Origin of the sequence: Caldalkalibacillus mannanilyticus JCM 10596 (genome assembly GCF_000615945.1) — a bacterium.
Lineage (GTDB): Bacteria > Bacillota > Bacilli > Caldalkalibacillales > JCM-10596 > Bacillus_AT > Bacillus_AT mannanilyticus.
Genome location: NZ_BAMO01000014.1, coordinates 1 through 88,552, shown reverse-complemented (window position 1 = coordinate 88,552; position 88,552 = coordinate 1). Strand labels below are relative to the sequence as shown.

General features: G+C 39.4%; 87 protein-coding genes and 8 pseudogenes. 35 read left to right on the top strand and 60 right to left on the bottom strand.

The window, feature by feature from the left end:
• Positions 1-243 (top strand): hypothetical protein (locus JCM10596_RS30175; RefSeq protein ID WP_234410465.1); only part of this gene is annotated, 243 nt, incomplete at its 5' end.
• A 68-nt stretch (positions 244-311) separates the two neighbouring features.
• Here the strand turns inward: JCM10596_RS30175 and JCM10596_RS09940 are convergent.
• A complete protein-coding gene (locus tag JCM10596_RS09940) occupies positions 312-1,196 on the bottom strand; it encodes a nucleotidyltransferase-like protein (protein ID WP_025027003.1) in 885 nt (294 codons plus the stop codon).
• Positions 1,197-1,349: 153 nt separating this feature from the next.
• Between JCM10596_RS09940 and JCM10596_RS09935 the strand changes: the two genes are divergently transcribed.
• Positions 1,350-1,679, top strand: a complete 330-nt coding sequence (locus tag JCM10596_RS09935) for a DUF2614 family zinc ribbon-containing protein (protein WP_025027002.1) — start codon at positions 1,350-1,352, stop codon at positions 1,677-1,679.
• 80 nt (positions 1,680-1,759) lie between these two features.
• Here JCM10596_RS09935 and JCM10596_RS09930 read toward each other — a convergent pair whose 3' ends face one another.
• The 7 genes and pseudogenes from JCM10596_RS09930 to JCM10596_RS09900 form a co-directional block, all read right to left on the bottom strand.
• The gene (locus tag JCM10596_RS09930; RefSeq protein ID WP_025027001.1) at positions 1,760-3,526 is read right to left on the bottom strand and encodes a glycosyl hydrolase family 18 protein; all 1,767 of its coding nucleotides are present in this window, start codon (positions 3,524-3,526) and stop codon (positions 1,760-1,762) included.
• A gap of 177 nt (positions 3,527-3,703) precedes the next feature.
• The gene (locus JCM10596_RS09925) at positions 3,704-4,165 is read right to left on the bottom strand and encodes a Fur family transcriptional regulator (protein ID WP_034681054.1); all 462 of its coding nucleotides are present in this window, start codon (positions 4,163-4,165) and stop codon (positions 3,704-3,706) included.
• 73 nt (positions 4,166-4,238) lie between these two features.
• A complete protein-coding gene (locus tag JCM10596_RS09920; protein WP_025026999.1) occupies positions 4,239-4,544 on the bottom strand; it encodes a cyclic-di-AMP receptor in 306 nt (101 codons plus the stop codon).
• A 213-nt stretch (positions 4,545-4,757) separates the two neighbouring features.
• On the bottom strand, positions 4,758-6,095 hold the full coding sequence (locus tag JCM10596_RS09915) for an NAD-dependent malic enzyme (protein WP_025026998.1): 1,338 nt from the start codon (positions 6,093-6,095) through the stop codon (positions 4,758-4,760).
• 54 nt (positions 6,096-6,149) lie between these two features.
• A pseudogene (gene nhaC, locus JCM10596_RS24830) lies at positions 6,150-7,563 on the bottom strand (Na+/H+ antiporter NhaC).
• Between the two features lie 130 nt (positions 7,564-7,693).
• Positions 7,694-9,124, bottom strand: a complete 1,431-nt coding sequence (aspA, locus tag JCM10596_RS09905) for an aspartate ammonia-lyase (RefSeq protein ID WP_025026997.1) — start codon at positions 9,122-9,124, stop codon at positions 7,694-7,696.
• Positions 9,125-9,146: 22 nt separating this feature from the next.
• Entirely contained in the window at positions 9,147-10,136 is a 990-nt protein-coding gene (locus tag JCM10596_RS09900; protein WP_025026996.1) for an asparaginase, read from the bottom strand.
• A gap of 210 nt (positions 10,137-10,346) precedes the next feature.
• On the opposite strand from JCM10596_RS09900, the gene JCM10596_RS09895 reads away from it, so the two are divergent.
• Positions 10,347-10,712, top strand: coding sequence for a helix-turn-helix domain-containing protein (locus JCM10596_RS09895; protein ID WP_025026995.1), 366 nt, complete (start codon positions 10,347-10,349; stop codon positions 10,710-10,712).
• A 178-nt stretch (positions 10,713-10,890) separates the two neighbouring features.
• Here the strand turns inward: JCM10596_RS09895 and JCM10596_RS09890 are convergent, their stop codons facing one another.
• Both JCM10596_RS09890 and JCM10596_RS09885 read right to left on the bottom strand, forming a co-directional pair.
• A complete protein-coding gene (locus JCM10596_RS09890; protein WP_025026994.1) occupies positions 10,891-11,322 on the bottom strand; it encodes an ion channel in 432 nt (143 codons plus the stop codon).
• 45 nt (positions 11,323-11,367) lie between these two features.
• Positions 11,368-12,087, bottom strand: a complete 720-nt coding sequence (locus JCM10596_RS09885) for an SDR family oxidoreductase (RefSeq protein ID WP_025026993.1) — start codon at positions 12,085-12,087, stop codon at positions 11,368-11,370.
• 137 nt (positions 12,088-12,224) lie between these two features.
• On the opposite strand from JCM10596_RS09885, the gene JCM10596_RS09880 reads away from it, so the two are divergent.
• The 3 genes and pseudogenes from JCM10596_RS09880 to JCM10596_RS09870 all read left to right on the top strand — a co-directional run bounded on the left by JCM10596_RS09880 (position 12,225) and on the right by JCM10596_RS09870 (position 19,507).
• The gene (locus JCM10596_RS09880) at positions 12,225-13,520 is read left to right on the top strand and encodes a glutamate-1-semialdehyde 2,1-aminomutase (protein WP_025026992.1); all 1,296 of its coding nucleotides are present in this window, start codon (positions 12,225-12,227) and stop codon (positions 13,518-13,520) included.
• A gap of 232 nt (positions 13,521-13,752) precedes the next feature.
• Positions 13,753-18,299, top strand: a pseudogene (locus JCM10596_RS24825) (glutamate synthase-related protein).
• Positions 18,300-18,463: 164 nt separating this feature from the next.
• Complete coding sequence (locus tag JCM10596_RS09870) at positions 18,464-19,507, top strand: FUSC family protein (protein ID WP_025026991.1); 1,044 nt, start codon at positions 18,464-18,466, stop codon at positions 19,505-19,507.
• Here the strand turns inward: JCM10596_RS09870 and JCM10596_RS09865 are convergent.
• The 7 genes and pseudogenes from JCM10596_RS09865 to JCM10596_RS27740 all read right to left on the bottom strand — a co-directional run bounded on the left by JCM10596_RS09865 (position 19,492) and on the right by JCM10596_RS27740 (position 25,195).
• Positions 19,492-21,240 (bottom strand): ABC transporter ATP-binding protein, encoded by a 1,749-nt coding sequence (locus tag JCM10596_RS09865; protein ID WP_025026990.1) that lies wholly within the window; start codon positions 21,238-21,240, stop codon positions 19,492-19,494. The two genes, JCM10596_RS09870 and JCM10596_RS09865, sit on opposite strands and share 16 nt — an antisense overlap.
• Positions 21,241-21,363: 123 nt before the next feature.
• A complete protein-coding gene (locus JCM10596_RS09855) occupies positions 21,364-21,891 on the bottom strand; it encodes a DUF402 domain-containing protein (protein ID WP_025026989.1) in 528 nt (175 codons plus the stop codon).
• Between the two features lie 155 nt (positions 21,892-22,046).
• Entirely contained in the window at positions 22,047-22,355 is a 309-nt protein-coding gene (locus tag JCM10596_RS09850; RefSeq protein ID WP_025026988.1) for a hypothetical protein, read from the bottom strand.
• A 204-nt stretch (positions 22,356-22,559) separates the two neighbouring features.
• Positions 22,560-22,712, bottom strand: a complete 153-nt coding sequence (locus JCM10596_RS09845) for a gamma-type small acid-soluble spore protein (RefSeq protein ID WP_025026987.1) — start codon at positions 22,710-22,712, stop codon at positions 22,560-22,562.
• Positions 22,713-22,771: 59 nt separating this feature from the next.
• A pseudogene (gene fabL, locus JCM10596_RS24820) lies at positions 22,772-23,523 on the bottom strand (enoyl-[acyl-carrier-protein] reductase FabL).
• A 243-nt stretch (positions 23,524-23,766) separates the two neighbouring features.
• A complete protein-coding gene (mutY, locus tag JCM10596_RS09835; protein WP_025026986.1) occupies positions 23,767-24,873 on the bottom strand; it encodes an A/G-specific adenine glycosylase in 1,107 nt (368 codons plus the stop codon).
• Positions 24,874-24,883: 10 nt separating this feature from the next.
• Positions 24,884-25,195 carry a hypothetical protein gene (locus tag JCM10596_RS27740; protein ID WP_025026985.1) on the bottom strand — a complete coding sequence of 104 codons (312 nt, stop codon included), beginning with the start codon at positions 25,193-25,195 and terminating at the stop codon, positions 24,884-24,886.
• A 144-nt stretch (positions 25,196-25,339) separates the two neighbouring features.
• Between JCM10596_RS27740 and JCM10596_RS09825 the strand changes: the two genes are divergently transcribed.
• Positions 25,340-25,525, top strand: coding sequence for a hypothetical protein (locus JCM10596_RS09825; protein WP_025026984.1), 186 nt, complete (start codon positions 25,340-25,342; stop codon positions 25,523-25,525).
• A 259-nt stretch (positions 25,526-25,784) separates the two neighbouring features.
• Complete coding sequence (locus JCM10596_RS09820) at positions 25,785-27,749, top strand: methyl-accepting chemotaxis protein (RefSeq protein WP_034681052.1); 1,965 nt, start codon at positions 25,785-25,787, stop codon at positions 27,747-27,749.
• A 384-nt stretch (positions 27,750-28,133) separates the two neighbouring features.
• Here JCM10596_RS09820 and JCM10596_RS09810 read toward each other — a convergent pair whose 3' ends face one another.
• Positions 28,134-29,039, bottom strand: a complete 906-nt coding sequence (locus tag JCM10596_RS09810) for a TIGR01777 family oxidoreductase (protein WP_025026981.1) — start codon at positions 29,037-29,039, stop codon at positions 28,134-28,136.
• Positions 29,040-29,144: 105 nt separating this feature from the next.
• Between JCM10596_RS09810 and JCM10596_RS09805 the strand changes: the two genes are divergently transcribed.
• From JCM10596_RS09805 to JCM10596_RS27735, 3 genes are all read left to right on the top strand, one after another.
• Positions 29,145-30,107 carry a 2-hydroxyacid dehydrogenase gene (locus JCM10596_RS09805; protein WP_025026980.1) on the top strand — a complete coding sequence of 321 codons (963 nt, stop codon included), beginning with the start codon at positions 29,145-29,147 and terminating at the stop codon, positions 30,105-30,107.
• A 122-nt stretch (positions 30,108-30,229) separates the two neighbouring features.
• On the top strand, positions 30,230-30,646 hold the full coding sequence (locus JCM10596_RS09800; RefSeq protein WP_025026979.1) for a hypothetical protein: 417 nt from the start codon (positions 30,230-30,232) through the stop codon (positions 30,644-30,646).
• Positions 30,643-32,307 (top strand): ATP-binding protein, encoded by a 1,665-nt coding sequence (locus JCM10596_RS27735; protein ID WP_025026978.1) that lies wholly within the window; start codon positions 30,643-30,645, stop codon positions 32,305-32,307. The genes JCM10596_RS09800 and JCM10596_RS27735 overlap by 4 nt, the downstream gene beginning before the upstream one ends.
• Before the next feature lie 5 nt (positions 32,308-32,312).
• On the opposite strand, the gene JCM10596_RS09790 is transcribed toward JCM10596_RS27735, so the two are convergent.
• A complete protein-coding gene (locus tag JCM10596_RS09790; RefSeq protein ID WP_025026977.1) occupies positions 32,313-32,627 on the bottom strand; it encodes a YfhH family protein in 315 nt (104 codons plus the stop codon).
• Between the two features lie 163 nt (positions 32,628-32,790).
• On the opposite strand from JCM10596_RS09790, the gene JCM10596_RS09785 reads away from it, so the two are divergent.
• Positions 32,791-33,525, top strand: coding sequence for a DUF6612 family protein (locus JCM10596_RS09785; protein ID WP_148302554.1), 735 nt, complete (start codon positions 32,791-32,793; stop codon positions 33,523-33,525).
• 119 nt (positions 33,526-33,644) lie between these two features.
• On the opposite strand, the gene bioC is transcribed toward JCM10596_RS09785, so the two are convergent.
• The 10 genes and pseudogenes from bioC to JCM10596_RS09730 form a co-directional block, all read right to left on the bottom strand.
• The gene (gene bioC / locus JCM10596_RS24800) at positions 33,645-34,454 is read right to left on the bottom strand and encodes a malonyl-ACP O-methyltransferase BioC (RefSeq protein WP_034681049.1); all 810 of its coding nucleotides are present in this window, start codon (positions 34,452-34,454) and stop codon (positions 33,645-33,647) included.
• A complete protein-coding gene (locus JCM10596_RS09775) occupies positions 34,447-35,199 on the bottom strand; it encodes an alpha/beta fold hydrolase (protein WP_025026975.1) in 753 nt (250 codons plus the stop codon). Before JCM10596_RS09775 ends, bioC begins: the two co-directional genes overlap by 8 nt.
• Positions 35,200-35,344: 145 nt before the next feature.
• Positions 35,345-36,418: an aminotransferase class I/II-fold pyridoxal phosphate-dependent enzyme gene (locus JCM10596_RS24795; RefSeq protein WP_369345618.1), complete on the bottom strand. Its 1,074-nt coding sequence runs from the start codon at positions 36,416-36,418 to the stop codon at positions 35,345-35,347.
• A gap of 94 nt (positions 36,419-36,512) precedes the next feature.
• Positions 36,513-36,929, bottom strand: coding sequence for a hypothetical protein (locus JCM10596_RS09765; RefSeq protein ID WP_025026974.1), 417 nt, complete (start codon positions 36,927-36,929; stop codon positions 36,513-36,515).
• A gap of 47 nt (positions 36,930-36,976) precedes the next feature.
• Entirely contained in the window at positions 36,977-37,126 is a 150-nt protein-coding gene (gene rpmG, locus JCM10596_RS09760; protein ID WP_025026973.1) for a 50S ribosomal protein L33, read from the bottom strand.
• 77 nt (positions 37,127-37,203) lie between these two features.
• Positions 37,204-38,405: pseudogene (locus JCM10596_RS24790) on the bottom strand (GTP-binding protein).
• A gap of 236 nt (positions 38,406-38,641) precedes the next feature.
• A complete protein-coding gene (locus tag JCM10596_RS09745; RefSeq protein ID WP_025026972.1) occupies positions 38,642-39,406 on the bottom strand; it encodes a hypothetical protein in 765 nt (254 codons plus the stop codon).
• Positions 39,403-40,107 (bottom strand): ABC transporter ATP-binding protein, encoded by a 705-nt coding sequence (locus JCM10596_RS09740; protein WP_025026971.1) that lies wholly within the window; start codon positions 40,105-40,107, stop codon positions 39,403-39,405. The genes JCM10596_RS09745 and JCM10596_RS09740 overlap by 4 nt, the downstream gene beginning before the upstream one ends.
• Positions 40,100-40,486 carry a GntR family transcriptional regulator gene (locus JCM10596_RS09735; protein WP_025026970.1) on the bottom strand — a complete coding sequence of 129 codons (387 nt, stop codon included), beginning with the start codon at positions 40,484-40,486 and terminating at the stop codon, positions 40,100-40,102. The genes JCM10596_RS09740 and JCM10596_RS09735 overlap by 8 nt, the downstream gene beginning before the upstream one ends.
• A 171-nt stretch (positions 40,487-40,657) precedes the next feature.
• Positions 40,658-41,755, bottom strand: coding sequence for a quinone-dependent dihydroorotate dehydrogenase (locus JCM10596_RS09730; RefSeq protein WP_025026969.1), 1,098 nt, complete (start codon positions 41,753-41,755; stop codon positions 40,658-40,660).
• Positions 41,756-41,928: 173 nt separating this feature from the next.
• Between JCM10596_RS09730 and JCM10596_RS09725 the strand changes: the two genes are divergently transcribed.
• From JCM10596_RS09725 to JCM10596_RS09695, 9 genes are all read left to right on the top strand, one after another.
• Positions 41,929-42,132 (top strand): hypothetical protein, encoded by a 204-nt coding sequence (locus JCM10596_RS09725; RefSeq protein WP_025026968.1) that lies wholly within the window; start codon positions 41,929-41,931, stop codon positions 42,130-42,132.
• A gap of 174 nt (positions 42,133-42,306) precedes the next feature.
• Complete coding sequence (locus tag JCM10596_RS27730; protein ID WP_051541256.1) at positions 42,307-42,495, top strand: hypothetical protein; 189 nt, start codon at positions 42,307-42,309, stop codon at positions 42,493-42,495.
• 11 nt (positions 42,496-42,506) lie between these two features.
• Entirely contained in the window at positions 42,507-42,995 is a 489-nt protein-coding gene (locus JCM10596_RS27725; protein ID WP_051541255.1) for a DJ-1/PfpI family protein, read from the top strand.
• A 74-nt stretch (positions 42,996-43,069) separates the two neighbouring features.
• On the top strand, positions 43,070-43,660 hold the full coding sequence (locus JCM10596_RS27720; protein ID WP_051541254.1) for a type 1 glutamine amidotransferase family protein: 591 nt from the start codon (positions 43,070-43,072) through the stop codon (positions 43,658-43,660).
• Positions 43,661-43,769: 109 nt separating this feature from the next.
• On the top strand, positions 43,770-44,705 hold the full coding sequence (locus JCM10596_RS09715) for a DUF523 and DUF1722 domain-containing protein (protein ID WP_025026967.1): 936 nt from the start codon (positions 43,770-43,772) through the stop codon (positions 44,703-44,705).
• Between the two features lie 116 nt (positions 44,706-44,821).
• Positions 44,822-45,808, top strand: a complete 987-nt coding sequence (locus tag JCM10596_RS09710) for an ABC transporter ATP-binding protein (RefSeq protein WP_025026966.1) — start codon at positions 44,822-44,824, stop codon at positions 45,806-45,808.
• Entirely contained in the window at positions 45,805-46,653 is an 849-nt protein-coding gene (locus tag JCM10596_RS09705; RefSeq protein ID WP_025026965.1) for an ABC transporter permease, read from the top strand. The genes JCM10596_RS09710 and JCM10596_RS09705 overlap by 4 nt, the downstream gene beginning before the upstream one ends.
• A complete protein-coding gene (locus tag JCM10596_RS09700) occupies positions 46,653-47,447 on the top strand; it encodes an ABC transporter permease (RefSeq protein ID WP_025026964.1) in 795 nt (264 codons plus the stop codon). The genes JCM10596_RS09705 and JCM10596_RS09700 overlap by 1 nt, the downstream gene beginning before the upstream one ends.
• Before the next feature lie 10 nt (positions 47,448-47,457).
• Entirely contained in the window at positions 47,458-48,504 is a 1,047-nt protein-coding gene (locus tag JCM10596_RS09695; protein WP_025026963.1) for a polyamine ABC transporter substrate-binding protein, read from the top strand.
• 145 nt (positions 48,505-48,649) lie between these two features.
• Here JCM10596_RS09695 and JCM10596_RS09690 read toward each other — a convergent pair whose 3' ends face one another.
• From JCM10596_RS09690 to JCM10596_RS09670, 5 genes and pseudogenes are all read right to left on the bottom strand, one after another.
• Positions 48,650-50,581: a 5'-nucleotidase C-terminal domain-containing protein gene (locus JCM10596_RS09690; protein ID WP_025026962.1), complete on the bottom strand. Its 1,932-nt coding sequence runs from the start codon at positions 50,579-50,581 to the stop codon at positions 48,650-48,652.
• A gap of 320 nt (positions 50,582-50,901) precedes the next feature.
• The gene (locus JCM10596_RS09685) at positions 50,902-52,653 is read right to left on the bottom strand and encodes an ABC transporter ATP-binding protein (protein WP_025026961.1); all 1,752 of its coding nucleotides are present in this window, start codon (positions 52,651-52,653) and stop codon (positions 50,902-50,904) included.
• A gap of 175 nt (positions 52,654-52,828) precedes the next feature.
• Positions 52,829-53,221, bottom strand: a complete 393-nt coding sequence (locus JCM10596_RS09680) for a DUF4175 domain-containing protein (protein WP_148302553.1) — start codon at positions 53,219-53,221, stop codon at positions 52,829-52,831.
• An 85-nt stretch (positions 53,222-53,306) separates the two neighbouring features.
• Positions 53,307-54,637, bottom strand: a pseudogene (locus tag JCM10596_RS24780) (S8 family peptidase).
• Positions 54,638-54,750: 113 nt separating this feature from the next.
• Positions 54,751-55,629, bottom strand: coding sequence for a radical SAM/SPASM domain-containing protein (locus JCM10596_RS09670; RefSeq protein ID WP_025026959.1), 879 nt, complete (start codon positions 55,627-55,629; stop codon positions 54,751-54,753).
• A gap of 198 nt (positions 55,630-55,827) precedes the next feature.
• Between JCM10596_RS09670 and JCM10596_RS09665 the strand changes: the two genes are divergently transcribed.
• Both JCM10596_RS09665 and JCM10596_RS24775 read left to right on the top strand, forming a co-directional pair.
• Positions 55,828-56,484 (top strand): futalosine hydrolase, encoded by a 657-nt coding sequence (locus JCM10596_RS09665; protein WP_025026958.1) that lies wholly within the window; start codon positions 55,828-55,830, stop codon positions 56,482-56,484.
• A pseudogene (locus tag JCM10596_RS24775) lies at positions 56,481-57,361 on the top strand (1,4-dihydroxy-6-naphtoate synthase). The gene JCM10596_RS09665 and the pseudogene JCM10596_RS24775 overlap by 4 nt, the downstream one beginning before the upstream one ends.
• A 62-nt stretch (positions 57,362-57,423) precedes the next feature.
• Here JCM10596_RS24775 and JCM10596_RS09655 read toward each other — a convergent pair.
• The gene (locus tag JCM10596_RS09655; protein WP_025026957.1) at positions 57,424-59,082 is read right to left on the bottom strand and encodes a putative bifunctional diguanylate cyclase/phosphodiesterase; all 1,659 of its coding nucleotides are present in this window, start codon (positions 59,080-59,082) and stop codon (positions 57,424-57,426) included.
• Between the two features lie 258 nt (positions 59,083-59,340).
• Here JCM10596_RS09655 and JCM10596_RS27715 point away from each other — a divergent pair, with 258 nt between their 5' ends.
• On the top strand, positions 59,341-60,564 hold the full coding sequence (locus tag JCM10596_RS27715) for a stalk domain-containing protein (protein ID WP_025026956.1): 1,224 nt from the start codon (positions 59,341-59,343) through the stop codon (positions 60,562-60,564).
• 105 nt (positions 60,565-60,669) lie between these two features.
• Here JCM10596_RS27715 and JCM10596_RS09645 read toward each other — a convergent pair whose 3' ends face one another.
• From JCM10596_RS09645 to sigV, 3 genes are all read right to left on the bottom strand, one after another.
• Complete coding sequence (locus JCM10596_RS09645) at positions 60,670-61,806, bottom strand: dicarboxylate/amino acid:cation symporter (RefSeq protein WP_025026955.1); 1,137 nt, start codon at positions 61,804-61,806, stop codon at positions 60,670-60,672.
• Between the two features lie 188 nt (positions 61,807-61,994).
• On the bottom strand, positions 61,995-62,870 hold the full coding sequence (gene rsiV / locus JCM10596_RS09640; RefSeq protein WP_025026954.1) for an anti-sigma-V factor RsiV: 876 nt from the start codon (positions 62,868-62,870) through the stop codon (positions 61,995-61,997).
• A gap of 17 nt (positions 62,871-62,887) precedes the next feature.
• On the bottom strand, positions 62,888-63,373 hold the full coding sequence (sigV, locus tag JCM10596_RS09635; RefSeq protein ID WP_025026953.1) for an RNA polymerase sigma factor SigV: 486 nt from the start codon (positions 63,371-63,373) through the stop codon (positions 62,888-62,890).
• 163 nt (positions 63,374-63,536) lie between these two features.
• Here sigV and JCM10596_RS09630 point away from each other — a divergent pair, with 163 nt between their 5' ends.
• The 5 genes from JCM10596_RS09630 (at position 63,537) to JCM10596_RS09610 (ending at position 68,941) form a co-directional block, all read left to right on the top strand.
• Entirely contained in the window at positions 63,537-64,142 is a 606-nt protein-coding gene (locus JCM10596_RS09630) for a TetR/AcrR family transcriptional regulator (protein WP_025026952.1), read from the top strand.
• Positions 64,139-64,696, top strand: a complete 558-nt coding sequence (locus JCM10596_RS09625) for a hypothetical protein (protein ID WP_025026951.1) — start codon at positions 64,139-64,141, stop codon at positions 64,694-64,696. Before JCM10596_RS09630 ends, JCM10596_RS09625 begins: the two co-directional genes overlap by 4 nt.
• Before the next feature lie 3 nt (positions 64,697-64,699).
• Positions 64,700-65,356 carry a GNAT family N-acetyltransferase gene (locus JCM10596_RS09620; RefSeq protein ID WP_025026950.1) on the top strand — a complete coding sequence of 219 codons (657 nt, stop codon included), beginning with the start codon at positions 64,700-64,702 and terminating at the stop codon, positions 65,354-65,356.
• A 142-nt stretch (positions 65,357-65,498) separates the two neighbouring features.
• Positions 65,499-67,577, top strand: coding sequence for a 5'-nucleotidase C-terminal domain-containing protein (locus JCM10596_RS09615; RefSeq protein ID WP_025026949.1), 2,079 nt, complete (start codon positions 65,499-65,501; stop codon positions 67,575-67,577).
• Positions 67,578-67,753: 176 nt separating this feature from the next.
• Entirely contained in the window at positions 67,754-68,941 is a 1,188-nt protein-coding gene (locus JCM10596_RS09610) for a YibE/F family protein (RefSeq protein ID WP_025026948.1), read from the top strand.
• A 70-nt stretch (positions 68,942-69,011) separates the two neighbouring features.
• Here the strand turns inward: JCM10596_RS09610 and JCM10596_RS09605 are convergent, their stop codons facing one another.
• Positions 69,012-69,335: an ArsR/SmtB family transcription factor gene (locus JCM10596_RS09605; RefSeq protein WP_025026947.1), complete on the bottom strand. Its 324-nt coding sequence runs from the start codon at positions 69,333-69,335 to the stop codon at positions 69,012-69,014.
• The gene (locus JCM10596_RS09600) at positions 69,335-69,772 is read right to left on the bottom strand and encodes an SRPBCC family protein (protein ID WP_025026946.1); all 438 of its coding nucleotides are present in this window, start codon (positions 69,770-69,772) and stop codon (positions 69,335-69,337) included. Before JCM10596_RS09600 ends, JCM10596_RS09605 begins: the two co-directional genes overlap by 1 nt.
• 176 nt (positions 69,773-69,948) lie before the next feature.
• Here JCM10596_RS09600 and JCM10596_RS09595 point away from each other — a divergent pair, with 176 nt between their 5' ends.
• The 5 genes from JCM10596_RS09595 (at position 69,949) to JCM10596_RS09580 (ending at position 73,438) form a co-directional block, all read left to right on the top strand.
• Entirely contained in the window at positions 69,949-70,368 is a 420-nt protein-coding gene (locus JCM10596_RS09595) for a DUF3995 domain-containing protein (protein WP_025026945.1), read from the top strand.
• 98 nt (positions 70,369-70,466) lie between these two features.
• Complete coding sequence (locus tag JCM10596_RS27710) at positions 70,467-70,775, top strand: TetR/AcrR family transcriptional regulator (protein WP_051541253.1); 309 nt, start codon at positions 70,467-70,469, stop codon at positions 70,773-70,775.
• Positions 70,742-71,044, top strand: coding sequence for a hypothetical protein (locus JCM10596_RS27705; protein WP_051541252.1), 303 nt, complete (start codon positions 70,742-70,744; stop codon positions 71,042-71,044). The genes JCM10596_RS27710 and JCM10596_RS27705 overlap by 34 nt, the downstream gene beginning before the upstream one ends.
• Positions 71,041-72,159 carry an FAD-dependent monooxygenase gene (locus JCM10596_RS09585; protein WP_025026944.1) on the top strand — a complete coding sequence of 373 codons (1,119 nt, stop codon included), beginning with the start codon at positions 71,041-71,043 and terminating at the stop codon, positions 72,157-72,159. Before JCM10596_RS27705 ends, JCM10596_RS09585 begins: the two co-directional genes overlap by 4 nt.
• Positions 72,160-72,301: 142 nt before the next feature.
• Positions 72,302-73,438 (top strand): MFS transporter, encoded by a 1,137-nt coding sequence (locus JCM10596_RS09580; RefSeq protein ID WP_025026943.1) that lies wholly within the window; start codon positions 72,302-72,304, stop codon positions 73,436-73,438.
• Between the two features lie 120 nt (positions 73,439-73,558).
• On the opposite strand, the gene JCM10596_RS09575 is transcribed toward JCM10596_RS09580, so the two are convergent.
• The 13 genes and pseudogenes from JCM10596_RS09575 to JCM10596_RS30170 form a co-directional block, all read right to left on the bottom strand.
• Positions 73,559-74,230: a YdeI/OmpD-associated family protein gene (locus JCM10596_RS09575; RefSeq protein WP_025026942.1), complete on the bottom strand. Its 672-nt coding sequence runs from the start codon at positions 74,228-74,230 to the stop codon at positions 73,559-73,561.
• Positions 74,231-74,340: 110 nt separating this feature from the next.
• A complete protein-coding gene (locus tag JCM10596_RS09570; protein ID WP_025026941.1) occupies positions 74,341-74,691 on the bottom strand; it encodes a hypothetical protein in 351 nt (116 codons plus the stop codon).
• 35 nt (positions 74,692-74,726) lie between these two features.
• On the bottom strand, positions 74,727-75,146 hold the full coding sequence (fosB, locus tag JCM10596_RS09565; protein ID WP_025026940.1) for a metallothiol transferase FosB: 420 nt from the start codon (positions 75,144-75,146) through the stop codon (positions 74,727-74,729).
• 70 nt (positions 75,147-75,216) lie between these two features.
• Positions 75,217-75,732, bottom strand: coding sequence for a GNAT family N-acetyltransferase (locus tag JCM10596_RS09560; protein WP_025026939.1), 516 nt, complete (start codon positions 75,730-75,732; stop codon positions 75,217-75,219).
• A gap of 46 nt (positions 75,733-75,778) precedes the next feature.
• A complete protein-coding gene (locus tag JCM10596_RS09555; RefSeq protein WP_025026938.1) occupies positions 75,779-76,291 on the bottom strand; it encodes a DNA topology modulation protein in 513 nt (170 codons plus the stop codon).
• Positions 76,292-76,341: 50 nt separating this feature from the next.
• Positions 76,342-76,839 carry a GNAT family N-acetyltransferase gene (locus JCM10596_RS09550; RefSeq protein WP_025026937.1) on the bottom strand — a complete coding sequence of 166 codons (498 nt, stop codon included), beginning with the start codon at positions 76,837-76,839 and terminating at the stop codon, positions 76,342-76,344.
• A 28-nt stretch (positions 76,840-76,867) separates the two neighbouring features.
• On the bottom strand, positions 76,868-77,614 hold the full coding sequence (locus tag JCM10596_RS09545) for a CPBP family intramembrane glutamic endopeptidase (protein ID WP_025026936.1): 747 nt from the start codon (positions 77,612-77,614) through the stop codon (positions 76,868-76,870).
• A gap of 40 nt (positions 77,615-77,654) precedes the next feature.
• Positions 77,655-78,191, bottom strand: a complete 537-nt coding sequence (locus tag JCM10596_RS09540) for a GNAT family N-acetyltransferase (protein WP_025026935.1) — start codon at positions 78,189-78,191, stop codon at positions 77,655-77,657.
• A 2-nt stretch (positions 78,192-78,193) separates the two neighbouring features.
• Positions 78,194-78,994 carry an inositol monophosphatase family protein gene (locus tag JCM10596_RS09535; protein ID WP_025026934.1) on the bottom strand — a complete coding sequence of 267 codons (801 nt, stop codon included), beginning with the start codon at positions 78,992-78,994 and terminating at the stop codon, positions 78,194-78,196.
• A gap of 17 nt (positions 78,995-79,011) precedes the next feature.
• Positions 79,012-79,110, bottom strand: a pseudogene (locus JCM10596_RS29745) (class I SAM-dependent methyltransferase); the annotation flags it as partial.
• Between the two features lie 16 nt (positions 79,111-79,126).
• Complete coding sequence (locus tag JCM10596_RS09530) at positions 79,127-79,864, bottom strand: hypothetical protein (RefSeq protein ID WP_025026933.1); 738 nt, start codon at positions 79,862-79,864, stop codon at positions 79,127-79,129.
• 234 nt (positions 79,865-80,098) lie between these two features.
• Positions 80,099-83,269, bottom strand: coding sequence for a carbohydrate binding domain-containing protein (locus tag JCM10596_RS24760; protein ID WP_234410464.1), 3,171 nt, complete (start codon positions 83,267-83,269; stop codon positions 80,099-80,101).
• A complete protein-coding gene (locus tag JCM10596_RS30170; RefSeq protein WP_234410463.1) occupies positions 83,245-83,535 on the bottom strand; it encodes a hypothetical protein in 291 nt (96 codons plus the stop codon). The genes JCM10596_RS24760 and JCM10596_RS30170 overlap by 25 nt, the downstream gene beginning before the upstream one ends.
• 333 nt (positions 83,536-83,868) lie before the next feature.
• Between JCM10596_RS30170 and JCM10596_RS09520 the strand changes: the two genes are divergently transcribed.
• Entirely contained in the window at positions 83,869-84,648 is a 780-nt protein-coding gene (locus tag JCM10596_RS09520; RefSeq protein ID WP_025026932.1) for a class I SAM-dependent methyltransferase, read from the top strand.
• A gap of 6 nt (positions 84,649-84,654) precedes the next feature.
• Here the strand turns inward: JCM10596_RS09520 and JCM10596_RS09515 are convergent, their stop codons facing one another.
• From JCM10596_RS09515 to JCM10596_RS09485, 7 genes and pseudogenes are all read right to left on the bottom strand, one after another.
• Positions 84,655-84,837, bottom strand: a complete 183-nt coding sequence (locus JCM10596_RS09515; protein WP_025026931.1) for a hypothetical protein — start codon at positions 84,835-84,837, stop codon at positions 84,655-84,657.
• A 21-nt stretch (positions 84,838-84,858) separates the two neighbouring features.
• Positions 84,859-85,374: a GNAT family N-acetyltransferase gene (locus JCM10596_RS09510; protein WP_025026930.1), complete on the bottom strand. Its 516-nt coding sequence runs from the start codon at positions 85,372-85,374 to the stop codon at positions 84,859-84,861.
• Positions 85,375-85,392: 18 nt separating this feature from the next.
• Positions 85,393-85,860, bottom strand: a complete 468-nt coding sequence (locus JCM10596_RS09505; RefSeq protein ID WP_025026929.1) for a DinB family protein — start codon at positions 85,858-85,860, stop codon at positions 85,393-85,395.
• Positions 85,838-86,385 (bottom strand): annotated as a pseudogene (locus tag JCM10596_RS24755) (GNAT family N-acetyltransferase). The gene JCM10596_RS09505 and the pseudogene JCM10596_RS24755 overlap by 23 nt, the downstream one beginning before the upstream one ends.
• 41 nt (positions 86,386-86,426) lie before the next feature.
• Positions 86,427-87,527, bottom strand: coding sequence for a D-alanine--D-alanine ligase (gene ddlA, locus JCM10596_RS09495; protein ID WP_025026928.1), 1,101 nt, complete (start codon positions 87,525-87,527; stop codon positions 86,427-86,429).
• Positions 87,528-87,540: 13 nt separating this feature from the next.
• Entirely contained in the window at positions 87,541-88,026 is a 486-nt protein-coding gene (locus tag JCM10596_RS09490; RefSeq protein WP_025026927.1) for a GNAT family N-acetyltransferase, read from the bottom strand.
• Between the two features lie 37 nt (positions 88,027-88,063).
• Positions 88,064-88,393: a YunG family protein gene (locus JCM10596_RS09485; protein ID WP_034681040.1), complete on the bottom strand. Its 330-nt coding sequence runs from the start codon at positions 88,391-88,393 to the stop codon at positions 88,064-88,066.
• Positions 88,394-88,552: the final 159 nt, after the last annotated feature.

The window sequence follows — 88,552 nt, the reverse complement described above, 5'->3', positions numbered from 1 at the left end:
GTGTTTCTTCATTTTCTTACTCTTTGCCGCTGTCTTGCAGCAACATTTAATATCATACCAAAACATTTTCAAAAAATCAACTACTTTTTTTTCAAACTGTTCGTTTCACAATTTTCAACACTTCATTTGCTTTTTCTGTTGCCGCTCTCTCGCGGCGACAAGACTTATCTTATCATCTTTTTACTTCTCGTTTCAACGGCTAATTTTTGGGGATTTATTAGGGTTCCTCTGCAAAGGTTATAAAGCAAACCCTACATTAGATGGAGATTTTACTCCGCTTAGTGTTAGGAGGGGACAAAAAAAACATCCCTTTATATAGAAGGAATGTTGGGGCTTACTATGTAGGCTCTTACTTTAATATCTCCTGATACTGTTTCTGTATACACTTCATCTACAAGATGTTTCTTCACTAAGTGCTCCAATAAAATGCTTAGATCTAAGGAATATTCTTGTACTTCTTGTTGGGCTAATATCTCTTCAAACAACCAAGGTTCTTTCTTCTTTCCTAAGACATCAAGTAAATGCGATGCTCCTAACCTCGTTTTTGAGATAACGGAGAACTCACTAGCCAGCAAGAGGAGCTCCAGCCTCTTCGCTAATATATCGGAGCCCATTAATAGCTCGTCGTATAATTTATATATTTCTGGATCAATTTTTTTTACTTGTTTCCACAGAGTGACCTCTGGATGAAATCCCTGTTCAATAACGGATAGTCTGGCCCAATGGTGCAGCGCATGCAGAATTTGATTAAAAGAGTCTAGGTAGTCTCCGGAATTTAGTAATTCTTTTCCTTCTTGGTATCTTCTTATTAAACGTCCAAACTCCACACACAACCTTTTGCTTCTTAATTCAAAAGGGAATTCGATTAATCGTTCCTTAAGCTCTGTAACAAAATCATTTCGATCAAATACAATTTTCCCATGCATCACCCATTCAACAGCACGACGATTACTCCCTGCTGCTAACCATTCATGTAACATTGTTTTATCCACTGTAATTAGTTGTACCTTTTTATCTTCGTAACGGTAATGATGAGTATTCCAGTATACTTCTTCATTCTCAGTAATCACTAAAATAATATCATCAAAGCCATCTGTAACTGGACTAAACGTTTCTTTCTTTTGTAAATGAATAATACCAAGCGTATTCGTATCGCTTGCTCTTTCTTGATACAAAATCCGTAACTGACTATCCAACAGGCCCCACCTTACTTTCTATAGATCTTACTTTCTCTAATTCTCTATGTACAAAGGATTCTACATTCTTCTTATAAAATCCTTTTTTCAGGATTCGTTCATTGCTGTAAAAAAAATAGATATGCTATACTAAGCACATTAGGAGGGACAACCATGTTCAATAAAGGAAAAATTAATACTGTTCGTACTTTCGCCCTTGGATTGGTGTTCGGCGGAATCATTGTCACTTATGGATCTTTTTTAGTAGAATCCACTTGGGCTATGTCTTTATTTATGCTTTTGGGGCTACTCATGGTGTTAGCAAGTACCGTTGTCTACTTTTGGATCGGTTTTTTATCTACCCAAGCAACGTACGTTACTTGCCCCACGTGTCAAAAATCCACAAAAATGCTTGGCAAATTAGATGAATGTATGTATTGCAAACAAAAAATAACGCTAGATGCTCAACTAGCCACAGATATCGAGCCAACAAACAAACCTTAGGAACTGTTACATGAACGGTTAGAACCAGATAAATAAATCTCTGCCCTCAACTATTGGTTAAGAGCAGAGATTCTTTTTTTTTACCGATCTAATCCATCAGCGATCACTTGCCAAATAGATGCCTTCTCAAATCCTCGACGCCATGAAGCTACGCCTGCCAAGTTATATTTATGCACGAGTTCAACCCTTTTAGCGATAGAGGTTTCATCCTCTAACCAAATTCTATAGAGTGCTTCCTCTTCTTGATCATAGTACTCGGCATAGTGTTGACCAGACTGTTCATCAAAAACTTTTTGAACTTCTCTTTCTGCCATCCACTTCTCTATCCCATCCATTGAATAGGCTTTTGAACTCACTTTCGTTTTCCCGTCTTCGGTCACTTCTTTCCACAGCCTTGTATAAAAAGGCACTCCAAGAAGAACTTTTTCATTAGAAACCTCCTCTAAGATACCCTGTAACCCTTTTTCGACCCAAGGAAGGGATGCTACAGAGCCTGAAACCGGGCTAGAACCCCAGTGCTCATCATAAGTCATCACCATCATATAATCTACGATTTCACCTAAAGCAGGGCGATCTAAGAACAGCGACCACTGCTCACTTGTTGATTTGATGGTCACATCAATTGATAACACCAACCCTTGTTCTCTCATAAAAGGTCTTAGTTCGCGCATAAATTGAACGAGGTTTTCTTTATCTTTTAGATAGACATTTTCAAAATCAATATTGATTCCGTCAAGATTATACAATTCAGCAAAATAAATCAGCTGAAGGATTACCTTACGCCTTTTTTCATAAGAGGATAAAATCGTATGCGTTAAGTCTGGATTAAAATCATTGGTCACAAGCCCCCACACCTGATACCCATTTTTATGAGCCCAGTCTACATATCTTTTATCCGCAATATTTTTTATACCTCCCTCTTCATCTTTAATATGAAACCACGTAGGCGAAACGACATTAACTCCTTTTGGCGGCTCTATCTGATCTGGATTAGGAGTTCTGCTGACGACATGCTCCCACGTCAAATTAATTTTTTGCCCAAATGGTTTCCAAGCAACATAAGAATCCTCTGACTCTTCTGCCTTAGTTAAGTGGACTTGCCCTATAATAAGATTCTTTTTCGGAACATAACCAATGAATCCATCCTGAGATTGAACATAGTACCAATCGTTTTCCTCATGGTATATTTTCACTTCTTCATCTGCTGTAAGTGTTGTGACGATATAGCTCTTAATACTTGGTTCCATACGCATCGCTAGTTCCGTTTTCTTTTTTCCTTCTATTATAATAGTTCCATTTAATACTGCCGTATGCCGATGTTCGATCTCTGCAACTCCACTTGTTTCATATAAATGAACATTGATTGGATAAAGCTTTTGGATCAGATCGTAGGGGATATATAAGGTTTCGTTAATTTTGACTAATGGAAACTCAAGCTCCACGACCTCTCCTTTTACTTCCTCAATGATCTGCTTCGTGTTTAATTTAATGACCTTATCTTCAGTCGTGATAATCACAGCTTCTGATTCTTGGTCAAGTGCCGCAGTAGGATCGATTTCGCTTTGGAAGAGATGGAAAGGTAGAAAAGTATGCTGTCCATCTTGCACCCATAGTTTTCCGTCGAGGAGATTGCCACCTACCATTAACGGGTACAAGCTGCCTTGCTCTAATTGCTCAACTTCTGGAAAAGGACTTCCCTTTTCTGTGTTCTCTCGATTCTCTAAAAAATATAGTAGTCCGATGATTAGGCTTGTCATGATAAAGGAGATAAGAATAGCGTATAGTCCGATTCTGCGTATCGTTCTTTTCGCTCCCTTTCTCCGTTTCTGTGTATATTCGATTTCCATTCTGTCCCCTCCCATATTTCCATTTTAACAGAATATATACAGAGAGGATAAGAAAAAAACACTTTAAGATGAATAAAGTAGACTTCCATCAGATGCGGTTTTTTACTCCTGCTGATGTTGAGTCGCCCTTATCTCGTTTCTTAAAGTGTTTTTCTCCAGTTCTATTGTACTGTTAGGCTAGTTAAGTTGCTTACTATGCTTCTTCTGACAATCCGCACATACTCCATATACCTCTAGTCGATGATTATCAACTACAAATCCCGTTTCCTTAGATGCCGCATTCTCTACTTCACCCAATAAATCGCATTCAAAATCCACGATTCGATTACACTCACGACAAATAACATGATAATGCTTAGATATATTGGCATCAAATTTACTGGAAGAATCACCATAGGTCAGTTCGCGAACCAAACCGGCTTCCTTGAACAGCCTTAGATTATTGTATACGGTTGCTACACTCATACTAGGAAAACGATCTGCCAAAGCCTTATAGATTTCATCAGCTGTTGGGTGACACATCGTTTCTAATAAATAAGCTAATATGGCATGACGTTGCGGTGTCATTCTGACTCCAGTGCTTTTAAGTTTTTCTAAAGCTGCTCCAAGTTTTTCCGCCACTGCATACCACCCTTTCATCAAAATACTAATTATCAGATTATAATTGTTATAAATAAGTTTATTATGAGTTCGTTAAATTGTCAATCACCAGCTACAACGTACCTTCATTATTCCCAAGTTTGCTTAAAAAACCAGGTGAATTAACCACAAAAGAAGTATATCTATTCTGATTTGCCACCCACTTCTTTTCTTTCTCAATATGCTGAATGATTTCTTTTAGCTCCTGCTGCAAATGTTCTATCCCATCATTACGAACTCCTATCAATAATGTATCGTTCCCCTTTTTCAGAAAACCTCCTGTACTAGCCAGCTTCGTTACTCTATACCCCTTATCACTTAACGAATGAACTAATCTAGATCCATATTTATTATCAACAATACACACCATTAGTTTCATGTACGTCCCTCCACCATCTTGGCATTTTTCAGGCATTATCCGTTTTTTTACTTCATTGTACTATTATATGTAGAATTCTTGCAATTGTCGCTCCATCCAAAGGGTAATGACGCGAAAAAGAGCCCAGCCTTGAACTCATTTGCTGGACCCTATCTAACATTCAATTTGAATCGTCATTGTAGACATTTTGTAATCATTCAGAAGTTATTTTCTCTATCTTGCCACTCCTAGTTTAGCGGACAAATAAGATACCTTAGACACTTCCTCAGCGACCCTATTATGGACTTCTTGATCTAATGGATGCGGCACCAAGTCACCTGGTTGAGTATTTGCTGCAATCGTTTTGGCTGCAGCCACAAGCATTTCGTGAGTAATTTGCCTAGATTGTGCATTCAACGCCCCTCGGAAAATTCCAGGAAATCCAAGAACATTGTTTACCGATCGACCATCTGCTGCATAGGCAGCTCCAGCTCTCAGAGCGGCTTCTGGTTCAATCTCTGGCTTCGGATTAGACAAGGCAAGAATGACTTGTCCTTGTTTCACCCATTTTTCTTGAATGAGTCCAGGGACGCCGGTAGTAGCAATGACAATGTCACAGCGCTCCATCAGTTCTTCAATGGAATCAACCACTTGACCTCCATAAGTTTCTAGACGTGCTTTTGCCTCTACAGACTTATCTGCCCCCATAACATGTTTAACACCATAAGCCATGAACATTCGGCAAATGGCTAATCCTGCTGCTCCCAATCCGATTTGTCCCACCTGTGCTTCCTTCAAGTCAACTCCAGCGCTTTTACAAGCAGAAATAGCAGCAGCCAAAGTAACTACGGCAGTACCATGTTGGTCATCATGCATCACTGGAATATCCAAATCCTTTTTAAGTCGTTCTTCCACTTCAAAGCAATGAGGGGACCCAATATCCTCCAGTAAGATTCCACTGAATCCAGGAGAAATACTTTTCACTGTACGTACAATCTCATCAGGATCTTTCGTATTCAACAGGATAGGAATTCCATTGATTCCGGCTAATTGATCAAAGAGAGCCGCTTTTCCCTCCATTACTGGCATCCCTGCAACTGGACCGATATCTCCAAGTCCGAGAATAGCAGATCCATCAGTAACAATAGCTACTGTATTGCCAATACTGGTGTAAATTCTCGCTTTTTCAGGTTCTTCTTTGATCGCCTGGCAGACACTAGCCACTCCCGGTGTGTATACACGTCTCAAGTCGGCAAGAGACGTAATCTCCATTTTTCTTTTTATTTGTATTTTACCTCCCTCATGAGCACGAAGTACTTCATCAGAAACTGTATGAAGGCGGATTCCACCTCCTAGCTTACGAATAACCTCCAGCAAATCTGATAGCTGGTTCTCATTTTCAACCTGAACAGTAATGTTACGCATTGTGTAGTTAGGTCCAACTTGTACCGTTTCAATATCACCTATATCTCCTCCCGCCATACCAATTACAGTCGTAACTTTCCCAAGGTTGCCGGGAAAAGAAGGAGTTTCGATCCTCAAGGTTCGAATTAAATTATTTTTACTATTCATAACAAAGTACCTCCGAGTACAATTACATCTTTTTGACAATCTTGTTAGATAGCACTAATGAGCCGCCTTCTGCTCCAATGGTACTTCTATGTTATTTTTGGTGTACCAAATGTATTTACCTGTATAACCATAAATGATCGCTAGTGCAATGGAAACAAAGCTTAACCACATAAATGGTAGATAAGAAAAAGTAGATATGCCAAGAATCGCTGCCATAAAAATCCCGTTATCAGACCAAGGAATCATCCCTGAAGTGAGCGTACCTCCAACCTCAGAATTTCGAGACAAAACCCTGCGATCGATATGTAATTTATCATAGCTTTCTTCCATAATTTTTGGTGTTAATATTAAGGAAACATACATAGCACAACCAAATACATTTGCTAAAAAGGCAACAATTAATGTTGAAAGGGTTACATTACCCGCTGAAGTTAACTGGTTCTGGAATTTAGATACTATTACTTTTAGTACACCTAAATGCTCCAATAAACCACCGAACCCTAAGCCGAAAATAATAACGACGATTGCGCCAAGCATTCCCTGAATTCCTCCACGGTTCAGAAGAACATCCAAAAATTCAATGCCTGTATTTATTGAAAAGCCATTGTATGCCGTATCTATAGCCACATAAAAATCAATCCCTTGGAAGAGGGTAGCCCAAATGGTTCCTAAGAGAGCACCTGCAGCAATTGTCGGCACAGAAGGTTGTTTCAGTGCTAGCATTACAATGACAAATATCGCAGGAAGGAGCATCCAAATTTGAATATTAAAATTTTCAAGCAAGGCTGTCTTAAGAAATTCTACTCGTTCTAAATCTACATTTTTTCCTCCATATATAAAACCTACTATAGTAAAAAGAAGAGCGGTAATGGCGTATGCAGGGATATCTAGATACAACAAGGCTCGCACGTGTGCAATGACATCCACTTTTGACATCGTGGCTGCCAGTACGGTGCTATCAGATAATGGAGAAAGCTTATCTCCGAAGTATGCACCCGAAAGAACAGCACCTGCTACAATCGGCAGAGGGATGCCCATCCCCTCTCCAATTGCCATCATTGCGATTCCAGCAGTTCCGACAGTTCCCCACGATGTACCCGTAGCCAAAGATGTGATTGAGCAAATGACGAGGGTAGCTAATAAGAAAATGCTAGGATGGATAAACTCTAAACCGTAATAAATAAGTTGGTACGACGCCACCTGCAATCCAAGTCCCTATAAGAGCACCGACTACAAGTAGAATTAAAATAGCCTCAAGACCATTCGAAATCCCTTTTTTTATACCTTCTTGAAGCTCCTGATATTGGAAACCCAAACGCAATCCAAGTAGAATAAAAATGAACCATGATATAAATAGTGCTAGTTGTATCGGCAAATCAAACATCGTGGTAAACGAAAAGACAATTGCTAAAAACAACCCCAACGTAAAAATAATTTCTGGTATAGATGGTAGCCGTTTGTTCCTCATCCCTACTCCCCCCTCTTGAAAGTTATTCTTTTCGGAATTCACTTTCAAATATGAAACGCTTTCAAAATTTCACTTTTAATCGTTCGTTATTTTTTATTACACTTTAAAATGATCTATAGGTTTATAGATTCTATACTCGATCTAATAGTGCTCCACCCGCTATACCTGGTTTTGTCATTTCATACGGGTTTAAAATCAAATCGAGTTCCTCTTCTGTCATAACGTTATATTTCATGCAAAGTTCACGAACGGACATTCCACTTAATATAGCTTCTCGTGCAATTCGTGATGCAATTTCATACCCTATGTGCGGATTTACGGCTGTAATGATTCCCACACTTTTTTCAACATACTCTTTCATCCTGTCTTCATTTGCCTCGATATCTACAAGACAAAAGTCTGTAAAGCTTCGGAACGCATTATTCATGATGCTGATTGATTGGAGCAAGTTAAAGACTAACACGGGTTCCATTACGTTCAATTCAAGTTGTCCCGCTTCAGAAGCCAAGCAAATCGTATGGTCGTTTCCAATGACCTGAAAGGCGACTTGGTTAATGAGCTCTGGCATGACTGGATTGACTTTCCCAGGCATAATGGAAGAACCAGGTTGGCGTGCCGGTAAGATAATTTCACCAAATCCCGTACGCGGTCCAGATGCCATCAATCGTAAGTCGTTGGCTATTTTGGACATATTAATCATGCAGACTTTCAGTGCAGCGGACACTTCTGTGTAAGCATCCGTATTTTGTGTTGCATCAACAAGGCACTCTGTCCCAACAAGCGGTAATCCACTAATATCCGCAAGGTGCTTTACAACATTTTTGATATACTCAGGGTCAGCATTTAATCCTGTCCCTACTGCCGTTGCTCCCATATTCACTTCATAAAGATGCTGGCGCGTTTGTCCAATCCGTTTAATGTCGCGTTCCAAAACACGGCTATATGCTTCAAATTCTTGCCCAAGACGGATGGGTACGGCATCTTGAAGATGAGTGCGTCCCATTTTGATGACATGATCAAATTGCTGAGCTTTCTTCTTGAAAACACCCAACATGTCATTCATAGTATCCAGTAGCTTTTCAAGAAGATGCAGAGTTGCGATATGGATAGCTGTCGGAAACACGTCGTTTGTTGATTGCGACATGTTTACATGAGTGTTTGGGCTTAGCTTCTCATACTCACCTTTTTTTAAACCGAGCAGTTCAAGTGCACGATTGGCAATCACTTCATTTGCATTCATATTCATCGATGTACCGGCTCCCCCTTGGATCGGGTCGACAATAAAATACTCGTGCCATTTTCCTTCTAGAATTTCATCTGCGGACTGAACGATAGCTTCACCAATTCCTTCATATAAGCGCTTGATATCCATATTTGCAAGTGCTGCTGCTTTTTTCACAATGGCTAGTGCTCTAATCATTTCTGGATGAATTTTGTATCCAGTTATCGGAAAATTATCTGCTGCCCTTACTGTCTGAATCCCATAATAAACGTCTGCTGGAATTTCTTTCTCACCTAAAAAATCCTTCTCCATACGGAATACTTTCTCGTTTTTCACCATTTCCCTTACTCCTTTAAAAGTTTTAGAATGTAATGTCATCTGCAATGGGGGTTTCCATCATTTCTTTCACTTTTTGTGGAACCTGAGTCTTACCTAATACCCACATCAATTTAGGGACGATTGCTTCTGTATTCATATTTCTGGAACGAATGATCGCATCATGATTTACTTTACGCCCCACTTCATAAATATCCATGTCCTCCCCTTCCTCTAAACATTGTGTAGTAATGACAACGGATATTCCACACTCGATCAATTCATTCAATTTCTCTAAAATGTTTCTTCCTTGAAATGGAATGCCACCGCTTCCATAACTTTCTATGACAATCCCCTTACATTGATCTTTTAGAAAATCAAAGAACTCTGGCTTAATCCCTGGATATAACTTAACGAGAGAAACATCAGTACATAGGGAAGTATCTAACTTTATTTTTTTATTTTTTGCTGAATGAACAGGCTTATTATACTCAATACCATTTCCATGTATAGAAGCAACATAAGGGTAATTAATACTTTCGAACGAGTCATAGCTTTTTGTTCTAAGTTTAATAGCTCTTGTTCCCTGTATCACCCTACCATCAAATACGATATATACTCCACCTATGTCTTCACAAGCAAATCGAACCGCGTCAGAAAAATTTCTCTTGGCATCTGTTTTCTTAAAAGCAATTGGAATTTGAGAGCCTGTAATTACGATTGGTTTGTCGACATCTTGTAGCATATAGGAGAGCGCGGCTGAAGTATAAGCCATTGTATCCGTCCCATGAGTGATAATAAAGCCGTCGTAGTCATGGTAATGTTTGTAGATAGCGTTTGCTATTTCAACCCAATGCTCTGGTTGTATATTGGTACTATCAATATTCATCAATGGCTTACCATCAATCTTACATTGTGAATGTAATCCAGGTAAGTGATTTAAAATTTCGTTGGGATCCATCCCTGGAGCTAGTCCATTTTCCCCTTCTAAGGAAGCAATGGTCCCACCGGTAGTAAGTAACATCAAATTCTTCAAAATAATACCCCCTGTAAAATTTTCTCTGTTTACAGCATTAGATTTACGATAAGCTTTACAAGAGAAGAAATGCATTATTCGTACGCGTTTCGAATAATATATTTGTATTATAGTCACGTATTTTGTATAAATCAAGAAAAAAATATTCGTATCGCGTACATTTTGTCTTAATTTATGATATAATAAATTGTAGTTAAAGGAGAGTAAAAAATGATTCTAAATAGATTAACTAGATTAAGAAAGGACAAAGGTTGGTCCTTACAATATACGGCTGATCGACTCGGAATTGCTAAAAGCACTTATGCAGGTTATGAGTCGGGGCACCGCCGTCCTTCATTGGAAGCACTTACATTAATAGCTGATTTATTTCATACATCAACTGATTACATTCTAGGTAGAGTGGATCATCCAGATTTTCCAATTGAAATCGATATCACAAAATCAGTTCAATTCATAGAATCAAGAGATCTGCCAAATATGGACCTTGCTGTAGATGGAATCTCACTTTCTGGGGAAGAAATACAGCAATTTATTGCTTTTATTAGAGCTAAGCGAGAATTGGAAGGAAAGTCGTGATAAACGATGGTCAAACCAATGAGGCATTGATCTAAAATCAAGGCTTTGTTTTAGCACAAAAAAAAGATGCGCTTTTATAAGCACATCTAAGCATATGGAGGAGGTAATCGTCATCCCTACATTTATAATATGTTTATTTACGAAGTAGGATTAGACTTTACACCACTGGAGTAAAAATTCAGCAGATGTCCCCATGTTCTCTACGATTGGCAAATCCTGAAACAACAAACGCAGCAGGAAGAAGGTAGCCTAAGAAGGTTTGGACAATAACAAATGCTTTGGCTACTCCCACAGGAGTAATATCTCCATAACCTACAGTAAAAACAGTCATCGCACTAAAATAAATGATATTTCCTATAAAATAGAGATTGTGACGATCTATATGGGCTTTATCCTGATATGTAATACTCGGCAATCCAATGGCATCTAACCCTAGATAAATAACCCCAAAACCAAAAATAACTACAAAATACACCTGAACCAGAATAAAAAAATGCTGCCAAGAGAAAACAGGGCAATCCGTCCCTTTTATTCTGAACAAATGAAAAACACTGCCTATCATAATAAAAAAACAGGAAACAACAATGAGCATAAAAATAAGGTATTTCATACAGCTTGCCCCCTCATTACTATAGATATGAGGGAAAAGAAAAGTTTATACAGAAGGATATTCTTGAATTAAAGGATGGAGTAAAACTTCGTCAATGACCATATGTTTAGGAGCACTTGCCATATAGATCACCGCCTGAGCGATATCCTCTCCTTTTAACCATTCCTTCTTCTCTGGAGCTCCTTGTTCCGTATTGTTAAAGTATGTATCGACCATCCCTGGATTGATCGTCCCCACTCGAATTCCTACTTTTCTTACCTCCTGTGCCAATGAACCGGAAAAGCCTTGGACAGCATATTTAGTTGCTGTATATACAGATCCATTGGGAATTGTGCGTCTTCCAACATCAGAGGAAATAGTAATGATTGTCCCTTGACCTCTTTCTTTCATATAAGGGAGTACAGCTCGAGAGCACAGGAATACTCCTTGGACATTGACTTCAAATAGTCTTTGCCATTCTTCTAGTGTTGTTTCCTCAACAGGCTTAAACAAACCAATTCCTGCATTATTGACTAAGATATCAATCTTTCCAAACTGTTGAATAGTTTGAGAAATCACTTCTTCTACATCAGCAGCCTTTGAAATATCCGCTTGAATAGATAAGACCGTATGCCCCAGTTTTTTTAAGGAGTCTGCTGTATCATGAACCTGCTTAGAGCTTCCTATCAGCACAACTTGAGCTCCTTGCTCCACTAGTTTAAAGGCAATGGAATAGCCTATACCGCGTGATGCGCCAGTTACAATCGCTACTTTATTTTTTAACATCTTATTCATCCTTTCTTTTCTCCAAAACGGACTTAGCCTCAACGTATTCATCGAAATTCATGGATTCCTTTTATTTCTAGTATAACCTATTTCACTAATGATACAATGAGAGGTAGACAAGGAGGAATCTACATATTATGAATCATGAGAAATCAAATCTACTCTTTAATGAAGCTTTACAATATATTGTTGGAGGAGTTAATAGTCCTTCACGTTCTTACAAGGCAGTTGGTGGAGGTGCACCCGTCTTTATGGAGCGGGCAGAAGGCGCCTATTTTTGGGATGTAGATGGGAACCGCTATATCGACTATCTTGCTGCCTATGGTCCCATTATTACGGGACATGCCCATCCCCATATTACTGAAGCCATCTCCAAAGCAGCTGCTAATGGAACCCTATACGGTACGCCTACAGCCTTAGAGGTTACCTTTGCCAAAATGCTTCGAGAAGCCATTCCTTCATTAGAAAAAATAAGATTTGTCAACTCGGGTACGGAAGCGGTCATGACCACTATTCGGGTTGCACGTGCGTATACCAAAAGAGATAAAATTATTAAATTTGCGGGATGCTATCATGGTCACTCAGACCTCGTCCTCGTTGCTGCTGGCTCTGGACCTTCTACCTTAGGTATTCCAGATAGTGCGGGTATTCCACAAAGCATCGCCCAAGAGGTTATTACGGTTCCTTTTAATAATCTTGAAGCATATGAGGAAGCTCTCCGTACATGGGGGTCCCAAGTTGCTGCTGTTCTAGTTGAGCCCATCGTTGGAAACTTTGGAATTGTCATGCCTCATAAAGGATTCTTAGAAGAAGTAAATCGACTTACTCATGAAGCGGGTGCTCTTGTCATCTATGATGAAGTGATTACAGCTTTTCGATTCATGTATGGCGGAGCACAAAATCTACTTAAAGTAGAGCCAGATATGACCGCTCTTGGAAAAATTATTGGTGGCGGACTCCCTATAGGTGCTTACGGCGGACGCCAAGAAATTATGGAACAGGTGGCTCCACTAGGACCTGCCTATCAAGCTGGAACAATGGCTGGAAATCCAGCCTCGATCTCAGCTGGTATTGCTTGCTTGGAGGTGCTAAAAGAGAAAGGAACTTACGAACACCTTGACCGTCTAGGTGCTATGCTAGAAGAAGGAATCCTTGCTCTAGCGAAGAAACATAGGATTGCCTTATCGCTCAATCGCCTAGGCGGGGCGCTAAGTATCTATTTTGGAGTCCAAGAAGTACACAATTACGTTGAAGCAGAACAGAGTGATGGCGAAGCCTTTGCTACTTTCTTTAAAGGAATGCTTCAACATGGAGTCAATCTTGCTCCTTCTAAATATGAGGCTTGGTTTGTCACCATCCGACATACTGAACAGGATATTAAAGAAACACTCACTGCTGTAGATTCTGTTTTCCAAGGCATGTCCCGAAGATAATTCGGGACATGCTTTTTCCATTTAAAGCGTTTACATTTTGCATGATTATGCAATCCCTTCTTCGTTTTTTGCCTAAATATAAAATTTTTTTGAATAAAAACGCTTACATTTGAATATTCACGCATTGATGTCTTGTTGGGTCAGAAAATTCATGATATTATTGTCTTACTTGTCAAGTTCCTTTGATAAAAAATCTAACAGGAGGTGAAGGTCAGACTAGCTGACCAGTTGTATGAAAATGAAGTGGAGCCCAAGCAGTTTTAAAAATTTCCACAATACTGAGCATGATAGTTGCGGAATTGTGGCTATCGTAAATAAAAATGGGGAACCCACCCATAAAAACATTTTGAATTCGGTTGATGCCTTGATCAAAATGGAACATCGGTCAGGCTTTATCGACGGCGAAGGTGACGGGTGTGGGTTGTTAACGGACATTCCTCGTGCCCTTTGGGAAGAACGTTACAAACAAGCCGACTTGCCAGCTAATCTGGTCTATAGCGATGATTTCTTCGTAGGTCATCTATTTATCCCTAAAACCTCCGATGTGACGGCCATCCAGCGTGAAATTCGAACACTTTTCACAGATACGAAAGCTGAGATTTTACTTGAAGTAGAGGATCAAGTGTATTCAGAACACTTAGGACCTAACGGAATCAATGATGAACCACTTTTTTGGCAAGTAACAGGTACTTGGAAAGATGAACAATCCACATCAACGATCGGACAAATTTTATTTGATTTACAAATTATTATAGAAGAAAAATTTCCTGTGCATGTTGCTTCATTAAGTAGCCATTCCTGTGTTTACAAGGTGATGGGTGCTGCTAATATTTTACCTAAATATTTTGAAGATTTGGGTAATCCATTATTTCAATCTGGTATGACAATTGGACATAATCGTTATTCGACGAATACGCTATCCAGCTTTTTTCGCGTGCAACCTTTTAGCTTGCTAGGACATAACGGAGAAATTAATACGATTTCTCAGCTTCGTCAAGAAGCAAGCATGATCGGCGTACCCCTTGTTGACGGAGGTAGTGATTCTCAAGATCTTAACAGAACAGTTGAAACGCTAATCCATCGTTATGGGTTTAGTCTATTTGAAGCTATGGAAATGGTCTTCCCTCCTATCATTAATGAGATGAAGAATCTACGTTCTGATCTTCAGGATTTATATGTAGACATTCGCCAATCTTGGGGACATTTTGCACAAGGACCTGCTGGAATTGTTTCTCGTCACGCTGATGAATGTATCTTTAGTGTCGATTCATTAGGTCTTCGTCCTGTATGGATGGTGGAATCTGAAGACCATCTGTATTTCTCCTCTGAACAAGGACTCATCCCTGTTAGCGAAATGCTTGATGAACCAAAATCATTAGCTCCAGGAGAAAAGGTTGGTATCGTCCTGCGCAGTGGAATGGTAGAAGTATATTATCATCATGAGCTGCAAGATGTTGTATTAGAGCGTTATTCTCTGCGCAAAGAAATCAGCGGGGCTCATGCTATGTTGAGCACTCCTTCCCTTCCATCTACTACAGAGGTTCAAGAAGAGTTAAAACCAACGGATCAATATTATAGTGCCTTCGGTTGGGATCGTGAAAATATTCAACTCGCAGAGCAAATGGCGTCTAATGGTGCAGAGCTGTAAGATCATTAGGGCATGATGGACCTTTGGCAGCCCTTACTACTGAACGTCAAAATATTGCTGACTACTTGAAAGAAAGCGTAGCGGTTGTAACGAACCCTGCAATTGACCGTGAACGAGAAATGGAGCATTTCTCCACGCGTGTGATTCTTGGCGGACGTTCTTCCTTAGCCAAAGGAACAAGTAGCTTTGAACAAAAGGATGTATATCCTCGTCTAGAGCTTGTTTCTCCGCTTTTACTTGAAAGTGAAGTAGGCGCACAAGTAAGTGCTCAATTAGATACCTTATCCTATGAACAAGTATTGGCGTACTTTGGTGAACAAAGCAAGACGATCCATGTCTATTTTGCTGAGGGAGAAACGATTCCACAAGCTCTAGACAGAATCGCTACAGAGGCAGTCAAAGCGGCACAGGAACAGCAAGCAAAGGTGATCGTACTTGATGATCAGCTTTCACATACAGAGGGTAAGTATTGGATTGACCCACATTTGGTTGTGGCAAGCGTTGATCAGCGTTTAGCTGCTACGATGGACGAGGCTGGAAGCGCCATCCGCAGAAAAACAAGCCTTATCTTACGTTCTGGTTCCATTCGCTCCTTACATGATATCGCTGTAGCCTGTGGTTTAGGAGCCGATGCGATTAATCCGTACCTCTTATTTGCGACGGTTTCCAATTCAGAAAATACACAGGGTGCTATCAATCTATTCTCTGCCCTATCAAAAGGCTTGGAAAAAGTAACATCTACAAATGGAATTCATGAATTACGTGGATATAACCGTATCTTCTCTAGTATTGGTTTACAGACCGCAGTTGCAGAAGCCTTAGGCATCGTGAATTTCTTCGGTTCAGAAAATATCGGTCTGGGCTTTGCTCAGATGGAAGAAGACAGCAAAAAGCGTGCAGAGGACTTTGCTGGTGAAAAAGCCAAAGCATCGAAAACGTTCCGTCTATTCCCACGTCTATGGAAGCCAATCGGGCAAGTAGCCGCAGGAACATTAGAATATAGAGAATATGCAGATAAACTAGAAGAACAGGAAAGAGAAAATCCTATTTCTATTCGACATGTTGCGGATCTAAATATAGAGAAAGCAAGAACGGAAAATGCGAGTGATGTTCCTGCTGAGCAAGTGAGCGTTGGCGTCGCTGATCATCATCTGCCATTTGTTATCAGTTCCATGTCCTTTGGCTCTCAAAATGAAACAGCCTTCCGTGCTTACGCTGAGGCTGCTCACCAATTAAACATGATCAGTTTAAATGGTGAAGGTGGAGAAATCAAAGACATGTTAGGCAAATACTATAACACAAGAGGAATGCAAATCGCTTCAGGTCGATTCGGTGTGAATGTTGAGCTTGCAAACTCTACTAAATACCTTGAGATTAAAATTGGTCAAGGGGCAAAACCGGGTGAAGGTGGACACTTACCAGGTTCAAAAGTAACAGCAAAAATTGCAGCAGCTCGTAATGCAACAATCGGTTCTGACCTGATCTCTCCTTCAAATAACCATGATATCTATTCGATTGAAGATTTGGCACAAATGATTACAGAGCTTAAAACAGCAAATCATGAAGCGAAAGTGATTGTCAAAGTTCCTGTTGTTCCTAATATCGGTACCATTGCCGTTGGTATTGCCAAAGCAGGCGCTGATATCATTAACATCAGTGGATTCGACGGAGGAACTGGAGCTGCTCGTATACATGCTCTACAATATGTAGGTTTACCAGCAGAAATTGGGGTAAAATTAGCACATAATGCGCTTATTGAAGCAGGGCTTCGTCAGCATGTTGAAGTATGGGGTGACGGTGGAGTCAAAAGCGGATTAGATGCTCTAAAAATGATGTTACTCGGAGCTAACCGTATCGGATTTGGAACCTTATCTATGATTGCTGTGGGTTGTACAACTTGTCGTGGTTGTCACTTAGATACTTGTCATGTTGGTATTGCTACACAGATTGATTCGATGGAAGAAGCTCATGAAAAAGGATTAAAGCGTTTTGTTCCTCGCGTTGGTTCTCATGCTATTCAAGGATTAAAAGAATTGTTCTCTTCTATTGGGAAAGAACTTCAACGCTTAACTGGAGAGCTTGGCTTTCAAAATGCTCAAGATCTAGTCGGTCGATCTGATTTATTGATTCAGACGCGCGCCCTAGAGACAATGGATCTAAGTAACCTAATTGCTCCAGCTCAAGAGGCAGCACAGGCAGTTGTGCAAAAGGTAGAAAGCAAAACACAAGTAGCTGCTCCTCTAGCCATGGCGGTGGGTGCTGAAGGACATGTGGATTCTAATCCGTATGTATCCTATGATGCCCCTCTAAATCGAACATTTAATGCCATCACTTGTGAGCAACGAGTGCTAGGAAGCCGATTTGCTGGTGAGCGCGTGAAGAACAGATTAGATGGTAGCTACAATAAGCTGCCTAAAGTTAACCTGACGTTTGATCAAGGTTCCGTACCTGGTAATGGTTTAGCTGCCTTCAACGTAGACGGCATCCATATTCGTGTCCATGGTGGAGCTCAAGATGGTGTAGGGAAAACATCCTTTGGTGGTGTGACAAGCATCTTAAAAACCAAAAATAAAGTAAATCAATATATCAATGGATCTGTTGGTAAAGGATTCTGTTATGGGGCACAAAAAGGACTCTTTATCGTCCAAGGAAATGCAGATTCCAGAGCAGGTATCCGTCTATCTGGTGCTGATGTTATCATTGGCGGCGAAGTCACTTCTCCACTCCAAGATCACTTAGGCGGTTACGGAGCAAGAGCCAATATCAAAGGCTTTGCTTTCGAATACATGACAAACGGCAGAGCTGTTGTTATGGGAGATCCAGGTCCTTGGATCTGTTCAGGGATGACAGGTGGAGTAATCTACCAACGTATGGTTCCTGAGCTTGGATTAGATCAAGCAGCGATCCAACGTCGTATCGCTAAAGCAGCAAAAATTAGCATCCAACCACTTTCCGAAAAAGGAAAGAATGATCTTCATGAATTACTTGCTGCTTATATTGAAGAACTACTGGCAAGTGGTCAGCATGAAAAAGCAAATCAAGTACTTGATTTGAAAAATTCTTGCGAAGATCATTTTGTTCAAATCGTACCAATGAAGGAACAAGCAGACCCTGCTGTTTCAACAGAATAAAGTAGAATATAGCAGTATAACAAAGTCAAAGAGCTATCATCTCTTAGGTGGTGATAGCTCTTTTTGTTGATCATTTTTCACTTCCTGCCTATACTTTCTTATTGAAACGAAGGAGAATTTGATGTATTATTTTACAATTGAACACTAGAAAGGAATCATCCTATATGAAATTTGGTGCTCGAATTCTAAAAACAGGAATAGCACTTACCATAGCCTTATATCTTGCTACATTCTTTGGACTTGATCCTGTCATTTTCGCTGCCTTAGCCGCTGCGCTCTCTATTCAGCCCTCTTTATACCGCTCTTGGCAGCATATTTTAGATCAAATTCAAGCTAATATTATTGGCGCTCTAGTGGCGATTTCCTTTACTTATCTGCTTGGAAACGAACCTTTTATTGTAGGAATTGTGGTCATGTTAGTGATCGCGATTAATCTGCAATTAAAGTTTGAGAAAGCCATTCCCTTGTCCATTATTACGGTCATTGCCATTATGGAAAGCACGACAGGGAGCTTCCTTCTTTTTGCAGCAGATCGCTTTCTCTTAATTCTAACGGGTATAGGTGCTGCTCTGTTAGTCAATGTCATTTTCCTGCCCCCAAAATATGAGGAAAAACTATATCAAAAAATACTCGGAACCAATCGAATGATTCTTGAATATCTGCGCTCAAGTACAATGAATGAGCTGGAAGATAAGAAGTATCGAGAGGACCTTAAGCTGATGAATCAACAGTTCGAACAATTAGATGACCTGTATTGCTTGTATAAAGAAGAACGAACGTATTTCCGTAAGGTTCAATACTCTAAAGCACGTAAATTGGTCCTCTACCGTCAGATGATTAAAAGCTCTAAAAAAGCCTTCTACCTATTAGAACGTTCTGAACGACAGCAAAACGACCTGCAAACCTTATCCGAGGATTTACGAGAGCTCTTGCACCGTGAGATTGAAATGCTAACGAATTACCACGAGAAAATCCTCTTGAAATATGAAGGAAAAATAAAAACACAGCATCCACACCAACCTTCAAATGATATCATTCAAGGAAGAGAAGGACTGCTGCATAGCTTTGTCTTGTTATATGATGACGAAAACGAAGCTAGACGAAGCCAATGGCTCCATCTATTTCCCGTCTTGTCTAGAGTGATCGATTACTCTGAGGACTTAGATCATCTAGATAAGCTTGTTGAGAATTATTATTCTTTCCATTGAATCTCATACAATCGTGCATAAGAGCCTTGTTGCTCCAATAGCTCTAGGTGCGACCCTTCTTCTACAATTTGACCATTTTCGATGACAATGATTCGGTCCGCATGGGTAATGGTCGACAAGCGATGAGCGACAATAATGGTTGTTCGATTTTGAGCAAGTCGCTCTATTGACTCTTGAATCATTTTTTCTGATTCCAGATCAAGGGCAGAGGTCGCTTCATCTAATATAAGAATGGCTGGATTTTTCAGAAATACACGGGCAATTGCCACTCTTTGCTTTTGTCCACCAGATAGCTTAACACCTCTTTCTCCAATAGGAGTATCATAGCCACTGGACAGCTCCATAATAAATTCATGTGCATTCGCCGCTTGTGCTGCGGCGATCACTTCTTCATCCGTAGCCTGCGGATTTCCCATGAGAATATTCTCTTTTACAGAGTCACTAAATAGAATATTATCTTGTAACACCATTCCAATCTGATCCCTTAGAGAGTGAATGTTATATTCTTTAATATCCATACCATCTAACAGGATCGATCCTGCTGTTACATCATAAAAACGCGGAATAAGGCTGATTAAGGAGGATTTCCCTCCTCCACTCATGCCAACTAGAGCGATGGTTTCACCGCTTTTAATCTCAAGCTGAATATTCTTTAGCACCGCTTCTCGATCTTGGTCGTAGGAAAAAGTAACATTGTGAAAGAGAATCTCTCCCTTCACACGCGATACTTTCTTAGCCCCAGGGTGTTCTTGGATATCATATTTCTCTTGAAACAACTCGTACACCCGGTCCATTGAAGCCACTGCTTGGGTTAATGTTGTCGATGAGTTCACTAAGCGTCGCAGGGGACCATAGATTCGTTCTACATAGAATAAAAATGCCGCTAAGTCACCTGGCGTGATATTCCCTAAAATCGCTTGATATCCCCCATAACTTATCACCAGCAGAGGGGCAATGTCGGTGATCGTGTTCACCACCGTATAGGTTTTGGCATTCCACTTGGTATGGTCTAGCGCCTTCTGCAAAAATTGATTATTTTGTTTAGAGAAATGCTTCTGCTCATGCTCCTCAAGAGCAAAGCTACGTACTACACTCATTCCTTGGACCCTTTCGTGAAGATGTCCCTGCATCTCTGCTAAAGCCTGAGACCTTTTTCTAGTTAAAAACCGTAAGCGTTGATAGAAATACTTGACGGAGAAGGCATATAGCGGGAAAACGGCAATAGCAACTAACGTCAAGGAAAAGTCCAAGTAAAACATCATCAATCCAATCGCAATGACTAGGGTGACAAAATCTAGCCAGAGATTCATTAAGCCCGTCATGACAAAATTCTTCGTCTGCTCAACATCATTTATCACTCTAGAGATAATTTCCCCAGCCTTATTATTATTGTAATAACGCAACGACAGCTTTTGCAAATGAGAAAACAAGCGCTCTCGTATATCATAAAGCACTTTGTTTCCTATCCATTGAGCGAAAAATTGACGATAATACTCAATTGGCCCCCGAACAATGGTAAATAGAATAAAAGCTCCTGCCATGATCCAGATTAATTGAGAGATTTTCTCTTCTTTACTCAGGGTTTCTGCAATAATCAAATCATCGATCACATATTTCAGTAATAAAGGAAGGACGAGCGGGATCCCAAACTTGATAATCCCAATGACTAATGTGCCTAAAATCATTTTCCAATAAGGTCTGACAAACTGTAAGTAATGTTTGATGCTCTCCAAGTGTCTTCTCCTCTACCTCAGGTTTGATTTCTTTCCATCAGACAAACACAAAAGAATGGATCGGCTGTAAATAAACTTTTTACATCTTCATCCATTCCTTTGTTCATGTATATTCCTCTTGTTTCATTTATAATATAAATATCTTTCGTACCATCTTTCTACGTAATCAGCTTCAAAAGGGCCTTTTCTTTGGTGAATTAAGGATAAGAGCTCGTCCATTCCTCGCTTAATTTCAAACATGATGGTTTCTGGATAATTCATCAACTTGCGGTGCTCTTCATATTCATCCTGATCTAAGATAACATAGGTCATATCTGGAAATACCTTCACATCTAAATCATAATCAATATACTGCAAAGCTTGTTTGTGCCAGCGATAAGGGGAACCGATATTGCAATAGTAATGAACTCCATCCTCACGAAGCATGCCAATCGTATTGAACCATTGCCCTTTACCAAACGTACAAATCGCTGGTTCTCTTGTTCTCCATTCACTCCCATTAGATTCTTTAACAAGGATCCGATCATTTCCTACAATCCAACTAGTTGAACCTGTCTGGAGAACAGTTGAACTATCCCATACTCGGTGTAACGATTCATCATGTTTAAAGCTTTTGATTTGAATTTGTTGTCCAGGATAGGGATAAATCATTGTTTTCTCCTTCCATTTACTCGAACGATGTGTTTACTTACTTGAACGACGTGTTTATCTTCTATTATACTCTTTCTCTTCCCAAACTTCTAATATTCTCTTTATCATTATGTAGAAAAGTCATTTTTTATAGTCTACACAAAAGAAAAAACTCTCTACGTGAGAGTCATTTTATAATTTTTATAATACTTGATGATATCATCAACCTTTTGCTGAAAGTCTTCCTGTAAGGATTGTAGCTGCTTCTTTTTCTGATTCATTTGTGTCTGAACGTAATGTAGCCCGTATTCAATTTCCTTCAATTCATTTTTTAAGCCTAAAGCATGGTGAATCATCGCTTGTTCTCTTCGCTTCAGCAACTGATTTTCTAAATCCTCATACTTAAGAATCTCTGTTTGTAATTGGACAATTGAATCAGCTATTTCTGCTTGCCAGCATAATAACTCATCGAATTCCTGAATCATATTTACCTTCACCTTCCATTCAGCTCATTTCTCTTTATACACATTCGCTATACAACTTTTGGCTCCTTTAGCTAGTTTTGTCTAATTCTTAGAACCTTTGTCTACATCCTGTCGAAAGTGAATTTCGAGATGAAAAAAAGCCCATCCATGACTGGATAGGCCTCTTTTCTAAGTATATAGGTATGTTCGATGACAAAAAATTAATTATTTTTTTTGAGATTGCTGATTTTGACGGCGAACCTCAGCTGCATTTGTTTCATTAGCAAATTCCGCATCTTGCCCTTGAGCCGCTGCTTGGTTTTGCTGTTTTACTTGCTGAATATCCGTTCCAGCTTGAGTTTTGTTTCTTTTAGCCATTGTTATCACCTCCACATCCATAATGTGAGCAAAGGAATAACAAATTATTCATAAAATGACTAAACTAATAATGAAATCCCACCATCAACAATGATGGTTTGACCTCGAATCATCGAAGCTTCTTCCGAGATTAGAAATAAAACAGCCTGTGCTAAATCGATAGGTTGAACAATTCGACCCGCCGGAGTCCTCCTTGCCGCTTCTTCTAATATTTCTTCACGATTGGGGAAATGCTTTAGTGCATCCGTATCCACTGCTCCCCCTGACACGGCGTTAACGACTATATTTTTGGAGGCAAGTTCTACACTTAAATATCGAGTTAAAGCTTCTAAAGCTGCTTTAGAAACTCCTACTGTTGTATAGTTCTCTAATACTCTTATTGAGCCTATACTACTAAGACTTACTATTTTTCCTCCACCTACTTTTTCCATTCTTTTTGCTGCTTCTTGAGCAGTAAATAGGAGAGCTTTAGTATTAATGTTCATCGTCCAATCCCAATGATTTTCTTCAAGCTCCATTAATGGTCTTAAAACGCCAGAGGTGCATTATTGACTAATACATCTAAGCGACCGAAATGCTCATCTATCTCGGTGAACATCTGTTTAATTTTTTCTGGATCACCGACGTTACTTTTGACTAGTAATACTTCTGCTCCTTTCTCTCTTAGCTCAGAAGCTGTCTCTTCTGCTGCCTTGCGATTTCTGGCAAAATTGATAACAAGGCGATATCCTTTATCCGCTAACAACTTAGCAATTTCCTTACCAATACCTCTACTGCCTCCAGTAATTAAAGCTACTTTCTTTTCCATCATCTATACACGCTCCTGCTTCGGGGAATTTATAAAAGAAAATCTTTACAGTATGTATGAATTACTATATAATTAACTTAAGAATAAATTTCATTACTTGCCAAGTTTTACTTAACTACATTATTTCGAACCTTTGTTCTTCTAATCCATAGGTTGTGTACTCCTACACAACCTATGGTTTTTTCTGTGGAATCACTCAACCGCACACGTATTTCTTTCCTTATCCCCTGTACTATTCTATCTGTACTAATCTAGACCCTTCGTGTAAATCTGTTTCTTAATTTTCTGATGAGACACAGGAAAGGCTAATTCATCTAGTTGATCTAGCTTCACCCAGCGACTTCTTTCGGGAAGGGCTTTGAGGTGTTCCGGTTCCTCCATTCTTTCCAACTCAAAAACGGTAATATCCCAGATTAAGTGAGAAAATGTATGCTGAACACGATTCATTTCTCTTTTAGTTTCTACTTTAATACCATAGATCGTATCATAGTGAGAGCTAATCGCTTCTTCTGGAGTAGTGGACCATTCTACATTGGGAAACTCAAATAATTTAGCTAAAAGCCCAGATTCCTCTCTTTGTCTAATCAGCACCTGCTCTTTTTCAATTAATATTCCCGCCACCATCTGTAAAGGTTTCGGTTTCTTTTTCTTTGTTTTGATCGGGAGTTCGTGGTGAATTCCTTGATGATAACCCTGACAAAACTGTTGGACAGGACACGACTCACATTTAGGTGACTGAGGGGAGCAAATCAAAGCCCCTAATTCCATGATTCCTTGATTAAAATAGGAAGCATGTCCTTCTGGTATCAATTCCCTCACTAGCTCTTCAAACAGTTTCCTGGTTTTCACCTTTTGAATATCCTCTTCAATGGCAAATAGACGTGAAAAGACACGCATGACATTACCGTCAACAGCCGGTTCCCTTTTGCCATAAGCAATGCTTAAGATGGCTCCAGCAGTATAAGGTCCTACCCCTCTTAATGTAGAGATTTGCTCTGGCTCATCAGGGACGACTCCACCGTAAGTTTCCTTTACTTCTTTTACCGCACTTTGCAGGTTTCTAGCACGTGAATAATAACCTAACCCCTCCCAATTCTTCAACACCTCTTCTTCAGGAGCTTCTGCTAAGGCTTCAATCGTTGGAAAACGGGCAATAAAACGTTGAAAATACGGGATCACCGTATCGACTCTTGTTTGTTGAAGCATGATTTCTGATACCCATACTTTATAAGGATCTTTATCCTTGCGCCACGGTAAATCTCTCATATTTCTTTCAAACCAATATAATAATTCCTCTTGAAAGGATTGTTTTGGAAAATCTTTAAGATACTTCACTTCTTTCTCCCCCAGCATGCTCTTATAGTCAGATCGATAGCGGCAGTGGAGAGAACGCCCACATATGAAACTTTTTACGACCACCCACAACATATCTTAGGATCGGATTCCAAGGTAAGGCTGGGTCCTCTTCTTCCAGCTCTTTTTTCCACTGGTGATATAGTTCAAGAGAGGGCAGTTCTAATGATTCAACATATAGAAAAGGCTGATCCACCGCTTCAAGAACCTGATATTGATGAATACCTAATTCTCTGATTTGAGATGCTACGAAGGCCCGTTCCTGTAAAAACATTGGTTTTAACTCATCATGAATCTTATATTCAATAAAGAGTGTTGGCATAGATTCTCTCCCCCTTTCATCACTATTAGGTATTATATCATGAATTGTGAATAATACCGCTTGTATTTTAGCTCCCAATTCTTTAAAATGTATAAGTGAAGGAAAACGTATGGTTACATAAATAAATGATTCTGAGGTGTTCTAATGAATAAGGTAATGGCATTAGTGATGTCTGTTATATTTGGAGTTGTACTAAGCATGGCTGTTGGTTTTGTAGTAGCAAGTATCAAGGGATTTGAATTTACATTCGCTTCCGCAGTTCCATATGGAGCCGCCTTAGGCCTTATCCTATTTTTGTTCGGGAATTTGGTTACAGCTGAAGAGAAATAAGCTGTTCTATTCTAATTAATTTATTTCATTATATTGCTTCATATTGCTTCTCTACGAAGATGCCTTATTAGTAAGGGCATCTTTTTTGTGTTCCTCTTTGAATTTTTTTAATTTTTAAATTCCTTTTGTCAAAGAACTCAAAAATCATAACCATGCATCCGATATAAAACATATCAACGATGCAGGTGAAAAATATGAAAAAACTAGAGCCTCGTTCAATGCTAGACATCAATCTAATGTAGAAAGGACAATGACAACCATGAAGAAAAAATTTAGCATTAAATCTAAACTCCTTATGACGATTGCTTTTATTTTATTAGTACCTGGGCTTATTATCGGTTCCATTTCGTATTACACATCTAAAGAACATATTCATCAGAATATGACTCAAAGCGCCGATGAGAATGCTAGTTTATTGAATCACCTAATCAATACCTTCTTTCTTCCAAAACAACAAGAAGTAGAATATCTCACAAGGATTCTGCAACCTCTTCTCTCCGAAGAAGACTGGGAAACCCTTGTTCAAAACAGACTTGATGAGGTCACTCTGTCATACATGGATACAAAGTATGCCTATCTAGGGACAAAAGATGGTGACATGCTCATCTCTCCAGAGGCAGACCTTCCCGCAGACTATGATCCAAGAATCCGTCCATGGTACCAAGAGGCGATAGCTAATCCTGGAGACATTATTACCACTGCTCCATACGAAGATGCCTCCACAGGTGATTTAATTATCACCGTTGCGAAATCCTTAAATGGGGGAGCAGGAGTTGTCGGAGTGGATATTGATATTAGTGTCATCTCCCAAATCGTTCAAGAAGTGAAGATTGGTGAACGCGGATACCCCTTCATTCTGGACAAAAATAGAGGAATTGTTGTTCACCCTACTTTAGAGGTTGGTGAGCCATTAGAAGGAGATTTCGTTGATCTCATGTACGCTGATCTGACAGGTTATTTTCACTATGTATTTAACGGCGTAGACAAGGAAATGGCCTTTAGAACAAATGACCTTACAGGTTGGAAAATCGGAGGAGCGTTGGACACGGCTGAAGTCACTGAACAAGCAAAGCCAATTCTCCTAGTGACTATGGTCGTCATCCTTATTACAGCTATTGTCTGTACGATTATTGTGTACCCGATTATTAAGCCCATCATTCAGTCACTTAGACAGCTTGTAGCCTCAGCAGAGAAAATTAGTGAAGGGGACTTAACAGAAAGAGTTGAAATCAAATCTCAGGATGAACTAGGAGAGCTAGGGCAAAGCTTCAACAAAATGAGTCAATCTATTCGTTCGATCCTGCTTAATCTAAATCAAACGTCTGATCAATTAAGCTCCTCAGCTGAGGTTCTAAAAGATGTGGCGAATCAAACCAATGAGGCAACATTAGAAGTAAATAGAGCGATTCAAGAAGTAGCAGAAGGTTCCGAGTCCCAAGTCCATACTTCTCAAGAATCAGCGAGAGCCATGGAAGAAATGGCTTTAGGCATTCAACGAATTGCTGAGAGCTCCTCTGTCGTTTCAGAAGCTTCGACGGATACCTCTCAATTAGCGGAGGAAGGAAATCAGAACATCTCTAAAGTGATGGACCAGATGAACACCATCCACTCCTCAGTAGGACAAACATTCGAGATTGTTTCTGTCCTTGGCACACGTTCAAGTGAAATTGGACAAATTCTAGAAGTAATCACAGGTATCTCTGAACAAACAAACTTACTAGCACTCAACGCTGCGATTGAAGCAGCTAGAGCTGGAGAAAATGGTCGCGGCTTCGCCGTCGTTGCTGATGAAGTACGAAAGCTTGCTGAAGAATCCAAGAGATCTGCAGATCAAATTTCAGTGATGATTCGTGAAATCCAAGCCGAAACACAAAAAGCCGTGGAGGCGATGGAGCAAGGAAAGAAAGAAGTGGATTCCGGTACAGAATTAGCTCAATTAACGGGTGAGAATTTTATCAAGATCTTACAATCTATCCAACATGTCGCTACTCAAATCGAAGAGGTTTCAGCTGCTTCCCAAGAAATGTCGGCTGGAGCAGAACAAGTGACCGCTTCCTTCGAACACATGTCTGGCATTGCAGAAGATTCATCACGAAAAACAAAAGAGGTAGCCGAGTCTTCAGACAAACAGCTTTCTGCTGTAGAAGAGATTCTTACTTCTGCTGAGCATCTCTCAGTATCTGCCAAGGAGCTAAAGAAAGAAATCACGAAATTTAAGCTATAAGAAAAGCTTCTACCGAAGCCCTTTCGAAGATGTCGTCTAGTCCTTCTTTAGAGGAAGCTTTTCATGCTACCAGAAAGTATAGAAAAGAGACCTGACATTCCAAAATGTACCCTTTGCTAAGGACATTTTATCCTGTCTGGTCTCTTTCATTTTACGCTCCAAATTGAATTTACTTTTCTTTCTGTTGAACGACCGTTGCAATCTCATACTCTTCATGAAATTTTCCACTTGCAATATGATAAATTGCCCAACCAATCGACCTACGAGTGTCCCCAAGAGAATAATCCCCATAACAAGCATAGAGATAAAACCAGGGCTACTGAACATAATGTCCATGACGATTCCCCCCGTCTTATTGTTGAAAATAAGATATGTTTCAGTATATCAACTTATCCTTCGTTTAAGCAAGTCAGACAGAGCAGATTCCAAATCTTTATATATAAAGCGATAGCCTGCTTGAAGTGCTTTTGTTGGCATCACTCGTTGCCCTTCCAAAACCAACTGGGAAACCTCACCTAACATGACCTTCAAGACAATGGAAGGGACAGGGAACCAATGAGGCTTGCCTATCGTTTTACCAATCAATTCTCCAAATTGTTTCATTTGAATAAATCCAGGGGAGGTGACATTAAGGGGACCTGAAATGTGATCATGTTCTAAAGCAAACACCAGCAAACCGGCTACATCTTGAATATGAATCCATGATACCCATTGCGTCCCTTTTCCCACTGTTCCACCCACAAACAAGCGGTAAGGTCGAAGCATCTCTACTAAAGCTCCTTCATCCCTGCCTAAGACCACACCCAGTCGAGCTTTGACCACACGAATGCCGTGCTTACTCACTTGATCAGCCTCTTGCTCCCACTCTTTTGTGACAGAGGCAAGAAAATCTCCTGCACCTGGAGTATCTTCAGTAAAGATAAGGTCTTCTGAAAAACCATAATATCCTACCGCAGAAGCATTGATCAACACCTTGGGCTGAAGAACTCCATCTTGAACATAACGGACAAGCTGTCTTGTCGTTTCGATTCGACTCTTTCTAATCTTCTCTTTCGCTTGCTGTGTCCATCTCTGATTAATGGATTCCCCAGCAAGATTAATCACGGCATCAATATCATCTACAGCTTCCTCCTTAGCCAAAGGCCACTGCTGAATGGTAAATCGAGAGGAAAGCGAAGATATTTTAGTTGTTTGCCGTGACCAAAGCACCACCTGATGTCCACGCTCTTGCAATACCTCCGCTACATATTTTCCTATAAAACCTGTACCTCCTAAAATCGCTACTTTCATTTGAATAATACCTCCTTTCACTCTTTTTTTTTCCAAATGTTTCTGATACTCTTTATGTATAAATCTCTTTTTATAACTATTATATATCAATGGGAAGGAGTCACTATGTCAAAGCCTTATGTATTTATTACCATGAAAATCCCCGATGAGGCAATAGAAAAGCTGTCTGAAGTTGCTCACGTTTCTGTTTGGGAAGGTGACTCACCCGTATCTAGACAACGCCTATTGGATGAAGTTCAAAAAGCAGATGCTCTTCTTTGCATGCTTACTGACTCCATAGATCAACAAATTTTGGATAACGGAACTCATTTGAAAATTGTAGCGAATATGGCTGTAGGCTATGATAACATTGCAATCCCCTATGCCGCGGAAAAAGGAATCGTCGTAACCAATACTCCTGAGGTATTGTCCGAGGCAACAGCTGACCTCACCTTTGCCTTGATGCTGACAACGGCAAGACGAATTGTCGAAGCCTCTAGCTTCCTACGAAATGGAGAGTGGACAAGCTGGAGTCCTCTTCTATTAGCTGGGCAAGATGTCTATGATGCCACTCTAGGAATCATAGGTATGGGAAGAATTGGTGAAGGAGTTGCCAGAAGAGCTAAGGGCTTTGATATGCGAGTCCTCTACTACAATCGGACACGTAAAAAGCACGCAGAAGAAAGGCTTGGAGTGGAATATTGTGAACTTGACTCCCTGTTAAAGGAAGCTGATTTTGTAGTTGTGTTAACTCCTCTTACTTCTGAAACGAAAGGATTGATTAGCACCAATCAATTCAAAGCTATGAAGAAAAATGCAATCTTCATCAATACTTCCCGTGGAGCCGTTGTTGATGAAGAAGCTCTGTACCAAGCTCTACTAGAAAAAGAAATATGGGGAGCAGGTTTAGATGTGTTTCAACAAGAGCCTGTATCCACAGAGCATCCACTCCTTCAACTACCCAATGTGGTTACTCTCCCTCATATAGGTAGTGCAAGTATCAAAACCAGAACTGAGATGGCTTTATTAGCTGCGGAGAACATTATCGCAGTCCTACAGAACAAAAAACCAATAACACCTGTCTGTTAATCGTTTATTCCGTTCTAACCGACGATAAGACTCCATCTATGGAAGTCTACTTTATCCTGTTCTTGCTTATTATAAACAATAATACAAATGAGGTCTGGAAATCTGGAGAAGGAGTTGAATAGATGCGAAGGATTAAGAATAGTAAAATCCTCCTTGCCATCTTTATCGTTGGAATCATTCCAATGATTCTATTTGCCATCTTTCAATACTATTCCTACCAACATATTTCTCAGTTGAAAGAGGAAGCAATCGAAAAAGAGATTCTACAAGCACAATTATACATTGATACCATGTTCAAAGATCTAGATCGTGATTTGAATCTTCTCACGTTAAACCCAAATATAAGGCAAGCTGATGATTCGATTAGTACCTTTTATAATGAAGTAGGAACGTGGATTGATTTGAATCAATCCCATCACATGGGACTTGAAGGAACCATCTATGCTGAAATTGAACGTTATGCTTATACACATCCTGAAAATGCGTATGTTTACCTCGGGACAATCCATGGAGCTTTATCCTATGGCCTAATGAAATGATCTATTCTGGATATGATCCGAGAAAACGAATTTGGTATCAACAAGCGATTGACCATCCTCATCAAATTATTCGCACCTCACCCTATCTCTATTACTCTCCCAAGGGGTTAGAAGCTCTGATCACAATTGCCAAGACAGTTTACAACTCTCAAGGAGAATTGATTGGAGTTATGGGAATCGATCGAAGCACTACTCAGCTTTCTGATTTTCTTGAAACAATTGTCATTGGAGACCGTGGATATCTCTTTCTATTTGACTCTAATGGAGCTCTCATCGCTCATCCAGAGAGAGAAATCTCACTAAGGCATATTTCTCAGCTTGATCTTAAAAACATAGAATCAAATCATCATGATCCACTTCCTGCAACTAAACTACTAAGTCATACGACAGGACAATTCGAAATGATGATCAACGGTGAACAATCGCTCATTTTCCTACGCACCTCAGAAACCACAGGCTTTAAGCTTGCTGCCGTCATCGCCAAGGGAGAATTGACCACTTCATCTGAATATTTGCTAGATATTGTACTAGCAAGTAGCCTCATAGGCTCACTCATGATTGTCGTGATTATCTTTTTCACCGCCCAACGCTGGAAAAAGAAGTGGGCAGAGAGTGATCAGCGTTATCGATCATTATTTGAATACCACCCTAGTGCTACCTTCTCCTCCACTACAGATGGTACCATTATTAGTATTAATAAAAGCTTTGAGCAGCTCACGGGTTTTACCTATTTAGAAGTTGCCCACCAATCTGTTTTTTCCTTTATTTCTATAGATACAATTGAAAGCGCTTCCTATTACTTGCACAAGGTAAATCAGGGTTTTCCCCAGCACTATCAATTGAAGATTTATCATAAGAATACGAGCTTAATAGATATTGAAGTAACCAATGTGCCTATTATTGTGAACTCTCGCATTGTAGGAGTCTATTGGATTGCCAAAGACATTACGAACCAAAAGCAGGCTGAAGAATATATGGTTAAATCAGAAAAGCTTTCTATCGCTGGACAGCTAGCCGCTGGGATTGCTCATGAAATTCGTAATCCCCTTACTTCTCTTAAAGGCTTCCTACAATTAATGAATCGCTCTGGCGAGAGTAAAGAAGAATATTTTCAAATCATGAGAGATGAATTGGATCGAATTGAGTTAATTCTTAGTGAGCTTTTGATGCTTGCCAAGCCTCAAGCCACACTGTTTCAAGAGAAGGATATTCGGACTATTTTATTGCAAGTCGTGACACTTCTTGAAAGTCAGGCGTTATTAAATAATGTTCTGATCCAAACCCTTTTTGCCGATACTCCGTTACCTTGCTATTGTGATGAACATCAAATTAAACAGGTCTTTATTAATATGATGAAGAATGGAATTGAGTCCATGACCAACGGTGGATTGTTCCTCATTGAAACGGTGAAGGAAAAAGAGTTTATGATGATTCGTTTTATTGATCATGGGAAAGGAATCTCAGCAGATTTAATTCAAAAAATTGGTGAACCCTTCTATACGACCAAAGAAAGGGGAACAGGCCTAGGATTAATGGTGAGCTATAAAATCATCGAAAGTCATGGAGGAAGTATAAGGATTCAAAGTGAAGTAGGAAAAGGAACCACCTTCGAAGTACTGCTCCCCCTAAGCCAAGAAAAAGAACACATAGAAGCCAATTAGGCTCCCTAGTGTTCTTTTTTCTCTAATCGTCCAATAGGAAAGGCAACGTCTTCTGTTGAGCCCGGAAAACGCCCCCAGGCAAACACTCCGTTCAGATATAAAACGGTAAAAACTTCCTCATCTTCCCCTATTACCGTATATTCTTTTCCTATTTCAATGAATTGTGGATCTAATGTATACGATTTAGCCATAAAAAACTTTTGTTCTAAAATATTTCCCTCAGAGATGAAACCAGCCTGATGCTTTTTTCGACTTTCACCTAATAAATGCTGCATTTCTCTAAACAATTCTTCCTGTGTCATTTCACTATATCTCTTCACATTATCACCTGAAATTATGTCATATTCATAAAAAGGATACACTTTTTTTGAAAAAAGTGAAACTAATTTTTCTGGCCCTCGTATATTACAGTGTGAAAAGGAGGAGAATTATGAAAAAAATTCTAATGTTAGTCTTACTTTGTACCGCCGTATTGTTAACAGGATGTACCAGGAACAGCTTGAAGCCAAGGAAGTTCTTGAAAAATCAATTGAAGCAATGAGTGATGTGAAAAGCTTCTCAATGGAAATGGATATGCACTCTGTCTTCAGCGCAGGGGAAATGACCATGGAAATGGAAACAAAAAGTGAGGCAGATATGTTTATCGAACCTCTAAAAATGTATCAAAAGATGGAAATGAAAGACCTAACGACTGGACAAACAACTCCAGTGGAAATGTACTTTACTGAAGAAGGAATCTATTTCTATGATGCTCAATCTCAGCAATGGACGAAGTTCCCTGAGGAAATGTCGGAGTACCTTCTACAAATGACCAATGCTGCTCAACAAGATCCAGCAAAACAATTAGAGCAATTACAACAATTTGCTGATGACTTTACGTTCACTAAAGAAGGAGATAATTATATCCTTACCCTTACTTCTACTGATGAAAAGTTTAAAGCTCTATTAAATGATCAATTAGATGGTAGCTTTGCTGGTGGTATGATGGGTGATGCACTTGAGCAAATGCAAATCAATAAAATCCATTACAAAATCGTTCTAGATAGCAAAACATTCTATCAAAAAGAACTAGAAATGGATATGGACATGACAATGACAATTGAGGGAGAAACAATGGAAATGAAACAATCCCTCAAAGGTAAAATACACAACTACAACAAAGTAGCTGAAATTGTTGTACCTGAAGACGTAATTAAAAACGCTGTAGAAATGCAATAAGATCCACAATAGACTAGAAAACCCGCTTTCCATGTGAGGAAGGAGCAAATCACTCTCTCCTCCACTTGATAGAGCGGGTTTTTTAGTAGTATTTATGTTTCCCTTACGATTTCTTTGTCTCATTTTCTGATACAGAAAAAAAGGCTATGGTAGGTGGCTCGTATCCCTTTGGCACACGAGTATTCCTGTTCATAGTACTGTATTATTTTTTGCAAAAGTCTTCGGTTTAACATACTCCCATCTTGGTTACTATTGTTCGCCCCTACCTTTTTGACAGAGTGAAAAAAATCAATCACACTAGGAAAATATTCATATTCCTCTCCTTCATGTGTAAGGATGTTCTCTTCTTTATCCGAAAAAAACGCATAAAGCTCCTGTATACAACAAAAGCGTTGTCCAAGTTCTGAAGAAGACGAGATGCCTAGCTCCCCTTTTGCTTTCTGATATGAGGTATGGAGTTCTAGAAATGTTCTCTCACCAAAAGTACTAAAACATAAACTACCTTCCTCTGATAGATGAGAGTAGAGTTTGTGCAGCGTATTCTCTAAATCATTAAACCATTGGAATGTAGCATTTGAAATAATTAAATCATATGAAGCTACTAGTTCCATTTCTTCAATATCACCGCAGATAAAATGAACCCTCGGGCTAGACAATTTTGTTCGAGCCACTTCAATCATTCCAGGGGCAAGATCTACAGCCGTAATGTGAGCGAGAGGAAAAGCTTGCCCTAATTTCTCTGTTAAATACCCTGTTCCACAGCCTATTTCCAAAATGGTCAGTTCTTTCTTTGCAGTAAGAGGATTGATTGACTTGAAGACATACTCCCTCAATAAATCATCCGCCATCTTCTTTTGTACCTGCGCATATTGATCATAGGTTGCAGCACTTTTACTAAATCTCTTCTGCACAAGCTGTTTATTAATCACCATAAACCTCCACAAATTTCTTTACTTTCGCTATAAAATCTGGCGTATGAGTAAGGAAAGGGACATGACCTGTCTGTGGATACACATGCAAGTCACAAACGCCAGCTAGAGATTGTTTCATATATTCTGCCGCTCCTAAAGGACAAATCGTATCCTCTGCACCATGAATAAGCAGCGTAGGGGTCTTTATATATTGAAGATCATTACGCAAATCTACCGTACTCAAATAATCTAAACCATATTGCAGAGAAGCAGGCTGATCCCCCTGAAAAGATTCATGAACCATAGTTCTAAAAGCATCTAGATGTCCCTCATTCCGTTCAGCAGAAGAAAACATAGCTTGGTAAAAGTTGTGTAATGTTTCTTCTTGATTTCGATCCAGGCTTCTTTTCATTCGATCAACGACTCTCTTTCTCCAACCCCAAAGATACTCTCCTTGTTCATCAGCCACAAAACAGCTCGTCCCTCCTACTAATATCAGTGCCTCCACTCTCTCCTGATACTTGTTTTTGGTTGCTTCTAATGCCAGCATTGAGCCAAGAGACCAGCCATAGAAGATGAAGGTATCTAGTTGATTCGACTCAATGGTTTGCTTGATTCTTTCTTGCAACTCCTGTGTGGAAGAGATTCCTCTCCAATCTACCATATAGCAGTCGTATGAAGTCCTAAGAGGCTCAGTGACAGGAGTCCAAATTGAGCGCTCCATTCCCCAGCCAGGTAAAAGGACCATTTGCTTCTTTTTCATCAGGAGATCACCCCTAGCTTCCTACCTATTTTTTCTATCTTAGCAACAGCGGACTCTAATTCTTCTTGGCGATGAGTCGCCATCACGGTAAACCGAATTCGGGCTTGATTGACCGGAACGGTAGGTGGACGAACAGCAATGGCGGCTAAGCTTCTGTCTGAAGCAAACGACTAAATTCCATCGTTCGATCATTGGAGCCCACTAGAATCGGTATGATCTGTGTTTCACTGCCACAAAGGGCGAATCCAAGCTTTTCAAGTGCTTGACGAAAATAACGCGCCTTTTTTTGAAGTTGTTCACGTTCCATTGACGCTTCCTGTACCACAGAAATAGAGGCTAGAATTGAACCAAGTACAGCAGGAGGAAGTGCCGTGGTAAAAATAAAGCTTCTCATTTTATTTACGAGGTACTCAATCAGTCGTGAGGAGCCTACAACATAAGCTCCAAAGCTCCCCATCGCCTTACTGAATGTCCCCATCTGTATATCGATCTGCCTGTGCAATTGCAAGTGATGGGTCAATCCTTCTCCTCTGCTGCCATAAATCCCACTGCTATGGGCTTCGTCTACCATCAGAATGGCGTTATATTTTTCTTTGAGGCGCACAAGATCAGCTAAAGGAGCTAGGTCCCCATCCATGCTAAATACAGAATCGGTCACGATCAATTTACGTTTTGTTATGGGCGTTTTGCTTAACATTTGTTCTAACTGAGCCAAATCCTTATGGCGATACCTCTTTATTTCCGCACGACTTAGAATCATTCCGTCCACAATGCTGGCGTGATTAATCTTATCACTAAACACGACACCCTCTCTGTCCATTAAGGCAGAAATAATGCCTATATTCGCTGTATATCCTGAGTTAAGAATCAGCCCTGCTTCGGCTTGCTTCCATTGTACCAGCGCCTCTTCTGCCTGTTGATATAAAGGATGATTCCCTATAATGAGCCGAGAAGCGGTTGAACCTGCACCATACCATTCGACGGCTTGAATCGCTCCCTGCTTTAGTTCTTCCCTGTTGGCTAAGCCCAAATAATTGTTAGAGGCTAGGTTTAACAGCTTCTTTCCCTCTCGTTCAATCCACGTTTCGGCAGCCTGCTCAGTCACTATTAGGCTTCGTTGTAATTCCTTCTCTCGTAATGAGAACAGCTCTGACTCTATTTCACTCATCCATGAGGGTGAGTTCTCTGATACCGTAAATGGTTTCTTCACTTGGCTCATTCCTCTCTCCCTCTCTTCTATTTATACTCATAAATTGTACAATAAGTCGTTCATCCTTGGAATAGGAGGAAAAAAGAAAGAGAGGGCTCTCAACTCAAGCATTGAGAACTCTCTCTTGGAAATATTGTTTTTGAAACTGAGAAGCGATTAAATAAAGAGCATGGCAGAAGCTTCGATTATGCTGAATAAAAAATGAAGAAAGATCATAACGGTTTCTTTCTTGTTCAAATGAAATCAGCACACGATGACTCATTTTCTCTTGAATATAGCTGATAAAGCTTTGCGCCTGAGGAGAGTCGAAGATCGTCACATAAGCATACAGGGAATGATCTTCTGGTTCATCTAATACACTTACTCCTGCACAAGAATATTCAGTCTGAATCCCCATTTGATTCAAAATAAGCAAAGCAGGGTACAACTCTTGATCGACAAGTGTATCCCCCATCTTAACGACGACCTTCGCCTTTTTGCTCACCTTTGGCACCTCAAGCCAGCTATTTCTTTCTTCCATCCTTCTTTTCCATCGCTCAGAGCTGTGACGAGAAAGCTCTCCCATCCTTACTTCGTTTCACGATGAATCGTATATTTTTTTAGTCGCGGACTATATTTTTTTAACTCTAGACGCTCTGGATTGGTTCGTTTATTTTTCGTTGTAATATAATTGCGGTCTCCCGATTCTGTACATGCTAAGGTAATGTTTACTCTCATGATTCTTCCTCCTGTGTATTTTCATTTTTTTATAGTTTTCATTTGTCTTTCATTTGTTTTTCATCAAGTATCTTTCATCATGCCGAAACGGTTTCGATCCACTTAGGAAGCGGATCTTTAAGCTTACTCCAATCGCCTTGCATTTCTTCCTCTGTCAGAAGACATAGGTCTAAAGAAGAGATGATTTCCTCAGGCACTAGCTCTATTCCAATGAAAACAACCTCTGTTATGCGGTCTCCCCATTGTTCGTCCCAATCCTTCTTGACCTCTGGATTTTCATCAATCATCATTCTTTTTTCTGCTTCTGGCAATGTATCAATCCAATAACCAGCTGGACCAAACTGAATAGAAGGACCTGCTTGACTAATATTCCCGGCAATATGGTTACGAGAAGCAATCCAGACAATTCCCTTTGCTCTTACTACCTCTTCCGGCCACTCTTCCAGCCACTGCTGCAAACGCTCAGGATGAAAAGGACGTCTTTGACGATAGACAAAAGAAGAAATACCATATTCGTCCGTTTCAGGAGTATGAACTTCTTTTTGCAGTTCCTTCAACCACCCTGCTGACTGGCTTGCTTGATCAAAATCAAATAATCCTGTATTCAGAATTTCTCTTGGATCTACTTGCCTTGTGCCGCACGAATAAGCTTGGCTCTTGGCTGTAGTTTCCTTAAAACACCTTCTAGGTAATACAAATCTTGCTCCTCAACTAAATCGGTTTTATTCAGAATCAGAACATCACAGAACTCGATCTGATCAATGAGCAAGTCTACTACATCCCGAGTATCCTCTTCTCCAACCGCTTCCTGACGGTCAAGTAGACTTTCTCCAGATGAGAAATCATGCCAAAAACGATAGGCATCCACTACGGTCACCATACAGTCTAACTGGCAAAGTGAAGATAAGTCAATGCCATGTTCTTCATCAATGTAAGAGAAGGTTTGGGCGACTGGGACAGGTTCTCCCACTCCCGTTGACTCAATTAGGATGTAGTCAAATTTTCCTTCTCCTGCTAAACGTTCTACCTCTCTTAATAAATCCTCGCGCAAAGTACAGCAAATACAGCCGTTAGACATTTCCACAAGCTTCTCTTCCGTGCGGGATAACGCTCCCTGATCTTTGATCAGGTTTGCATCAATATTCACCTCACTTAGATCGTTAACAATGACGGCTACTCTGAGTCCTTCTCGGTTCTGTAAGACATGATTTAAAATCGTTGTTTTTCCTGAACCCAAATATCCGCTTAGCACTGTCACTGGTATTTTCTTTTGATTCAATATATCCACCTCTTGCCTTATTTAAATAATAATTATTACTATTTGTAAATGATTTTAAATGATTATTATTCATTAGTCAAATAGTAATTCATAATAATTACGATTAAAAGCAAGAGAGGAGCATCGCTATCATACTCCCACACGGCGATCCAACAAGACTCCTGAGGCATAAAGGATCAAAATGATTAAGCTAAAGTTCCATATCCACTCGCCCCAAAACATCATTGCTCCACCTCTTAAAAGAACTGGCTCATCGCCCCTGAATCAACACTCCACTCTCCTTCTCCAGTATCAATCGAGTTGTTCTGTTCCAGATTAGAAAGCTCTATGTGAAACTTATCAGATAAATCTTGAATTTGCTGTTCACTCAAGATAGGTCCCCACTGAGCAAGCGTTGCATAAGCCGCCGTACCTGAAAAAAGAGTTAGAAGATAGAACTTAAAAAACAATACCAAAATCCCTACGATCCATCCTCCTCTCCTCATTGCTTTGGAGCACACCGCTACAAATAAGAAAAGACTTGCCAGATAAATTGTCGTCAATAAAATCGCTAGAAGGACAATCCAACCAAACTCACGCACCAGCTCCATAAAGTTGGTATGAAACACCTGATGGAATTGGTCGATGCTAGTATAGCTAGCGAGTACATCTAACTGATACATAAGGATCATGACGACTAGGGATATTGCCATCGTCAGCAGAATTTGCAGAAAGCTAGCGACGAATTTAGATGTAAGTAAAGAAAATCCTCTCATAGGAATCGTTAACCAAAAGTGCGAACTTCCCGTTCTCCACTCCTTTAAAAACGAGATCATAACGATCATTGCCATGAGTAGAAGATGCAATAGAAAAATAAGCACACTACCGACAAATAATACTCCTCCCTTCGGAGCTAGCATAATTCCAACCACGATATAAAGAAGTAAAAATCCTACTCCAATCCATGTGAAGCTACTATTATCTCTTAGCTCCTTCACGACTAAACCCCACCATGCTCTCATGCTAGTACCTCCTTAAGCTTATCGAGCACACTCTGTCCATACTCTTCTCGTAATGTTTCAACCTTATCAAAGTAAGCCATTTTGCTATATTTCAACAGAATGACATAATCTAGCATCGGTTCAATCTCACTCACCTCGTGCGTGGAAATAATCATGGTTTGCTCAGTCGTTCCGCCATACGAAGCGATCAATTTAATGATGTCCTCACGTACTAGAGGATCTAAACCAGAGAGAGGTTCATCCAGCAGAACGACAGGCACCTTCCTAGCCATGGCTAGAATGATCTTAAGGCGTGCCTTGTTTCCTTTGGATAAACTCTTTACCTTTGTATACGAGTCAAGGTTTAACATCTTTTGGATTTCTAATGCTTTCTTCACATCAAAATCTGGAAAGACGATGTTTGCAAATTCTAACGTTTCTTTTACGTTATAGAAGGGATAAAGATGATCAACCTCTGAGAGATAAACGACTTTTCTATTAATTAAGCGATCTCTCACACGCGTTCCATCTACTATAATTTCGCCTGTGCTTGGGTGCACTAAGCCAGCAATCATCTTTAGTAAAGTCGATTTTCCGCTTCCATTCGGTCCTATGAGCCCAACAATGCCCCCCTTGGGAACCATTAAATCGAAGGGGAGCAGTGCTTCTTTAAATCCATATTTTTTCGATACATTTTGGATTTGGATAATATGCTCATTCATTCCAGCTATCCTCCCCGCTCCTATTGTTCAATATGGCTGTCACCTGTTTTAGTACTTCCTCTGCTGAAAAACCCAACTCATACATATTGTTCACGAATTGATTCATCCGCTCCTCTGCCATATTGGCTCGCAGCTGCCTCAACAAGGTAAGGTCTTCAGTCACAAAAGACCCTTGCCCTCTTTTCGCTTCTATAACCCCATTTCTCTCCATTTCCATATAAGCTCGTTGAACCGTATTAGGGTTCACTCCAAATTGAACCGCCGTTTCACGAACTGAGGGTAGCTTTTCTCCAGGTAATATCTCACTACTACAGATCTGATAATAAAATTGTTCAATAATTTGCATATAGATGGGTTGGGCATTATTAAACACTGACATCCTGTTCCTCCTCTACGATCTAAGCATTAATGTTTTAGTGTATTACTTAAATAATGCACTGATTCAAAATATATTGTCAATGAAAAAAAAGTACCCTATAAGTAGACTTTTTTTAATGTCTACTCTATAGGATACTGTTTAGGCAGTAAGAATCGTTTCTTTTTCATCCAACTATTTCACTTTTGAACCTATGGCAGTTTGAATATGAGTGTGACCATCTGCCTCTAAACATTTTAACAAGTCACGATTTATCTCCTTCAACACCTCAGGTCCTTTATAGATTAAACCAGAGTAGATCTGAACCAGTGATGCTCCTGCACAGATTTTTTCATAGGCATCCTCTCCAGTAAAAATCCCTCCAACTCCAATGATCGGAAGCTTCCCTTTAGTTAAGCGGTAAATTTCTGCTATTACCTCTGTTGAACGCTGAGTGAGAGGTCGCCCACTCAATCCGCCAGCTTCATCACGCTTCACATCAAGGAGCCCTGATCTGCTTAGAGTCGTATTGGTTGCTATAATTCCGGCTATCTCTGTTTCAAGAATGCTTTCCACCATTTGTTTCAATTCTTCCTGTGTCAGATCTGGTGCTAGCTTCACTAGTACAGGTTTTTTGCTTACCTTCTTCTCTTTGACCTGCACATTGACTTCATCTAATACTCCAGTAATTAATTGTTTTAGCTCTTCCCCATGCTGTAGGTTACGCAGACCAGGAGTATTAGGAGAGCTTATATTAATCACAAAATAATCTCCATATGGATACAAGCCCCGAATACAGGCTTGATAATCCTCCACAGCCTGTTCATTAGGTGTCAGTTTGTTCTTTCCTATATTAACTCCTATAGGAATTGGCTTCACCTTCACCTGAGAGAGCTCTTCGGCTGCTTTTTCAACTCCCTTGTTATTAAATCCCATCCGGTTAATCAGAGCTTGATCAGGAATAAGTCGAAATAAGCGAGGAAGCTCGTTGCCTTCCTGCGGCTTTGGAGTTAATGTACCAATCTCGATATAGCCAAACCCGATTTGAGATAAGCCAGGAATGGCTTCTCCATTTTTATCTAATCCAGCAGCCAGACCAACTGGATTTGGAAACGTAACCCCCCATAAATCTTGAACTAATGGTGGATGTTCAGGTACTCCATATAAATTATGCAAGATAGCTCGTCCTACTGGATTTCGCCCTAACTGCTTCATCAAACCGATTGTCAGATGATGAGCCTCTTCAGGATCTTTTCTAAACATGTAGGGCTTTACGATTTTAGTATACAGCACTGGATCCACTCCTCTACTCGTATCACATTTTTTAGTTTTTATCTTAGCATACTTATTCGGCATTATATAGTGCAGTAGATCACAAAACAACAAAAGGGGGTCTATTTTTAACAACATCGACATATACATGAATGGTCATAGAAAAACAGAGATGATTTATAGGAGGTTTCACAATGGAACAAACGATTCAAAAAGAGGTTGAAGGGCTAAGACAACAATACGTGGATTGGAAAGGGCATGATTTGCTGCAAACATATCATGATGTATTGATGGATGTTTTAAAATCTAAGCAAAAAACGGCCATTACCCTTTCGCCAGAATTAGCTAAAAAATATGTTGCCCTTCAACAAGAAATATTACGCCGCTTAGATACATAACTTCTACTTTTCATCAATATTTTTATAGAAAAGAAGGTGACCCAAAAAGTCACCTTTTTTAGTGCTTGCATTACGTCTAAAGACATAGGGGAAAAACCAACCTTCGATACATGATCCATAGCAGAAAAAAAAGTAGACTCAAAATAAAGTACATTTCAAATGGAGGAGATTTTCTTGAAATCATTGTTTCGTAGTTTGATATATATCGTTGCCTTTTTCTTTCTTCCGATCCTTGCAGGTGTTATTGGCATCATTTCATCAATGAATCTAGCCATGTCCTCTCAAGGGCAGCCAACCTATACTCTTATTGATCAAATTGCCCCCCACATTATGATCCCGCTAAGCCAACTGTGGCTATATTAGTAGGAAATGATGTGCCCACAGAAGTGATTGATTTTCTTGCTCCCTATGAATTATTTGCTTCCACTCAGAAATTTAATGTGTTTGCAGTAGCCCCAGAAAAGAGGGCTGCCACGTTAACAGGTGGATTAGACCTGATGCCTCACTTTACATTTGCTGAGTTGGATACCCTTCTAGCAAGTAGTTCTGAAGTGATTGTCATTCCTGCTATTTTCAACATGGAGCATGAAAATTACCAAGCCATCTCTGACTATATTCAGAAACATTCAAGCGATCAGACAATCCTCCTGTCTATTTGTGCAGGTGCAGGTAACTTAGCAGAAACAGGACTACTGTATGACAAGAAAGCCACTTCACACTGGGGAGATGTCATCCTCTTCGAGAAGAAATATCCCGAGGTTCATTGGGTCCGTGATCAACGTTATGTTGTTGAAGCTCCATCGTTTCTTCCGCCGGATTATCTTCTGGAGTTGATGCGACACTCTATGTTATTTCTCAATTAGCCGGTGAAGAAATAGCACAACATACAGCCCAATCCATCAACTATCCTAACCAGCACTATGTTACAGATCCCTCCATGGAACCTTTCAAGCTCCAGTGGAAGGATACCATCTATCTCCTTAACAATGCCTATAGATGGAACAAGCAAAAGGTTGGCGTCTTGCTCTACAATCAGATGGATGAGTTCGCTCTAGCCACCATCTTCGATACGTATTCTGCATCAGGAACGATGGAAACCTTAACCATTGCCGAGAAGCTTTCGCCCATCCAAACCAAGAACGGTCTTACATTGCTTCCTCGGTACACACTGGAGAATGCACCGCCTATTGAGCGAATGCTGCTTTCTGGAACAAAAGCAAATGTGCTAACTAACGAAACAATCTCACTCTGGAAAAACGAGTATCCTTCTGTTGAATTTAGCTATGTACATGCACATGAGCCGGATCGTTATGTTTTAGAAGCTCCTTTAGAAGATTTGGCACAGCAAACCGATGTGCTTACAGCAGAATACGCAGCAAAACGGTTGGAATACAGAGCAGATACCTTAAAGCTTGAAGGTGCTCCCTATCCCTACCTCGCCATCCCTATCCCTCTTTTATTAGGATGTGCTTCTCTTGTGCTTCTTGTTTATTTTCAAAAACGTTTACGAAAAAACAGAGGATTTTAAGAACCTCTCCCACATGGAAAGATTTGAAATAGGGGCATCATATTGGATAAAATAAGAATAGCTTAGTTTTGTACCTTCTATGCTTTCATGAAAAAGGAGCCTTAATGTGATGCCCAAATTTGTTACCCCGATCATTGTCGTCAGCAAATGCTTAGAATTTGATGCTTGTCGATATAACGGTCAAATGATTCACGATGATTTTGTTCGCAACTTACAAAAACACGTTCATTTCATCCCTATATGCCCTGAGTATGAAATTGGCCTTGGTATTCCAAGAGACCCTATACGCGTTTTACAAATGAAGGAACAATATACGTTAATTCAGCCTTCTACTGGACGAGATCTTACAGAAGAGATGAATCAATTCGCTTTCAAGCACCTGAACTCTCTCATGGAAGTAGACGGTTTTATTCTAAAAAGCCGTTCACCTTCCTGTGGGATTGGTGATGTAAAATTATATTCAGAACAAAATGAACAAACCCCTATTGGCTATGGGAATGGTTTGTATGCCCAAGCCGTCCTTAGCTCTTTTCCTTATGTCGCTGTCGAAGATGAGCAACGACTCAAACAACAGCATATTCGAGATCATTTCTTAACGAAACTATATCTACTAGCTTCTTTTCGTCTGGTAAAACATACACAAGATCTGAAGCAGCTGAATCAATTCCTAAAAAACAATATATACCTGCTCCAAATCTATGATCGAAACAAGACAGAAGAGATGCAGCAAATCCTTGCTTCATCACAAAATACTTCTTTTGATCAGCTCATTTTATTAGTTGAAAAATGGTTGTTTCTTTCCCTACAGAAGCTCCCTTCCTTCTCCAATCTCATTCAAACCATAACGGATCTGATAGATAAAAACTTACAGGAGTTAAACAGACAAGAGAAAGATGCGGTTCTACTATGCTGGGAAAAATACCGTCAGGGGATCGTTCCTCTTCATACTCCTCTCACACTTTTACGCTCCTATATTACTCGCTATAACCAAGCGAATTTAGCAGAACAAACTCTCTTAGAACCTTTTCCTCAAGATTTAGTATAATATAATGTTTACAAAGGGGGCGCTAACAAGTATAGTATCCCTAGAAACATTTTTGGTTTGAAAAGTTTGGTCTTACGAACCACTAAAAATTATGAACAGAAGTAAGGGAAAAGCGAATGACACCAATTATACAATTAAAAGATATAACAAAAGAATATGACGAACAAACGGTGATTCATCCCCTCACTCTTTCCATAGAAGAAGGGGAGTTTATCACCCTATTAGGTCCCAGCGGTTGTGGAAAAACTACTTTATTAAGAATGATTGCTGGATTTGAGCAGCCTTCACAAGGAGATATTCTCCTAGCTAATAAACCAATCACATCATTTCCTCCCTACAAAAGGGATATGAACATGGTGTTTCAGCAGTATGCTCTCTTTCCCCATATGAATGTGGAAGATAACATTTTATTTGGATTGCGCATGAAGAAAATTTCTAAAAAGGAACAAATGAAACGTCTTGAGGAAATTCTGGACTATACGGAGTTATCAGAATTTCGCAAAAGGTTTCCTAAGCAGCTCTCTGGGGGACAACAGCAGCGCGTAGCGATAGCTAGAGCCATCATTAACGAACCTAAGGTCCTCCTCCTTGATGAGCCTCTTACTGCTTTAGATAACCAGTTAAGAAAAAATTTGCAGATAGAGCTGAAGAATCTGCAAAAAAGGCTGGGCATCACGTTTGTCTACGTCACCCATGATCAGGAAGAAGCGATGACGATGTCTGACCGAATTGTGATTCTTAATCAAGGAAGAATTGAACAGATAGGAACGCCGCAGGAAGTTTATCTTCAACCTAATAGTTTATTTGTCGCTCACTTTATTGGAGAAAACAACATCCTCAAAAGAGGAAGCGAGATTTTTTCTGTGCGCCCAGAACATATCAGGATTGTAACCAATGGAGCTGTACCGGCTTCCCCTAAAAAAGAAGGGAAGCTGCAAGATATTATCTTTACAGGCAACCAGCTCAAGCTGTTTGTTGATTTTTCTGCCCAAGAGAAGCCTATTATTGCTTATAGCAGTATTCAACATCCCCATCAAAACCTAAAGACCGGAGATCAAGTGATTTTGACATGGGAGCCCAAGGATGAGGTGAGACTGCATTGAAACAAAAGGGAAAATTACTTGCTTCTCCCGCACTATTATGGTTGATTATCTTTGCCTTTCTTCCTATGATGGTGATCGTTCTGTTTTCGTTCCTCTCCAGAGGAGCTCACGGACAAATCGTCTATGAATTTACTCTAAAAAATTATATTCGTTTCTTTGAACCATTATATCTCTCCATTGTTCTAGAAACATTGAGCATCTCGATTCTGACCACTGTGATTACCCTAATCGTAGCCTATCCTCTCTCTTATTACATCTCAGGTCTACCAAAAGGGAAGAAAACAATCTGGCTGATTTTAGTGATGCTCCCGTTTTGGATTAACTTCTTGATTCGTTCCTATGCTTGGATCATCATTTTACGCTCTCAGGGGATCGTCAACACCTTTCTATTATCTATTGGGTGGATTGATACTCCACTGAACCTGCTCTATCATCAGGGAGCTGTTTTACTAGGAATGGTCTATACCCTTCTTCCTTTTATGGTTTTACCTTTATATGTTGCTTTTGAACGAGTAGAGCAGCAGCATTTAGATGCAGCAGCCGATCTTGGAGCTTCGGAAGGAAAAGCCTTTTGGAATATTACGCTGCCACTGACGAAGCCAGGAATCCTTAATGGATGTGTTCTTGTATTCGTTTCCTCCTTTGGCATGTTTGTTGTGCCTGATGTATTGGGTGGAGCGAAAAATGTCTTACTTGGGAATTTGATTCAAAATCAATTTCTTTCCGCTAGAGATTGGCCATTTGGCTCAGCCTCTTCCATTATGTTGATGGGACTATCGCTCCTTCTTATTGCCTTGTTCTATAAAGCAATGAAGGTCAATGATATTCCAGAGGGGAGGTCATGATGAAAAGCATTCCAAAGTGGTTATTCCCCTTTTCTATTCTGATGATGATCTTTTTATATCTACCTATTTTGATTATAATAGGATACTCTTTCAATGAATCGAGAATTAACGCCGCGTGGACAGGCTTTACGTTGGAATGGTATATTTCTATTTTTGATAATAGACAAGTGCTTGAAGCTTTATTTAACAGCTTGGCTATTGCTAGTATTACCGCGGTTGTTTCAACAATTATTGGAACCTTTGCTGCTCTTGCTTTTGAGCGGCATGCTTTTAAGTGGAAAAAGGGCTGGAGCAGCCTTTTCTTTTTCACGATTTTAGTTCCTGATTTAATTATGGGAATCTCATTGCTTCTTCTGTTTTCATTTCTCTCCATTCCCTTAGGCAAAGGAACCATTATTATTACACACATTACTTTCTGTATTCCCTTTGTCTTCATCATCCTGTCTACACGTCTAGCAGGGCTGGGAAGAGATCTCGAAGAAGCTGCGCAGGATTTAGGAGCCACCCCTTTTGAAACCTTTTGGAATGTGACGCTTCCTATGCTGACTCCTGCTATTGTCGCTAGTCTATTACTCACCTTTTCTTTATCTTTAGATGATTTTATGATAAGCTTTTTTGTTGCAGGACCTGGAGCTACTACCCTCCCTATCTATATTTACGGGATGATCAAACGAGGCATTACTCCGGAAGTAAATGCTATTGCCTCTCTACTGATTATGGCTACCTTTATTCTTGTTTTCTTAGCTGAGATGATTCGTCGAAAAGGGGATAAGGATTCTAATATTTATTTTTAAGGAGGCTGTTATGAAAGGATTAAAAAATGTACTTACTGCCATCATGATCTCCATTCTTGTTGTTTCTAGCTTAGGATGCGGACCTAAAAAAGACGTGCTTAATATTTATACTTGGGTAGATAATTTTGATCAGCAGGTGTTAGAAGATTTTGAAGAGAGATATGATGTAAAAGTGAATCAGAATTTTTACTCAAGCAATGAAGAGCTTTTAGCGAAGCTACAAGCAAGTGGAGGCTCTCAGTATGACTTAATTCAACCCTCCGATTATATGGTTTCGACCTTAATCGAATTGGGGCTGTTAGAGGAGCTAAATAAAGCTACTATTCCTAATGTCCAGAATATCGTATCAACCTTCCAGACTCCTCCTTATGATCCAGAGAATCGTTATTCTCTAGTCTACACTTGGGGAATTACAGGAATTGCCTATAATACAAAATACGTGACAGATCCTATTGAGAGCTGGGAGAGCTTATGGGATGAACAATATAAAGGACGTCTGATCTTACTAGATGACCCTCGTGAGGTCATTGGAATGGGCTTAATTAAGAATGGCTTTTCCAATAGCACCACCGATATGAATGAGCTAGCACTAGCCGTCTTGGATCTAAAGAAGCTATTACCTAACGTGATGGCTTTTGATACCAATACAATTAAACAAAACTTCATTACAGAAGAAGCATGGATCGGCACGGTATGGTCTGGAGATGCCGCACTGATTCGTGAGCAAAACGAGCATATTGAATATGTTGTTCCGAAAGAAGGCGGAACGATTTGGGCTGATACGTTAGCCATTCCTAAGGGAGCAAAAAACAAAGAGCTTGCTGAAAAATTTATTAATTATCTGCTAGAGCCTGAAGTAAGTGTCAAGAACTACGAATCGATCATGTATAGCAATCCCAATGAAAAAGCCTATCCTCTGCACAGCGCAGAATATAGAAATAACCATATGATCTTTTTAAGCCCTGAAGAGCTAGACAGAGCTGAATGGATCGTTGAAGTAGGAGAATCACTAGAAGAATATGACCGCTTTTGGACAGAGTTAAAAAGTGGTCGTTAAATAAATGTGGGAGATGATCTTGAACTAAAACAAGATCATCTCCCTATTTTCTTCATCCTTTTATTTTCCTCCAGTAAAGGTAATCCTCTTAATAAAAAGAACTGTCGAATGGACTTACATTATTCGGACAGTTCTTGACTGCTCACTATTCTTTTACTTTGATACGTCCTTCTACAGCTGGAATGGCTTTTTTATCTTGGATATAATCACTTACAACTGTATTTAACAGTTCACCTGTATAAGATAATAGTTCACCTTCGGCTAACCAGCTATATCCGTCTCCACCTGCAGCCGTAAAGTCATTCGTCGCTACGGTATACTTTTTATTAAGATCTAAGGGTTTGCCATCGACCTTGACATTACTCACTCTATCTCCTGCTGCTTTGGATGGATCAAACTCAAAGGTTAGACCTGAAACATGCATAAATCCTCCATTTTGTTCAGGGTACAATCGAACCGAATGCTCTAATGTGCTAAGAATTTGTTGTCCATTCAATTCTACTAAAACAACGGTGTTGGTGAAAGGGAAGGCAGAAATCACATGATTCATGGTTACCTCACCCGGTTCAATATCAGCACGAATCCCGCCTCCATTGGTCATAGCAATATCTGCACCTGTCAATTCTCTCATCGCATCTGTGACAAGGTTCCCTAGATTCGTTTCTTGTGTACGAACTAATTCACGAGCACCATCTAGTTTAACATTGACACTGCCTATTACTTTATTCAATTCTTTATCTACTTCAGCAACATATTGATCTAATAATGCTTTCACTTTTGGATCAGCCGGTAATTCCTTATAGTCACGAGTTAGGTGTCCATTGATTCCTACTAACTCACCCTTGTAAAATAGCATATGAGTAATTCCTAATGCTTTTCCATGCTCCCATGCTTGAGTGATATAGGTTCCGTTGACCAATTCTGGTTTTTCAATCGTTGTATGACTATGTCCACCAAGAATCAAGTCAAGGTCAGTCACAGCCTTCGCAATTTCAAGATCGACATCATAGCCTGAATGAGATAAGACAACAATGTGATCTACTTCATTTTTCAAGCCCGCTACCATTTCCTTTATCACTTCAACCTCATCAATAAAGACGAGCCCTTCGATATTATTAGGGTGAGTCTTCACTACTGTATCGATCGCTGTTAATCCAACAAAAGCAATTTTTTTCCCAAGCTTTTCTTGAACCATATGAGTGTAGAGCAATAGTTCTCCATCGGCTTCAAAAACCACGTTAGCGCTTAAAATAGGGAAATCTGTCATCTGATCTAACTCTACTAATCTTTTATAACCAAAATTAAAATCATGGTTCCCTGCTACCATTGCATCATAGCCTATTAGATTCATGGCTTGTGCAGCAGATTCACCCTGAGAAAAGTTTGCATAGTTTGTCCCATGGAAAGTATCTCCCATATCCAAGACAAACGTATTGGCATACTGTTTTCTTGTTTCGTTTGCAATATGAGCAATTTTCGCGAGTCCTAACTCGCCATTTTGCTCATTATGAAGGATTCTTCCATGGAGATCATTCGAATGAACAAATGTGATCCGCTCAAAATTGCTATGATAGCGTTCAAGGATTTGTTTCATCTGATCCTTTTTTAACGGCTGCTTAGGACGAAGTGTTTTGTCCTCAAAGCCTTTTAATAGACCTAATTGAATGGCAGCAGCCAACTCTTGTTTGCCCCAAACAGCACCTTTGTCTTTATATGTATCTAAAAGTTTCTGATCATACGTTTTTGATAGATTGAGAGCACGAATTAAAAAGACATACGCTTGTTCACGAGTCACCTTCTCATTGGCTCCAAAAAATCCTTCTCTCATTCCTGTTGTAATCTCTAAACGCTCTGCTGCTTCAACATAGGGAGCCAACTCTTCAGTTACATCGGAAAAGCTGTCTGTATCATTTCCTTGATATGAAGCAACATCCACCCCCATAGTGTGCATAAGCTCAGTGATAAATTCTCCTCTCGTCACATCCGCATTTTGTGCGTCAGCCAGCGGAGCTCCAAATTGGAATACTACAGAGAATGTAAGTACTGTTGCTAAAAACATCGATAATGCTTTTTTCATCTTGTCTGATCCTCCTCTTCCTCTTCTCCTGTGAGTATATTCTTTTACCCTCCTATTCTATCATAAAGTCCTTACCCATTTGATAAGCTTTTGTAAAAAGACTGTTACAATTTTAAGCTTGTAACAGTCGTAGAGGATATCTATTTCATTCTTTGTCCTTCATTCCTTCCCTTCAATTAAAAAGGATCCTTTTGTGTTAATCTTATTTTTTCATCAAAAAAAAGGATGCCGATGTGATTCGACAACCTGAATTCTGTATGGCAAAATTTGAATTATTTCTCGGGAAATTTGTCAGGTGAAAAGGAGATCCGACATGATCTTTAATTTGTTAACATAGCTGTCATTTGTTGTTTCACTAGTTTTTGATACAATTCGTGAGTTTGCATCAATTGATGATGGGTTCCTTGACCGGTAATCTCACCTTGCTCTAAAACAAGGATATGATCTGCATCCACAACTGTCGATAGACGGTGGGCTATAATCAATGTTGTACGCCCCTGCATAAGATTCTTGAGAGCGATTTGTACAAGGTGTTCTGATTCACTGTCTAAATTAGACGTTGCTTCATCTAGCAAGAGGATTTGTGGGTTACGGATAAGCGCCCTTGCCACAGCAATACGTTGACGCTGCCCTCCAGATAACTTAATTCCTCTTTCTCCTACCTCTGTATCGAAGCCCATCGGTAATTGTTCAATAAATTCTCTGGCATTAGCTTGCTCTGCCGCTTTGATCACCTCTTCAAGCGATACCTCTCGTTTCATGCCGTAGCAAATATTTTCTCTAATGGTTCCTGACATAATAGGACTTTCTTGTGATACATAGCCTATCATATGTCTCCACTCAGCAAGAGAAAATTGATCAATATCCACATGACCTACATTGATGCCGCCTTCCAGTGGTTTGTAAAAACGTTCAATCAAAGAAAAGACCGTTGTTTTTCCACTTCCACTCGGACCTACTAGAGCAACGGTTTGTCCAGATTGAATATCGAAACTCACGCCTTTTAAGATCTCTTTTCTTGTTTCATAGCCAAAAGAAACATTCTCAAAGCGTAAAGAATCTACCGTTTCAATCGGTAACCCTTCCTGCTCCTCTTCCTGTTTTAAGGAAAACAACTCTTGAATTCTCTCTGTTGCTCCCATGGCTTTTTGAAACGCTGTGAAAAACATAGCCATTTGACTAAACGGAACAATGATTTGGAACATATAAATAATAATAGCAACTAAAGCTCCCGCAGAAAGATCACCAGAAGCAACTCTCACGCCTCCATACCCTATAATTACGACTAGAATCAGCATCATAACGGTGGTCATGAGTGGAGAGATCATCGCATGAACCTTTGCCTCTCTTAAACCATATGTAAATAAGTTCTGAATCCCTTCTTTTCCTTTTCCACGTTCAACTGTTTGTCCATTATATGATTTTACAAGTCTTATTTCACTTAATACTCGACCTAAATTCCCACTAAAGCTTGCCATCTCATCTTGTGTTTGTCTGGCTATTTTGTTCATAATTCGACCTAATGGAAGCATGATCAGCATTGACGTAGGGATGGCAACCAACATGATTAGAGTCATCTTCCAATCAATAATTATTAGAATCACGACGGAGCCAATAATCGAGATCAGCCCAGACACAAAGGTAACTAGATGATTAGTCACTAGGTCTTTGATCTGGTTTGTATCCTGCGTAATGCGACTCATTGTTTCTCCTGATTGATGCTGATCAAAATACGGAATAGGGAGATCAATAATCCAATTCCATAGCCTTTCTCTTATTTTCGCTACAATCAATTCTCCGATTTTCGCCAATAAATAAAAAGAAAAGCCCCCCGCTACAATTTGAAGAATAAAAACAGCCAAGATCAACAGCACCAGACCAAGCTCAATACCAAGCATTGAAATTTGATCCACCATATTCTTAGTCAGCAACGGGATCATCAAACCAGAAACTGTTTCTACTAAACTTAACAGCATAGCTAAACCTATTAACCATTTGGAAGGCTTTCCTTGCCTTAGTAATGCTAAAAAGCCCTGCCATTGCGTCCGTTTGTTTTTCTTGCTATCCTCCATTCAACACACACCTTCCAAAACATTTACTAGATATCTACATTCTACCATTTCTTATAAAAAAAAGCCCCTATAAAGGGCATTTTTTTTATAATTAATAGTTTTTTGAATTAATGAATAGTTTATCCCATTCTAACTGGAAGGTGGAGAAAAAAGCTCCATCTGATGGAAGTCTACTTTATTTAGCGTGACGAGAAAAACGCAGCTTTATCATCCCATAGTAACCGAACGTTAAGGCGACGGTGGCAAGACCCACAGCTCCAAAAAGCCACAATACACCGAGATGCTCCCATCTTCCTAACAGATCCCATACTTTATAGGGGATGAAGAGCATCATGCTGATCAGTCCAATTCCTAATAAAACAATCAAAAAATACTGCCCCATTTCTTTCGCTTCTGAATCTATAGAAAAATGCTCAACAGCTACTATGGCTTTGATAATGATAAATAAGAGGAGGATCCCCAGCAAAAGCTCAAGTATTCCTTGCATCATATAACCGACCTTCTTTTCAACATATTCGATAGGTCTATTATAGCTACTGCTTAGGTCATGCCACAGTACCAATTTCATTTGGTACCTTGTGCTGAGCATGAGAGAAAGAAGGATGCGAGAAAGATCCTTCTTCCCTACTAACTATGTCATGGTGACCCCTAGGTTACTCTCTTGGAATCGAGTTGTCAGCATTTATATAACCAGAACCGTAAATGTTCGGTTCTCTATCCTTCCATAAATCAGTTCCGTTTCGCAACCTTTCCTTCACCTCGTCTGGTGTCGCTCCAGGATGGTGCTCTAAGAGTAACGCTACAATGCCAGCGCAGATAGGAGTCGCCATCGAAGTACCAGATAAAGAAAAGTAATGTTCCCCTACTCTTGCTTCTTTTTGCAACTTATCTAGGTAGGAATTAGGAGCTCGCAAAGAGACAATTTGGACCCCTGGCGCTAGGATATCGGGTTTCACCTTGCCATAGATCGTGGGTCCTCTACTTGAGAATTCAGCCACACCATCATCCTCTCTTGTTCTGGCAGTTCCTCTGTCATCAAGGGCTCCAACTGTAATCACCTTTTGACTCACTCCTGGACTAGCAATGGTTCCATATTCAGGTCCTGAATTACCCGCAGCGACACAAACGACAATTCCACTCTCCCAAGCTTGATTCACAATTTGTACCATTGGGTCATCTTCTTCATTTTCAAATGCTTGAGCTGTAGCTCCTAGAGAGAGATTCATGACATTAATTTTCTTCGATGGGTTTTGCTCATTGTACTGTATACACCATTCTACCCCTTGCATCACAGTGCTAATGATCCAGCTCCTCGCTTATCAAGCACTTTGACTCCAATGACATTCGCTTCTGGCGCAGGTCCCACATATCTCCCCGATGAGGTACTTCCATCTCCAGCCGCATCTCCTGCACAATGGGTTCCATGTCCATTATCATCATAAGGCTCTGTTCTATTATTAATAAAATCGACAAAATCAATGATCCTTCCTGCCAAATCTCTATGCGGATAAATACCTGTATCGAGTACTGCAACCGTTACGCCTCTGCCTGTCAGCTTTGTCCCATTTCGCACGATATTTTTAGCACTGGCAGAAGGGACTGCTACATCTAATAAGGCATGAACCTCTCGATTAAGATAGATTTTTTGGATCGCATGACAGTTCTTGAGCAAGCCTTCAACAACAGACGGAGTAACATCTGCACTACAGCAAGAAACGGATGAAAACTCCTTCTTCATTTTGCAGCCTACATGATCGTTTACTACATGCTTAACCTCTTTACAACCCTCTTCAAAGCACTGTTGCTTAAACTGAATAATGACAGAAAGCTTTGTTCTCTTTCTGATCACACTCTCCAGTGTTTTGTGCAGAAAGCAGGGCATCCATTTGAACGGTTTATAAAGATTAATGACTTTCTCTCTTAAGGGGCGATCTAGCTTATGAGCATTTGTTCTTACCATTTGTATCATAGAATATCCAAACAATGTAAAACCTCCTTCATCGTTTGGATTATTCTATGAACAAAAAAAAATATAGTAACGGTGATTGTCCAATTCTCTTCAAAAATAGGTAGCTGAAGCAAAAAGCACCTTCATGTTTATGTGCCAAATCTTCTTCTATAATCACATTTCTTACATAGTTCTTCGACAACTTCTCGTCTTGAAAAACCATCATATAGACGATTTGCTCTTTCTCCTTCGATGATTTCAGAAAATGGGGTTTCATTAATATTTCCTAAGTTAATGACGCCCTCCCCATCTAAACAACATGGAACCACCGTTCCATCTACCAAAATACCGGCTTGGTTTCGAAGGGCATGGCAGAACCCGCGTCCTTCATCCTCTTCTTCCTTAAGAGCTGGCCAGACAAATTCATAATCGTGATTTAAGTAAATTCGATCCGCTATTTTCACACCTTTTCCTCGAACGACTTTATCTTCAATCAGATAATCTAAGTTAAATTCCCTTTCGATAATCGAGAGAGCTTCTCGATTTCTTTTTCGTTCAAGATTCGTCGCATTATCTCGATCTAGATTCCATAATCGTAAAGAGATAATCACATCAGACTGAGCCACTGCCTCTTTCGCAAAGGAGAGAATACTTGTGATATATCCTTCTCTATCGCTTGAACCTTGGTGACCATCAAAGCTGTGCAGAGAAAAATTAAACTGTCTAATGGCTGGTTTAAGCCAAAGTTTCTCCTTCACCTTGTTGATCAACGTCCCATTCGTTGTGATGTTCACTTTAAACCCTTTTTCATGGCTAATGTCTAATAGCTGATCGATTTTGGTATGAAGTAAGGGTTCACCCTTAAGGTGAAAATAAATATAATCCGTATGTGGTTTAATTTGCTCTAAGATGTTCGTAAATTCTTCTACTTTAATAAAGCTTGCCTTTCTTTCAGTAGGGGGACAAAAATGGCAAGCCAAATTACAGACACTTGTGATTTCAATATAAAACTTCTTAAATTTTTTCATGGCTCATTCACTCTCTCTATTGTGTAGGACTAACGGAGATATGACTCTCGCTCCCAATTTTATCATTTGTCTTACAAGCAAGTACAGCGCCTAAAAATCCCATGATCCTCTAGTAGACAAATTCCTTTACACATTTGTAAGTTCACGTTATTTTTGATATAAGTGCTTATAGAACGTCAGGTAAGGAGATTATAGGTGATGGAATCAAAAAAAAGAATTCTGATCATGACTGCTGTTTCAATCGAGCAAGAGGCTGTATTACGAGGATTGCAGGGAGATGATCGATTTGATGTCAGAGTTGCAGGAGTAGGGCCTGTTGCAGCTGCGGTACGTACAGCGATGCTCTTGAATCAGGCTGCTAAATATGATTTAGTGATCAGCGCTGGGATAGGTGGAGGCTTTTCGAATTGTGCAGAGGTAGGTTCTATTGTCGTAGCTACGAAGATTATTGCGGCTGATTTAGGTGCTCAAACAGCAGAAGGCTTCACTAGCTTAGATCAGCTAGGCTTTGGCTCTACTCAACTCTCTGTAGATGAGGCTCTCGCTTCAAGAATCACAACTTCAATAGAATCTAAAGGAATCTCTGTTCATAAAGGACCTATCCTTACCGTATCTACGGTCACCGGAACAGCCTCTACTGCCGAGGAAATGAGTATTCGTATTCCCGGAGCCGCTGCGGAAGCGATGGAGGGTTATGGTGTAGCACTTGCTGCTCATGAACAAGGCGTACCCATTGTAGAAATAAGAGCCATCTCTAATCCCGTAGGACCTCGAGATCGTTCTGCGTGGCGAATCAAGGAAGCGCTAGACATCTTAGAAAGCGCTAGCTCAGCATTAATGGAGGTAATAGAATGAAGATTGTCTTTTCCCCGTGTCCCAATGACACGTTTATTTTTCATGCTTTGGTGCATGGCTTAGTACCAGGAGCCCCTCAGCTTGATGTTACGTATGCCGATATTGATGTTACCAACAAATTAGCTGTACAAGCCAATGGACCAGATATCTTAAAAATATCCTATGCCGCCATCCCTTGGGTTCTTTCTCAATACGCCTTGCTTCCCTGTGGAGGTGCTCTTGGAAGAGGCTGTGGTCCGCTTGTATTAAGTAAGCCTTCATCCACAGGCGAAACTCTTGGAACAAAAGCGATTGCTGGAAAGAGAGTTGCCGTACCTAGTGAACGCTCCACTGCCTATCTGCTGTTTCGTCTATGGGCTGCAAGCCAAGTACCTGAGGGCATAGGAGAGATTATTGTAATGCCATTTCAGCAGATTATGCCTGCTATTCGAGATGGTCAAGTCGATGCAGGGCTCGTGATCCATGAGGCACGCTTTACCTACCCAGCCTATGGTCTGGCACTTGTGGAGGATTTGGGCAACTGGTGGGAAAAGGATACCGGCCTCCCTATTCCCTTAGGAGCATTATAGCAAAGAGATCCTTAGACCTACAGGCTATTACAGGTTGGATTCGTTCCTCAGTAGAGTATGCTTGGAAGCACCCTGAAGTATCACAAGCCTATATTATGCAACATGCTCAAGAGCTTTCGCCAGAGGTTGCCCAAGCACATATTGATCTATATGTGAACAAGTATAGCGCAGATTTAGGAGAAAGCGGATATGCTGCTATCACCGCACTACTTAGTAGAGCGATGAAGGAAGAGCTCGTTCCACAATTTGACGTAACTCAGTTACGCTACGAGGCAAACACCATTCCTTGCTCAATCAAAACTCCCTGATCAGCAGGAATCTATGAACAACATAAATAGCTGCCGAGATCATTCTCGACAGCTATTACTTCTTATAGTGCAAATTTGTCTAGATATTGACTCGCTTTTTCAAGCAAGGCTAAAGGTTTGGGTTTACTAAAGTAAAACCCCTGAAATTCCTGACACCCTAATTGTTGCAAAACGTTTAGTTGTGCTTCTGTTTCAACCCCTTCAGCCGTGACCTTTAGATCCAGTACGTTCGCTAAGGATATAATCATTTTGACGATTTCTTGTTCTTTTCGATCATCTAAAATCCGTGTAATGAAAGATCGATCAATTTTAATTCGGTCGATCGGCAGATTTTTGATATAACCCAAAGAAGAGTAATGAACTCCAAAATCATCCAAAGTTAAGGAAAATCCACAATCTTTAATTTGCTTGAAAGAGATCGGATTTTCCTTGAAATTAACAAAGACCTGCTCGGTTATTTCAACATCGATAAATCCAGGGTCGACTCCATGCTGTTTTATAATATTGGCAAGGACATCAACCGCTCCGCTCTCTTTAAGATGCTGTGGAGAGATATTAATGGATATGGAATCAAAGCCTAATTGCTTTATTTCTTTACTTTTCTTACATACTTCCTGCACGACCCAATTTCCGATGTCTATAATTAAGGATGAGCTCTCTGCTAGAGGAATAAATCTCATGGGTGGTAAAAATCCCATTACAGGATGGTTCCAGCGAATTAATGCTTCTAAATGTACGGAGTGATTATGCAGATTTATTTTAGGCTGATAATGAAGCTCAAATTCCCCTTCTTTTATTGCCTTTCTCACTTCAAACTCAAAACTCATTTTGTTAGAAAAAAGCTCCGAAACGGCTTCATCATAAATCTCAATACTATTCATTCCCTTTTGCTTGGAGGATAACATCGCTTTGTATGATTGATGGATTAATTCACTTTTCTTTTCTTCATTTTGATCTATGGCTATACCTACAGAAATTCCAATCGTAGTGATCCGATGCATGTCGATATCGATGGGAGTAGATAATGTTTCGATGATTTTTTGCGCATATGCCAGCACCTTATCCTTTTTTGTCCACCGCGCAATCACAAATTCATCTCCATCATTGCGAGTAATAAGATCATTTTCGTTCACAATCATCTGAAATCTAGACACAAAAGTGAGAAGCACCTGATGGAACGAATCTCCTGTAATTGCCTTGATGTCCTTAAATTCATTAATTTGAACAGTGTAGAGGACAAGCGTATCATCCCCAGAATTCCCCTGTCGCATTTCTTCCAGCAACTGCTTAAAACGGGAAAAGCGCAGCATTCCTGTCGTGCTCTGATAGTGTTCCAAATTGTAATATTTTGTGATGTTTTTAGTAAGCCCAATGATATAGGTGTGTTCTGGTGTATAAATAGGAATAAGGACAGATTCCGCGTATTGCTTACTTCTATCGGCAATATTCATCCGATCCACATAGGATACGGGGGAACCCGTTTCAATCACTTTCATATACCGTGTATTTAATTCTTTTGCCACTGTTTCATCATAGACATCTTCAATTCGTTTATTCAGATCTGTATGCTTTAAAGAGGCTAAGAACATAGCATCCTCGGAATATTTGACATAACGGAAAGAGCGAGGCTCTTCATATTTCATAAGAAAAATAATATCAACAAGGTTTTTAAACATGTCAAATATTTGCTCTTCATCAAGGATAATAGGATTTCTGTTCAATGTTGCACCCCCGTTCTATGTTTGAAGACTCTAAAAGGACTTAGAAGAATTCCACAGTGACATTCTTTACTCTTTCACTTCTCCTTCATTCTAATTCGACAAAATCATACATCTTCCTCTTTTTACACTGAATTATCTGTCTAATGTACAACTTTTGGGAGGATACTTTTTATCTAGATGTGTACATTATTAGTAGTAAGTAGTAGGCAGGAAGCACTATCAATATCAATACATTAAGCTTTCAGTGGGGAGAATAAAGTGAAACGACACCGAACATTCCTTTTGATTCTAGTTATGTTACTTATCGTTGCTTGTACACCACAATTTGATCAGCAGTCTAGAACAATGGAGGGTCAAGAAGAGATAGATGCTAATGAAGACTTCTTTGCCCTATTAGAAAATGAGTTAGGAAAGAATGGGCCCAGCTTATTATCAACTGGAGAAATCAGCATAATGGTGGATGGAGCCCGTCTGCAAGTCCAACCCATGCCTTTCATTGAGGATAACACGACACTCCTGCCTTTACGAGCGGTTTCTACCCATTTTGGTGCTGGGGTTTGGTGGAATGGGGCTACAAGAACCGTAGGAATCAATCAGGGAAACACACAGATCGCCTTTGTCGTCGGCGCTTCACAAGCAAGGGTAAATGGAAGACAGGTGAATATTCCCACATCTAAAATCGTCAATGGATCTACGTTTGTCCCAATTCGATTTATTTCGGAAACCTTTGGCTATAGAGTGGGATGGGATGGGGCAACACGAACAGTCACAATTGACACAACTCCTCATTCATCACCTGCGAATAACACAAATTCTCCTAATGAAAATAAGCCACCTAATCCTGACGATCAAACGAACAACAATCCTGCCAGTAGCAACAACGGTGTAACGATTAGCTATATCACTCATACCGTTCAAGCGGGTGAAAATCCATGGAACCTAAGCTTACGTTATGGGATTCCTATGCTTCAATTGTTAAAAGAAAACAACTTATCGATGAACAGCAGTCTATCTATTGGACAGAAATTACGAATTCCCATCTACAATGTTCCTGTAAAACCGACCACTAGTCAGCGTCATGGAGAATTATTAGATTGGTGGACAGAAGCCAGATATATCTTTTCCATTGGTAAAGAAGCCACCGTGACCGATTTTCAATCAGGTAGAACCTTTCGAATCCGCCATACCATGGGTGGAAATCATGCAGATGCAGAGCCACTTACGGCTCAAGATGCTCAAATCATGAGGGAAATATGGGGTGGACAATACTCGTGGACACCGAGGGCGATTATTCTAACCCTCGAAGGAAGAAAACTAGCTGCTGCGATGCATTCTTTTCCTCACTCTGATCAAGCAATAACCACTAACAATTACAATGGTCACTTTTGTATTCATTTTTTAAATAGCACAAGGCATAATGATGGATTGATTCAGGAATCAATGCAAAACCAAGTTAGAGTAGCTGCTGGAGTGAACAAATAGCCTTGGCTCATTCTAGGACTAGGGCAATATCTAAGGAAAGCATTTTTCACACACAAAAAAAGCCGTTCGTTTCTCCATCTCGTAACGAACGGCTTTCTCCTATGGTTATTTAGACCATTTATCTACAATAACATTAATCGCTCCATCTCCAGTTACATTTGTTGCTGTACCGAAGCTATCTTGTGCCATATAAAGAGCTACCATTAACCCAATTGCTGCCTCATTAAAGCCCAACATGGTAGTAAGAACACCAAGCGCTGCCATAATAGCTCCACCTGGAACTCCTGGTGCTGCAATCATAATAATTCCAAGCATAAAGACAACGGGAATCATATCTACGAATGAAGGTTGACTTAATTCCGGTGAGAGAGTCATGACAGCAATCGCGCACATGACTATGGTAATAATACTCCCTGATAAATGAATCGTTGCACATAGAGGAACTCCAAAATTAGCAATATCCTCTTTTACCTTATTATTTTTCACAGATCTTAAGGTCACTGGAATAGTAGCTGCACTACTCATTGTTCCGATCGCTGTAAAATACGCAGGAAGCATATTTTTCAACAGCGATAACGGATTCTTCTGAGCAATCGTTCCAGCCGTTGTGTATAGAATTCCTAGCCATACCCAATGTGTGAGAATGGCAAGAATTAATACAACACCAAACACTTTCAGCGTGTCAAATACCGTTCCTTCAGACGCCATTTCAGCAAAGATTCCTGCAATATATAATGGCAAGAATGGAATAATAATTTTTGTGATGACTAGTTCGATCACGACTTTTCCTTCATCAAAAAACTTTTTCAGCCCTTCTCCCCCTGTTTTTGCTACACCGATACCAAAAACAAAGGCTGTGACAAGAGCTGTTACTACTCCCATCATCGGAGCAATCTCAAGCTTCAAAAACGGCTCTAGTTTAGCTCCTTCTGCTACATCGCCTGCTTCTGCTGCTAGGAAAGGAATAAATGTAATAGCAATAATAATAGCTAGTAACCCAGCAATAATTGTAGAAACGTAGGCAGTTCCCACTGTTTTTCCAACTAAGCTTCCAGAGCTCTTTCCTAAGCCAGCTACTCCACTAGCAATGAAAAAGAGAATAATAAATGGAATGATAAATCCAATGAAGCTACCGAAAAGGAACTTAAGTGTGATGAAGGTCCGAATTAAATATTCAGGTCCAACTAAGCCTAAAACAATACCAACAATAATTCCAATAATCAATTTAAGTATTAATTTCATATAATGGTCCCCTTCTCTTTTTTTGTACACCTGATAAAAACAAATGTCTACTCATATTGTACATATTTATTATATGAAAACAATGATTTATGATACATTCAGAATATTGTTTTTATTTAAATATTTTTTACAGGGTGTTTTATACATGATCTAGAGAAGGAAACCTTTTATTTTCATTTCGTTTTGTGTTATTTTACATATTCCGTGCTCACTAGAGTAGGAGAAAGAATGTCTGTTGGAATGATAAATTCAACTACTCCCATATAGCCAGGAGCCACTTCATATTTATCGAAAGAAATCACTAATTGGAATTCATTATTGATATAGAAGTTTTGATTCGCTGCTATTTTTTCAAATGGATCAAAATCTTCAGTCGTCACCCAGTAGATTTTTTCCGGGTCCTCTTTCATTTGCTGTTTCATCTGTTCTTGGATATTTTGGCTAATGACCTCAATATAACGCTCATCTAGGAATAAACTAGGCAGAGTAATAAGTACTTGGTTTTGCTTATCAATCGTGTCATATTTGAATGTGGTAGAGGATGAACCAACCGTATTCACCACATATCTTCCTATAGAAAGGATTTTATCGTTATCTGCCTTAATCTCATATCCGCTATCCACTCCTAAATGAGCCTCTATCCCCTCCGTTTTTAACTCTTCAATCTCCTTCATAAATTCCTCATATAATTGTTTATTCTCATTAAGGTATTTTTCATTCAATCCTTTTTGTAGATCTTCATTTTCTAAACCCTCTAACGCTGGAATTTGAATATTTGCCTGATAATTTCCTTCATCAACCTTATATTCTCTGAAAGTCACCACTTTAACAAATTGCCCGACTACTGGGACCTCCGCTAAAGCACTCGCCATCGCAGGACTTACATTAATACTTCCAACAAACAATACAGCCGCAGCAGCGGTACCCATCACCCATGTTTTTACCTTGTTTTGACTCTTCATTTTTCTTTCACTCTCCCTAATCGCTTGATGTACAATAAAATCTAATTCCTCTGGTATCTCTATGTTTTCATAATTTTTTTTAGCTTCTTCTATCTTTTTCATTTTGAGCCTCCATCACCTTATTTTTGCATTTCCACTCGAAGTTTTTTAAGCCCTGAGTATAGCCTTGTTTTGACCGTATTCACATTTTCACCTAGAACTTGAGCAATTTCTTCGAGAGTTAAATCTTCAAAATACTTTAAGATGACAATCGTTTTATATATCGGTGGCAACAAATCGAGAGCATGTTGGAGATCAAGATCTGCATAATCATCTTCATTTATCTCGGCATGAGAATCTAATACTTGATCCTCTACAACACTAATCCTTTTATTCTTTCTCAAAAAATCAATCGCCGTATTTACCATGATTCGATAAAACCATGTTTTGATATATTCCACATGTTTCAGGCTCTCCACTTGCCTTAATGCTTTATAAATACTCTCTTGAACAATGTCCAAGGCGTTTTCCTTATTCTTCACATAGCTATATGCGATACGATATAATTTTTCTTTATTTTGAATGACATACTCTTCTACTGCTCTGAATTTTTGATCTTTTGTCATGACACCGTATTAACTCCTTTTTCTCCGATAGGCCTATCGTATTGTGTTTCTAAAAAATAGACGCCCACCTCCTCAAAATAGTTTGCCTTGGAAAAATATTTTTAATTTATTAATTGACCGATCGATCAGTTAGTTATATGATTAAGGAAAAGGAGGAGTCAAAATGGAGCATCATCTACAAGATAAGCGCATAGAAAAAGGCGAACAAATGAGGGCTCGCATTCTACATACAGCAATCACTCTCATTGCAGAACAAGGAATCAAAGAGTTATCGGCAGCCAAATTAGCCCAAACCATTGGTATGAGCAAAAGTAACGTTTTTCATCATTTCAAGTCTATCGATGAGATCCTAAGCAGCGCCGTGCATATTGTGTTCGAAGACTTAAGTCAGCCCTTGAAACAAGAGTATCAGCATATAGAGGAATTTCTAGATGCTCTCGGACATTCCATTCATCAAGTACCTGAAGAATATCTCCTGCTGTTTAAAGCAATTCTTTCCTTCTACCATGAAGGAATCTTTAACTCTAATTATCAGGAAATCCTCAGCTCTTACGCTAATCAAACAACTCAGCTGATTGAAAAACAGCTTGTCGAATTAGTTCCTCATCCTGTTGCTCAAGATACTCTCCGAGCGATATCTACGATTCTATTAACTTCATTAGATGGCATGGGACTCCACTACTGGTTAAATGAACATAAGGATCAATACGAACTAGCCTGGCAGCTGCAAAAGAAGATGATACTACAGTATTTAGGAGGAGAGTTATGAAACCAATCAATATCCCCCCTTTTTTTCATGAAGTCTTGGGAAAGAGATCCACTGTCATTGAAATCCTCTTAACATTGTCTTTTAGCTTGGTCATGAGCGGGGTATTGCTTGCCTTCACTTATTCAGAGTGGAAGGGGCTTGCCTGGTGGAAAGTGGTGCTCCTTCTGCTTCTTGCCTTAGACATCCTAGGAGGAGTGATTGCCAATTTTACACACTCAACCAATCAATTCTATAGAACTCGTCCACGAGCAAGAATCGTGTTTATCTTGCTTCATGTCCAGCCTCTTCTTCTCGCTTTGTTATTGTGGAATCACTTCGCTCTCTGCTTTCTTATCTGGGGTTACACCATACTTTCTACTTCTATTGTCAATGCTCTGCTTGATCATCCTGCTCAGAGAACGATTGCAGCCGTTTTCGTTTCTACTGGTTTTGCTAGTCTTCTTCTTTTTTATTCAGACCTTCCTTTGCTACTGTTGTTTCTTTTATTCTTCTACCTTTTCAAAGTAATCTTCAGTTTTGGTGTTGATCATTATGCCAGCAGGAAGGTGTACTAGATCATGAGTAAAAAAAGCGTATTGGAGTCCCCCAGCATTGTCCGAGTTCAACGGAAGGACCATGCACAGGTCATTAATATTTGGTCAAATGCCTTTGTACATGATCCGCTTTTTCAAAGTCTCTTTCCTGAAAAAAATCGTGTTAAACAATTACAGCAATTTTTCCATTTTATCTGTATGAAAAACATATCCTTAAATGAACTTCTTCTCGGAGTCACAGACAATAGAGATCTTAGAGGTGCTGCAAGTATCGAATTGCCAAACAGTACTCGTGGTGCAGGTCTACTTCTCCAGCCTGCTTTTGTTTATCATGCTCTAAAACTAATGGTGCATCTACCAAAAGGCTCTCGATCTGTTCTTCAAGCTTATATGCAGTACACAACAAAGATACGTCCTAAGGAGCCCCATCATTATTTGGTTTGTATTGGAGTCGAGCCCCGATATCACGGACAGGGGGTAGGGAAAGTTCTTCTTCAGTACATTCACGACCTTGTGGATGCCGATCCTCTATCTACTGGAATTGGCTTAGACACAGAAAATATGGATAATGTACAATTATATGAACATTTTGGCTACCACCTTATTGAAAGCAAAACACTTGGGGAAATCACTATCTATGGCATGTTTCGACCAAAACACTCGATTTATAGGGATAAGTAGTCGCTACTCCTCTTTTATACTCTCCTATTTTTTAATATATTTTACTGAATATTCAATAATAAAATATGTTGCGCAAGAGGTCCAACTTCTTTAAACTATAAGAGTGGAAGTGCTTTCAATTACATATCAAGAGGAGGTTAATATGTTTAACAAGTTTAAGAGTTTTACTAGCTTAGTATTAGTGTTTGCCCTCATGTTTGGACTGTTTTTACCTATTTCAGCGGTTGGTGCTACATCAACCACTACAACGCCCGAAGCTAGCCCACAGCTAGAGCAAAAAGTGGCTAGTGCATCGGTAGATCAAAAGAAAACCGTAGATATCATTTCCTTTAATGACTTTCACGGTGCCTTAGCCGAAGATGTAAGACAAGGTAGAGATACTGGAATGGTGAAATTGGTTGCTGCAACAAGAAATGCCGTTGCAAAGAATCCAAATACCATCGTTGTCGCTGCTGGAGATAACTATTCAGGAACAGCAAAATCCAATTTAACTCATGGTGCTCCTGTATCTGCTATGATGAAAGCAATGGGTGTCGTTGCTTCTTCCGTTGGGAATCATGAATTTAACTGGGGAACCCAATTTATGGAGAAATGGGCAGTGGACGGCGGCTTCGATTTTCTAGCAGCGAATATCATTGACACGGCTACTGGAGAATCTGTTAAGTGGGCTAAGCCTTATATGATCGTGGAAAAAGGTGGTCTTAAAGTAGCCTTTATCGGACTTTCTCACCCTGACACAGCAACATTAACTAAAAGACAGCATGTTGCTGGATTAGAATTTACTGATCCTGTAGCTGTAGCAAAAGAATGGGTAACCTACCTACAAGAAGGAAAAGCAAAAGAAGGAAAACCCGATGTCATCATTGCTTTAACTCATATTGATTCAAATCAAGCTTCAGAAACGAAAGTAATTTCAGGAAATGTTGTGAAATTAGCGAATGAAGTAAAAGGTTTAGATGGAATTATTACAGGTCATAGTCATCGAAACGTATCTGGAACAGTGAATAATGTACCTATCGTTCAAGCTGGATTTAACGGACGTCTATTAGGTAAGCTCTCCATTGAGCTAACTGAAGATGGCAAAGTAAAAGAAATTCTTCCTTCCCTTGATGATCTTTCTAATAGAAAAGATGATATTATCGGTCAAGAAGATACAGCAAAAGTACTAGAAAAGCTAGATAACGAGCTAAATCCAATTTTGAAAGAAAAATTAGGAACAGCCACACAAGACTTCACTCATGTTCGTAGCGAGCCAAATGTTTCTCCATTAGGTAAACTAGCTACTGAGATCATGAGAGAAAAAGCAGGAGTACAAATCGCCATTCAAAACGGTGGTGGATTAAGACGTACATTGGCAGCTGGGGACATTACAGTTGCGGATATGTATGAAATCATTCCATTTGATAACTACCTGGTTACAATGGACCTTCCAGGAAAGGATATTAAAAAAGCCATTGATCATGGAATTATGAATCCTGATGTAACAGATGGACAATTTTCTGGATTAAAGGTGGTCTTTGATAAAGACGCTGAATTCGGTAATCGAATTGTATCGATTTCTCTTGAAGATGGAACACCATTAGTAATGGACAAGCTCTACTCTGTCGTAACTAACGATTTTATGTTTACTGGTGGAGATAAATACGACTTCTCCAATGCTAAAAACGTTGTAGAAACCTTTATCCCGATTCGAGATGTTTTTGTCGAATACATTAAAGAGAAAAAAGTATTAACGCCTACTCCTGTAACCAACATCGTAGAAAAATCTGAGGCTCCAGAAGCAGAAGCAGTCCAAGAACCGAAAAAGCCAGAAGAGCCACAAAAACCGACTGAAAACGTAAAACCAGCAAAACCAACACCAGTAGAACCAGCAAAACCAAGTGTAACTCCGGAAAAGAAAGCAGACAAAGAATACATCGTTAAAAAAGGCGATACACTAGCTAAAATTGCTAAAGCTCATAACACAACCTATCAAAAGCTAGCAGAATATAATAATCTTAAAGACCCTAACAAGATCTCAATCGGTCAAAAGATCCTTATCCCTGCTACTGAAAATACAACTGTAGAAAAGTCTGAAAAAATCTACGTTGTTAAAAAAGGCGATACTTTAGATAAAATTGCCAAGGCTCACAATACAACCTATCAAAAAATAGCAGAATACAATGGGATCAAGAATCCTAATAGGCTTTCAATTGGTCAAGAAATAAAAATCCCTGCATAATGTAGACTTCCATTAGATGGAGTTTTCACTCCACATAATGGTTCGTCGCCCTTATCAGGTCCTTTCTCCTCATGCTTTGTTTCTTTTACGAGAAACAAAGCATGATCCTTTCTATCATGTTATCCGCCATATTCTTGCCTAATTCTATTATTCTCTTGTGAAAGAAGGATGTTCCTGTGAAACCATTCAAAAAAGCTCTCGCTCTGGTCCTTATGGTTTTTGTTCTGCTTGGAGCAGCCAATGCTTCTCTTGCTACAAATTCTACGGAGTATGAAGATGAATTAACAGAATACTACGAGAAGCAAATGGAGAGACCTGATTATGAAACCATAAAAGCCAAAGTCATCGGCATCCCTTTTGATGATACAGAGATCGATAAGCCAGATGTCGAGCCACTACTCGATGTGAGATATCAGCATTTAGAGATTAAGATTACTTCGGGAAAACATAAAGGAAAAGAATTTACGATCAAAAACACCATAGAAATGATTTCACCCTATAAATTAATCGTTAAAAAAGGAGATACCATTTTATTAAATCTCACGGAAAATGAAGCAGGTGAGGTTGAAACATTACGTTTATATGAAATATCTAGAGAAAACAGTATTATCGCCATTATAGCCTTATTTATGATTCTGCTTGTGGTCATTGGTGGAATGGCTGGAGTGAAGTCGATTCTAACTCTTGCTTTTACCGCTCTTATGATTGGATTTGTTTTCTTGCCTTTAGTCTTACGGGGCTGGAACCCGATTCTTACCTCCATAGGTATCTCCATCATTATTACAGCCCTCACTCTTGTTGTTATTAGCGGGTATAACAAAAAAACCGTAACCGCCATTCTTGGTACTGTGGGAGGAGTGATTGTAGCCGGTTCTATTTCCTTGCTGGTTGGCAGTACTGCTCGCCTAACAGGACTCGGAAATGATGATGCTCAGATGCTTGCATTTATCCCTCAGCACATGCAATTGGATTTTAAGGGGCTCTTGTTTGCCGGAATTATCATTGGGGCTCTAGGAGCGGTCATGGATGTTACCTTATCCGTCGCTTCTGCCATGCGGGAAATTGAAGAAGTACAGCCCAAAATTAAAAATAAGGATTTAATTCGATCTGGTATGAATATTGGAAAAGATATCATGGGCTCGATGTCCAATACACTTATCCTTGCTTATGCCGGAGGAGCCATTCATCTCATGCTGCTCTTTTCCATTTTTAAAATGACTCCTAGGGAAATCGTGAACTTAGATCTCATTGCCTCAGAGATCATCCGAGCGATGGCAGGAAGCATCGGTCTCATCTGTGCGATTCCTTTAACTGCTTTCTTAGCTGGTACAGTAGGAAGGTACTATAAACCAAAAGAAAAATAGGGACAAGAGCTGCTAACTCTTCTCTCTATTTTTCTTTTTACATTACATTTTTCTCGCTTCCGGTCTATCTTCACGGTGTATCTTGTTCTACCATATGCTTGAGCATCGCCAATTTATTATCCCAAAACAAATCGAAATACGACAGCCACTGTTTCAGTTCTGTAAAAGATTCAGGCTGAAGCATATACCGCTTTTCTCGCCCTACTTTTTCAACGCTAACTAACCGAGATTCAGAAAGGATTTTCAAGTGTTTGGATACGGCTGTTCGGCTCATCGGAAAATGCTGACTAATCACTGTTACAGGTAGCTCCTTCTCAGCCAATAATTCTAAGATTTTTCGACGTGTAGGATCAGCAATGGCTTGAAAAACATCATATTTGTGTAGAGCTGACATTACGCCTCCACTACTTTTCTTAGTTGTTCATGGACAATAGACTCCCATCCTTGATTCATCCGGTTTCTGATTTCAGCATTTGTCTGTCCTGGACCAGGTCCTGGTAAGATTTCTTCTGCATCTCCCCAGCCTGAATGGATAAGCGTAAATTCCGTTTGATCACCCAAATCCTTTAGTTCAAACGTCACCATCCAGCCTGCTTCACCCCAGGAAAAAGCAAGCAGATTCGGCGGATCTAATTCTACAACCTTACAAGGAGTTGGACCGAATGGTGATTGAATCGTAAACTCGTATCCCATTTCCTGCTGAAAATCATTAGGCATAAACCAAGAATTGATTCCTTCAGATGTTGCTACTGCATTCCACACCTTTTGAATGTCTGCGTTAAATACCACATTTTTTCGAATATCTGGCGTTTTTGGTTTGTTATCACTCATGTTACAACCTCCAGTGTTTTATATGTAACCAAAAGGTTTCGTATTTTTATTTTACGAAACTTTTGGTTACATGTCAAGCTTATTATTGAATCCTGTTATCATCTATGTTAAAATGACCTCAGTCATATTTTGACCATGGTCAGTTTTTAGATGAAAATATGTAGAGGAGGAGAAAGATGAAGTTCCTTATTTTGTTTTGTGCATTAGTACTCTTTCTAATCAGTTTCATTCATATCTACTGGGCTATTGGTGGAAGATGGGGAAGTCGTGCCGCCATTCCAACCACGGATACAGGAGAACGCCCTGCCTTCACACCTAAGATCTGGGAAACATTAACGGTGGCAGCCCTAGTCTTTATCATTGCCTGCACCTTATTAATTCAAGCTGGAACTGTTTCCTTCATTCACCCCAACTTCTATTCTAAATGGATGTGTCTTATAGCTGGAATTATTTTTCTACTGCGAGCAATAGGCGATTTTAACTATATGGGATTTTTTAAAAAGATAAAGGGTTCCACTTTTGCTAAAAACGATACCTTTCTATATAACCCATTATGTGTATTGCTAGGTATCGTCTATCTTATGATTTCTCTGTAACCCATTTTTATCCGGTTCTGTTCTGACCGACAAGTGAAGTAAAAACTCCGTCTAATGGAAGTCTACTTGATTACTATGAGAAAGAAAGGAAGAAACGTATGCTTAAAGAGGAAAGAAAAAAAGAACTGAAAGAAAAAATTTTTTCTACATCCATAAAGCTTTTTAAAGAAAAAGGAATTGAAAATGTCACGATTACGGAAATTACTCGTGAATGTGGCATTGCCAAAGGTACCTTTTACCTCTATTTCCCCAAAAAAGAACATATCCTGCTCTACCTTGGTGAATCTCAGCTTGAAATACTGGAGAATAGCATTGTAAGCAGTCAAGGAAAAGGAGATCTACAAGCACGTCTGAAGCTTATTTTTTCACATTTATGGACCCGATACGCGAGCATCGTGAGTTATTAAAGGGGGCTTTTGCCGAAATCACACGTGAGCTTCTTATTAATCCCTATGAAATGAATCTCATAAAGCAATTTCGCTTCCGTCTAAAAGAGGTCATTGAAGAAGAAAGTGACTCCTCATCAGATACATGGTCCGCCGACGAAAAAGCATTTGCTCTTATAGGCATCTATTTTAATGTGTTATTACATTGGCTTTCCGACGACACTCAATCTGTGGACGATTTACAAAAAAACTTTGAAAGGCAGCTTGATCTATTATGGGAAGGACTATGAAAATAGGAATTATTGGTGCGGGTATTGCTGGAATAACGGCCGCTCTTTCTCTTATTCAGAAAGGCTACTCCATTCAGCTTTTTGAAAAAGCTGACGATTATCGACCACTAGGAGCAGGTATTGTCTTAGGCAACAATGCTCTTCTTGTCTTTGAAGAGCTTGGATTATATGAACAAATCCAAGCACACAGTGTCATCCCGACTGATAGCTATTTAATGTCCTGGAAAGGGACTATTCTGGCTTCCATTAAGCCTTTTGAAAAAAACAAGAATAGGCACTCATTCGCTATCTTATCACGGACAAAGCTGTTTGAAATTCTACGTTCTCGCTTACCAAACAACCTCGTTTCATTTAACAAAAGCTGTGCAAAAATTACTCAAAACAAAACGTCTGTTCAGATCAAATTTGAAGATGGTACAGAGTATCAATGTGACCTCCTTCTCGCCTGTGACGGAATTTACTCAACCGTGCGACAAACTATTTTTCCTAAGTCTACTATCCGTTATGCTGGGTACACTTGCTGGCGTGGTGTCACTCAACCATTGACATTCGACACGCAGAAGACCTTTATAGAAACTTGGGGTCGAAATGGAAGGTTTGGCATTGCTCCTATTGAAGACAATCGCTATTATTGGTATGCTCTCAAAAATAGCATGGCTAAGGATCAGCGTTATGTGCAATGGACAAAAGCAGATCTTCTTCAGAATTTTGAACACTATCACTCCCCTATCCAAGAACTACTCCTTGCTACAAACGAAAATGCTATCATGCAGCATGATATCTATGATCTAAAACCTATTCAAAACTATAGTAAGGGAAGAGTAGCCCTTCTGGGAGATGCCGCTCATGCCACAACCCCCAATCTAGGTCAAGGAGCTTGCCAAGCCATTGAAGATGGTTACGCAATTGCCAAAGCCTTAGATACTCATTCCGATCTGGATCAGGCGCTACAGAGCTACCAAAAGGCAAGGAGGAAGCCAGCTACTCAAATTGTCAATTTGTCTTGGAGTTTTGGCAAAGTCGCTCAGCTTGAATCTGTTCCTCTATGCTCTATTCGCGATCAGCTTCTACACACACAGTACAGACTGCTCACGAAAGTGACAAGATCCCTCTAACAACTTTGTCAATAATACGAAACTCGCTTATCCCCTCAGTGCAAACTGAGGGTTTCTTGTTCTTATCAGGAAAAAAGATATGGTATGATGGTATTGATCTTCGTATGATACATATCTTAGTAGTAGTAAAGGGGTACTTCACGTGGCTTACTTTCTTTATTTTGTCATTATTATTAGCTTCTTCGATAATTTTTCACAGCTTCCGATTATTTCTACCTATGCTCAAGAATTAGGGGCAAGCTCCTTTCTGATTGGTCTTGCCGTAGGAATCTACTCCTTTAGCAATATGCTAGGGAATATTGTAGCAGGACGATGGATTGATAAGACAGGAAGAAAAAAAATCATTGTACTAGGGATGTTGATTGCTGGGAGCAGTATGCTGTGCTATGCCTTCGTCAACACAGCTACCCAGCTTGTTTTAGTTCGACTCTTGCACGGAGTGGGCGGTGGACTACTGGTACCAGCTGTCTTCACCTACTTCAGTGATCAAATCAAAGATCGTTCACAAGGTAAATCCATGGCTTACTCTGGAGCAGCGATCGGAATTGCCGCCATTATTGGACCTGCCTATGCTGGGATCATGTCACAGAAATTCGGACTAAACTGGGTATTTTTCAGTATTGCTGCTATTGTATTTCTTACTGTTCTACTGGTCATTGTTTTCTTGCCAGAAAATTATAAAAAACGTAATACTGGAGAGATCAAAGGCTACTTTCCTAAACCAAAAGAACATAGTTTATTGAATAAGGCGTACTTAGGTTCATTTTCGCTGATGTTCTCCGTCGGAATCCTGACCTTAGCGCTTCCTCTTAAAGTTAAGGAATTAGGCATGGGAAGTGATTCAACTGGGATGCTGATGAGTACCTATGGGTTAGCAGCCATTGTTTTCTTTTTGCTGCCTACAAATCAACTCTCAGATCGATTGGGAAGAATTAAACCGATGGTCTATGGGATCTTGATGATTAGCTCTGCTCTATTGCTATTAAGTCAGGTTCAACGTCTTCCCTTTTTACTAGGGGCGATGACTCTATATGGCGCTGGTTTTGCTATTTTATTTCCTGCGATGAATTCACTTGTCGTTGATGAAACAACCACAGAAGAACGTGGAAGAGCCTTTGGCTTATTCTATGCCTTCTTTTCTCTAGGTGTTGTCGTGGGGCCTCTCACAGTAGGGGCATTAAATGTAACTCCTGATCAAGGGTTTCTTATCGGCTCTGCGAGTCTTTTGTTCTTAGCCTACTTGATTCATAGAAGAAAGACCCTTCCAGTAAGCTCGTAATCATCAGTTTTCAGCTTCCACCGTTGGAATAAGAAATATCCTGACTAGTCATCACAAAAAAATGTAACAAACATGCTAAAGGATTCATGTCGTTACATTTTTTAGATGTAAAAGAGGATTTTATTTCTGTTTTCTTCTATACAAATCTATAGACTTATACCCTTCTGCCAGAATTTTTTCCATTTCCAGCAGTCTTTTGTCTTGCGTTTCTTTTTTCTTGGCACTAAAGACATATCTCGCCCAATCTTTTTGGTATCCAAAGGTTAACTGTTCGTAGCGATCTAAAGTATCTTGTTTTGCTTTAAAAAACTGCTTAATATCCTCAATATAATGGATATAATCATCTACACATTGGCTTGCTTTTGAACTGGTTGTCTTTTTCTTTTTTTCAGATTTTAGTCCTACTGTGGTAAAGACTTCATTTAAACTCACCATTCTGGAGAACTTTAACTGGCTATTTGGCACGTAACCTTGCTCATCTACTGGAATTTGGTTATAAAGGACATCACGATCTATAAACTCATCATATTGAGGGTTATTTTTTTTAGGATAGGCAAAATACAAGTAGCCCGTTTCGGAGATTAATTGGTTATTAATCACCATCTGTAGAGATCGATTAAACTCCTCAAGACTAAATACGAAGATAAAAACCAAATCATATTTTTCCTGCTTTATTACGGAATCGTATTCTAATTCATCGAAATCTACGATATCTGCCGGTTTGTTAAGAATAAGTTTAGCTGGATATTTATTTAAGCTCAATTTATCAATGATGCTTCTTTGTGAATTCATTTAGTTATTCCTCCATTGCAGATAGTGATACCCTTCTATCCAATGTACCATATGAATTCACAATAATACAAAAACCTTTATTCTCTTACAATCAAATGTATTACTTCTTTTTAATACAGAGAAACCACCATACATAAGCTAAAAATAATAAAAAGAATCAGGCTCACAAAAAATATCTTTCTCCATATTCGTCCCACAAAGTAAAAGTTTACAAGAAAAAAATAAACGATAGCTGAGCCAAAAACAAATAGCAATAGCTCCTTTATTTTCTTTGGACTCATGATAATTTCCTCATTTTGAGTGATTTCCAAGGCACGATTGAGAGATAGAGGCATCGTCCATATGGTTACTAAGCATCCCAGAAAAATGACGATTCCCATCCAATTTAACAAGGTTCTTAGCTCTATGTTTTTCTTCGTAATAATTTCTATATCTGTTGATTTCTGAGGATTGACTTCCATCTGTAACGTACCCCTCCCTATTTTCTCTCAAGTATTTAGTAGAAGGTCATATGTCCTTTCTCAGCTCGGTAATAGTCTAAGCGATCCTGTAATCCACCTGTATGAAACTCAAATTTATGTCCATCAGGATCAGTGAAGTAAATAGAACGGCAATCACGCTCATCTCTTTCTCTGCCTGGTAAGATGTTCACCTTTTGTTTCTTCAATTTCTCTACAGCCTGATCGAAATGAGCATCTGTTATGGAAAATGCAATATGTGTATATGACTGATGAATCTCATGTCTAGGAATATCGATTTCCTCATTCAAAGCAACCCAATAGCCTGCTAAGTCAAAGTAAGCTAGCTTCTTTCCCTTCACTATGATCTTAGCTCCAAATACTTGCTCATAGAATTCAATTGATTGGTTTAAATTAGATACTGAAAAACATAAATGATTAATTCCCTGCAATTCCATATAGCAACTCCTTTTTAGAAATAATTTTTCTCTGATTGCGTATATGTATGTTGGTTTGTTTAGTTTTTATCTAGCCTATGGAATATAGGGCAACTTCTTTCTCCCTAAATGACACTGTTCTTTCAAATTGCATCCCATTCTTACGGGCAACATTCATGGATGGATGATTTTCCAATTGAATAATGGATACGAGCCTTTTCTTTCCCAAATTCGACAATCCATATTCTTTGCACCCCACAGCTGCCTCTGTGGCATATCCCTTGCCCCAATATTCTTTAGCCAACCAGTAGCCAATCTCAATTTCTTGTTTCCCTTCAATCATTTGCTTTATTAACCCTGCATGACCAATAGGGCTTCGGGATTCCTTTTCTATAGCAACCAGCAAGCCTGTATGTTCTTTATCCTCATAAGATTTAATAAATCGTCCCAAACCTTCTACTGTTTCTTTTTCACTCAAAGCTCGCCCTTCCCCAATAAATTTCATTACATCTGGATCTCTTGTCATGGTAAGTAAAAAAGGAAGATCCGCCATCGAGTATTGACGGAAGAATAAGCGTTCTGTTTCAAACGTCACATTCAATTCCATATGTAAATAACTCCTTTCATAAACAAATATGATGACACTCTTTCATCTACTTATGTACTAGTGTTTGAATATACTTGCTTACATCCTTTGGTGAGGTAAAAATGACAACTTGCTTAACTGAACGCACCTCTTCCAAGCACTTCATAATTGTAGGGCGATTTCTTTTATTGAAATTCCAAATCCACAATAAAAACTCTACATCTATTTTCTCTATACATCCTTCTCTCATATCTGGTCTTGTTACCCCATGATTTTGAACTCTTCTCTTTATTGCACGATAGAAACAGAGGTATCTAGGAAAATCAAAATAAAACACGCTATCTGCTTCCTTTAAACGTTCTTCAAGTGTCCTTGAATAATTCCCATCCAAGATATAGCGATCCTTCTTAAGTAGCTGCTCAATCGTTTCATTCCACTCTGACTCATCAGAAGAAACCCAGCCCGGCTTCCAAAATAATGAATCCAAATGAACCACAGGCAGCCCTGTCAGCTCTCCCAATTGTTGCGAGAATGTTGACTTTCCTGAGCCTGAACATCCTAAAACCAGCACTTTTTCCATTTTCTCAGAGCCTCCTTTCTAATGCTGATGCTCCTAAAAAGTTATATGTACTAGATTAGTTTGGACATATAGAGTTCATCTATATATGTTCCCTTGACCAGCAAGGAATGCTTCTTCGTTCCTTCTACTTCAAATCCCCTCTTCCTGTACAAGGAGATTGCTGCTTCATTATGAGCCATTACTGTTAATTCTAAGCGGTGAAAATCCTTTTCTTTTGCCCAATTCTCTAATTCTTCAAATAGTCTTGTGCCCACTCCCCTGCCGTGATACTGTTTTCGTATTCCAACAATAATGTAGAGAGAATGCCTATTTCGTCTTGCTGTACCCCCGATCGCTCCAATATGACCAATGATATTGTCATTATCCTCAGCAATTAAAATCATTGAACGCTCACTCGATAAGAGGCGGTTAATCCTTTCTTTTTGTTCTTCTACACTCATGGATCTTTCACCTGATTCATATAACAAGAAATCGGTTTCTGCTAGTAATCTATTATTAAATTCAAGATAGTTTTCTGCATCTTCTTCTCTGATTTCTCTTATGATCACTCGGAATCCCCCTATACTCTTTACATCATTACACATCTCTTCTACCTCCCATCCATTTGGATACTGGATACATCACAATTAATAGGATGAATCCAGCACATGCAGAAACCCAACCAATACTTTCAACCATTTGCATTGATTTTTCCACAGATAGAAAACCATGTTCACTTAATAAGAGGTAGAATGCCATATTTCCTCCCCAATGAAGCCCAACACTAAGCCAAAGTGATTTTGTTATGACTAATGGGATGGTAAAGACCAACGCCATAACCGCATACCTTATCCAATAAGGAGTCGGTAAACCCCATTGGGGAAGATGATATAAGGTAAACATAGTAATTACAACACCTGTAACCAAGTAGATTGGAATTCTAGAGGATAAGTGTTTAATAAGATACCCTCTGAAAATCATTTCTTCTGAAAATGCTGAAAAACCCGCAGTAGCCATAGCAAATAAGATAATAAGAATCATGTCTTGTATTGTAGGCAGGGTCATTTCAACCTCATGTATTGACCTAATAACCATATAGACCAATGTATTAAAAAGTACTCCAATCCCTACCCCTAGAAGTAAGAAAGCCCTCCATTTAGTATGTAAATGAAGCCCGATAGATTTCAATCCCTGCAATCCCGAAAGCTTAAGCAGAAAAGGAAACACAGCAAAAAATAAGATAGCAAATAGAACAAAACTAATAGCTGACCGAAATAAAAATGGTAAATAACTTAAGATAACAAGAATGAAAAATATGCCGAAGACTCTTAGATTCGAATGCATAGCCATCTCCTTATATGTAAAAAATCACTCAAGCCTTGAATCATGAAATTTGAAGCCCCTTTTGTACATCCCATTCTTCTTTTAAGATCGCATAATAATACTCATCCCACCATTCGTTGCCCATCGGGATACACTTCTTAAAGAATCCTTCTCTTCTCATCCCTATCTTCTCCATGACTCGATAGGATGGGACATTTTCCGGCTGGCATGTGGCTATGATTCTGTGTAGTTTCTTCTCCTCAAATCCATATTGCAATACTGCTTTTGCTGCTTCTGAAGCATACCCTTTGTTATGATGGTTCTGATCAAATACCCAACCGATCTCATAGGTATGTTCACCAAAATACCTATGAAAAACCATATGACCGATCAGAATGTTCTCTTCCCTTACCACCACAGGGAATTTTTCCGATTGTTCGCCCTTATTTTTCCGAACAAATTCCTTGGCATTTTCTACAGAAAACACACCTTCTGGGATGTATTTCATTACCATAGGATCTGACGTGTAATGCAATACATCTTTCCAATCTTCCTCTACAAACTGGCGAATACATAACCTCTCTGTTTCTATATACATGTTCATCCTCGCAATCCGTTATGTACGAGATTCAAAAAATGATCCTGATGATCTGGATGACAAGCAATGAGATAAGGCTCTTTACTCATACCGGTAAATGGGTGTCCTTCAAAATCTAGTACAATCCCTCCAGCCTCTTTAACCATTAGTAATCCAGAATATAAATCATCTCCCTCCGAGTTATACAGGATGATTCCGTCAATATCCCCTTTAGCCAGCATACACCACTGAAGAGTTGGTGCCCAAAGTCTCATCATTCTTTTACAATGAATATCTATGTACTGCCTAAGTCGTACCGCTCTTTCTTCGTTCTGAACGATGTGTCCTTGTATCCACCCAATGGTAAAGCGCTCAGGATTCTCTTTTTTCTTAATAGTGACTATTTTATCGTTACAGAAAGCCCCTCCATTCTTACTTGTCACAAATAAACGGTCGACCATCGGCTCATAAATGACTCCAAGCACAGGTTCGTGTTTATACATTAATGTGATGGAAGAAGAAAACACAGGGAAGCCAATAGCAAAATTATTCGTTCCGTCTAATGGGTCTACGAGCCATAGCCAATCACTTTCCTGTCCATTATCTCCCGCTTCCTCACTATGAACACGATGATCAGGAAACACACGTTGGATTTCCCGTAAAATTACTTCTTCTGCTAAGTGATCAACTTCTGTGACCACATCTCCAAAATCCCCTTTCTCTTCCAAAGAGGTGAAATGATCAAAACGCTCCTTTGCTATTTGTCCTGCTTCTACAATCACCTCACTCGCTAGTATTTTCGCTTTTTTTTGGATCTCTTCCATCAGAACCTCCATTATGATTATTCCATCGGCTTTATAGCATCAACGATCAAGGAAACAAATCCTAGATTTCCTTCTTGATTACGGTGATCAAATCGGTACGAACGATAAATAAACCCTTCTATTCCCTTATCGCTACCAATGCGCTATTTCCTTCTTCAAATCCTCAATACTATGAATATCTTTAAATTGCTGGCGCGTTAATAAAATATACTTTTCCTTCTCTTTGTCGTTATGATCTCTATATGTAGAATTCTGCGATGTATATAATTCCGAAACCAGTGGATGCAGGTTAGGATCTTGCACCACCGTTAAAAGCTCCTGTAAAAAATCATCTGAAAAATCATTCTTAGTTAAAAGAATTCTTATGGTATAGTCATCATCTGGTTTTAACGGAATAAACACTCCATTTTCATCCTGATCATTACTTACTCCTTCTTCCAAAGACCTTGTTCCATATGTAGTAGAAATAAAAATTTTATCGATCGTATCATTTTGATACAAGCGAGGATAATTTGCTGCTAGCTCTTTTCTTATCTCATTTTCCCAATAGACAATACTATAGTTATCACTAAGCTCCACTCCTAAATACTGTCCCTTTTCATCTGTTCGATTATATTTCTTCACATTGATTACATTTTTATTCTCATCAAGAACATTGTATACTTTTGCAAAGTATTTATTGAACTTAAAGTTATAACAACCCTTTCCTTCGACATCCATATTATACTTTTCTTTCATATATATAATGGCTTCTCTTTTCACTTCTGCTCTTTTCCAAGGCAGTCCATACGTTTCAGTGTAAGCATAAAAGAAAAATGCAATGATTGCTAGTAGTAGAATAATGATAAAAAATCGAACAAAATACTTCATGTTATTTCCCCCATCTATAGATGTATCATGCAACAAAAACAGAGGGGATTTCCCCTTTGCTCCATGCCCTTGTTTACCTATCATTTTTTAACATATTGCTATATATAATCCTACTCTTCATCTATATTATATTAATTCCACTTTGTAGTAAATACAACAGCAACTAAAAGCCCCTTACCTAGTATTGGGTACTAAAGGTAAGGGGCTTTAACTCTAGTTTAGAGAGTTTTTTGTTTATGGATTTCCTTGTTTGATTTGTCCAGAAGATAAGGTATAAACACCCGTTCCAAATTGATAGTTTCTACCTCTGTTATTATCCCATTGTCCACTTCCATTATTAAATACAGCTTCTATTTTTTGCTGATAGCCAAGATCGATTGTAACAGATGAGTAACCATTGGATTCAGAAGAAGGGCTCATTTTCACGCCCGGTGCAGTCGTCCATTGCCCTCCATTGATTGCATAGTGAATATGAGGATTGGACCAGCCCGTTTGATAATAAATCGTGACATAGTTTTGACTTGGTTCCCCTTCTTTAATTTCACCATTAACGAGTGTATACGTTCCAAGTCCAAATGTATAATCATTGCGATTATTATTGTCCCATTGTCCACTTCCATTATTAAAGGCGGCAATTAACCCCTCCGCATCCCCTACATCAATTGTAATTTTATAAAAGCCAGCAATATCGGAAGGGGACATTTTTTCCCCTGGTGCTGTCGTCCATGTTCCGCCTATGGGCTTATAATGGATATAAGGAGAAGAAAAGCCATTATAGTAAATCGTCACTTTTCCATCCTCTGAACCCGTTGATTTTGTTGTAAACTCAATCGCTAAGCCTTCTGGTGATTCACCAACAGAATTGTAAGCAGTAATCACATAAGAATAGGTTGTTTCAGGGGATAGTTCACTTAATTGGAAGGTTACGTTACTCGTATCAGCTACTAATTCTCCAGAGTGATCATATATTCTGTACCCCTCTACAATTCCTTGCACGGCAGACCAGTTTAGAACGGCTGAAGAATCAGTCAGGCTTGTGACTTGACCACTGCTAGGATGCTGAGGTACGACTGGCTCATCCGGATTTTTATCGTGCCAGGAACCATCAAACCAACCTTCTTGATCTCTTAAGAATCCAGGCGCATTCCGATTCGGCATTTGGTTCCCTTGTTTGTCCTTAAAGATGATATGCGCTGCTTCAACACCTGAAATCGTGTAAGAATACCAATCGCCACCGATATGAGTCATGTCTGGAGCATTTGCCCATGTTGGCTCTGTCACCTTAGGGTTCGTTCCATAGTAATAAAGCTGTGGTTTGCCCCAGGTTGCAGGCTTCTTAAAATGAATAGTTAGTCCCTCTACTTTTGTAAACGTATATTCTGCACTTACATCGCCAAATTCATTTTCGGCATACAAACGTAGGGTAATCTGTTCACCATGCTGAGCACTTTCTCCTATTACAAGAACCTCCCCATTGGAATAAGGAATCCCCTCTTGCGGATCACTGCCGTCTAACGTATAAAATGCTTCTGTGACATTCTTTGCTCCTAGTGTCACTTCAATGCTTGCAGAAGTAAATGTCCCTCCAGGAGGGGTTGCGAAAACGCTTGCATAAGAAGGCACTTTGGTAAAAGTATATTGTCCACTTTTATTACCTAGATCATTTTCAGCATATAACTTGAGGGTAAGGGAGTCATTGACGGTTAAATCTGATCCAATCGTTAATGCCGTTCCATTCTCATAAGCGATCCCCTCAATGCTTGGATCGGAGCCATCTATTGTATAAAAACCTTGCTCCGCATTATTTACGTACAATATAACTTCCATTTCTTCACTATCAAACTCTCCCCCATCTGGTGTTGCAGAAACGATTGGAAGAGCGCTTCTTACTCTTTCTACTAATATGACTCCATTTGCATGAGCGTTAAACGTTACTTGACCGTTAACGACGGTAGACTTTTGACCTGTATAAAAGTCTTGAACCTCTTCTCCATTTTGAAAAACAGAGGAAACATTTAGTGTTGTTGCCCCACTGGCTCCTACGGAAACCACAACACGATCATCCACTTGTCCTTGTTGATACGTCCGGCTAAAAGTGTATGGGCTGCTTGAAATTTGGTTATGCTCACCTGCTCCAACCGCTATATGATTATTTCTAAACTGCCCCATCTTCTGCCAATGACTAAGAACCTGTTCATTTTTTGAATTCCAGTTCATAGAAGAACGTGTTCCTTGATGGGAGTCTGATCCAGTTGGTCCAAACGGACGCGCCGTTTCATCCCCATAAAAAACCTGAACTCCTCCTGGTAGTAACATTAAATAAGTTCCACCATCTATTAATCTCTCTCGTGGAAAAAGCATTGTGTCATGCTGTGAAATATAGCTTAGAACATTAAAAGTAGGATCGGAATTAATTCTACCAGCATAATGGGCGAAGGTAGATTCCATACTGTTCATATTGTAAGCGGGACCATTTCCATGCTCACCTTGAAAGGTAAAATTAATAATAGAGTCAAAGCCATTATCAAAGTAATTGCTTCGTCCAACTCCATGTCCCCATACTTCTCCCACCATCCAGAAGTCATCTCCCCAGCTTGCACCAGGCTTATGAGGATTATTTTCTCTCCATGTCCACAAAGCTTCATTGGCTGCTTGTTTTAATTGATCCCAGCGGTACATTTCAACATGCTTAGCTGTATCCACACGGAACCCGTCAATGCCAAACTCTTCAACCCATGCCGAAAGCCATTTCACAATATAATCAGCAGGAGCTAGTCCTAAATCCTGGCGCAAGTCCCTTGCAGCAGGAACAATCCACTGATCAAAACCATTTCTTTCTTGATCCCATTTTCTTTGAAGCAGCTTAGGCAAGCCAACACTATGAGTTAAATCCGTTCGGAAGTCAGGTAGCCCAGCTAAACACATTTGAATTTCACTATTACCACATGGCTGGTATCCTCCTAATCCAGCTCTTACCCAATCTCCCCACCAATTTGACCATGCTTGAGCATTATTATAGTTAATGAACTCATGATGACTATGCCATGTTTGTCCTTGACTAGGTGTCCAAGAAGAATTAACTTGACTATCTCCAAACTGATACTGCTCCATATCCTTTAATGTATTGTAGCCAGGATGGTTCATAACGATATCCAGTACAACACGAATCCCTTTGGAATGCGCTGTGTCAACAAATTCTCGCATCTCTTCAACCGTACCCATGTTTTGATCTACGGTTGTATAATCCAATGCATAGTATCCGTGAAAGGCATAATGTGCAAAATCTCCATCCTTTCCACCACCAACCCAGCCATGAATCTGTTCATAGGGCGCTGTAATCCAAATCGCATTAATACCTAAATCAGTAAAATATCCTTCGTTTAATTTATTTGTAAGCCCTTGCAAATCTCCTCCATGGAATGTTCCAATATTTTTCCCCATGCATCTTGCTGCGGACGACCATATGAATTGTTATTTGCCGAATTTCCATCATAAAAACGGTCAGTCATAGCGAAATACACAGTTGCATTATCCCACGAAAAATTCGATGGTTGTTCTGTTGCATACACAGTTGAAGCTCCGTTTAATTGTAAAAAAGGAACAAACGAAGAAATCACTAGCACTAGCATTAATAACCAAGATACATACATTCTTTTACGGACACGACTCATATTACATTCCCCCTAGATTAAGTTTTTTCTTTTTTATGCGCAACCGATTGCACAATAAGATAAAAAAATATGAAGCACTCTCCTCCCCTCTACCTCTTATTGAAAACGTTTTCGAATATTACTATACCATAAAATGTTGAAATGGAAAGATATATTATTCAAATATTAAGAAAGTTCATTCTTTACGACTATTTTCTCTTGGAAAGTTGTTAATATCAGGACCATCGAATTAGACATCTTAGTTAAATAGAACTATTTTTAGGTAAATCTAGAATAACAAAAAATGAAACTATGTTTCGTATAGTAAAATAAAATGTAGAAGGAGGGAATCAGATGACCATAAATTTTCATGATGAAAAAAATAAATCATCCTATACCACGCGTACTGCTGATGATTCTTGGATTCAATTAATCCACAACAATGTACATGTATCAAACAAACAAATGGCAGATATCGGCTGCGGGGGAGGGATTTATACCAAAGCCCTACTCTCTATGGGAGCAGCACATGTTACCGGTGTAGATTTTTCTGAGGCTATGTTAAAAGGGGCTGCTGAATATTGCCATGCTATCGATAATGTAACATTCCGACAAGGAGATGCTTATCAGACAACTCTTCCAGCCAATCAGCTTGACATCGTCTTGGAAAGAGCACTAATCCACCATTTGAAGGATATCGATGCTTGTTTCAAAGAAGCATATCGCGTTTTAAAGAAAAAAGGATTCCTCATCATTCAAGACCGAACTCCCCAAGATTGTCTAGTTCCTGGGAGCGAAAACCATATTAGAGGCTATTTTTTCGAAAAATTCCCCCATCTAATCCACACTGAAGTTTCTCGCAGGTATGATTCAGGTCAAGTAAAAAAAGCACTAGAAACGAATGGATTTCGCTTAGAGAAACAGCTTTCATTATGGGAAACAAGGTGTGAATATCTTCATTTTGAAGAACTAGAAAAAGATTTATTGCTCAGAGCAGGTCGTTCCATTCTCCATGAACTAACTGATGAGCAACTCTGTGAACTGGTAGCCTTCATAAGGGATAGGCTTCCAGATACCACAGGAAAAATGATTGAAAAAGACTTATGGACAATCTGGATTGCACAAGCTTATTAGGTGTTTCTATTTCAACACATGCGCTAATACTGGCACTAGAATCATAATCATCATACCCTGAATCAATGAAACAAGCAGATCTTTTTCCCAGGTGTTCTGAGTGGTTTTGCGCATCAATCTAGCAAGGACAAACAGAAAAAACCACCAGAACATGACATTTGGTATGATTATTTCATAAGAATACTCCATTATATCACCCTGAATATATATTTATTGGCTACTGGGTATATCAAATATCTGAGAAACTAATTTATGAGTTCCAGATATCCCCTCAATCTCTATACTCTCTTCTCCCCTAGTCGTTTCAATAGTAAGGTCTTTATACACCTTATCCCAAAAAGTAGTGGCTAATTTATTTATTTTTAGCTGTTCCACCTTATATCTGCCTTGAAATTGATCAAAAACCAACTTTACTGCTTGAGTAGCTATATTTCTTCCACGATATTTCTTTAACACGAATAGCTCTTGAATGGTATAATCGACTCCCTCTGGTACGTAAGGATGAGCACAAACTAAAATAAATCCAACCACTTTATTTTCAGCTTCAATAAAAAAGGGATATAATTCTTTTTTTTCTATATACACATACGCATGGTTTGCATCAAACTTTCCATCGCTTCTAGGATCATCACCAAGAAACCCAGATAAATCATATAGATACAAATTATACAGGTTAAGAAATCTTTCTTTTTGATTGTCTCTAATTTGTGTAAGTTGAGCTACCATGTAAACACCCCTTTCTTTTTACCCTTTCATTAATCCCCGACCAATAAAATTTGCAGAAGGTGGCTTAATTCCTAGTTCCTTTGCCCAAAGAGAAAGCTGACCCATATGGTGAATTTCATGAGCAATCACATGGCGTATTATTTCACCGCCATAATGAACTTCATCTGACCAAGGAACGACAATTTCTTTAAAGTCTACATCTTGAGACCAATCATCTAAGAAAATAATGATCTCTGAGCGATAATCGTTCGATAATTTTTGTATCAACTCTAATGACATATAATTCTCGTATTTAGGCTCTAAATCTTGTTTTCCTTCTATTGCCCGTATCCAGCTGTATTCAACATCTATGACATGGAAAAGCGTCTTAAGAATCGAGCCAACTCCCCCCTCACGTTCCCGTACCAATTCATCATGTGTAACTTGCTTACATAGATCCATCCATTCGTCACGAACGACCCAATTATATTTGAAGAGATGTTTCATTTATTAACTCCTTATATTCTCTATACAGCATTCCCATGATAATCTCATCTGAATATTGCCCATTAAGGTATATGGATTCTCTGATCGTTCCTTCTATTTTAAACCTGCCTTCTCATAGGCTTTAATTCCACGCTTATTGTGAGAATATACTTCCAGTTGCAGTCGGTTTAAGGCAAGCTTCTCAAAAGCATATTGTAGGGCTATTTCTACAGCTTCTGTTCCATACCCCTTATTTAAAAAGTCTGTATGATGTAAGGCGATTCTGAAACCTGCTTTTCGATTTGTTTCATCGATATCTAAAATAGATAGATCACCTAGGAGTACATTTCCTTCTAACAAGCAAATAGCCAAATCAACACGTGAATCATCTTGACTAATTCGCTCAAAATATTGGTATACTTGCTCCTTAGAAATTCCCTCTTTTGTACCTGTCATATATCTAATTTCTTCAGATTGGGTCGCTTGATAGAAGCTTTCCATATCCTCTCTCTGAATAGGTCTTAAGTAGAGTTTTCTTCCTGTCATGTTTTGATCCCTTCCTTTTCGTCTACTTGCTAATCTACTGACTATACATAAGAATCCTTTAGTTGCTGATCCCGTCTATGGCGGTCCAAAGATAACTGAATGAGCTTCGTTATTAAATCAGAATAAGAAATCCCACTAGCCTCCCAGAGCTTAGGATACATACTAATTCTAGTAAATCCAGGTATTGTATTGATTTCATTTAAGATAATCTCACCTTCTTCAGTAAGAAAGAAATCTACTCTTCCCATGCCCTCACAGCACAAAACCTGATAAGCGCGTGTCGCGATCTGTTGAATTTCTTTTGCTATTTCCGGCGGCAAATCAGCAGGAATTTGTAATAGAGCCCCTTTTTCATCTATGTATTTTGCTTCATAAGAATAGAACTCTTGCTGAGGTAGAATCTCGCCTGGAACAGAAGCGATAGGATCTTCATTTCCCAAAACAGAGCATTCTATTTCTCTTCCTGTAATACATTCTTCAATGACTACTTTATGATCATATAAAAAGGCTTGATTGATTGCTTCCGCAAATTCCTGTTCATGTTTCACCTTGCTTATCCCTACAGAAGAGCCCAGATTCGCTGGCTTAACAAAGAAAGGTACGCCCAGTTTCTCCTTCACATCATGAAAAGTGAACTGATCCTTTGTATGTCTATATAGGGTCATGAAATTAGCAATGTGTATCCCTGAATCTCTTAATAATCGCTTAGCTACATCCTTATCCATATTAACAGCCGAGCCTAATACGCTGGCTCCTACAAATGGAATATTAGCCATTCTCAATAATCCTTGTATAGTTCCATCCTCGCCAAGGGGACCATGTAGCACAGGGAAAACAACATCGATCTGTCCTAAGCTTTCAAAATTATTGCTACTTAATAATTGGTTCGTTTCCTCCCCTGGAATCAAGGCAACACTTTGGTTAGAATGGTTTAGTTGAATCAATTTAGGATTTTCCTCATGTAACAGAAAAGTAGAGCTTTCATTTAAATGCCACTTACCTGACTTATCAATACCGATCAACAGAACTTCAAATTTTTCTCGATCAATGGCATCTATAATGTTCTTAGCAGATTGCAACGATACCTCATGCTCTGCTGACTTCCCGCCAAAAATAATACCCACCTTGATTTTTCTGTCCATGATTACCTCCAATTTACTGAATTAAATTTTTTTCAAATTCTAGTTCATGCTGAATAGGAATATCATCATATCCTCTAAAAGGAATAGCTGGTTTTAGCTTTCTAGCTTCATCCACTGCATGTCTATGTAAGGCTTTTAGGTCATAGCCTCTTTTTTGATAAAAACGTATGGCACGAGTGTTATCGTTAGTGGTAATCAACCATAACCGCTTACATTTCTCTTGAATCGCTATTTTTTCCATCTCATGAATTAGCTGACTACCTAGCCCCTTATTCTCTTCTAAACTATCTAAGGTAACGATTTCACATTCGTCATTCACAATATGATAAGTCAGCAGCCCAACAATCTCCTTGTCTTTCATCGCAATAATTCCCGGTAATTGATCCATTAAGTGAACATGTCCACGTGAAACGATTTTGGGAGAACCCCATTGAATTGTAATGAAGTCTACCACTTGTTTCCTGATAGGATCATCAATTGTGTGAAGCTTGTATTCCATTTGTATCTCCCCTTGTATTATTCTCCTTAGTATTACATTATGTTTTAAGTAAGCCTTCCATAGTGGATTTAAGGTACACGTATTGCTCCTCATTTGTATCCGAATATGCTTCTTCCCTGCTTGATAGTAGATGTTGGTACTCGGGTTCTACATCAAATTGTGATTGAGTCAGGTCAATAATCTCTCCATCTTTTGTTTTATTATAATAATGCCAACCATCTTTAACAGGAGTCTTCAAAATATCCCCACCAAGATAATCATGAACAACAAGGGAAGTAACCCCACACTGCCCTTTGGCTGGATTCTCTTTCGTCCACTTTGTGCTTGACTTACTAGACCATGCTTGTTTTAAAAGAGATAAGATCATTTTTGATGTAATTTCATCCTGTGCTCCTTTGAACTTGTGCGATTTTATTATTTCTCATCACGATTATTTTTTTCTAGTAACTCTATGATCTTTTGACTCGTTTTTGAACTATCAATACCTCTTCTTACCGCTGTTTCTATCACAGCATAGATAACTAAG

What these genes read in the sequence shown, in the direction of transcription:
- JCM10596_RS09935 (WP_025027002.1), top strand. Translation starts at nt 1,350, where the DNA reads ATGTTCAATAAAGGAAAAATTAATACTGTTCGTACTTTCGCCCTTGGA.
- JCM10596_RS09930 (WP_025027001.1), bottom strand. Translation starts at nt 3,526, where the DNA reads ATGGAAATCGAATATACACAGAAACGGAGAAAGGGAGCGAAAAGAACG.
- JCM10596_RS09925 (WP_034681054.1), bottom strand. Translation starts at nt 4,165, where the DNA reads ATGAAAGGGTGGTATGCAGTGGCGGAAAAACTTGGAGCAGCTTTAGAA.
- JCM10596_RS09920 (WP_025026999.1), bottom strand. Translation starts at nt 4,544, where the DNA reads ATGAAACTAATGGTGTGTATTGTTGATAATAAATATGGATCTAGATTA.
- JCM10596_RS09915 (WP_025026998.1), bottom strand. Translation starts at nt 6,095, where the DNA reads ATGAATAGTAAAAATAATTTAATTCGAACCTTGAGGATCGAAACTCCT.
- aspA (WP_025026997.1), bottom strand. Translation starts at nt 9,124, where the DNA reads ATGGTGAAAAACGAGAAAGTATTCCGTATGGAGAAGGATTTTTTAGGT.
- JCM10596_RS09895 (WP_025026995.1), top strand. Translation starts at nt 10,347, where the DNA reads ATGATTCTAAATAGATTAACTAGATTAAGAAAGGACAAAGGTTGGTCC.
- JCM10596_RS09890 (WP_025026994.1), bottom strand. Translation starts at nt 11,322, where the DNA reads ATGAAATACCTTATTTTTATGCTCATTGTTGTTTCCTGTTTTTTTATT.
- JCM10596_RS09885 (WP_025026993.1), bottom strand. Translation starts at nt 12,087, where the DNA reads ATGTTAAAAAATAAAGTAGCGATTGTAACTGGCGCATCACGCGGTATA.
- JCM10596_RS09880 (WP_025026992.1), top strand. Translation starts at nt 12,225, where the DNA reads ATGAATCATGAGAAATCAAATCTACTCTTTAATGAAGCTTTACAATAT.
- JCM10596_RS09870 (WP_025026991.1), top strand. Translation starts at nt 18,464, where the DNA reads ATGAAATTTGGTGCTCGAATTCTAAAAACAGGAATAGCACTTACCATA.
- JCM10596_RS09855 (WP_025026989.1), bottom strand. Translation starts at nt 21,891, where the DNA reads ATGATTTATCCCTATCCTGGACAACAAATTCAAATCAAAAGCTTTAAA.
- JCM10596_RS09850 (WP_025026988.1), bottom strand. Translation starts at nt 22,355, where the DNA reads ATGATTCAGGAATTCGATGAGTTATTATGCTGGCAAGCAGAAATAGCT.
- JCM10596_RS09845 (WP_025026987.1), bottom strand. Translation starts at nt 22,712, where the DNA reads ATGGCTAAAAGAAACAAAACTCAAGCTGGAACGGATATTCAGCAAGTA.
- mutY (WP_025026986.1), bottom strand. Translation starts at nt 24,873, where the DNA reads ATGCTGGGGGAGAAAGAAGTGAAGTATCTTAAAGATTTTCCAAAACAA.
- JCM10596_RS27740 (WP_025026985.1), bottom strand. Translation starts at nt 25,195, where the DNA reads ATGCCAACACTCTTTATTGAATATAAGATTCATGATGAGTTAAAACCA.
- JCM10596_RS09825 (WP_025026984.1), top strand. Translation starts at nt 25,340, where the DNA reads ATGAATAAGGTAATGGCATTAGTGATGTCTGTTATATTTGGAGTTGTA.
- JCM10596_RS09820 (WP_034681052.1), top strand. Translation starts at nt 25,785, where the DNA reads ATGAAGAAAAAATTTAGCATTAAATCTAAACTCCTTATGACGATTGCT.
- JCM10596_RS09810 (WP_025026981.1), bottom strand. Translation starts at nt 29,039, where the DNA reads ATGAAAGTAGCGATTTTAGGAGGTACAGGTTTTATAGGAAAATATGTA.
- JCM10596_RS09805 (WP_025026980.1), top strand. Translation starts at nt 29,145, where the DNA reads ATGTCAAAGCCTTATGTATTTATTACCATGAAAATCCCCGATGAGGCA.
- JCM10596_RS09800 (WP_025026979.1), top strand. Translation starts at nt 30,230, where the DNA reads ATGCGAAGGATTAAGAATAGTAAAATCCTCCTTGCCATCTTTATCGTT.
- JCM10596_RS27735 (WP_025026978.1), top strand. Translation starts at nt 30,643, where the DNA reads ATGATCTATTCTGGATATGATCCGAGAAAACGAATTTGGTATCAACAA.
- JCM10596_RS09785 (WP_148302554.1), top strand. Translation starts at nt 32,791, where the DNA reads ATGTACCAGGAACAGCTTGAAGCCAAGGAAGTTCTTGAAAAATCAATT.
- JCM10596_RS09775 (WP_025026975.1), bottom strand. Translation starts at nt 35,199, where the DNA reads ATGAAAAAGAAGCAAATGGTCCTTTTACCTGGCTGGGGAATGGAGCGC.
- JCM10596_RS24795 (WP_369345618.1), bottom strand. Translation starts at nt 36,418, where the DNA reads ATGAGCCAAGTGAAGAAACCATTTACGGTATCAGAGAACTCACCCTCA.
- JCM10596_RS09765 (WP_025026974.1), bottom strand. Translation starts at nt 36,929, where the DNA reads ATGGAAGAAAGAAATAGCTGGCTTGAGGTGCCAAAGGTGAGCAAAAAG.
- rpmG (WP_025026973.1), bottom strand. Translation starts at nt 37,126, where the DNA reads ATGAGAGTAAACATTACCTTAGCATGTACAGAATCGGGAGACCGCAAT.
- JCM10596_RS09745 (WP_025026972.1), bottom strand. Translation starts at nt 39,406, where the DNA reads ATGAGAGCATGGTGGGGTTTAGTCGTGAAGGAGCTAAGAGATAATAGT.
- JCM10596_RS09740 (WP_025026971.1), bottom strand. Translation starts at nt 40,107, where the DNA reads ATGAATGAGCATATTATCCAAATCCAAAATGTATCGAAAAAATATGGA.
- JCM10596_RS09735 (WP_025026970.1), bottom strand. Translation starts at nt 40,486, where the DNA reads ATGTCAGTGTTTAATAATGCCCAACCCATCTATATGCAAATTATTGAA.
- JCM10596_RS09725 (WP_025026968.1), top strand. Translation starts at nt 41,929, where the DNA reads ATGGAACAAACGATTCAAAAAGAGGTTGAAGGGCTAAGACAACAATAC.
- JCM10596_RS27720 (WP_051541254.1), top strand. Translation starts at nt 43,070, where the DNA reads ATGGAACCTTTCAAGCTCCAGTGGAAGGATACCATCTATCTCCTTAAC.
- JCM10596_RS09715 (WP_025026967.1), top strand. Translation starts at nt 43,770, where the DNA reads ATGCCCAAATTTGTTACCCCGATCATTGTCGTCAGCAAATGCTTAGAA.
- JCM10596_RS09710 (WP_025026966.1), top strand. Translation starts at nt 44,822, where the DNA reads ATGACACCAATTATACAATTAAAAGATATAACAAAAGAATATGACGAA.
- JCM10596_RS09700 (WP_025026964.1), top strand. Translation starts at nt 46,653, where the DNA reads ATGAAAAGCATTCCAAAGTGGTTATTCCCCTTTTCTATTCTGATGATG.
- JCM10596_RS09695 (WP_025026963.1), top strand. Translation starts at nt 47,458, where the DNA reads ATGAAAGGATTAAAAAATGTACTTACTGCCATCATGATCTCCATTCTT.
- JCM10596_RS09690 (WP_025026962.1), bottom strand. Translation starts at nt 50,581, where the DNA reads ATGAAAAAAGCATTATCGATGTTTTTAGCAACAGTACTTACATTCTCT.
- JCM10596_RS09685 (WP_025026961.1), bottom strand. Translation starts at nt 52,653, where the DNA reads ATGGAGGATAGCAAGAAAAACAAACGGACGCAATGGCAGGGCTTTTTA.
- JCM10596_RS09680 (WP_148302553.1), bottom strand. Translation starts at nt 53,221, where the DNA reads ATGAAATTGGTACTGTGGCATGACCTAAGCAGTAGCTATAATAGACCT.
- JCM10596_RS09670 (WP_025026959.1), bottom strand. Translation starts at nt 55,629, where the DNA reads ATGAAAAAATTTAAGAAGTTTTATATTGAAATCACAAGTGTCTGTAAT.
- JCM10596_RS09665 (WP_025026958.1), top strand. Translation starts at nt 55,828, where the DNA reads ATGGAATCAAAAAAAAGAATTCTGATCATGACTGCTGTTTCAATCGAG.
- JCM10596_RS09645 (WP_025026955.1), bottom strand. Translation starts at nt 61,806, where the DNA reads ATGAAATTAATACTTAAATTGATTATTGGAATTATTGTTGGTATTGTT.
- rsiV (WP_025026954.1), bottom strand. Translation starts at nt 62,870, where the DNA reads ATGAAAAAGATAGAAGAAGCTAAAAAAAATTATGAAAACATAGAGATA.
- sigV (WP_025026953.1), bottom strand. Translation starts at nt 63,373, where the DNA reads ATGACAAAAGATCAAAAATTCAGAGCAGTAGAAGAGTATGTCATTCAA.
- JCM10596_RS09630 (WP_025026952.1), top strand. Translation starts at nt 63,537, where the DNA reads ATGGAGCATCATCTACAAGATAAGCGCATAGAAAAAGGCGAACAAATG.
- JCM10596_RS09625 (WP_025026951.1), top strand. Translation starts at nt 64,139, where the DNA reads ATGAAACCAATCAATATCCCCCCTTTTTTTCATGAAGTCTTGGGAAAG.
- JCM10596_RS09620 (WP_025026950.1), top strand. Translation starts at nt 64,700, where the DNA reads ATGAGTAAAAAAAGCGTATTGGAGTCCCCCAGCATTGTCCGAGTTCAA.
- JCM10596_RS09615 (WP_025026949.1), top strand. Translation starts at nt 65,499, where the DNA reads ATGTTTAACAAGTTTAAGAGTTTTACTAGCTTAGTATTAGTGTTTGCC.
- JCM10596_RS09605 (WP_025026947.1), bottom strand. Translation starts at nt 69,335, where the DNA reads ATGTCAGCTCTACACAAATATGATGTTTTTCAAGCCATTGCTGATCCT.
- JCM10596_RS09600 (WP_025026946.1), bottom strand. Translation starts at nt 69,772, where the DNA reads ATGAGTGATAACAAACCAAAAACGCCAGATATTCGAAAAAATGTGGTA.
- JCM10596_RS09595 (WP_025026945.1), top strand. Translation starts at nt 69,949, where the DNA reads ATGAAGTTCCTTATTTTGTTTTGTGCATTAGTACTCTTTCTAATCAGT.
- JCM10596_RS27710 (WP_051541253.1), top strand. Translation starts at nt 70,467, where the DNA reads ATGCTTAAAGAGGAAAGAAAAAAAGAACTGAAAGAAAAAATTTTTTCT.
- JCM10596_RS27705 (WP_051541252.1), top strand. Translation starts at nt 70,742, where the DNA reads ATGGACCCGATACGCGAGCATCGTGAGTTATTAAAGGGGGCTTTTGCC.
- JCM10596_RS09585 (WP_025026944.1), top strand. Translation starts at nt 71,041, where the DNA reads ATGAAAATAGGAATTATTGGTGCGGGTATTGCTGGAATAACGGCCGCT.
- JCM10596_RS09575 (WP_025026942.1), bottom strand. Translation starts at nt 74,230, where the DNA reads ATGAATTCACAAAGAAGCATCATTGATAAATTGAGCTTAAATAAATAT.
- JCM10596_RS09570 (WP_025026941.1), bottom strand. Translation starts at nt 74,691, where the DNA reads ATGGAAGTCAATCCTCAGAAATCAACAGATATAGAAATTATTACGAAG.
- fosB (WP_025026940.1), bottom strand. Translation starts at nt 75,146, where the DNA reads ATGGAATTGCAGGGAATTAATCATTTATGTTTTTCAGTATCTAATTTA.
- JCM10596_RS09560 (WP_025026939.1), bottom strand. Translation starts at nt 75,732, where the DNA reads ATGGAATTGAATGTGACGTTTGAAACAGAACGCTTATTCTTCCGTCAA.
- JCM10596_RS09555 (WP_025026938.1), bottom strand. Translation starts at nt 76,291, where the DNA reads ATGGAAAAAGTGCTGGTTTTAGGATGTTCAGGCTCAGGAAAGTCAACA.
- JCM10596_RS09545 (WP_025026936.1), bottom strand. Translation starts at nt 77,614, where the DNA reads ATGCATTCGAATCTAAGAGTCTTCGGCATATTTTTCATTCTTGTTATC.
- JCM10596_RS09540 (WP_025026935.1), bottom strand. Translation starts at nt 78,191, where the DNA reads ATGTATATAGAAACAGAGAGGTTATGTATTCGCCAGTTTGTAGAGGAA.
- JCM10596_RS09535 (WP_025026934.1), bottom strand. Translation starts at nt 78,994, where the DNA reads ATGGAAGAGATCCAAAAAAAAGCGAAAATACTAGCGAGTGAGGTGATT.
- JCM10596_RS09530 (WP_025026933.1), bottom strand. Translation starts at nt 79,864, where the DNA reads ATGAAGTATTTTGTTCGATTTTTTATCATTATTCTACTACTAGCAATC.
- JCM10596_RS30170 (WP_234410463.1), bottom strand. Translation starts at nt 83,535, where the DNA reads ATGAGTCGTGTCCGTAAAAGAATGTATGTATCTTGGTTATTAATGCTA.
- JCM10596_RS09520 (WP_025026932.1), top strand. Translation starts at nt 83,869, where the DNA reads ATGACCATAAATTTTCATGATGAAAAAAATAAATCATCCTATACCACG.
- JCM10596_RS09515 (WP_025026931.1), bottom strand. Translation starts at nt 84,837, where the DNA reads ATGGAGTATTCTTATGAAATAATCATACCAAATGTCATGTTCTGGTGG.
- JCM10596_RS09510 (WP_025026930.1), bottom strand. Translation starts at nt 85,374, where the DNA reads ATGGTAGCTCAACTTACACAAATTAGAGACAATCAAAAAGAAAGATTT.
- JCM10596_RS09505 (WP_025026929.1), bottom strand. Translation starts at nt 85,860, where the DNA reads ATGAAACATCTCTTCAAATATAATTGGGTCGTTCGTGACGAATGGATG.
- ddlA (WP_025026928.1), bottom strand. Translation starts at nt 87,527, where the DNA reads ATGGACAGAAAAATCAAGGTGGGTATTATTTTTGGCGGGAAGTCAGCA.
- JCM10596_RS09490 (WP_025026927.1), bottom strand. Translation starts at nt 88,026, where the DNA reads ATGGAATACAAGCTTCACACAATTGATGATCCTATCAGGAAACAAGTG.
- JCM10596_RS09485 (WP_034681040.1), bottom strand. Translation starts at nt 88,393, where the DNA reads ATGATCTTATCTCTTTTAAAACAAGCATGGTCTAGTAAGTCAAGCACA.